This window comes from Paenibacillus sp. FSL M7-0134 (assembly GCF_038007865.1).
Taxonomy (GTDB): Bacteria; Bacillota; Bacilli; order Paenibacillales; family Paenibacillaceae; genus Paenibacillus; species Paenibacillus polymyxa_B.
The window spans coordinates 1570001-1685343 of record NZ_JBBOXV010000001.1 but is presented as its reverse complement, the minus strand read 5'-3'; the positions used below and the strand labels follow the sequence as shown (position 1 = coordinate 1685343).

108 protein-coding genes, 15 tRNA genes, 1 rRNA gene, 1 pseudogene, 1 riboswitch and 1 other annotated feature (1 of these 127 cut by a window edge) are annotated in these 115343 nt (G+C 45.5%); of the genes and pseudogenes, 29 read left to right on the top strand and 96 right to left on the bottom strand.

Going from position 1 to position 115343, the window contains the following annotated elements; all coding sequences use genetic code 11:
• Positions 1-68: 68 nt before the first annotated feature.
• Positions 69-1016 carry a primosomal protein DnaI gene (gene dnaI / locus NSQ58_RS07490; protein WP_025724035.1) on the bottom strand — a complete coding sequence of 316 codons (948 nt, stop codon included), beginning with the start codon at positions 1014-1016 and terminating at the stop codon, positions 69-71.
• Positions 1017-1264: 248 nt separating this feature from the next.
• Complete coding sequence (locus NSQ58_RS07485; RefSeq protein WP_069080307.1) at positions 1265-2782, bottom strand: DnaD domain protein; 1518 nt, start codon at positions 2780-2782, stop codon at positions 1265-1267.
• A gap of 344 nt (positions 2783-3126) precedes the next feature.
• Between NSQ58_RS07485 and hemQ the strand changes: the two genes are divergently transcribed.
• Positions 3127-3906: a hydrogen peroxide-dependent heme synthase gene (gene hemQ / locus NSQ58_RS07480; protein ID WP_023990152.1), complete on the top strand. Its 780-nt coding sequence runs from the start codon at positions 3127-3129 to the stop codon at positions 3904-3906.
• Between the two features lie 80 nt (positions 3907-3986).
• Here the strand turns inward: hemQ and NSQ58_RS07475 are convergent, their stop codons facing one another.
• The 4 genes from NSQ58_RS07475 to NSQ58_RS07460 all read right to left on the bottom strand — a co-directional run bounded on the left by NSQ58_RS07475 (position 3987) and on the right by NSQ58_RS07460 (position 8402).
• Positions 3987-5123, bottom strand: coding sequence for an ABC transporter permease (locus NSQ58_RS07475; protein WP_341057109.1), 1137 nt, complete (start codon positions 5121-5123; stop codon positions 3987-3989).
• The gene (locus NSQ58_RS07470; RefSeq protein ID WP_069080306.1) at positions 5120-6457 is read right to left on the bottom strand and encodes an HlyD family secretion protein; all 1338 of its coding nucleotides are present in this window, start codon (positions 6455-6457) and stop codon (positions 5120-5122) included. The genes NSQ58_RS07475 and NSQ58_RS07470 overlap by 4 nt, the downstream gene beginning before the upstream one ends.
• Positions 6458-6570: 113 nt before the next feature.
• Entirely contained in the window at positions 6571-7077 is a 507-nt protein-coding gene (locus NSQ58_RS07465; RefSeq protein ID WP_069080305.1) for a MarR family winged helix-turn-helix transcriptional regulator, read from the bottom strand.
• Between the two features lie 134 nt (positions 7078-7211).
• Positions 7212-8402 (bottom strand): NAD(P)/FAD-dependent oxidoreductase, encoded by a 1191-nt coding sequence (locus NSQ58_RS07460; protein ID WP_023990156.1) that lies wholly within the window; start codon positions 8400-8402, stop codon positions 7212-7214.
• A 237-nt stretch (positions 8403-8639) separates the two neighbouring features.
• On the opposite strand from NSQ58_RS07460, the gene NSQ58_RS07455 reads away from it, so the two are divergent.
• Entirely contained in the window at positions 8640-9644 is a 1005-nt protein-coding gene (locus tag NSQ58_RS07455) for an NAD(P)/FAD-dependent oxidoreductase (protein ID WP_023990157.1), read from the top strand.
• A 160-nt stretch (positions 9645-9804) separates the two neighbouring features.
• Here the strand turns inward: NSQ58_RS07455 and NSQ58_RS07450 are convergent, their stop codons facing one another.
• Positions 9805-9948 (bottom strand): sporulation histidine kinase inhibitor Sda, encoded by a 144-nt coding sequence (locus NSQ58_RS07450; RefSeq protein ID WP_023990158.1) that lies wholly within the window; start codon positions 9946-9948, stop codon positions 9805-9807.
• Between the two features lie 282 nt (positions 9949-10230).
• Positions 10231-10887 carry a YheC/YheD family protein gene (locus NSQ58_RS07445; protein ID WP_023990160.1) on the bottom strand — a complete coding sequence of 219 codons (657 nt, stop codon included), beginning with the start codon at positions 10885-10887 and terminating at the stop codon, positions 10231-10233.
• A 218-nt stretch (positions 10888-11105) separates the two neighbouring features.
• Between NSQ58_RS07445 and NSQ58_RS07440 the strand changes: the two genes are divergently transcribed.
• Complete coding sequence (locus tag NSQ58_RS07440; protein ID WP_069080304.1) at positions 11106-12641, top strand: Ppx/GppA phosphatase family protein; 1536 nt, start codon at positions 11106-11108, stop codon at positions 12639-12641.
• Here the strand turns inward: NSQ58_RS07440 and ppk1 are convergent.
• The gene (gene ppk1, locus NSQ58_RS07435; protein WP_023990162.1) at positions 12601-14709 is read right to left on the bottom strand and encodes a polyphosphate kinase 1; all 2109 of its coding nucleotides are present in this window, start codon (positions 14707-14709) and stop codon (positions 12601-12603) included. The two genes, NSQ58_RS07440 and ppk1, sit on opposite strands and share 41 nt — an antisense overlap.
• Before the next feature lie 307 nt (positions 14710-15016).
• On the opposite strand from ppk1, the gene NSQ58_RS07430 reads away from it, so the two are divergent.
• The 3 genes from NSQ58_RS07430 to NSQ58_RS07420 all read left to right on the top strand — a co-directional run bounded on the left by NSQ58_RS07430 (position 15017) and on the right by NSQ58_RS07420 (position 16983).
• A complete protein-coding gene (locus NSQ58_RS07430; protein WP_007431922.1) occupies positions 15017-15262 on the top strand; it encodes a hypothetical protein in 246 nt (81 codons plus the stop codon).
• A gap of 200 nt (positions 15263-15462) precedes the next feature.
• The gene (locus NSQ58_RS07425; RefSeq protein ID WP_069080303.1) at positions 15463-16125 is read left to right on the top strand and encodes a futalosine hydrolase; all 663 of its coding nucleotides are present in this window, start codon (positions 15463-15465) and stop codon (positions 16123-16125) included.
• Positions 16126-16983 (top strand): 1,4-dihydroxy-6-naphthoate synthase, encoded by an 858-nt coding sequence (locus NSQ58_RS07420; RefSeq protein WP_069080302.1) that lies wholly within the window; start codon positions 16126-16128, stop codon positions 16981-16983.
• Positions 16984-17140: 157 nt separating this feature from the next.
• Here NSQ58_RS07420 and NSQ58_RS07415 read toward each other — a convergent pair whose 3' ends face one another.
• The 6 genes from NSQ58_RS07415 to NSQ58_RS07390 all read right to left on the bottom strand — a co-directional run bounded on the left by NSQ58_RS07415 (position 17141) and on the right by NSQ58_RS07390 (position 22372).
• The gene (locus NSQ58_RS07415; RefSeq protein WP_023990165.1) at positions 17141-17461 is read right to left on the bottom strand and encodes a hypothetical protein; all 321 of its coding nucleotides are present in this window, start codon (positions 17459-17461) and stop codon (positions 17141-17143) included.
• A gap of 313 nt (positions 17462-17774) precedes the next feature.
• Positions 17775-18065 carry a hypothetical protein gene (locus NSQ58_RS07410; RefSeq protein ID WP_013311821.1) on the bottom strand — a complete coding sequence of 97 codons (291 nt, stop codon included), beginning with the start codon at positions 18063-18065 and terminating at the stop codon, positions 17775-17777.
• An 18-nt stretch (positions 18066-18083) separates the two neighbouring features.
• The gene (locus NSQ58_RS07405) at positions 18084-18410 is read right to left on the bottom strand and encodes a hypothetical protein (RefSeq protein ID WP_023990166.1); all 327 of its coding nucleotides are present in this window, start codon (positions 18408-18410) and stop codon (positions 18084-18086) included.
• Between the two features lie 28 nt (positions 18411-18438).
• Complete coding sequence (locus NSQ58_RS07400; RefSeq protein WP_048481562.1) at positions 18439-18783, bottom strand: YkvA family protein; 345 nt, start codon at positions 18781-18783, stop codon at positions 18439-18441.
• Positions 18784-19046: 263 nt separating this feature from the next.
• Positions 19047-20813 carry an RICIN domain-containing protein gene (locus NSQ58_RS07395; RefSeq protein WP_081376921.1) on the bottom strand — a complete coding sequence of 589 codons (1767 nt, stop codon included), beginning with the start codon at positions 20811-20813 and terminating at the stop codon, positions 19047-19049.
• 641 nt (positions 20814-21454) lie between these two features.
• Positions 21455-22372, bottom strand: coding sequence for a DMT family transporter (locus NSQ58_RS07390; RefSeq protein ID WP_075154714.1), 918 nt, complete (start codon positions 22370-22372; stop codon positions 21455-21457).
• A gap of 148 nt (positions 22373-22520) precedes the next feature.
• On the opposite strand from NSQ58_RS07390, the gene NSQ58_RS07385 reads away from it, so the two are divergent.
• Positions 22521-23399 carry a LysR family transcriptional regulator gene (locus tag NSQ58_RS07385; RefSeq protein WP_028541439.1) on the top strand — a complete coding sequence of 293 codons (879 nt, stop codon included), beginning with the start codon at positions 22521-22523 and terminating at the stop codon, positions 23397-23399.
• A gap of 354 nt (positions 23400-23753) precedes the next feature.
• Complete coding sequence (locus NSQ58_RS07380) at positions 23754-24461, top strand: DUF421 domain-containing protein (RefSeq protein WP_023990171.1); 708 nt, start codon at positions 23754-23756, stop codon at positions 24459-24461.
• A gap of 20 nt (positions 24462-24481) precedes the next feature.
• Here NSQ58_RS07380 and NSQ58_RS07375 read toward each other — a convergent pair whose 3' ends face one another.
• The 4 genes from NSQ58_RS07375 to NSQ58_RS07360 form a co-directional block, all read right to left on the bottom strand.
• On the bottom strand, positions 24482-24925 hold the full coding sequence (locus NSQ58_RS07375; RefSeq protein ID WP_049828413.1) for a ferritin-like domain-containing protein: 444 nt from the start codon (positions 24923-24925) through the stop codon (positions 24482-24484).
• Positions 24926-25342: 417 nt separating this feature from the next.
• Entirely contained in the window at positions 25343-26917 is a 1575-nt protein-coding gene (locus NSQ58_RS07370; RefSeq protein ID WP_069080301.1) for a sigma-70 family RNA polymerase sigma factor, read from the bottom strand.
• A gap of 193 nt (positions 26918-27110) precedes the next feature.
• The gene (locus tag NSQ58_RS07365) at positions 27111-27476 is read right to left on the bottom strand and encodes a hypothetical protein (RefSeq protein WP_069080300.1); all 366 of its coding nucleotides are present in this window, start codon (positions 27474-27476) and stop codon (positions 27111-27113) included.
• Between the two features lie 637 nt (positions 27477-28113).
• On the bottom strand, positions 28114-28473 hold the full coding sequence (locus NSQ58_RS07360; RefSeq protein ID WP_013311832.1) for a HesB/IscA family protein: 360 nt from the start codon (positions 28471-28473) through the stop codon (positions 28114-28116).
• Positions 28474-28845: 372 nt separating this feature from the next.
• On the opposite strand from NSQ58_RS07360, the gene mqnE reads away from it, so the two are divergent.
• Positions 28846-29952, top strand: a complete 1107-nt coding sequence (mqnE, locus tag NSQ58_RS07355; protein ID WP_023990177.1) for an aminofutalosine synthase MqnE — start codon at positions 28846-28848, stop codon at positions 29950-29952.
• A 204-nt stretch (positions 29953-30156) separates the two neighbouring features.
• On the top strand, positions 30157-31224 hold the full coding sequence (locus tag NSQ58_RS07350; protein WP_069080299.1) for an NAD(P)/FAD-dependent oxidoreductase: 1068 nt from the start codon (positions 30157-30159) through the stop codon (positions 31222-31224).
• Between the two features lie 111 nt (positions 31225-31335).
• Here the strand turns inward: NSQ58_RS07350 and NSQ58_RS07345 are convergent, their stop codons facing one another.
• The gene (locus NSQ58_RS07345) at positions 31336-31593 is read right to left on the bottom strand and encodes a YuzB family protein (protein ID WP_013311835.1); all 258 of its coding nucleotides are present in this window, start codon (positions 31591-31593) and stop codon (positions 31336-31338) included.
• Positions 31594-31680: 87 nt separating this feature from the next.
• Here NSQ58_RS07345 and NSQ58_RS07340 point away from each other — a divergent pair, with 87 nt between their 5' ends.
• Positions 31681-31926 (top strand): NifU family protein, encoded by a 246-nt coding sequence (locus tag NSQ58_RS07340; RefSeq protein ID WP_013311836.1) that lies wholly within the window; start codon positions 31681-31683, stop codon positions 31924-31926.
• Between the two features lie 92 nt (positions 31927-32018).
• On the opposite strand, the gene NSQ58_RS07335 is transcribed toward NSQ58_RS07340, so the two are convergent.
• From NSQ58_RS07335 to NSQ58_RS07300, 8 genes are all read right to left on the bottom strand, one after another.
• Entirely contained in the window at positions 32019-32783 is a 765-nt protein-coding gene (locus NSQ58_RS07335; RefSeq protein WP_023990180.1) for an SDR family oxidoreductase, read from the bottom strand.
• 143 nt (positions 32784-32926) lie between these two features.
• On the bottom strand, positions 32927-33769 hold the full coding sequence (locus NSQ58_RS07330; protein WP_341057108.1) for a MetQ/NlpA family ABC transporter substrate-binding protein: 843 nt from the start codon (positions 33767-33769) through the stop codon (positions 32927-32929).
• 74 nt (positions 33770-33843) lie between these two features.
• Positions 33844-34512 carry a methionine ABC transporter permease gene (locus NSQ58_RS07325; protein WP_023990182.1) on the bottom strand — a complete coding sequence of 223 codons (669 nt, stop codon included), beginning with the start codon at positions 34510-34512 and terminating at the stop codon, positions 33844-33846.
• The gene (locus NSQ58_RS07320) at positions 34509-35531 is read right to left on the bottom strand and encodes a methionine ABC transporter ATP-binding protein (protein ID WP_053326058.1); all 1023 of its coding nucleotides are present in this window, start codon (positions 35529-35531) and stop codon (positions 34509-34511) included. The genes NSQ58_RS07325 and NSQ58_RS07320 overlap by 4 nt, the downstream gene beginning before the upstream one ends.
• Before the next feature lie 136 nt (positions 35532-35667).
• Positions 35668-35807: riboswitch (SAM riboswitch) on the bottom strand.
• 125 nt (positions 35808-35932) lie between these two features.
• Positions 35933-36658: a Cthe_2314 family HEPN domain-containing protein gene (locus NSQ58_RS07315; protein WP_076159662.1), complete on the bottom strand. Its 726-nt coding sequence runs from the start codon at positions 36656-36658 to the stop codon at positions 35933-35935.
• Positions 36659-36709: 51 nt separating this feature from the next.
• The gene (locus NSQ58_RS07310) at positions 36710-38476 is read right to left on the bottom strand and encodes a UbiD family decarboxylase (RefSeq protein WP_023990185.1); all 1767 of its coding nucleotides are present in this window, start codon (positions 38474-38476) and stop codon (positions 36710-36712) included.
• Between the two features lie 129 nt (positions 38477-38605).
• The gene (locus tag NSQ58_RS07305) at positions 38606-39538 is read right to left on the bottom strand and encodes a COX15/CtaA family protein (protein WP_023990186.1); all 933 of its coding nucleotides are present in this window, start codon (positions 39536-39538) and stop codon (positions 38606-38608) included.
• A 173-nt stretch (positions 39539-39711) separates the two neighbouring features.
• Positions 39712-40056: a thioredoxin family protein gene (locus tag NSQ58_RS07300; protein ID WP_028541427.1), complete on the bottom strand. Its 345-nt coding sequence runs from the start codon at positions 40054-40056 to the stop codon at positions 39712-39714.
• A gap of 237 nt (positions 40057-40293) precedes the next feature.
• Between NSQ58_RS07300 and NSQ58_RS07295 the strand changes: the two genes are divergently transcribed.
• Positions 40294-41583, top strand: a complete 1290-nt coding sequence (locus NSQ58_RS07295; RefSeq protein WP_068941896.1) for a DUF2515 family protein — start codon at positions 40294-40296, stop codon at positions 41581-41583.
• A gap of 17 nt (positions 41584-41600) precedes the next feature.
• Here the strand turns inward: NSQ58_RS07295 and NSQ58_RS07290 are convergent, their stop codons facing one another.
• The 7 genes from NSQ58_RS07290 to NSQ58_RS07260 form a co-directional block, all read right to left on the bottom strand.
• The gene (locus NSQ58_RS07290) at positions 41601-43235 is read right to left on the bottom strand and encodes a putative polysaccharide biosynthesis protein (protein WP_023990189.1); all 1635 of its coding nucleotides are present in this window, start codon (positions 43233-43235) and stop codon (positions 41601-41603) included.
• A gap of 138 nt (positions 43236-43373) precedes the next feature.
• Positions 43374-43853 carry a DUF456 domain-containing protein gene (locus tag NSQ58_RS07285; RefSeq protein WP_028541425.1) on the bottom strand — a complete coding sequence of 160 codons (480 nt, stop codon included), beginning with the start codon at positions 43851-43853 and terminating at the stop codon, positions 43374-43376.
• 51 nt (positions 43854-43904) lie between these two features.
• Complete coding sequence (locus NSQ58_RS07280) at positions 43905-44654, bottom strand: Cof-type HAD-IIB family hydrolase (protein WP_023990191.1); 750 nt, start codon at positions 44652-44654, stop codon at positions 43905-43907.
• An 82-nt stretch (positions 44655-44736) separates the two neighbouring features.
• The gene (locus NSQ58_RS07275) at positions 44737-46815 is read right to left on the bottom strand and encodes a peptidoglycan D,D-transpeptidase FtsI family protein (protein WP_341057107.1); all 2079 of its coding nucleotides are present in this window, start codon (positions 46813-46815) and stop codon (positions 44737-44739) included.
• 180 nt (positions 46816-46995) lie between these two features.
• A complete protein-coding gene (locus NSQ58_RS07270; protein ID WP_028541423.1) occupies positions 46996-49080 on the bottom strand; it encodes a peptidoglycan D,D-transpeptidase FtsI family protein in 2085 nt (694 codons plus the stop codon).
• Positions 49081-49100: 20 nt separating this feature from the next.
• Positions 49101-50252 carry a transglutaminase domain-containing protein gene (locus NSQ58_RS07265; RefSeq protein WP_341057106.1) on the bottom strand — a complete coding sequence of 384 codons (1152 nt, stop codon included), beginning with the start codon at positions 50250-50252 and terminating at the stop codon, positions 49101-49103.
• A 16-nt stretch (positions 50253-50268) separates the two neighbouring features.
• A complete protein-coding gene (locus tag NSQ58_RS07260) occupies positions 50269-50751 on the bottom strand; it encodes a hypothetical protein (RefSeq protein WP_023990195.1) in 483 nt (160 codons plus the stop codon).
• A gap of 224 nt (positions 50752-50975) precedes the next feature.
• Here NSQ58_RS07260 and NSQ58_RS07255 point away from each other — a divergent pair, with 224 nt between their 5' ends.
• Positions 50976-52148, top strand: coding sequence for an MFS transporter (locus tag NSQ58_RS07255; protein WP_023990196.1), 1173 nt, complete (start codon positions 50976-50978; stop codon positions 52146-52148).
• Positions 52149-52553: 405 nt separating this feature from the next.
• Complete coding sequence (locus NSQ58_RS07250; RefSeq protein ID WP_029518206.1) at positions 52554-52898, top strand: toprim domain-containing protein; 345 nt, start codon at positions 52554-52556, stop codon at positions 52896-52898.
• Between the two features lie 90 nt (positions 52899-52988).
• On the opposite strand, the gene cyoE is transcribed toward NSQ58_RS07250, so the two are convergent.
• A complete protein-coding gene (cyoE, locus tag NSQ58_RS07245; RefSeq protein ID WP_023990199.1) occupies positions 52989-53933 on the bottom strand; it encodes a heme o synthase in 945 nt (314 codons plus the stop codon).
• A gap of 203 nt (positions 53934-54136) precedes the next feature.
• Between cyoE and NSQ58_RS07240 the strand changes: the two genes are divergently transcribed.
• Positions 54137-55120: a metal-dependent hydrolase gene (locus NSQ58_RS07240; RefSeq protein ID WP_023990200.1), complete on the top strand. Its 984-nt coding sequence runs from the start codon at positions 54137-54139 to the stop codon at positions 55118-55120.
• 251 nt (positions 55121-55371) lie between these two features.
• Here the strand turns inward: NSQ58_RS07240 and NSQ58_RS07235 are convergent, their stop codons facing one another.
• The gene (locus tag NSQ58_RS07235) at positions 55372-55593 is read right to left on the bottom strand and encodes an alpha/beta-type small acid-soluble spore protein (protein ID WP_013311857.1); all 222 of its coding nucleotides are present in this window, start codon (positions 55591-55593) and stop codon (positions 55372-55374) included.
• 121 nt (positions 55594-55714) lie between these two features.
• Between NSQ58_RS07235 and NSQ58_RS07230 the strand changes: the two genes are divergently transcribed.
• Entirely contained in the window at positions 55715-55882 is a 168-nt protein-coding gene (locus tag NSQ58_RS07230) for a hypothetical protein (protein WP_007431986.1), read from the top strand.
• A gap of 42 nt (positions 55883-55924) precedes the next feature.
• On the opposite strand, the gene trpS is transcribed toward NSQ58_RS07230, so the two are convergent.
• Complete coding sequence (trpS, locus tag NSQ58_RS07225) at positions 55925-56914, bottom strand: tryptophan--tRNA ligase (RefSeq protein ID WP_071558285.1); 990 nt, start codon at positions 56912-56914, stop codon at positions 55925-55927.
• Positions 56915-56967: 53 nt separating this feature from the next.
• Positions 56968-57226, bottom strand: a binding site (T-box leader).
• A 141-nt stretch (positions 57227-57367) separates the two neighbouring features.
• On the opposite strand from trpS, the gene NSQ58_RS07220 reads away from it, so the two are divergent.
• Together NSQ58_RS07220 and NSQ58_RS07215 are read left to right on the top strand one after the other, a co-directional pair.
• On the top strand, positions 57368-58333 hold the full coding sequence (locus NSQ58_RS07220) for an aldose 1-epimerase (protein ID WP_023990203.1): 966 nt from the start codon (positions 57368-57370) through the stop codon (positions 58331-58333).
• A 90-nt stretch (positions 58334-58423) separates the two neighbouring features.
• Positions 58424-58660 (top strand): alpha/beta-type small acid-soluble spore protein, encoded by a 237-nt coding sequence (locus NSQ58_RS07215; protein WP_013311861.1) that lies wholly within the window; start codon positions 58424-58426, stop codon positions 58658-58660.
• 244 nt (positions 58661-58904) lie between these two features.
• Here NSQ58_RS07215 and NSQ58_RS07210 read toward each other — a convergent pair whose 3' ends face one another.
• Positions 58905-59306: a hypothetical protein gene (locus NSQ58_RS07210; RefSeq protein ID WP_023990204.1), complete on the bottom strand. Its 402-nt coding sequence runs from the start codon at positions 59304-59306 to the stop codon at positions 58905-58907.
• Positions 59307-59565: 259 nt separating this feature from the next.
• The gene (locus NSQ58_RS07205) at positions 59566-61353 is read right to left on the bottom strand and encodes a M3 family oligoendopeptidase (protein WP_028541419.1); all 1788 of its coding nucleotides are present in this window, start codon (positions 61351-61353) and stop codon (positions 59566-59568) included.
• 97 nt (positions 61354-61450) lie between these two features.
• Between NSQ58_RS07205 and NSQ58_RS07200 the strand changes: the two genes are divergently transcribed.
• Positions 61451-61621, top strand: coding sequence for a YycC family protein (locus NSQ58_RS07200; protein WP_014277894.1), 171 nt, complete (start codon positions 61451-61453; stop codon positions 61619-61621).
• On the top strand, positions 61618-61854 hold the full coding sequence (locus NSQ58_RS07195) for a hypothetical protein (RefSeq protein ID WP_023990206.1): 237 nt from the start codon (positions 61618-61620) through the stop codon (positions 61852-61854). Before NSQ58_RS07200 ends, NSQ58_RS07195 begins: the two co-directional genes overlap by 4 nt.
• A gap of 92 nt (positions 61855-61946) precedes the next feature.
• Here NSQ58_RS07195 and NSQ58_RS07190 read toward each other — a convergent pair whose 3' ends face one another.
• On the bottom strand, positions 61947-62657 hold the full coding sequence (locus NSQ58_RS07190) for a DUF2225 domain-containing protein (RefSeq protein ID WP_445671672.1): 711 nt from the start codon (positions 62655-62657) through the stop codon (positions 61947-61949).
• A gap of 42 nt (positions 62658-62699) precedes the next feature.
• Positions 62700-63077 carry a globin domain-containing protein gene (locus tag NSQ58_RS07185; RefSeq protein ID WP_023990208.1) on the bottom strand — a complete coding sequence of 126 codons (378 nt, stop codon included), beginning with the start codon at positions 63075-63077 and terminating at the stop codon, positions 62700-62702.
• A gap of 412 nt (positions 63078-63489) precedes the next feature.
• Here NSQ58_RS07185 and ylbJ point away from each other — a divergent pair, with 412 nt between their 5' ends.
• Positions 63490-64785 carry a sporulation integral membrane protein YlbJ gene (gene ylbJ, locus NSQ58_RS07180; RefSeq protein WP_023990209.1) on the top strand — a complete coding sequence of 432 codons (1296 nt, stop codon included), beginning with the start codon at positions 63490-63492 and terminating at the stop codon, positions 64783-64785.
• Between the two features lie 66 nt (positions 64786-64851).
• A complete protein-coding gene (locus tag NSQ58_RS07175) occupies positions 64852-65655 on the top strand; it encodes an NAD kinase (protein WP_013372943.1) in 804 nt (267 codons plus the stop codon).
• Positions 65656-65766: 111 nt separating this feature from the next.
• Here the strand turns inward: NSQ58_RS07175 and NSQ58_RS07170 are convergent, their stop codons facing one another.
• Positions 65767-66342: a LysE family transporter gene (locus NSQ58_RS07170; RefSeq protein WP_341057104.1), complete on the bottom strand. Its 576-nt coding sequence runs from the start codon at positions 66340-66342 to the stop codon at positions 65767-65769.
• A gap of 161 nt (positions 66343-66503) precedes the next feature.
• Between NSQ58_RS07170 and NSQ58_RS07165 the strand changes: the two genes are divergently transcribed.
• A complete protein-coding gene (locus NSQ58_RS07165; RefSeq protein ID WP_254348702.1) occupies positions 66504-67382 on the top strand; it encodes a LysR family transcriptional regulator in 879 nt (292 codons plus the stop codon).
• A gap of 50 nt (positions 67383-67432) precedes the next feature.
• Here the strand turns inward: NSQ58_RS07165 and NSQ58_RS07160 are convergent, their stop codons facing one another.
• Both NSQ58_RS07160 and lipA read right to left on the bottom strand, forming a co-directional pair.
• Entirely contained in the window at positions 67433-68347 is a 915-nt protein-coding gene (locus NSQ58_RS07160; RefSeq protein ID WP_341057101.1) for a YutD-like domain-containing protein, read from the bottom strand.
• 24 nt (positions 68348-68371) lie between these two features.
• The gene (gene lipA / locus NSQ58_RS07155; RefSeq protein ID WP_023990211.1) at positions 68372-69274 is read right to left on the bottom strand and encodes a lipoyl synthase; all 903 of its coding nucleotides are present in this window, start codon (positions 69272-69274) and stop codon (positions 68372-68374) included.
• A gap of 248 nt (positions 69275-69522) precedes the next feature.
• Between lipA and NSQ58_RS07150 the strand changes: the two genes are divergently transcribed.
• Positions 69523-70629 carry a M23 family metallopeptidase gene (locus NSQ58_RS07150; protein WP_341057100.1) on the top strand — a complete coding sequence of 369 codons (1107 nt, stop codon included), beginning with the start codon at positions 69523-69525 and terminating at the stop codon, positions 70627-70629.
• A gap of 47 nt (positions 70630-70676) precedes the next feature.
• Here the strand turns inward: NSQ58_RS07150 and yunB are convergent, their stop codons facing one another.
• The 18 genes and pseudogenes from yunB to NSQ58_RS07060 all read right to left on the bottom strand — a co-directional run.
• Positions 70677-71486, bottom strand: a complete 810-nt coding sequence (yunB, locus tag NSQ58_RS07145) for a sporulation protein YunB (protein ID WP_023990213.1) — start codon at positions 71484-71486, stop codon at positions 70677-70679.
• 126 nt (positions 71487-71612) lie between these two features.
• Positions 71613-72545 (bottom strand): aldo/keto reductase, encoded by a 933-nt coding sequence (locus NSQ58_RS07140; RefSeq protein ID WP_023990214.1) that lies wholly within the window; start codon positions 72543-72545, stop codon positions 71613-71615.
• Positions 72546-72628: 83 nt separating this feature from the next.
• Positions 72629-73465, bottom strand: coding sequence for a carbohydrate ABC transporter permease (locus NSQ58_RS07135; protein ID WP_028541414.1), 837 nt, complete (start codon positions 73463-73465; stop codon positions 72629-72631).
• Positions 73466-73467: 2 nt separating this feature from the next.
• Positions 73468-74370 carry a carbohydrate ABC transporter permease gene (locus tag NSQ58_RS07130; protein ID WP_023990216.1) on the bottom strand — a complete coding sequence of 301 codons (903 nt, stop codon included), beginning with the start codon at positions 74368-74370 and terminating at the stop codon, positions 73468-73470.
• Positions 74371-74402: 32 nt separating this feature from the next.
• On the bottom strand, positions 74403-75767 hold the full coding sequence (locus tag NSQ58_RS07125; RefSeq protein WP_023990217.1) for an ABC transporter substrate-binding protein: 1365 nt from the start codon (positions 75765-75767) through the stop codon (positions 74403-74405).
• A 99-nt stretch (positions 75768-75866) separates the two neighbouring features.
• Entirely contained in the window at positions 75867-77723 is a 1857-nt protein-coding gene (locus tag NSQ58_RS07120; protein WP_341057098.1) for a sensor histidine kinase, read from the bottom strand.
• A gap of 23 nt (positions 77724-77746) precedes the next feature.
• The gene (locus NSQ58_RS07115) at positions 77747-79342 is read right to left on the bottom strand and encodes a response regulator (protein ID WP_341057097.1); all 1596 of its coding nucleotides are present in this window, start codon (positions 79340-79342) and stop codon (positions 77747-77749) included.
• 70 nt (positions 79343-79412) lie between these two features.
• Complete coding sequence (locus NSQ58_RS07110; RefSeq protein ID WP_023990220.1) at positions 79413-80102, bottom strand: DNA alkylation repair protein; 690 nt, start codon at positions 80100-80102, stop codon at positions 79413-79415.
• Between the two features lie 19 nt (positions 80103-80121).
• Entirely contained in the window at positions 80122-80739 is a 618-nt protein-coding gene (locus tag NSQ58_RS07105; protein WP_341057096.1) for a DNA-3-methyladenine glycosylase family protein, read from the bottom strand.
• Between the two features lie 62 nt (positions 80740-80801).
• The gene (locus tag NSQ58_RS07100) at positions 80802-81617 is read right to left on the bottom strand and encodes an SPL family radical SAM protein (protein WP_341057095.1); all 816 of its coding nucleotides are present in this window, start codon (positions 81615-81617) and stop codon (positions 80802-80804) included.
• A complete protein-coding gene (locus NSQ58_RS07095) occupies positions 81607-82149 on the bottom strand; it encodes a methylated-DNA--[protein]-cysteine S-methyltransferase (RefSeq protein WP_028541407.1) in 543 nt (180 codons plus the stop codon). Before NSQ58_RS07095 ends, NSQ58_RS07100 begins: the two co-directional genes overlap by 11 nt.
• Positions 82130-82735, bottom strand: a complete 606-nt coding sequence (locus NSQ58_RS07090) for a bifunctional transcriptional activator/DNA repair enzyme AdaA (protein ID WP_264454548.1) — start codon at positions 82733-82735, stop codon at positions 82130-82132. Before NSQ58_RS07090 ends, NSQ58_RS07095 begins: the two co-directional genes overlap by 20 nt.
• Before the next feature lie 185 nt (positions 82736-82920).
• Entirely contained in the window at positions 82921-84411 is a 1491-nt protein-coding gene (locus tag NSQ58_RS07085) for an alanine/glycine:cation symporter family protein (RefSeq protein ID WP_025723624.1), read from the bottom strand.
• Positions 84412-84630: 219 nt separating this feature from the next.
• Entirely contained in the window at positions 84631-86520 is a 1890-nt protein-coding gene (locus tag NSQ58_RS07080; RefSeq protein WP_028541404.1) for a beta-glucoside-specific PTS transporter subunit IIABC, read from the bottom strand.
• A 250-nt stretch (positions 86521-86770) separates the two neighbouring features.
• Positions 86771-87601, bottom strand: coding sequence for a BglG family transcription antiterminator LicT (licT, locus tag NSQ58_RS07075; RefSeq protein WP_069080789.1), 831 nt, complete (start codon positions 87599-87601; stop codon positions 86771-86773).
• Between the two features lie 277 nt (positions 87602-87878).
• Positions 87879-89318 (bottom strand): 6-phospho-beta-glucosidase, encoded by a 1440-nt coding sequence (locus NSQ58_RS07070; protein ID WP_341057092.1) that lies wholly within the window; start codon positions 89316-89318, stop codon positions 87879-87881.
• A gap of 1058 nt (positions 89319-90376) precedes the next feature.
• Positions 90377-91165, bottom strand: coding sequence for a TrmH family RNA methyltransferase (locus NSQ58_RS07065; protein ID WP_341057091.1), 789 nt, complete (start codon positions 91163-91165; stop codon positions 90377-90379).
• 82 nt (positions 91166-91247) lie between these two features.
• Positions 91248-91913, bottom strand: a pseudogene (locus NSQ58_RS07060) (potassium channel family protein); the annotation flags it as partial.
• A gap of 160 nt (positions 91914-92073) precedes the next feature.
• Between NSQ58_RS07060 and NSQ58_RS07055 the strand changes: the two are divergent.
• Positions 92074-92307, top strand: coding sequence for a small acid-soluble spore protein SspI (locus tag NSQ58_RS07055; protein ID WP_016819939.1), 234 nt, complete (start codon positions 92074-92076; stop codon positions 92305-92307).
• Between the two features lie 151 nt (positions 92308-92458).
• Here NSQ58_RS07055 and NSQ58_RS07050 read toward each other — a convergent pair whose 3' ends face one another.
• The 3 genes from NSQ58_RS07050 to NSQ58_RS07040 all read right to left on the bottom strand — a co-directional run bounded on the left by NSQ58_RS07050 (position 92459) and on the right by NSQ58_RS07040 (position 96856).
• Positions 92459-94039 (bottom strand): peptide chain release factor 3, encoded by a 1581-nt coding sequence (locus NSQ58_RS07050; RefSeq protein ID WP_013311888.1) that lies wholly within the window; start codon positions 94037-94039, stop codon positions 92459-92461.
• 308 nt (positions 94040-94347) lie between these two features.
• Positions 94348-95904, bottom strand: coding sequence for a glucose-6-phosphate dehydrogenase (zwf, locus tag NSQ58_RS07045; RefSeq protein ID WP_023990232.1), 1557 nt, complete (start codon positions 95902-95904; stop codon positions 94348-94350).
• Between the two features lie 187 nt (positions 95905-96091).
• Positions 96092-96856 carry a YwmB family TATA-box binding protein gene (locus NSQ58_RS07040; RefSeq protein WP_028541400.1) on the bottom strand — a complete coding sequence of 255 codons (765 nt, stop codon included), beginning with the start codon at positions 96854-96856 and terminating at the stop codon, positions 96092-96094.
• A 248-nt stretch (positions 96857-97104) separates the two neighbouring features.
• On the opposite strand from NSQ58_RS07040, the gene NSQ58_RS07035 reads away from it, so the two are divergent.
• Entirely contained in the window at positions 97105-97569 is a 465-nt protein-coding gene (locus tag NSQ58_RS07035) for a hypothetical protein (protein ID WP_341057090.1), read from the top strand.
• Between the two features lie 75 nt (positions 97570-97644).
• Here NSQ58_RS07035 and NSQ58_RS07030 read toward each other — a convergent pair whose 3' ends face one another.
• The 14 genes from NSQ58_RS07030 to NSQ58_RS06965 all read right to left on the bottom strand — a co-directional run bounded on the left by NSQ58_RS07030 (position 97645) and on the right by NSQ58_RS06965 (position 109483).
• Positions 97645-98295, bottom strand: coding sequence for a response regulator (locus NSQ58_RS07030; RefSeq protein ID WP_013372995.1), 651 nt, complete (start codon positions 98293-98295; stop codon positions 97645-97647).
• Positions 98273-99352, bottom strand: coding sequence for a sensor histidine kinase (locus NSQ58_RS07025; protein WP_023990236.1), 1080 nt, complete (start codon positions 99350-99352; stop codon positions 98273-98275). Before NSQ58_RS07025 ends, NSQ58_RS07030 begins: the two co-directional genes overlap by 23 nt.
• Positions 99353-99368: 16 nt before the next feature.
• Positions 99369-100016, bottom strand: a complete 648-nt coding sequence (gene liaF, locus NSQ58_RS07020) for a cell wall-active antibiotics response protein LiaF (RefSeq protein WP_028541398.1) — start codon at positions 100014-100016, stop codon at positions 99369-99371.
• Positions 100017-100165: 149 nt separating this feature from the next.
• On the bottom strand, positions 100166-100870 hold the full coding sequence (locus NSQ58_RS07015; RefSeq protein ID WP_023990238.1) for a PspA/IM30 family protein: 705 nt from the start codon (positions 100868-100870) through the stop codon (positions 100166-100168).
• On the bottom strand, positions 100870-101358 hold the full coding sequence (locus NSQ58_RS07010) for a PspC domain-containing protein (protein ID WP_023990239.1): 489 nt from the start codon (positions 101356-101358) through the stop codon (positions 100870-100872). The genes NSQ58_RS07015 and NSQ58_RS07010 overlap by 1 nt, the downstream gene beginning before the upstream one ends.
• A gap of 7 nt (positions 101359-101365) precedes the next feature.
• Positions 101366-102037 (bottom strand): PspA/IM30 family protein, encoded by a 672-nt coding sequence (locus tag NSQ58_RS07005; protein ID WP_023990240.1) that lies wholly within the window; start codon positions 102035-102037, stop codon positions 101366-101368.
• 85 nt (positions 102038-102122) lie between these two features.
• Positions 102123-102434, bottom strand: a complete 312-nt coding sequence (locus tag NSQ58_RS07000; protein ID WP_013311898.1) for a LiaF transmembrane domain-containing protein — start codon at positions 102432-102434, stop codon at positions 102123-102125.
• A 130-nt stretch (positions 102435-102564) separates the two neighbouring features.
• Complete coding sequence (locus NSQ58_RS06995; RefSeq protein ID WP_327204603.1) at positions 102565-103827, bottom strand: MFS transporter; 1263 nt, start codon at positions 103825-103827, stop codon at positions 102565-102567.
• A 114-nt stretch (positions 103828-103941) separates the two neighbouring features.
• On the bottom strand, positions 103942-104493 hold the full coding sequence (locus tag NSQ58_RS06990; RefSeq protein ID WP_023990242.1) for a TetR/AcrR family transcriptional regulator: 552 nt from the start codon (positions 104491-104493) through the stop codon (positions 103942-103944).
• Between the two features lie 385 nt (positions 104494-104878).
• Positions 104879-105118, bottom strand: coding sequence for a NifU family protein (locus tag NSQ58_RS06985; RefSeq protein ID WP_013373004.1), 240 nt, complete (start codon positions 105116-105118; stop codon positions 104879-104881).
• A 314-nt stretch (positions 105119-105432) separates the two neighbouring features.
• The gene (gene sufB / locus NSQ58_RS06980; RefSeq protein WP_023990245.1) at positions 105433-106830 is read right to left on the bottom strand and encodes a Fe-S cluster assembly protein SufB; all 1398 of its coding nucleotides are present in this window, start codon (positions 106828-106830) and stop codon (positions 105433-105435) included.
• Between the two features lie 43 nt (positions 106831-106873).
• Positions 106874-108181, bottom strand: coding sequence for a Fe-S cluster assembly protein SufD (gene sufD, locus NSQ58_RS06975; RefSeq protein WP_445671666.1), 1308 nt, complete (start codon positions 108179-108181; stop codon positions 106874-106876).
• Between the two features lie 23 nt (positions 108182-108204).
• Positions 108205-108981: a Fe-S cluster assembly ATPase SufC gene (gene sufC / locus NSQ58_RS06970; RefSeq protein ID WP_023990247.1), complete on the bottom strand. Its 777-nt coding sequence runs from the start codon at positions 108979-108981 to the stop codon at positions 108205-108207.
• Positions 108962-109483, bottom strand: a complete 522-nt coding sequence (locus NSQ58_RS06965) for a MarR family transcriptional regulator (RefSeq protein ID WP_023990248.1) — start codon at positions 109481-109483, stop codon at positions 108962-108964. The genes sufC and NSQ58_RS06965 overlap by 20 nt, the downstream gene beginning before the upstream one ends.
• 220 nt (positions 109484-109703) lie before the next feature.
• On the opposite strand from NSQ58_RS06965, the gene NSQ58_RS06960 reads away from it, so the two are divergent.
• The 3 genes from NSQ58_RS06960 to NSQ58_RS06950 all read left to right on the top strand — a co-directional run bounded on the left by NSQ58_RS06960 (position 109704) and on the right by NSQ58_RS06950 (position 111139).
• Positions 109704-109886 carry a hypothetical protein gene (locus NSQ58_RS06960; RefSeq protein ID WP_023990249.1) on the top strand — a complete coding sequence of 61 codons (183 nt, stop codon included), beginning with the start codon at positions 109704-109706 and terminating at the stop codon, positions 109884-109886.
• A gap of 686 nt (positions 109887-110572) precedes the next feature.
• Positions 110573-110926 carry a hypothetical protein gene (locus tag NSQ58_RS06955; RefSeq protein WP_341057089.1) on the top strand — a complete coding sequence of 118 codons (354 nt, stop codon included), beginning with the start codon at positions 110573-110575 and terminating at the stop codon, positions 110924-110926.
• An 84-nt stretch (positions 110927-111010) separates the two neighbouring features.
• Positions 111011-111139: a recombinase gene (locus NSQ58_RS06950; protein ID WP_143109565.1), complete on the top strand. Its 129-nt coding sequence runs from the start codon at positions 111011-111013 to the stop codon at positions 111137-111139.
• 44 nt (positions 111140-111183) lie between these two features.
• Here NSQ58_RS06950 and NSQ58_RS06945 read toward each other — a convergent pair.
• From NSQ58_RS06945 to NSQ58_RS06870, 16 genes are all read right to left on the bottom strand, one after another.
• Positions 111184-111262 (bottom strand) — tRNA-Leu (locus tag NSQ58_RS06945).
• A gap of 11 nt (positions 111263-111273) precedes the next feature.
• A tRNA-Cys gene (locus NSQ58_RS06940) sits at positions 111274-111348 on the bottom strand.
• A gap of 12 nt (positions 111349-111360) precedes the next feature.
• Positions 111361-111432: transfer RNA gene (locus tag NSQ58_RS06935), tRNA-Gly, on the bottom strand.
• A 7-nt stretch (positions 111433-111439) separates the two neighbouring features.
• Positions 111440-111514 (bottom strand) — tRNA-Gln (locus tag NSQ58_RS06930).
• A 10-nt stretch (positions 111515-111524) separates the two neighbouring features.
• Positions 111525-111597: transfer RNA gene (locus NSQ58_RS06925), tRNA-His, on the bottom strand.
• Between the two features lie 17 nt (positions 111598-111614).
• Positions 111615-111688 (bottom strand) — tRNA-Trp (locus tag NSQ58_RS06920).
• A 7-nt stretch (positions 111689-111695) separates the two neighbouring features.
• Positions 111696-111781, bottom strand: a tRNA-Tyr gene (locus tag NSQ58_RS06915).
• Between the two features lie 5 nt (positions 111782-111786).
• A tRNA-Thr gene (locus NSQ58_RS06910) sits at positions 111787-111862 on the bottom strand.
• Positions 111863-111884: 22 nt separating this feature from the next.
• A tRNA-Phe gene (locus NSQ58_RS06905) sits at positions 111885-111957 on the bottom strand.
• A 37-nt stretch (positions 111958-111994) separates the two neighbouring features.
• Positions 111995-112071, bottom strand: a tRNA-Asp gene (locus NSQ58_RS06900).
• 15 nt (positions 112072-112086) lie between these two features.
• Positions 112087-112163: transfer RNA gene (locus tag NSQ58_RS06895), tRNA-Met, on the bottom strand.
• Positions 112164-112189: 26 nt separating this feature from the next.
• Positions 112190-112265 (bottom strand) — tRNA-Val (locus NSQ58_RS06890).
• A gap of 69 nt (positions 112266-112334) precedes the next feature.
• A tRNA-Glu gene (locus tag NSQ58_RS06885) sits at positions 112335-112406 on the bottom strand.
• A gap of 17 nt (positions 112407-112423) precedes the next feature.
• Positions 112424-112515 (bottom strand) — tRNA-Ser (locus tag NSQ58_RS06880).
• Positions 112516-112518: 3 nt separating this feature from the next.
• Positions 112519-112594: transfer RNA gene (locus NSQ58_RS06875), tRNA-Asn, on the bottom strand.
• 66 nt (positions 112595-112660) lie between these two features.
• Positions 112661-115343, bottom strand: a 23S ribosomal RNA gene (locus tag NSQ58_RS06870); it runs 245 nt beyond the window's last position.

Genomic DNA, 115343 nt, shown 5'->3' with positions numbered 1-115343 from the left:
GACACCTTTTAATTATATCACAATAGTCTTTTAATTGTAAGATATCAAAATAGCAGACGGATAAACGCTTACCCCCGCTGATTTTTTCCCTTTACGGTAATGACATCTACAAAAGGACGAATCCGGTCCATCAAGCGTTGTCCTTTGTACATTTCCTCTCCGTCCTTGCTCGTAAAGCTGAGATGCTTCTCCAGCCCCTGCAACGAATAATTGGAAGTATAAAAAGTAGGTTTGCGGTTCATTCGGTAATTCAAAATGGAACCCATCACATGGTCCCGTACCCACGGGCTTAAATTTTCGGCACCAATATCGTCAAATACGAGCAGATCACAATTTTTGAGCATTTCGGTCGTTTCCTTCAGCTTCTGTCCATCCTGAATCATGGACTTTAAGTCCTCCACAAAATCAGGCATATACACGATCACACCGTTCAGACCCGACAGAGCCAGCTCGTGCAATAGATAGCCCATCAAAAAAGTTTTACCCGTACCAAACGTACCTTCCAGATACAGTCCTTTTTTGGATAGACCCTGACTTTTCGTTTCTTCAATGTAACGGAATAGCTGTGTGACGGCAGGCATACGTTGTGAATCTTTGCGCGCAATCTCAAGAGCGTTATATCCCTCCAGAAGTGCCCGTTCATCCACATAAAAGCTTTTAATTCTCTGACGCACCCGTTGTTCATGTTGGGAAGCAACCAACTTCGCACATGGGGTCCGAATGTCCACGATTTCGGCTGTTCCATTCGGATATTCCACGCCCAGCTTACAAAAGTGGCCCTGAAAATCGTTAGGACACCGTTCCAGCCCCGGACAATTGTCGCAATTTCGACGATCCCGGGCATACTGAAAGAGCATGCTCATGTTGAGTCGCAATTGTGTTTCGTCCACATCAGGATGCGCAGCACAAAACTCCTGCACGAGCGGATCATTTAGAACTTGATCGGCTACATTGCGAGTGCGCTGGCGAAACGAAGGGTTCTGCATCTGCTGTAGCAAATCGCCCAGTGATTCCAAGAACGCTCCTCCTTTCTAAAATGTGCAGAGTTATGGGGGGAGACGCTTCGCGGATGGATCATTCTTACGATCGCTGTTGCCACCAGATTTTTTCTATCGTAATAGAAATTTAAAGGTGAAAATCCGGTGGCAAAGGCGAACGCTATCGCTTCTCCAGAACGATTCCATCCGCTCCGCTACTGACCGGCATAAAGTCGACATCTATTTGAATTGGCTTCGCTTAATAGTTTTATAAAACCTAAAATCCACTAGACTTTTTTCTGTTTTCCGGATTGCATTCGTTCGGCCAGACGCATCAGTTCATCCAATTCTTCCTCAGATACAGACTCCTCGGAAGGGTGATCCTGAACGATTGGAATGGATGGCTTGGCTGGCCCGTTATTTTTGGCATATGCGCGGGATCGGCCGCCGGAAGGAGAAGCAGAGGACTGTTTTCCTTTTACCTTGGCTTGATCCCTTATATATTGAACGGCTTTTTCGTAAGTGTTTACCTGCTTAAGCAGCATGTTGGAAGCAACGGCCTCGACAAAGTTTCGGTTAATTCGCTGATCGCTCCCCGATACGAGCAGTGACATCAAATAATGGATCAGCACATTGATGACTTCACCGGGCAGCTTATAGCTGATATCAATTTTCTCAAATATATCCAGCAGGTTACCGGGAACCGTGCCGGGGAAAAAGGTTTGCAGCAAACGGCGATAAGGCTCGTTGCGCAACATCATATTATATTGGTGAATGTCACACTTGGCTGTGAATTGTGGTGGAACCTCCACATAAAATTCCATTTCCACAGCCTGTTCTGCAGGCGGCTCTTCAGGTGTGGAAGCTTCTCTTTGGCGCAAGGCGACCACTTTGGCGGCCTGTACCTGCTGTTCCTCCTGACGCTTCCGATCCTGTCTGGAGTGCTGACTAGCCCGAAGCTGAAGCTCGTCAAGCAACAAGTCGCCTGCTTCGGTAAAAATACCATCCTCATCCAGCAAGCGACTAATATCCTGTACAGAAAGGTCAAATTTGCGAACAACGTAATTGACCATGCCTAACTGCTCGTGTTCAAACCGGAGACGCTCCACGTGCTTGCGATTGGCAGATTCACGCGGAAAACGGAGAATAATATCTGCATAATTCAATGCTTCCTCCGATTCTGACGCTAGTGGTCCAGTCTGACGGCTAGTGGACACCTCGGACAGCGCCTGTTCCAGTTCGTAATCTATAACATGGGTATTCAATTCAAATAACTCGTAGAAAGGAATCGAAATATTTTCTTTATTATAGGAAGATTGCGACCATTCGCTAGATTCCCTACTCCACAACGATTCTCTCAGAGAAAGCACTGCAAACTTACCGATTTTGTCTCTCAACAAAAGGGTGAGATGCTGCGTTCTGAAAAATTCAGCAGGTGCGAGCGGCGGCTGCATCTCATATTCATACATATAGTCGTCCGTTTCGGGTGCATACAGCCTGGACGTCTGTAACAGACCGACGGCCTCCAGCTTGGAGGTCTGTTCAATCAAATACTTGCGTCCCTTCTCACTCGGCTCCAGTCCCAGTGTCAGAAAAAGGCGACGCTGCTGTTCCAACGGCGAATAACCGATTTGTCCGACTGGCACATGCTGGAACAACAGTCGATACAGACTGACCGCAAATGCGCCTACCATCGGCTGATAGACGCTTCCCAGCATCAATTCATCCAGTGCGCTCAAGCCAAATTCCCGATAAACGCAGTAGCGGTGGTTCTCAGTATAGTGCAGCAGGTTTTTCATCCGCATTCCAACATTCTTCCTTTCCTGACATAACGGTCTCCAAGATGTTTTTCTATTCTATCATACTTGCCTTCTCGTGGGACCAACAAAATAAGGGCAATTGTTCTCCTTTTTGGCAGCCGTATTCGTCTGACTTCTACTTTTTTCGAGAATACTAACTATTTTAAGACTTTGTGACCTGTATCATGGTAAAAATAAAATTCTTCACACTTCTTTCATTGGTGAAAAGCTTTACTTTGAGCTACAATATAATGGTTAAGCATCACGTATTGGATACAGGAATGATATAAGGAAGTACACATATTTCGGCTAAGCTGATTATCATTTACAGACGTAAAGGAGTGTAGATCGTGAGTCAACATCAACCTCAACAAACCCCAGCAACTCCCAACGAAGTAGCCTCCACACTGGAAGGCTGGTATGCGCTTCACGATTTCCGGTCCATCAACTGGACAGCATGGAAGACCGCAGACGATGAAGAGCGCGCCGGAGCACTGGACGAGCTTCAAGAGTTTATGAAGGAATGGAACGTTACCGAGGAAGCGGGTCTGGGCAGTTCAGCTGTCTATACTGTTGTCGGACAAAAGGCTGATTTTGTCATGATGCACCTGCGCGAAACGCTGGAAGACCTCAATAAACTGGAAAATGATTTTAACAAAACAACCTTCGCCAAATATACAACCAAAACCTATTCTTATGTGAGTGTGGTGGAACTAAGTAATTATTTGAGCAAAGATGAAGATCCAATGCAAAATCCACAAATCGTCGCACGCTTGAAGCCTGTATTAAACAAGGCCCGTTATATTTGTTTCTATCCAATGAACAAAAAACGTGACCTGGACGACAACTGGTATATGCTTTCGATGGACGAGCGTCGCACCTTGATGCGCAGCCACGGTTTAATTGGACGCAGCTATGCTGGCAAAGTAAAGCAAATTATTTCCGGTTCCGTCGGCTTTGACGATTGGGAATGGGGCGTAACACTGTTCTCCGATGACGCACTTCAGTTCAAGAAGCTAATCTACGAAATGCGTTTTGATGAAGTCAGTGCCCGTTACGGTGAATTCGGCTCCTTCTATGTCGGCAGTGTGTTAAATGAAGAGACATTTGAAGACATGTTGAAGCTGTAAACCATAAGCGTCGGAACTATGTCGCAACATACAATCAAGGATTCCGCGAACTCCCACTTTCGGGACGACGGAATCCTTTTTTATATATCTTGATGCGCCAGCTTTCTTTTCTCCAAAGCGATCAGGATAAAGATAATAAGCAGCAAACCACTTAGTAAGATCAAAAATCCCCCCAATTCGGGAATAAAATATTTTAAGCTTCCACCTTTAAAGCCCATACCTCTTAAAAACTTGAAATGCCAGGTCAATGGGAGAATGTTACTTATATATTGCAGCGATGGAGGCAGCATAGCCACTGGCAATTGAGCGCCGCTCAGTAAAAACGAAGGCAGTATAATTAGCATGAGGCGTGGGGAAGCTTTTCCAGGATTGGCCGCATTCCACCCTAAAGCCATCGCAAACAAACCCAACGTAATCGTGTACAGGAGAAATGGAATACTGAGCTGCCATACATTCGCTTCAAAGCGTAGTCCGCCAATTTGCTTGAGCAAACCAATGGACAGGTAAAAGGACACACATCCTACTAACGCATACGGCAACACCCTAAGAATCAAGCTATACGAATGCTGAAGCTCCTCTTTTAATCTTCCTTGCTCCCGCAATCGCGGGACAATTGTCAGTACAGTAGCACCAATCAGTGAAATCATGACCGTATTAATGAACCCCATAACCGAGGTCATCAAAGTAGCATTGGTAGGATTATATAACAGGCGCTGCTGAAGCAGCATATTGGAAGTAAGCCCTGTAACCTGACTGTCACTCATTCCCATACCCTTTAATCCACCACCAGCCAGCATCGCATTTTCCGTCGCCATGATCTCTGTGACTGCCGAGCGTAGATTTCCAGTAGCCTGACCTACCGTATTATCTACATAAAAACCGATGTTGCTCTGAACTCCTTTAATCCTATTTTCCTCCAACCCAGCTGGAAGGTAAATCACCGCAAAAAACTTTTCATTATATAAAAGTAAATTCGGATCGGTTTCGTTCTCTTGCACATGGCGTACATCAATATACTGCGATGCATCTAATTTATTAATAAGCTGTCGGCTATAACTGCTATGATCTAAATCGACTACAGCTACAGAGGCATCGTTAAGCTGATTATTTTTAAAAACAAATCCAAAGGCAACAGCTACAACGATAGGAACGAGCAGCATAATAAAAACCATTTTGCCGCTGATCATCAGCTTCCATTCTTCTATAAACGCCTTCATTTCGTCACAACCTCTACCGTCATTCCAGGTAATAATTCAGATGTTCGCTGGACATCCACCCGTATTTGGAAGGAGCTGATATCCGACAGACCTTTGTCCCGACTCATTCTCATGTTGGTATACTGAGGGGCAGAAGTAATGTACCTCACCTTGCCTTGGACATCTTTATCTAAAGCTACAACGTGCGAAGTCACATTTCCCCCAGCTTTAAACTGTGATATGGAATCCTCGCCCACATAAATATCGTAGTATAGCTGATTGGTTTCAATAACGGCGCCCGTTGCCCCCGTAGAAACGATCTCTCCCATTTTAGGTACAATACGTGCCACCTTACCATCTGTAGATGCCTTCAGCACCATACGTCCGCGCTGCAATTCCAAAGTTTTGAGTTGAACACTCAATGCCTGCTTTTGTTGAGCCAGAAGATCCACATTGTATTCGCTATTCTTAACATCTTTTCGTGTTTGCGAGGTTTGAGTCAAGGCTTCCTTGGCTTTTTCTGTTTTGATACGAGCCTGCTGGCGTTCCTCAGCAGTCGCGCCAGCCTCCATTTTATCCAAAGCGGTTTGCTGCTGAGCGATCCCATTTTTAGCAATGTCCGATTGTTTGCTAGCCGCTGTAATCTGGTTATTGGCAATTTCAACCTGATCCTTAGCTGTATCTAACGCGATTTGGGCATTATCCAGTTGGTTTTTGGCGTTATCCAGTTCTGCTTTGGTTCCAGCTCCGGCATCATATAACGCTTTGATACGGTTGTAATTCACTTTAGCCAAGTCCAGAGCCTGTTGTCTGGATGATACTGTTTTTTGTGCGATTTCCGCATTTCTTTTGGCTGTCTCTACTCCTGTCAGAGCTGCGTCCAACGATTGCTGTGCTGCTTCAATAGCCAGCTTTTGTCTTACAATATCCTCCGCACGTGTGCCTTGGTTTAATAAGGACTCTCCCGCTTGCGCGGCTTGAATGTCCAATTGCCCCTGTTTTTCTGAATTCGAAATTTTCTCCGACTGATTTTGCAACCCGTCTTTAGCCTGTTTTATTTTCACATCAGCCTGTGCGATATCCGTTTTTAATTTCTCAATTTGCAAATCAAGGTCTACAGGATCGAGGGTCATGAGCACATCCCCTTTTTTCACCTGTTGTTCTTCCTTCACCTCAATCGTGTTTACTCTTCCCCCTACGCCCTGAAAAGCAACATTCACGGTATCTGCCGTAAGCAGTGTATTTTTTTGTTGGGCTGCCATACTCACAGCATCCTTGCCGCTCATTGCCATTAGCGTACCCCCGGTACCTAACGCGACAACAAGTAAAACGTACACGATGATCTTTTTGTTCATTACAATAAACTCTCCTTCATGATGATTTAGCCAATGATAGTTAAAAATAATAGTCAAAAACAAATAAGGAGCCTGATAGTACGACGTCTAACTATTTAAGCCGGGAAATTTGATTATTCCTGTTTTATCCGTTCAACACCTGAGGAAAGCTTCTGTAAGAGTGTTGCAAAAAGATCATGATCCTCCTGCGTAAATTCATTCATCAAATCCGAAAAAAGCTGAATGAACAGTGGAATTCTTTCCGTCATTAACTGTTTTCCTTCATCAGTCAAAGAAATCGCGGTCATACGTCGATCCGTTAGCGTACTTCTTCGGATGATCCCGTCCCGTTCCAGCTTGTCAATTACGCTGGTTACTGTTGAACGTGTAACTCCGGAATACTCAGCCAACTCGGACGGAGTTAATGAACGGTCATACAAATACAAAGGCATTAGAATTTTAAGATTTCCAATAGATACCCCATACTCAGACAGTCTGGAAGACACCCCATTGTACACCTCGTGAGCTGTCTGCACGAAAAGTACTAACGTATTCAACGATCGGGAATCCACATTTGGAAACTTTTCAGTCAATAAATTTATTTTCCTGGGATCAGCATTGATGTTAAAATCAGAATTCAATGTGAAGCTCCCCCTCTGTAATTAGTAATCATACTATACGTCGTCTAATAGTTATGAGTCAATATCTTTTTTTGTTCACCTAAATAAAAAAGGTCTCCAAGCTCCTTTAGAGGAGTCATGGAAACCTTTTGGCCTTAGAAAAACCGTCCTTTTTTCAGTACCAGTGGAATTCCGCCAATGATGAACAGATAGCGGAGATCCACAATTTTTTTCAATTGTGCGGCCACCCAACCTTTTATTTTGCGTTTGCCCACCACGGCGACGGCTTCCCCTTTTCCAAGAGAAGCAACCGTCCCTTTGTTGGAAAATATGAACTTGTGCAGCTCCTTTTTGCGAAGAGTAGCGGCCAGATTCTTGGCACAAAGAACCCCTTGCTGCATCGCAATTTGGGCAGTCGGTGGATAAGGGCGTCCTTCAGGATTAAACATCAGGGAGCTGTCCCCGATAATAAAAATATCATCGTGGCCCGGTGCACGCAGAAAATCGTCGATTTTCACCCTTCCGCGCATCACTTCGAATCCGGCTTTCTCGATTAATCCGTTCCCACGGATCCCTCCCGTCCAGACCACCGTGCACGCTTCGATTTTCTCCCCCTCACCAACGATTACACCATCCTGCAAGCATTCCTTAATCGGAATTCCAATGCGGAAGGTGACCCCTTTATGCTTAAGGACGTTCATCGCATACTCCACCAGCTCAGGATCGAACCCTGGCAGCGCCGTAGGAGCTGCCTCGACGTTAATGATTTGAATCCGGTTAAAATCGATGTCATAGGCTCTGGCCAGCTGTGGCAATCGATCCGCCAATTCTGCTACAAACTCAATGCCGCTAAAACCAGCGCCTCCTACGACGAAATTGAGGCGACCTGGTTTACCGTCATTTTTATACAGGGCCAGCTGGTATTCAATATGCTCACGAATCAGGCGAACCGAGTTAATACTGCGAATCGTCAGCGCGAACTTATCCATTCCCGGAATACCGAATGTTTCTGGCTCGCCGCCTAATCCAATGACCAAATAGTCATAGGAGAGTGATCCATCCTCCAGCACGATTTTTTTCTCCTTCGGTATGATTTCCTTAACCGTTCCTTTGACTAAATCCACCTTGAACTCATCGATTAGCTGGGCAATCGGAATCCTTGAATGCTCAATCGTATCCGTACCTGCCGCAGGCATATGAAGATGTGTCGTAATATAGTGGTAATCATGTCGATTGATCAGTGTGACATCCGCCTCATTGTGCTTGAGCTCCTTTTGCAATTGCTGAGCCGTCAATATACCGCCATATCCGGCGCCCACAATGACAATTTTGGGAATACTGCTCATGCTTCTACCCCTTCCGATATACATAATCATTAATTATTCACAGCTGTTCTCTCAAAACGGTTAATTTATACTCACAGAAAAGTCTTCATCAAATATTAACCGCTTTAACTTTGCAAGCGGAACCCAGCAGTTTATAATGATAAACAGTGAATCATGCGTTCGGCGGCTATCTGAACCTCTATGCGGCTGATTCAATATCTACAAATCCCATACTATCCCTTTCGGAGGTGTTTTAGAGTGACAGCTCAATCCACAGGTGCGGAAATCCGCGATCTGATTATTATCGGAGGCGGTCCAGCCGGTATTTTCGCCGCTTTTTACGGGGGAATGCGTCAGGCGTCCGTCACCTTAATTGAAAGTATGCCCCAACTGGGCGGCCAGCTTGCAGCCCTTTATCCTGAAAAATATATCTATGACGTCGCTGGCTTTCCTAAAGTGACTGCACAGGAACTGGTTAACAATTTGGTTCAACAAATGAACCACTTTAATCCAGAGGTGCAGCTAGAAGAGAAAGTCGTATCATTAGAGAAAAAGGAAGAACGCCACTTCATCGTAAAAACAGACAAAGGTGGCGAGTATCATGGTAAAGCGGTTATTATTACCGCTGGTGTGGGTGCTTTCGAGCCGCGCAGACTGGAGCTTCCAGGTGCCGAACGTTTTGAAAAAACGAACCTGCATTACTTTGTCAGCGACCTGAGCAAATTTGCAGGCCGAAAAGTGCTAATTAGCGGTGGTGGTGACTCTGCTGTAGACTGGGCACTTATGCTGGAACCGATTGCAGAACAGGTTACATTGATTCACCGCCGTGACAAATTCCGTGCGCATGAACACAGTGTCGAAAACCTCCTCGCTTCCAAAGTAAACGTTATTACACCAACGGAAATTACAGAATTGCATGGAGAAGACACAATTACGAAAGTCACTCTTGCTCATGTAAAAACCAAAGAAACACAGGAAATCGAAGTGGACGATGTGATCGTTAACTTTGGATTTGTATCCACACTTGGCCCAATTGCTGAATGGGGAATTGAAATCGAAAGTAACTCTATCGTGGTCGATTCTCGCCAGGAAACTAATATTCCCGGCATTTTCGCCGCTGGGGACATTACGACCTATCCAGGCAAGCTCAAGCTGATTGCGGTCGGCTTTGGTGAAGCTCCTACGGCAGTCAACAACGCCAAGGTCTATGTAGATCCAGATGCCAAGTTATCTCCTGGTCACAGCAGTAACATGAAATTGTAGTCTAGTTTAGACTATGACAAAAAAGGGTATTTTACTCCAAATTTGAATCTTTGGAGTGAAATACCCTTTTTTACGGTGTGCCTATTCGTTGCAGTGATTGTCCGTAAAGTCATCCGAACCCTGAATGACTTCACAGTCGCAGTACGAGAGCTTGTCCGGTCTAATGAAGGACTACGGCTGTATTCATCTCTAACTTTCTTTTGTGAATCTCAGCCAGCAACAGTGCAATGAAGTCACATTCAAGTTTAAGCTCGATTGCCATCTGATAGGAATCCAAAAGCATTTCATCCGTCAGCATAGCCATCCTCGACACAACCTTTCCTTTTATTTCAAAATCTATTCTATCAAAATACCAAAATCGGAACAAGCGTTCTGTTATCCACAGTCAATTGTGGAAATCCTGTGTATAAATTGTTGGTAAGTGTCGTTAACCCATATGTGTGACAGGGGATAATGTGGACAATATTTATACACAGAATTTTGACGCTCGAACACAAAAAAAATATTTTTATTATTTATATAAATATATTATATTTAGCGTCTTGTTAATAGATTATATTGGAATTTTTTTAAAGAAATCAGAAATTTATTGAGGTCTTGTATTAACCTCTAAAATCCATACCCGTCCACTCTGATCAAGCCCGTAATCAAATCCCAGTTGTCCGATCCCAGGAAATCTTCTTTCCAGTACAGGAATACAGCGCTGTGTAAGTTGAATGATTTCTCGCCGCTTTTGAATAGCAAGCCGCCGGGGATATATCATCCGAAGCGCCTCTGTTCCCTTCAGCAAAGTTCCCCCTTTGCACAGATTTGTAATGACCAGTCCGGGACGAGCATGACGTGCAACCACCGCACGAAAATCCCATCTCTGCCCTTCCTTCACGACTTTGACTCGATAGTCGACAGGTCTACCTTGAATACTTGCCAGTTGGATGCCTTGTTGAATGAGATATGGACGTTGGATTCGGAGCTTATTGATTCCGAATACAAGTGCTCTAAAATGACTGAACCGATGTGTATGCTCCATACGCGTACAGGCGTATCCTCTACGCTCCTTTGCCACACGCATGACTCCGATTCCTCCGCCTCCTTTTACAGGTTTTATAAATACAAAAGCATGCCGCCGCAGCATCATGCGCAATTGATCTTCACTATATAGACAGGTTTCCGGTATATAAACGGCGGTATGTGGATGGTGCAGCAGCGCCTTCGTCTTTAGCCATTTGCTTGCAAGTTGTCTCATCTAACCCTCTCCTTTCGCCGTCAGGTATACTTATACATACTCAACAGGAAGGTTCTATTCTTGGATGATTGTCGGTGGCATGTGTCTATTTCGACAAGATCATGGCGAACGGTAGCATGCACCGAACATCACTGGTACAATGACAATAATCTACTACCATTTGCACGGAGCAGCGGAAATTACCGGCAAATCGTTTTTTTCAACAAGGAGGTCAACTCATGAATAGCAAAATTGGCATCATGGACATTGGCTCAAACTCCATACGTCTGGTGATCTATGAAATGACAGAGACAGGAGCCTATCGAATTGTGCAGGAATGCAAAGAAGCTGCCCGACTGAGCGAAAAGGTTGGGGCCAACGGCCGTATGGAACGAGAGGCGATTCGAAGCATCGCTCCATTGCTGCGCCAATTTATGGCGGTATGCCATATGCACGGGGTTGTCCGTATGCGTGCAGCAGCAACAGCAGCCATCCGCAATGCCACGAATTCGGACGAAATCGTCCAATGGATCGCGGAGGAGACAAATTTAACACTGGAAATACTGAGCGGAGAGCAAGAAGGCTATGCCGGTTTTCTGGGAGTAGTGAACACTATGAATGTGAGTGACGGAATCATTATTGACATCGGGGGTGGCAGTACCGAAATTACGTTGTTCCGCGATCGAGAACGACTGCATACTGTGTCATTTCCCTTTGGCGCCGTCAATATGAATTGGCGCTTTGGACGTGAGGTCAAGAATGGCGAATGGTCTCCTCAGCAGATTGAGGAAATGGAGAGCTTTGTCCGTTCTTCCCTGCAAAATCATGATTGGATCTTCTCCAATCCGGGTCTGCCATTCATCGGGCTAGGTGGAACCCTGCGTACTTTGGCTAAAATCAATCAGAAACGATTGGATTACTCACTTCCTGTGACGCACCATTACGAAATGACGATAGAAGATGTCAATTACTTCTATGGAAGTCTGCCCCATCTGCCCTATGAAAAACGCAAAAAAACAGCCGGCCTGTCCAAGGACAGAGCCGACATCATTGTACCGGGTCTTATTATATTGAAAACGATATTTGAAGCTGCTCAAGGCTCCGCGTATTTGGTCAGTGGAGCGGGTCTGCGAGACGGCCTATTTCATGAGCTGGTCAACGCTGAACAGCCCGTGGTAGCTAATCCGCTTATCACATCCATTCGCAATATCCTTTCGTTTGCTGTCCCGGTTAGCGAAGCGCATGTCAAGCGAGTTAACGAGTACGCCGTCCGGCTCTATGACACATTAGCTAGCGGAACCTCAGCTGCTATGGACAAACGCTTGTTACTGACCGCAGCAACTCTTTACAAAACGGGAGCTGCCTTGAATTACTATCATTTCCGCCAGAATTCCGTATTCTGGATCTTACATGCAGGCATTGGCGGTTTATCCCATAGGGAAACGGTACTAGCCGCGTTGATCGCGGATTACCATCCCAAGAACCGGACACCCCGTTTGCTACGCACACATGCGGATATTTTGGAGCCTTCCGACGAGGAACGTGTACATCGGCTCGGCTCGCTGCTCCAGCTCGCGATTGGCATGGATCGGAGTGAGTCCGGAATGATTAGCAGCATCAATCCCACTACAGGGGATGATGCACTGCATCTTCGTCTGGAAAGCAAGAGTGAACCCATATTAGAACAACGGGAGCTGGAATCAGTTGCCAAGGATTTCCAAAAGGCATGGAATCTTACATTGTCGTGGTCCATTCTACCTTCTTCCAATTTCTAACCTTCATCGCTTCAGATTGGCTCCTGATGGGAGCCTCTTTGTCGTTTCTGGACACAAATTGATAGCTGCCGTTAGGCATAAGCTGGCGTGCCTTCACATTATCTCTTAACGATAAATGCAGAATATCTGCCAGCATTTCTTTGATCCCGTCATCATAAATCGGGCACATCAGTTCAATTCGGCGGGTCAAATTTCGCGTCATCCAATCCGCACTGGACAGAAACAACTCGGAATTGCCTCCATTTTCAAAATAAAACAATCTGGAATGTTCCAGGAAGCGGTCTACAATACTGATGACACGTATGTTCTCGCTGAATCCTTCCACACCCGGACGCAAACAGCAGACCCCTCTAATGATAAGATCAATCTTCACACCTGCTTGGGAAGCCGCATATAGTTCATCGATCATCTCCTGATTGGATAAGGAGTTGATCTTGGCAATAATCCGGGCGGGCTTACCTGCCAATGCTTGCTCAGCTTCCCTACGGATGAGTTCAAACAGCTTGTTCTTCATTCCCGTTGGAGCCACCGTAAAAGCTTGCAAAGTCTTGAGCGCAGAGAATCCCGTAATTTCATTAAACAGTTCGGAGGCATCCTCGCCAAGTACCGGATCCGACGTAAACAATCCGATATCTGTATACACGCGCGCCGTGCTTTCATTATAATTGCCTGTGCCTACGTGCACATATCGTTTGAGTGCGTTGCGCTCATGGCGTATGACAAGAATGATTTTGGCGTGCGTCTTCAAGCCAACCAGCCCATACACTACGTGACAGCCTGCTTTTTCAAGCGTACGCGCCCAGGCAATATTACGTTCCTCGTCAAAACGGGCTTTCAGCTCCACCACCACCGTTACCTGCTTGCCCGATTCGGCCGCACGTGCCAATGCCGGAATCAGCTTCGATTCCCCGTTGACACGGTACAGGGTCATTTTGATTGCCATCACATCCGGGTCCTCTGATGCCTCAATGATAAAATCAGTTACCGCATCGAATGATTCATACGGATGGTACACGAGCACGTCCCGTTTGCGAAGCACGTTGAAAATATCCTCTTGCGGGGGCAGTTCTTCCGGATACAGTGGTTTGATTGCCGGAAATTTCAAATGCGAATACCCCTCCAAATGATCGGCAAAAGACGACAAAAACGTCAGATCCAACGGCCCGTCCATCTCAAACACATGATCGAACAGCTTGAATTCGCGTTGAAGCTCCATCAGGGCATAGGGATGAATCCCTTTTTCTACTTCCAGTCTTACCGGCGCCCCCCGTCGTCTTCGACGCAGCTCTTTTTCAATCTCTTCGAGCAAATCTTCGATCTCTTCTTCATTAATGGACAAATCGGAGTTACGCGTAACACGAAAGGCATGAACCGCCTCCGGAACATATCCGGTGAACAGCGTTTGAATGTGATGCTTGATTAGTTCCTCAATTAAAATAAATGATTTCTTCTTGCTGTTCGACCGCAAAGGCACCGTAACAACACGTGGAATATTCGAAGGCACCTGCACAATGGCAAAAAGTGGTTTATCCTCCTCTGTATCCCCGGGACGTCTCAAGACGACCGCTAAATATACGTATTTATTGTGAACGAGTGGAAAAGGACGGCTCTGATCGACCGCCATCGGCGTGAGCACCGGAAATATAATTTCATGAAAATATGCATCCAGCGACTTGCGCTGTGTCGTATTTAAGCCTTCATATTCGAGCAGTAAAAGACCCTTTTTCGTCAAGAGGCGAGAAATATCACGATAGGTCCGGTATTGTTCCGATACCATCGAGACGGTACGCTTGATCAGGCGTTTGTACAAACCGGAGGGGGTATATCCCGTAAAATCCTTTTGCATAAAACCCGCCTTGATCTTCTCGCGCGTCTCTGCAACACGTACAGCCATAAACTCATCCAAATTGCTAGATACAATCGCCAAAAATTTGGCTCTCTCCAGCAACGGTGTATCTGCATCCTGAGCTTCCTGAAGCACACGGCGATTAAATTCAATCCAGCTTAAATCTCGGTTAAAGTAACGTTCTGACCCGGCTTTATCCTTATTCTGACTCTCTATCAACATATGGCCTCCATCAATTCATGCAGTATAGTTACCCTTTATTGTACTATTAGATGAAACGCACTAGCATCACAGCAGTGTAAACGCAATGTAAAATGTGTGTAAACACAAACTGGATGTTTGAAAAGGTCAATCGGATGCTTTACAAAAATAGCATTAAGCGGTACAGTGTTTACGTCTGTTTCATAGAGTAGATTGACGAACCGTTCCTTTTTCAGTTGTTTATGTTCATTATGATGTGTAGTAACCACTTAGAAGCCACGTTCAATTGCTGATTTTCAAATGGCATGATATAGGGAGGATTTACGTTATGGAACCCAAGAAAACGCCACGCGTACTGCAAAAAAACATCGAATTTTTCACCGCGGCGCTATCTCAACACCTCGTTTCGGTCTGGCAAGAGGACCCTACAGGTGTATACTGTGAGATTGGCTGTGGATATATCGAGTTATTCAGTAGCGAGATGATTCGGGTGCGCAATCAAGATGGAACCCCAAGCCATTATGACCGCAATATTACCATGTTTCAGTTAATCACGAAGGATCAGCCGATATAATTATTATATGCTATGCCTGCGCTGTTCTTCCAGATTAGAATTGTTTTATGTTACAATTACCGATTTTCATATCTGCTGAATCCTGCAGTTTTTCCAAAAAGCGCCTCAGAGCGCTTTTTTTGTCGACTTTTTTTGAACATCGTTTCGAAAAGCAGTATGATAAGGGAGCATATTACCTAAATTTAAAGGGGAATCAACCGATGGAGCATACAACATCAGATGGACGCATCCTGGTTATGACCGCGGTTGAAGGCGAACGGGAAGCTGTACTGCGGGGCCTGAAAGGCGATACCCGTTTTGTGGTCGAGCTGGCTGGCGTGGGCGCACCGTCCGCAGCGGCTTCAACCGCGCTAGCACTGGCGGCGGCTGGTGACTACCGACTGGTTATCAGCGCCGGAATTGGTGGCGGCTTCGTGGAGGTCGCTGAACTGGAAAGCGTCGTTGTTGCTGACGCGATCATTGCCGCCGACCTGGGTGCCGAGACGGCAGAGGGCTTCAGCAGCGTGGACGAGCTGGGTTTCGGCTCAAGCCGAATTGCCGTGAATGTTGCCACCGCGCAGCGATTCGTTCAGGCGTTGCGTGCCGTTGGACAGACAGCTGTCGCGGGGCCGATCCTGACCGTCTCCACGGCCACCGGTACGGCGGCAACAGCGGAACGACTGGCCAAGCGCGTTCCCGGAGCCGCTGCCGAAGCGATGGAAGGCTACGGCGTAGCCGTGGCGGCAAATAGGCTGGAACTGCCGACGATGGAAATCCGTACGATTTCCAATGCTGTCGGTCCACGTGACCGTGTAGCCTGGCGGATCAAAGAGGCTTTGCAAGCGTTGGAAGCCGCATTTTCTACATTAACGGAGGTTATATAGATGCAAATTGCTTTTTCACCTTGTCCTAACGACACTTTTGTCTTCCATGCCCTGGCGCATGGATTGATTCCGGGCGCACCCGCGCTGGACATTACATTTGCCGATATCGACATCACCAACAATCTGGCGATCACACCAGACGGACTCGATATCATGAAAATTTCGTATGCTGCACTCCCTTGGGTGCTAGATGAATATGCCCTGTTGCCTTGCGGGGGCGCACTGGGCCGGGGTTGTGGGCCGCTCGTGCTGACCAGGGAAGGTTCCACGATCGAAGGCCCGGAAGCCCTGTCTGGCAAGCGTGTAGCCGTTCCGAGTGAACGTTCCACTGCCTATCTGCTGTTCCGCCTGTGGGCAGCCAAGCATGTGCCTGGGGGTGTCGGCGAGATCGTCGTGATGCCGTTCGACCAAATCATGCCTGCTGTCCGTGACGGGGAGATAGATGCCGGACTGGTTATTCATGAAGCACGGTTCACGTATCCGTCCTACGGACTTAGTAAGCAAGTCGATCTGGGGAACTGGTGGGAAGAAGATACAGGGCTGCCGATCCCGCTCGGAGCTATCATTGCCCGCCGTACGCTGGATCTGGATGCGATCACAAACTGGATACGCGCCTCTGTCGAATATGCTTGGAAGCATCCTGAAGCTTCGCGTGAATATGTATTGTCTCATGCGCAGGAACTTTCACCCGATGTCGCCCAATCGCATATCGACCTTTACGTAAACGATTTTACCGCCAATCTGGGCGACAGCGGATATGCCGCCATCGAAGCTTTGCTTGGTCGCGCTGCGCAGGCAGGGCTGGTACCTTCGTTTGATTTAGCCCAACTGCGCCCTACTTCCACAACAACACGTTAAAAGGGACAGACATGCCATGCATGTTTTCATGCTGAATAGAGTAGTTTAAACATATAAAACCTCCCGAACGAGCACATGGCCTAGCCAGGCGCCCCATTCGGGAGGTTTTATCATTTCATATGGCGAATCCTCATTCGGACTCGCTTGATCCTTATTCTTAGTTCTGTTCCTGCTCCACAACCTCGGTCTTAAATACGTTATCCAGTTTGGTACCCAATCTTTTGACCAGCGGCACCTTGATATCCCGGCTCAGCTCCTTGAAAAAAGCGTCCATGTCACAATTAATCTTATCCAACACGACCTTCACGGTACCCTCTTCCAAGATCTGCTCATTCAGATCCTCCGGTACGGTAACCGAGATATCATACTTCTTGCTTAACGTTTTAATGTAGCGGGTAAAGATTTCGATAAGCTCCTCATTGTTGAACTTCTCAACTGCAACTTGCCCTTTGTTAGTAAATTTCAAATTCACTCTCACGTTAGCATTTCCCCTTTTCCTTTTGACCATTTATTTTGGATAAACGTTGAACCTTTCAGAGGCTCTTCAAAGAAAGGGCCTTACCGGTCGTTTTAGACTCTTGTCCTTTGATATACTAAGTATAACACATTAAGGCCGTTTTCATTTCCCAACTTGTCGTTTTATGATAAAAAATGATACAATTTGCGCATTTTCAGCATAAATTCTTTCTTTTCATGCCAATCATTAGAAATAGTTTATACACAAATACACAAAAAAACGCCTATCTCGCAAAAGAAAGACGTTTCCGTATAGATGCCTAAGTGGTATGCATTTACAGAGGTTTCGTACATTCCCAACCGTGTGAACGATACTCACGCACAGCGTCTCGTATATCCTCAATATCATCAGAATGCAGCAAAACGGCAGGTAGAATTACCCAATATTCATTCTCCGCTAGATCAATAAATACGTCCTCGACATCGTAATATTGCATATCGCCAAATGCCGTATCCCTAATTTTCTGTCCAACCAAAGGTGTAAACTGGGAATCAAATGTTTTCATCACCTTCGTATATTCCTTCACGCCCGTTGCCGAGATCTGCTGTGAAATAATGACGCTCAATGCTGTTACCTCCCTGACCTAATAATGCTCATTATACCCTTCTCTCAGACCTTCTACAAAACCTTGTGCAAAAAAAATCATAAAAATCAATAGGCCGATGCCAATAGCTACGGAGCTGATTACGATAATGAAGATCCCCTGCGTGTCTCTTTGTTCCATCTTTTTAGTCAAAATTCCGAAAACAAGACCTATGATCCCCAACAAGCCTCCAACGACAAAAAAACTAAATACGAACCCCAAACCTGCAAAAATCCAGCCAAATAGAGCGAGCACCCAGCCCTGCGGCTGTGGCTCACTCTGTTTCATCTGCCAGCGTTCCCTCGCTGTAGGTGTATATCTGTCCATTCCTTAGCTCCCCCGCTCATTGCATCTCTTAAGAAAAAAATTCGCTCGCCTTCTCCCGATGGACAGGCTTGATATGCATGTCCAACACTTTCAAAGCTGCCAGCACAATCCCCGCATCATCTGTAAAACCCAACATTGGAATAACATCTGATATAGCATCTAATGGAGAAATAAAATACGCTAAGGCTCCGAATGCTACCCCTTTGGCATACAGAGGCGTTTCAGGATCTATCGCACAATAGTACATAGCCACCGCATCCTTCACAAAGGGAACTTTTCCAGCCGTGGACTTTACCTTATTGAAAAATCCCTTTTTCACCTGTTCTTCCTGTTTTGGATCATACTTGGCTTTGGTTACGTCAAAATCCTTCATAGGTTCCTCCTCTTGCTGACTGGTGAGTTTGAAAGTGCCACCTTCCCGCTTACCAAGCGGATAATTTTGAACCGTCATTTTCACTAACTCAACAGACTTATAGTCATATTTTACTATGACCTCCTTTGATATTCTAGTATATTTTTCCTATTCCTTGCTCCTATGTATTTGTACATGCTTTTGCTTACGATTCCAGAACAAACTAAACGACCTTTCCCATTAGAATTTCGAGAAAAGGCCGTTACTAAAACAATATGAATCTTTTACTGTTTACCGTTGCTATAAATCGTGCTTAACTTGGATGTTGCTCTGATGCCATTCGGACCTTCAATAATGGCATGTCCTTGTTCAGTATAGCTCGATCCTGCCCAGTCGTTTGACATATCCAAATATTCTAGACCTGATCCATTTCCTTTCCAAGACCATCCAAGATAACCTACACCTTTTTGTTGGGCATAACTCATAATGGTGGCCTCGTCAACATCACCATTTGTATGCTTGATTCCGAATTCTCCAATGATGAGAGCTAGATTTTTGTTTAATACATTGTCAATATTGCTTTTTACTGTTTCGGCATTTCCCCCAGCGTATTCGTACATATGAATGGAGAACATCGTATTTTTAAGCGGATCGGCATCAAACACTTGCGTTCCGTAGTCAAAAATCGACTTCGGATATTGCCCCCACCCAGCGGCGTCAACCATAATGGTATTTTTGATGCCAGCATTTCTTAGCTTTGGAATAACTGATTTATACCCCTGTGCCCAGCCGTTCCCATCCCAAGTACCAAACCATTCATTCGCGATGTTGAGAATGACTGTATTTTCTTTTCCAATCAGTGCACTTTTCATTTCAATCCAGTAATCTGCGATTTTATTCAACACAGCAGCATTATCATTTCCCGTACCATCATGTACTTCAAGGATAACAACCAATTTGTTTTGTTCTGATAAAGTGATCAGGTTTTGCAACGCTGACAAATCATCTTTCGTCCATTGTTGACCGTCAGACAGCACGATTCTAATCGTGTTCGCTCCGGTTTGGGCAATTGCAGGTATCGCAACCGACTCTTGACCTTTGTACCAAGTGTAAGCGTGATTAACTCCTCTCATGACAAAGGGATTTCCGTTGCCATCATAAAGCGTCGTACCTTTAACATAAAATCCTGTATTTTGAGAGGAGTCGGAACTTGTTGTTACTTTTAAGACATTACTTGGTTCCGAAATATTGCCTGCTGCATCTTTCGCTTTTACAGTGAAGTTGTAGGATGTGTTCGCAGTGAGACCCGTCACTGTATAACTTGTTGTGGTGCTCGTGCCTACCAGATCTGTTCCGTTATAAATAACGTAGCCAGTTACACCTACATTGTCTATTGAGGTCGTCCATGTAAGAGTGACAGATGTGCTCGTCTTGGATGAGCTTTGGAGGTTTGTTGGGGCGGTTGGAGGTGTCGTATCTGTTGTCGTATCAATCTGTGTGAATCTCCACCTTTGCTGAGCGCTACCGTTGTCGGCCCATTGTTGAACGTTTGCACCGTCATGGGTATAACCACCGACAACATCCAATGCTTTACCACTAGATTGCGAGATCAGCTTATAATATCCACCACCAACGTCAATGATTTTCCATTTTTGCTGAGCGTTCCCATTGTCTGTCCATTGTTGAACGTTCGCTCCGTCATGGGTATTACCACCGGCTACATCCAATGCTTTGCCACTAGATTGCGAGATCAGCTTATAATATCCACCACCGACGTCAACCACTCTCCACTTCTGTTGCTCCTTTCCGTTATCGGTCCATTGTTGAACATTCGCTCCGTCATCCTTTGATCCCCCTTCAACTTCCAGGCTTTTTCCGCTATGCTGTGCAGTAATTTTGTAAACAGCATCTGAAATAATATCCGATTGGGCAGACGGTGTTGAATCAAGCGCTAGATTAGTAACTCCATCATTGTTAGCGCTTACAATCATGGTCGGCAATATATAAACAAGCATACTCAACGAGATCAAACACGACAATAACTTCTTCATTTTGTAACCTCCAGGTAACCAGCGTTACAATTCACCGTTTGCTCGAAGTTTCCAACATTTCTATTTAACTGCATCTCGACTTACCCCTCTCCTTAGCTTATATATTCAAATTTCCATCCCTTAGGCACGTACTACGATCTCTCCCTTCCGGCCATAATTCGGAAAAGAAAAAAGAACCAAAAAGAGCTCTATCCTAATATTAGGTAAACGCTTTCAATTATTCCAAACTAATTATGTGATTGGGAAATGAATTCTTACTCATTCTAGTTTACGTTATACTAAATGTCAATTGTTAGCATAACAAAAATACGCAAAATACAATCATTACAAAAAAACAAACACCATATAAACATAACAAATTAGTGATATTGAGTATCACGTTTCTTTTATCACCTCTTTTTTTGCTCTAAAATATTATATTCATTGAATTCTTTACATAAGAACGAAAACTAGAAAAAAACAAAAAACCTTTAACGTAATTTTGTTAGTTTAATGTTTTTTATAACAGTACATCTTGTTAGCTAATTTGGTACGACAAACCTCTTTGAAAATCATAGTCAAAAAAAGCACGCTATATTGGTACTACCAATATGCGTGCATGAAAGAAGTTATTGAAGTTCTTCTTGATCCATCGCCCCCCGTTAATCCTCAAATGTCTCACCGTTCTGATACTTGGTGGATAACTCTATTCTTTCTTTAATATTTACCAGATACACACTGCCTGCAATCAGCACCAGTCCCATAACAAACGTCAAAGTAAGTGATTCCTTGAGCATTACCATACTAAAGACCGTGGACAACACCGGTATCATAAACGTATAGGAGCCGACGGTTCCTGCATCTCCGTTATCGATCAGTTTAAAATAAATCATCCAGCCCATCGCAATCACGAATATCGAAATAAACAATAAAATCGCGATAAAGGAGGTAGTCCAGTGAATATCGCTCCATTTCTCGGTCGTAAATCCAATCCCATTGAGTATGATCCCCCCAAAAATGAGCTGCATCGTCACCGCCCAAATGGAGTCCAATTGATTGCTTTTTTTCTTCATATAAATCGTTCCAAGCGCCCAGCACAGTCCTGAAGCTAGTCCCAACACAATGCCCAGTACCGACAAATGCCCTGCCATCCCACCAGAGCTAATCACGATCACCCCGCCAAAACCCAGTACCAGTCCAATGACCTTCAGGGGAAACATACGCTCCCCCAACCACATCCAAGAGAATAATCCCAACAAGATCGGCTGAAGGAACACTAAAGTGGAAAATAACCCAGCAGGCAAATAACGTAGCCCTACCGTCTGCAAGCCATAGTAGCCTGCAATATTAAATATGGCCAGCACAAGATAAGTCCACGCATTCTGTCTAAAGCGCAAGGTTTCCCGGTGACGCATAGCGAACAATAGCAGAATCACACCACCCAGTAGGGTACGGATTCCTGAAAAAAATATCGGCGGTGTATCTGGCAAAGCCAGCTTGGTCAACGGCCAGTTGATCCCCCATACCATCACTAATATCAAGACAAGCCACAGTGTAGCTTTAGGTGTTAATTTTTTCATAGATGTCTTCTCTCCCTTAGATTTTCATCGCTCATTGCTACCGACTAAAATCTGAATAGCCGTTTGCAAAGTTTTGCTTTACTAGCGTATACTGTGATCACTAATAAATAAAATGAATGTTTTCAATAAGGGAGATAACTTTTCACTTATGACCATTACTCAAATTATGATCTTCGTTCGCGTAGCTGAAACGCTAAGCTTCACCCAAACTGCTCATGAGCTGCATATGACGCAGCCCGCGGTCAGCCATGCCATCGCCAGCATCGAAAACGAGCTGGATGTCCAGCTATTGCTGCGCGACCGAAAAAAAGGAGTGCTGCTGACAGACATCGGGCACAAGGTACTGCTGCAATTCCGTATGATGCTGCAAAGCATGGAAAAGGTACAGCAGCAGGTGGCTGCTGAAAAAGGTCTAGACGTGGGCACGATCACGATCGGTGCCTTTCCTTCTGCCTCAGCCTATTTTCTGCCCCCGATTATTCATCATATTCGTCAGCATTATCCGAACCTTGTTTTCGACCTACATGAAGGCTCCACGAATGAAGTCAAGGAGTGGGTTCATACCAGAGAAATCGAAGCGGGTATCATCCTGCTACCAGACCCTCAGGTAGATGTCATCCCTTTATGTCAGGATGACATGGTTATTCTCCTGCCAGACGGTCACCCTCTACAATCGCACAACAAAATCGCCATTCGAGACTTGAATGAGCAGGATATGATCTTTTGTAAAGGTGGACATGAGGTCGCCATTATGGAAGGTTTTGAACGCGAACAAAGTCAGTTGCAGGCACAATTCATTACTCATAATATCAGCACCTTGGTCAGCATGGTTCGACAAGGACTGGGTATGGGCATTGTTTCTTCACTCGCCTTGTCCACGTTCCCCCATGATCTGACCGTCAAGGAGACTTCACCTCTGATCACACGCCAAATCGGTATCGCTGTACCATCCCTGCATAATGCTTCACTTGCTGTACAGTTATTTGTGCGAACCGCGCAGGAGCTATTTACGGATTCGAAGCAGTAGAAGCATTGGATCATGATCATAAGGAGGTCTATTCATATGCAGAGAAATCAAATCATTCGACCAAATAGCTAAATTTCTAACCCATTTCAGGTGGTTTTAGGGAAAGACGGAAACAATTCGTGGGGCCGAAACAATTGGTTGCCTATGCTGGACTACGACAAAGAGCAAATCAAAAATTAAAGGTCTATTAAGAAAAGAAAAAGAAAGAAGGCAAGCCTTACAAGGTAGCTGGGATCGCCTGCGCCAACAAGCTTATACATCACATATAATGCATTAATTCCACTGGTATATTATTCTAGCGCAGCGGGTAACCTATACTGAATACCTGCAATTTTTAAACTAGGAGGGTTTTGCATGGACCATCTCGCTATTTTGATCAGAAGTTTCTCTGCATTCGTTATCCTCATGCTAATTGGGAGAATACTGGGGAAGCAAACCCTCTCCAATATGAACTTTCACGAATTCGTGACGGCGGTCATATTAGGGGCTATAGCAGCCAACTTTGCCTTTAACGAAAAAATAGAAGTTGTCCACCTATTAATAGCCCTGTCTGTTTTTACAATTACTTCTTATGTTTTATCCAAGTTTTTTTTGAAATTCAGAAACTTTAAGATGTGGACAGAGGGAGCACCCACCGTTCTCATAGAAGGAGGGTTCATTCTCGAAGATAACTTAAAAAAAAATAATATGACATTAGATTCTTTAAATCAACAGCTTCGCCAGAAAGAAATTTTTAATATAGAAGAAGTGGAGTACGCCCTCCTTGAGATTAACGGAAAACTATCTGTTCAAAAGAAAAAGGAACTGCAAGCCGTGACATTAAAAGACCTGCAGTTGAATGCAGGTAATGCCACACAGTTCCCAATTGAGCTTGTAATCGACGGACAGCTTTTACATGGCAATTTAAACTCCAATCATATTCCCGAATCATGGCTGCTGTCTCAACTGAAGGCACGCGACAAAAAGTTAGAGGACGTATTCTATGCCGTTAAAGGCAGCAACGGCCAACTCTATGTGGATGAATATAAGGATAAAATCCAGCATCCAATTGATGTGGAGTAGTATTGACTTTCGATCAATAGTTACCTGAGATTCAACGTAATCAGATAATTGTATTTGGCAGCGTGCTTAAGCTCATCCAATATGATACCGTACACCGTGTCCTTATAGATGCCAGCAGGCAATCCAAACCAGATGTTGCGGTATCGTTCCACCGCACCCAACTCTCCCATCAAGGCGCGCTGTAAACCTTCTGTATAAGATTGCACCCTCTCATATTGCTCACTACTGATGCCTGCAATTTCTTGTCCTGTCAAAGCCCGATACATCTCTCTGAACATTTTATTGTGGCCGCGCTCATCGTTACGGATGCTTTCAATAATAGCCACCTGCTCTTGTGAGGGAGCCAAATTGATCAATTCATCGTAGAACAACTCATCGTTACGCTCCCCTTGTACCGCTTCCTTTATCATTTGTACTGCTTTCGGAAATCCTGTGTTCCAGATAGGTACAAAATTGGCCCGCATATAGTATGAATTTCCCCAGTAAGAAGGTACTTGATACAAGTTTATCTCCTCCCGATGTTAGTTTTTAGAAAGTATATGCGCATCTGCCCATGTCGGTTCCTAGCATTAGGAAAATATACTGATGATAGCTAACACCGGGGAAGAACTCACTAAAAAATCAATTACAATTTGTGTCCTAGTTGAAAGTGCTGCATCTATTGCTTCCAGATAATAAAAAGCACCTATTAATGTCCATACTGCTTGTTTCAAGGTTGATACGGGTATGCAAGCTATAAGTTATAGAGAAATAGACGAGGGACTATTTGACAAACATTAGCTGGTTTTCTTGTCTTAATATGGTCTACTAAAAAATAAAAAAGAGTTTTCCATAAACGGAAAACTCTTTCGCGCTTTAAACAATCTGCTTCTATATTTTCTTCAATGTCGGACCAATCCACCAGCCAAATCATCCCATCGCCAAGAAACCTCATGTCCATGGAGATGCAGCCCCCCAAACCACTCGTCGATCCCTTGAACTGCAATGCGGTCCGCTGATCCATTCAGTACCTCATTACCCAACTCTGTCAGAATTACCTTTCGGTTAAGAAAATCCGGAATTTGTCTGAAATCCAAGCCGGCCTCATCCCCGTCAATGATCAGCAAAGGATGTTCGCCTTGCGCCAAAGCACGAATAAATTTCCAGTATTCGAGATCACCCATCCCAAGCACATGCAGGACGTCAGTTACCTGACGAAACAATTCCAATGGCGTATTCACTCCATTATGAACGGCCTGAAGCGTGGTCTGTTCCACAATGCCAAGACCATTCTGCTCCGAGGGCAGCCGCTTGAGATGCGCTGTGAAGGCTTCATAGGCAAAAGGCAGGCCGGATGCTGCCAGTTCTGCCTTCTTGTCTTCCAGCAGATTAGCCATTTGAACAGGATCAGGAGAAGCATACGCCTGCCAAAGCTCGCTTCCAAGCTCCATTTCTTGCCGCCCAATAGTCCGCCAGGTCCCGGATAATGTTTGAAGCTGTGCCGGAGTGAGCTGTCCCAGACCATGAAACCGTTCGATTCCCGGAAACTCCCCAATACAGAGCAGGCTCAGCTTCGTGCGGCCCAGTTTCTGTCTTTTGAACCAGTGGAGCAGATAGGCGAGCATGCTCTGATCAAACAGGTCATGCTCAAACCACAACACGACTTCATCATACTTAATAAACTCACGAAGTTTCTGCTCTTGTTCCTCACAGCTCGTAATATATTTGCTGGCCGGAATACCCATCGTTTCTTCCAGGACCTGGGCCCGCAGTGCCCGTTCTTCCGCCCCCGCTGGATTTGCAAATATCGGTCCTGCCGGATATACCTCTCTCCATACAAGCACATCACCCTGTACAACACCCTGCTTCAACATCTCGCCTACAACATCACCGTTAACAATATGCAGCATGTTTTGCCCTCCCTCATACAAATGATTGAATACGGAAACAAGGTCGGCTACCGGGAGTGTACCTTTCAACTTTCGGCGGGCATCGTGCAGCCGCTTCTTAAGCGTCGGGACCGGAGTGCCCAGATAATCCGAAATTTCCTGCAGAGAGTAGCCGTAAAAATAAAACAATCGCAGAGGCACGCGCAGCTTGGCAGACAGTGCCTTCACCGATTGTTGCAGAACTTGGCTCTCCTCCCTACGCTCCGCAATTTCTGCTAAACCCGGTACTCCTCCGGAAACCTGCACAGCCTCATCCAGAGGAAGCATCGAATGATGCTTGCGCCGCAGCATCCGCTGGCACTGTCTTACGACAATGGTCTTGAACCAGCCTGGAAAAGCGGACGGGGTCTGCAGTTTCTCCAGATTCTGATAAGCCTCTATGAACGCATCCTGCACGGCATCTTCCGCGAGATGAACATCCTTCAGCATGTCATAGGACACCGCATAGGCCATCCCGCGAAAATGCAGCATCAGCTGACCGAACGCTTCCGCATCCCCTAGCCGCGCCTTTTCAACCCACTCCCTCATACGTCCCTAGCCTCTTTTCTTTCGTGTTCTTATTCTTAAGTGCCAACTCCGTGGAGGAAGGTTACAAATCATATTGATGGAAAAATGAATTGATTGATAAAGAGCTTCACTGAACACAGCAACCATATTAACAGATTCTTTCTCAATAGAAGCATAATGTAGTTACAGGCTGTTGGTTTTCAACAGAAATATATCATCCTTTATTTTTTACGAGGTTAAGTTCAATATGACTTCGACCATGTAGCCATAGCAGTTCATCCAGTAAAAACGCCAATCCATCCTTACTACGCAAACGCTCAATCATTTCTGTAACGACCTCCATTATCTCACGCTGTACATTGTTCGCTAGTTGGAGGCCCCCACTTTCCCCATCCACATAAAGATGTGGATGATCCGGTTGATCTACCTTTCGTACATGCCGCAGACACAATATCCCATGTTCAAGATAAAAGAAATAGCTACGATCATACAGAACTCCCTCAAATAATTCATACATATGAGGGTCATCATCAGTTCCATATGTCATAGTAACTCTTTTTAAGCCAACTGGATTGCTCATATATACTTTCACTCCCTCAGAATTCAATTGTAAGTTCCTATACTTGAAATTTTAGTGAAGTAAAACTCTAATTCAAATAATGTGAATTTTTTATTCGATAAGTCCTGGAGGTTTGTATGCAATACTGTAATTTATGTATAAGAAGTCGTTCATTAAATACATTCGCATATATTCTCTCTCACAAATCATCAGCAATATGGTATATATACCAAGTTAACTTCTATTTTGTTAATGAGGTACTTATACTATATGTTTTGAATTCTTATAATTAAAAGGGAGAGTGATACAATGGATTTTATAAAATCTATTTACACAAAACAAAACGTAAATAGCTCAGTACTCTTTTTTGCATTTTTAGTTCTATATAGTGTTTTTTCTGAGATTGAAATTAAACCCGTAGTTCTCTTACTTTTTACAGTTGTATTTGCCTTTTTTAATGCCCTGAGTAAATTGGTCCAATCCATACATAGTGATAATGATCCTAAGTAAGTAATCTCTACACATTAAAAAGACCTCCGGGACGAATATAGTACGTGACTATACCGTTCTGGAGGTCTTGATTTACATTTTCGAATTGTTAACACCCCATCATGCAGGTTTGCAGACAATTCATTTCATTGTACCCTTTTAAACTATCTTAACAAGGCTCTTCGTTCGGTTTCCCGGCATCTGTAGCCGTACGGAAGCTTGAACCACAGCCACATGTCGCTACAGCATTCGGGTTATGAATCGTGAACCCGCCTGACATTCCAGACTCTTCAAAGTCGATTTCCAGACCGTCTAGGTAGCGGATGCTTTCCTTTTCCACTACAATCTTCATATCCTGTACGTTCATATATATATCCTGATCCGTCTCGTTGTCGTCAAAGCCCATTGCATACGAGAATCCAGTGCAACCACCCGGCGTAACACCCAGACGTAAAAACATATTCGGCGTTTCCTGCTGCTCCAGCATATCTTTCAAACGCTCAGCAGCGGAATCGGTGATGTTAATCATAGCTCCATCCTCCTCTTTTACTTCATGTTCTCCTTCAGTATACTCCACTATTAGCAGGTGCTCAAGTCATGGAATGTCCTTCCCTTACAGGCTTAAAGACCTGTTTTTCTATTCGTTTGTATTGAACACCGGTGGTGTGAGGTTTATAATAGGTGAAGAGTGTGTAAAAGAAACTGTCGGAAATTTGTCATTTCAAAGGCGATATTTTGAGACATTCATCATTGTAGCCTGGCATTGTAACATTTTTCACATATCGTATATCCGCGCTGCCGGATTCTTACCGACGGAACGGGACATCCTGTGCGCACCTAGCGCTTGTGCCGCTGATTTAGCGGACAGCCTCGCACAGAGCAACTTGAAGGAGGAATAGGCATGTCCACATTAGTTACACCTTTTACAGACCGCAGAATGGCGGAAATTGTAGAAAAGGTACAGAACGGTATTCGTTTAAACCTTGAAGACGGTATATATTTGTATGAAACTGACGATATCCTCACACTGGGTCAGTTGGCTAACGAAGCTAATTTACGCAAGAACGGAAAAAAGGTTTATTTTATCGAAAACATGAGCCTGTACTTCACCAATGTATGCGAAGCGCGCTGCGCGTTCTGCAATTTCCGCAAGGATCAGGGGGAGGACGGCTCTTATACGTTGTCCGGGCAGGAAATGATTGATTATGTAGAGCAACACATCCATCCGGGGGTAAGAGAATTTCATATCGTCGGTGGTCATAATAATCATGTGCCTTTCCAATACTATGTAGACTCATTGAAGGCGCTGAATGAAAAGTATCCCCACGTTACACTGAAAGCTTACACTGCAGCGGAAATTGACTTTTTCACACGCATAAGCGGCTTGAGTATTAAAGAAGTGCTTCAGGAGCTGCAAAAGGCTGGACTTCAATCCCTGACTGGTGGTGGCGCGGAAATCTTGTCCGACGAATATCGGAAGAAGATGCGTGTTACGAAAGCCAACGTGGACCGCTATCTCGAAGTACATCGCACGGCCCACAATCTCGGCATGAAAACTCATACGACTATGCTGTACGGTTCGGTCGAATCGTATCAGGATCGTATTGAACATATGCTGCAAATTCGCGAATTGCAGGACGAAACGAACGGATTTATGGTATTTATTCCACTGTCCATGCAGCCGAAAAGCAAAAACGCCAACATCATGCGTCGTAACTCCGCTTACGAGGATCTCAAAACCATTGCGATCAGCCGCCTGATGCTGGACAATATCGACCATGTCAAAGCTTACTTCATTAATATTGGCCCGCAATTGACGCAGGTCGCTCTCACCTTTGGCGCATCAGACGTCCATGGCACGATTGTGCGTGAGCAGATCAGCCATGCCGCAGGTGCGTTAACCCCTGCCGGATTGACCCGTAAAGAGCTAATCTGGCTGGTCAAAGGTGCAGGACGCATACCTGTAGAACGGGACACCTTCTATAACGAAATCGAAGTTTTCGAATAAATGTAATATCGGATTCAGATTTCCCGCGAGCATTTCATCCCCATTACTCACACCATGCAGCATCATGCTGCCTCGGAATACGCTGGTCTGCCTGACAAAGGCAGGCCCGATTCTCGGGTTTTATAACAACAAAAACTTGTGTTTGATCGATAAGACACCAGACCATTTGCCGGGGACACGGTAGCGAAAGGAAGGCGGATTTTGATGAAAAATTTCGTTATTCTGGGGGGCGGCTATGGCGGCCTTACCATTGCCAAAGAATTGCTGGATAAACACATTCCCGACGATGTTCAAGTTATTTTAGTGGATCGAATGCCCTTTCAGGGGTTGAAAACAGAGTACTATTCCCTAGCGGCAGGTACGGTTTCTGATTTTGATTTGCGGGTGCATTTTCCAGATGAACAACGTCTTATTCGCAAATATGGAGAGGTCACCTCGATGGATCTGGAGAATAAGATTGTCCATTTTCAAGACGGTGAACCCTTGCCCTATGACCAGCTTGTCATTGCGTTGGGTTGTACCGACCGCTTTCACAATACACCAGGGGCTGAGGAACACAGCTGTACGATCCAGTCATTTAACCATACTCGCCAAACCTATCTGCGCTTGAACGAAATCAAGCCATATGGACATGTTCATATTGTAGGCGGCGGTCTTAGCGGTGTTGAGATTGCTGCGGAGTTACGTGAAAGCCGCACGGATTTGAATATTACCATTATGGATCGGGGCGAGCGGGTGCTATCGGCATTCCCGCAACGTTTGTCTGCCTATGTACATGCTTGGTTCAAGGAGCATCAGGTAAATGCGCTGAATCATGTTGCGGTTTCCCGTATTGAGCCGGGGGCTATTTATAACCGTGACGAGCAAATTGTAACGGATGCAGTGGTATGGACGGCTGGGATTCAGCCAGTAAAAATCGTGCAGGATTTAGCCGTCCCTAAAGACCCTCAGGGTCGCATCGTGCTCAACGAGTATTATCAAATACCGGATCATCCTGAGGTGTATGTGGTCGGAGACTGTGCGAGCCTTCCCTACTCTCCAAGCGCTCAAGCGGCAGAAGTGCAAGGGGAGCAAATCGCACACATTGTACGTGACCTGTGGAAGGGCCAAACGCCTCATCCGCATCCTTTAAAGCTGCGCGGTACATTAGGCGCACTTGGCAAGAAGGCCGGGTTCGGCTATGGCTTTATGGGCAGTACCTCATTGCGCGGACGAGTACCACGCCTGCTTAAAAGCGGTGTGCTCTGGAAGTCCAAACGCCATTTTGGATAAACGTATGCTAAACAAACAAAGATGACCCGCTCTCAGAGCAGGTCTTCTTTGTTTGTTTAGTGTTTGCATCATGTATATTCTCTACAAAAAGGAGCTGTCTAACAGAGCCTTTCAATCCAAATCTAGGTTATCCCATGCTTCAGCTTCCTTAATTTTGTCCATAATCACTTCGTACAGAAGCTCTGCTGAATCTGCGGATACAATCTCGCCGTTGACCATCGCATAGGGTTCGGCGTTGCACTGACCGCAATTGCTTAGGCAGCCGTATTCAATCACATCATAATCTGGATTCTGTTCCAGCTTGGACATGATCTCATCGGTACCCCAATGCATATTACTGGTGCAAAACTCAATAATAGGTCTTAACATTTTTTCACCTGCTTTGGATGACGGGCATTTTAATTTGGCCCGCTTTGTAATATAATAATAAAGGTATAGGAAAGGAGTTGAATTCTAATGAGCGAAACACAAAGCGTTCAAATGTATGACGAAGTAGCAGATGTACTGGATAAGCTCCGTCCGTTCCTGCAACGCGATGGTGGCGACGTTGAGCTGGTTGACGTTGAAGACGGCATCGTTAAGCTGAAGCTGGTAGGCGCTTGCGGCAGTTGCCCAAGTTCCACAATCACGCTGAAAGCAGGGATTGAACGCGCTCTTCTCGAAGAAGTCGACGGCGTCCAAGAAGTGGTACAAGTATTCTAATGCTTGATGCATAATGATCATGAGAGTCTTGACTTCGGTAACGAAGCTCAAGACTCTTTTTTGTATTACAGCGTCTGAAGGATCACTTAAGCTTATATGGTTGGCCGAATGGGATCTAAACCTCCCGATACATCCATAATATTGCCTGTTATAAAATCCGAATGCTCCTCACATAAATAGGCGATCACTCGTGCAATGTCCTCTCCGCTCCCCGGACGTCCACGCGGTGTCTCTTTATCCTGCATGCCGATGACATCGGCGATTGACATTTCCTTATTTGCTCCTCGGATGTCCCCTGGACAGATCATATTGACCGTAATGCCATAAGGAGCTTCCTCCACAGCCAGTGACTTCGTAAAAGACACCAGCCCCACCTTGGCGGCTGCGTAGACGGCACGATGCGGCCAAGCCCTTGCTTCTCCAGCATGACCAAAGCCAAAATGAATAATACGTCCCCAATGCTGGCTACGCATGTGGGGCAATACCAAATGATCCAGCAGCATGGTACCAACCAGATTTCCTTGTATCATGGCATGAATCTCAGCTACACTGTAATCCGCAAACAGACGGCGTTCCCGGATGAACGGTCCGGCATTGTTCACCATAATATCGACTCCACCCAGCCGATCCTGTACTTCACCAATCAGCCTCGTGATATCTTCCTGAACAGAGATATCCCCTTGTAAAGACAGGCAGCGTACTCCCTTAGACTCAATCACCCGCTTAAGCGCTTCGGCTTCTGCTTGGCTATGCACATAATTTAGCGCAATATTACAGCCTTCATCCGCCAGACGCAAAGCGGTCGTTTTACCTAAACCTTTGGCACTGCCGGTTATGAATGCGACTTTATCTCTCAACAATTTTCCTCCTGTTCACAGAGAACGGTCACCCCCAAGTATAAAATATTTGAGCTTCCCCTACAACTCCATCCAAAAAGAAACCCCAGTCCTCTTGTTCAAGAGAATCTGGGGTTTGCGTGCAATGCGTTCTCGTTCCCTGCTTAAAATGCTGGAATAATCGCGCCTTGGTATTTATCTTCGATGAATTTTTTAGTTTCTGGAGATTGCAAAGCTTTGATCAGCTTCTGAATCGCTTCGGAATCTTTATTATCAGGACGTGCTACCAGAACGTTAGCATAAGGAGAATCTTTATCTTCCAGTGCCAGTGCATCCTTCGTTGGATTCAGCTTCGCTTCCAGAGCGTAGTTCGTGTTGATCAACGCAATATCCACTTCAGGCAACTGACGTGGCAGCATAGCCGCTTCCAAAGTCTTGAATTCCAAATTTTTCGGATTCTCTGTAATATCTTTCACCGTGGATTCAATGTTTCCTTCGTCTTTCAACTTAATCAGACCTTGCTTGGATAACAGCAGCAAAGCACGGCCTCCGTTTGTCGCATCGTTCGGAATGGCTACAGTTGCGCCATCTGGGATTTCATCAAGCTTTTTATATTTTTGGGAGTAGATACCGAATGGCTCCAAATGAACTGCGCCCACAGAAACCAGATCCATTTTGCGCTCTTTGTTCATCACATCCAAGTAAGGTACATGTTGAAAGAAGTTAGCATCCAGTTGCTTGTCAAACAATTGTACGTTCGGCTGTACATAGTCGTTAAACTGAACGACTTGGAGACGAACCCCTTCTTTTTCCAACTGAGGCTTGATCGCTTCCAAAATTTCCGCATGCGGCACAGGAGAAGCTCCAATTTTCAGCTCCACTTCACGTGGTGATCCGCCTGTATTTTGGTTCGCATTGTTTGTATCCGATGTTGTGCTCTTTGTACCGCAAGCCGCCAGCACCGCAATTAATGTCAAGCTTAATACAGCCAATACCCATTTCTTCATGTTATTACCCCTCCAATAATTTGTAATATTCAGGAGCAGACGTCCTGATCAATAAGGATATCTATATGTTTTCCCTATTTTCGAGTATAATGCCGCACAAGACGATCTCCCGCCATTTGCAGCAATTGTACCAATACGACCATCAGCACGACCGCAACGATCATGACAGCCGTTTCATAACGATAATAGCCGTAGTTGATAGCCAGTGTACCCAGTCCACCGCCCCCGATCATCCCGGACATTGCCGTGTAGGATACGAGTGTAACGACGGTAATGGTTAATGCAGCGAGCAGACCCGGAAGTGCCTCACGTAACAGCACACGCCGGATAATTTGTCCTGTCGAGGCACCCATCGCTTGTGCGGCTTCAATGACGCCCTTGTCCACTTCACGCAGAGACGTTTCGACAAGACGTGCGAAGAATGGGGCAGCCCCAATAACCAATGGTGGAATGGTTCCCAACACCCCGGTCGAGGTACCTACCAGCGATCGTGTAAAAGGAATAAGTGCAACGATCAAAATGATAAATGGTACGGAACGTAAAATGTTAACGATGAATGATAATACAATGTATATCACCTTCATCAGAGTTAACGAGGAGCGACTCGCCAGAAACAATAATATGCCAAGCGGCAAACCAATAATGAGGGTGAACAATGCGGATGCTCCGAGCATCTGAAGGGTTTCCAGAGTAGAATTCCCTAGCTCATCCCAACTCACTTGTGAAAAATCAAGTTCGCTCATTGTCCGATCACCTCCACATCAAGTCCTTGCCCAGACACTTCGCGCAGCGTATGCTCTATATCTTCATGGTTTCCTTCAAAACGAACGATCAGCTGTCCATAGGGTACATTTTTAATCGTAGATATGGTTCCCTGCAAGATCGCAAAATCAACACCAGTGCTTCGAGCCGTACGCGACAGAATCGCATCATATGTTTTACTGCCCAAGAAGGAGATACGTACCACCTGCGCCGACTCACCGCCACCTGCTGCCGCAATCGCTGCTTGCAACTCCTCGGGATGTTCTGACTCCCGTTGGATAAAGTCCTTGGTTACCTGGTGCTGTGGCTTCAAAAATACTTCCGCCACTGGGCCTTGCTCCACGATGTCGCCCTGATGAATGACGCCAACTCGATCACAAATGCTTTGAATGACATGCATTTCATGTGTAATCAGCACGATGGTTAAATTAAAGCGCTGATTAATATCCAACAGCAATTTCAGGATAGACCCCGTCGTTTGCGGATCAAGCGCAGAAGTCGCTTCGTCACACAGCAATACATGAGGATCACTAGCCAGCGCCCGTGCAATTCCTACCCGCTGTTTCTGTCCACCTGAGAGCTGTGACGGATACTTTCCACTGTGTTCTTCCAGACCCACCAGTTCCAGCAGCTCACGAACTTTCATGTCCAGCTTTTCCCTGGGAGTGTTTACCAACCGCAAAGGAAATGCAATATTGTCATACACCGTTGCCGAAGATAACAAATTAAAATGCTGAAAAATCATTCCGATTTTTCGACGTTGCTTCTGTAACTGGGATTGACTCACAGTAGCGAGGTTTACCCCGTCTACCCATACTTCACCTGAAGTAGGGCGTTCCAATAAATTAATACAGCGGATCAATGTACTTTTCCCCGCCCCGGAGTGACCAATCACTCCGAATATTTCTCCACGCTTTATAGAAAGATTCAACCCAGATAGCGCATTAACGCGTCGGTTGCCTTTGCCATAATGCTTGGTTAACTGCTTAAGCTCTATCAACGTGCTGCGACCCCCTTCACTTCTTCCTTACCCTTTTAACCAATTGTCATCTCTCAGGATTGTATAAAATCGCTATTTATTTATACAAAAAAGAGCCCCTTTCACAGAATGAAAAGGGCCCCACCTTGCGAACCTTTTCTCATCTGCCAAAATCGCTATAACTCTAGCGGTTTTGTAGGAATTAGCACCATCATGTTCCCTCCCAGTGTATTACACCGGGAAAGAACGGGTTGCCGGGCTTCATCGGGCCAGTCCCTCCACCTCTCTGGATAAGAAAAATATGTTAAACTCCAGCTTTAGCTGTCCGTTAAGTTTATATAAAAAAACATAATTCAAGCATTTTTCTGAAACTAGGTTTCAGTATAGATAGTTTACATTGCTTTGTCAAAGGATATTTTCTATCATATTTTTGGGCGTACTGCCCGATTCTCCCATTGTTTCGCAGTATAAGTAAAGGCGTTTGACAGCGACCGACATACCATTTCCAAGCCCTGCTGCAAATCTTCCAAATGGTGATCGAGGTCCTCCAGTTGGATTTTTCCATACAAAGCTCGGTGTCGTTGCCAGAGATCATCCTGCATTTCCGTATTCATATAGTGTATCTCCGTATTCCGACGCTTACGCAGCCGATTGATGGCATCGTTGTAAGTATCCTTGATATCAATTAAATTATCGGTCAATACAGGATGCATTTTGAGATACTTGAGCTGCCGCAACACGGTAAAATACGAATAGTGCGCCTTATACTGCCCTGTTTTTAAATCATACAGATCATTTAGCCAGTTACCCAGCTTATCCAAAATAGAGAAAACCCGAACAAACCCATCTTTATAAAAGAAAACATATAATGCATAATCGGATTTTTCATCCTCACTCATATCTTCAGCATATCCGGCTTTCACTTTCATACGGAAAAAGGCGGAAGCATGATGGCTCTGCTCCAGTTCATCCAGAGATGACATTAGACCGCGTGTTAAAATATCCGCCTTCCGAAAATCGTGGGTCGGATCTCCACCAGCCTGAATTTGCCGCTCCAGCAGGTTCAACATAGCTGACATGCTATTCATGGCATCTAGCAGGATGCCTTTGTTCACACGTGGTGGCTCACCCAGTAGCTTGCGTATCATGCTTACGCCTCCTTATAAATGTAGAATCCGGCTGTAGGTTTAATTAGGGCGTCAAGCGAAATAACTCGTCCATCGTTGATCTACAAGCTTAACAATATCCTCACGCGGTAACACCTCATCCGGATACCCCGGCTTCATACGCGCATCCACTACAATCGGCAGCTTATAGTTCAGATGATGCAAACGCACTTCGCTGTCCGCGTACATATCCGTAGCCGGGTTAAAGCGTGTGAATACCGTCCACAGGAACGAGGCTTGAGAGCGAACGACTTCTTTGGCATCGTCCACAATGAAAACGAGCGGCCACTCTTGCTCACCCGCTGCTAATCGCTCCAAAACACGTGCCGCCAGCTCAGGCTCCTGCTCAAAGGGCGCACCCGATACGACGAGGCAACCTCCGCAATAGGGCTCAATTTCACGAATTCCCGGCAGATCGCCTCCCTCATAAGCACGAGGCAATTCACGTACAGGCTCACCTATCCCCATCAGAATCGCCTTACTGCCATGATTCAGCTTGCGGCCTGTGTAATCGAGTGTATCGTGTGACGTGTGATTGAAAATAAATAAATCCCTTGCTGGATTAAATCGCTCCAGAATGGTTTCCAGCAGTAGGTTAAAGTCAGATAAATCAATTACTCGATCCGTCAGCATCAGGAACTTGGTCAACGACAATTGACCTTGACCCAAAATAGTAAAACCGGATACAAGCGCTTCACGGGAGTAGCTTTCACGTACCACTGCCGCTGCCAGCGCATGTACGCCCGTTTCCGCATACGCCCACAGGGACTTGACGGAAGGCATCACAAGCGGATAGGCAGGCGACAGCAAACGTTGCAAAAACTCACCGAGATAGTAGTCTTCTTGCCGAGGCTTACCTACAATGGTTGCCGGATAAATGGCATCCTTGCGGTGATGCATATGTTTGACATGAAATACAGGGAAATCATGCTGTAATGAATAATAGCCAAAATGATCACCAAACGGGCCTTCCGGACGGCGTTCATGAGGCGGTACATAACCGCTGATTGCAAATTCTGCTTCTGCTGGAATCCGGTGACCCCCGAGCGGGTCTTCTGTCATGGGCAGCTTGCCTCCCATAATAAGCGAAGCCAGCAACAGCTCAGGCAAGTTTTCCGGTGCTGGCGCAATGGCAGACGCAATCAGGGCAGGCGGGCCACCGATGATAATCGTCGTAGGCAATGGCTCATTACGCAGTTCCGCTTCATGATAATGGAAACCGCCGCCTTTATGAATTTGCCAGTGAATGCCCGTCGTCTGATCATCATAAATCTGAATGCGGTACATCCCCAAATTATGATCCTTGGGCTGACCTGGCTTCTCAGTATACACGAGTGGAAGCGTAATAAACGGCCCTCCATCCTCATGCCAACTGGTCACTTTAGGCAGTGGTGCCAGCGGAGCCTCTGTACGGCGAACTCCCAATACAGGGGCCTCGCTATGAGATACTGTTTTTAGCCCTACTTTTAGCATGTCCTTAATCAGGCCACGTTCATTCCACAATGCTTTGGGTGTAGGTGGAAACAATGTTTTGGTCGCTCCTACAATCGCATCCATCAGCTGCTCTGGTCGCGGGCCAAAAGCCATGTCCACACGGCGATTTGTGCCAAACAGATTACTGGCTACAGGAAACGGGGTTCCTTTTACATTCGTGAACAGCAGTGCCGGCCCTTCTTCCTCAATGACTCTTCGATGAATCTCAGCCAGCTCCAGGTAAGGATCGACAGGTGCCTCTATAATTTTAAGATGATTTTCTTTACGCAGCGCTTCAATAAATTGGCGCAAATTCTGGTAGATCAACTGGACGACTCCTCCTAAGCAAATCAAGCCCTCGAGAAACTCGCGGGCCTGGTTTGTTTCTTATATGCTATTATACGTGTTTAAACGCCTCTTGGGCAAAAATCCGCTTGACTATGATCTATGAAACGCTTAGGTACGTTGTGCTTGGGTCGGAACAAGCTTGCGGTCCGGTGACAATTGCCATACACGATAGCTCAGATAAGCCAAGATGGAGAACAACGATGCAATCACCAGCATATGTCCCAGCACGATAAACATGTAGATTTCAGGTTTGTTGACGTACAACAAGATAATTCCAATCACCACTTGAAGCAAGATTAACAAGACCGATACGACACCCAATATACGGATATCCCGGTGGTTCGGGTGATAACGGTATGAGTAGTGACCCACAGCCAAGATAATGACGAACAGCAGACCAGCTGAAATCTGATGAAGCAGCAGTGGAGATATGAAGCCCCCAATATTTACAACCTTCTGGATGACCGAGTGACTAAGCAACGCCCCTGAATAGACAGCAATATAGGTATAGATCGTCGATAACCATATAAAGTTACGAAAGCCCCGACTGACAGGCCCAGGAATCAGACGCGGGGTGTGGCGTGAATCTGCATGCTCCTGCCAGGCCCCCAGCGTCATCATAGTCGCACTGGCAAAGGCGATAAGCGCAAAGCCAAAATGCAGTCCCATGACTGCAGCCGATTGGGAAAAGACGACAGCCAACGCCCCCATTGCACCTTGTATGATGACAAACATGAGCGTGAGCAGCGAGAATAGCTGCAAATCCTTCCGATGCTTCATAAACAGCAAAAAGCCAACAAATGAGGCGATAGAAAGAATCCCGGCCATGGCACTGACGGAGCGATGAGAGAACTCAATAAGGGATGCAATCGTATGTGCCGGAACCAGCTTGCCATTGCACAGCGGGAATTCCCGGCCACAGCCGAGACCCGAATCCGTCCGCGTCACGACACCTCCACCGAAGGTAGCCAAAAACATGACAATACATGTTACGAGTGCCAGCCATTTTAATATTCTGATTTTGTTATTCAAAGAATTCACCCGTATCCTTCCAAATATAATATTTATTCACTTTATATGTTGTGAAATGATCACTTAAAGTAATTATAACTGATATATCGTTCCTTGACATACGAGCTTTGTTGACAAAATGTGAACGTGTCCGTGAGAAAGCCGCCCCCTGAGAAGGAAGCGGCTTTCTGAATGTCTTGATGTTATTTTGCTAAGCTCGCGTGGACTTCAACAGCCCGATCCAAAAATTGCTCAATCTCTTCGCGGGATTTGCGCAGTCTGTTCACCAGACGTACCAGTTCTCGCCCTTCACTGTAAGCGATAAAGCTAGGAATCCCCAATACATTTTGCTCTTGACTGACGCTTTCGGCCTGTTCTACATCAATCTCAATTAATGTAAGCTTATCTGCATATTGTTGTTCCACATCAGGCATGAACGGATCGATGAAATGACAATCCTTACACCAGTCCGCCTTAAACACAGCCACCGTAACGCCCGGAGTGGATATTGCCTTATTAAAGTCTTCATGAGAGACGATTTTTTGCATGGATGATTCCTCCTTAAATTCTTTTTGTGCTGAAAAGATTGCACTTTCTATTGTAACGCCAAGTGAAGCTTTTGCACACTACCCCATTCTACTCACATGCCGATTGGAAGCCCTCTCATTGAGGCATACTAAAGATATACTTAAGAATCCACATAAGCGTCGACATCCTAACAGCATACCCAACATACTTGGCAGGATACGGGGATGCTTGCAGTTGGAAAGGAGGTTAATTTAGTCATGTCTCTTACCGAATGGCTCCATACAGCATCTCGACAGCTTCAAGGAGGGCTAAAGTTACTGGGTTCCGTTCCCCGTGTTGCAGAGGAAGCTTGGGAGGGCAAACGGGCGGCTTGGACCGAATCCCGCAAATTACGCTCCCCCTTGCGTGAACTAGCGTGGGATTATCATACGGCACAGGCCGCTATGAATGAAGCTGAAGCGATAATGTTGGTGAACGGACCCGCTACGCGTCCCTCTTCTCTGAATATGCCCTTATGCGAAACAGACTGTGAGCTACTGGAGAGGATCAAGAACGATACAGCACAGGAGAATCGCAGCAACGTCACCCGCACTGCCGCTTACCTTGAATGCTATCGTGGCTACCCGGAGTTACACTGGGCATTACTGGCCCACCTGGTTTCTCGTAATGGCGGCTATAATATGACCGATCTGAAAGGGGGACTGATTGGCAACCTGTTCGGCGAACAGGAAAAGGAATGGCTGTATCGGCTACTGGAGCGCTGTAACGCCCTTATTTTTCAAGACGCTTATCCGCAGTTGCAACTTTACATGCACAGCCGTCATTTGGGTCGGAGTTGCTTTCACTTGTTGCCTTATTTTCACGTTTCGCCATTCATGAAGCCCTTTTGGGAACGTTTCTGGGCTTGGCGGGATAGCTCTCTGTTGACTGTGGCGCTCATCATTAATGAACAAAACTATATTGAAGGACGTGTGGTAAAAGATCCGTATTTCCAAAAATTTGTGACACACAAGCCGGGCTTTTATTTGCATGACTGGCTCCAGCTAAATCAGGTTATATTTCCACTTGGACTGAACGGTGGACTTGCTGGACTAGTAATGGAGCGTTTCGGCCATTTGGACGAGCGGATCGGCTTTGGCAAAAGTCTCTATGCTATGCTCTTTGGCCATCAGCAGGTGCTGGACCAGGTATCCGCATTCGCTAACAGTGTGCCGCATACAGGTTCACGCAGCGACTATTGGCCCGGATTGTTCACACCGAATGAACAAAAAGCGCTGCACTCTCCAGATGAAAGTGCAACGCTTTTAGCACATGAATGGCTACCGCCAGGACAACGTCTGTACAGTCCGGAGCTGAACGCCGTCTGGTCCGATACAGCTTATGATCCAATCCCCCGGTATGACTGGTTTCAGGACGGCTCCACACTTGGACATCTCAGCGAACCAAGGCGACCGCTGTTATTTGCCATGCGCCATGAGCATCGTCATGGCATTCAAAAAACAGCAATGGCCCACGTTGCCCATAACAGCTTGCAACCTTTCCACTGAAAGACTGGGGGGCTCTTTTAGCCTCGTTGTCCTGTGGACTCACGCTGTAGACGCATTAACGGACGCAGTACCTTTTGCAACATACGCGGATAGTTGCCAAGCTCGTCCCTGCGCAATACGCGCAGTACAACCAGCAACAACAAGTAGCATACCAGTACAGCTGCCCCGGCAATGCAGCACGCGATCAAGAAGGCCACACGCGCAGGCATCAGATGCACCAGCAGAATACAGGCTTCATTTACACCGTATCCGATAGCTCCCGAGACGACGACTGCGGTTAAGAACCCTGCCCAGCGACGGCCCATGATGGAAAAGGAGACAATCCCTTTAAGCACACGCAAATTTAGCAATGTGATCACGAGGAAACATAATCCGGTTGCAGCAATGATCCCATAAATTCCAAGCCAACCAGCCAGCAGCCAGCTCGCTGCAAACTTGACGACGATACCGACCATGACATTAACCATTGAAATACGCGGCTTGCCCATACCGATCAGTATCGAATTAGAAGTCATCATCGTAATTTGGAATATCGTTCCGAGTGTCAGAACAGCAATGATACCACTGCCTCCAAGCGAGCTAAACAGTAAACCATTAATAGAATAGGCGGTTACACATAAAGCCAGCACAATCGGCATTCCAGTCAAAATAGAGATACGCAAAGCCAACGTCATCTGATTTTGTAAATGCTGCTCATCCTTACGGGCAAATGCCGCTGAAATGATCGGAATGAGCGATTGGCTGAGCGCAATGGCCAAAATCGGCGGAATTCCCGCCACACTCTGTGCCCGAGAGCCTAGATAACCCAACTGAGTAGTCGCCTGATCCAATCCCACTTGACCAGACAGCAGTCTCACCACAATCGACGTATCAATAAAGTTGACCGCCGGAACCGTCAGAGACGACAATACAATGGGAATGGAAAGCTTGAAAATATCTTTGTAAATGCGCATCATCGGTAGCGCGGAGCTTTCCTCTTGGAATTGATCTTGACGATCCTGTCGATCCTGGCGACGCAATTTCACCGTGTAGTACAACATGACCGCTAGAGCGCCAAGACTTCCCATGACACCTCCAAAGGAAGCCCCAGCCGCAACCTCGCGATCTCCATAACCTAGCTTCAAAATAATAAAAGCGAGTACAATAGCGGTCGCTACCCGTGCAACCTGCTCCACAATTTGTGAAATACCGCCTGCGGTCATATTACCGCGCCCTTGGAAGTATCCACGCATCATGGCAATGGCAGGGAACAGCAGTAATGCTGGTGCCAAAGCCTGAATGGCCAAAGCGGATTGCGGAACCCCTGCTACATGCTCGGCAAAGTAAGGCGCTCCAAAATACAGCAGCGCTGTAATGATAATGCCTGCCGCGGCCGCGAATATCAAAGCCGCACGATACACACGTCGCGCTTCCGAAGGCCGATCCAGTGCATAACGTTCTGAAACCATTTTGCTCAACGTGCTTGGAATGCCGGCCGTAGCGACCGTGAGCAGCATCAAATAAGCGTTGTTCGCAATAGTAAACGAGGCGTTCCCGACGGAACCGAGCAGATGCTCCAATGGAACACGCTGTACCAGACCAAGTACTCTGGCCACCAAGGCGGCAGCGGCTAAAATAAGCGTACCTTTAAGGAATGTTTCTTTATTGGACAAAATGCGTTCCCTTCTTTCTTGCTGTTCACACGCATGCAAAAGCCCCGCACAAACAGTCATGGCCTGAGCCATCACCGGTGCGGAGCCGCATGTCGATTCTGTCTCTGCAAATCATAATAAACCAAAACGAATCTCGGGTCATAACACCCAAATCAAGAATACAATAATCATGGCAAGCTGCAAAATCACTTTCATCACGGTGCTGGTAAAAAGGCCTAATACAGAGCCAAAGCCCACTTTAATAGCTCGGTCCAGCGGGGCTTTGCCAATTAGTTCACCCAGCACAGCGCCGATAAATGGTCCCAAAATCAGGCCAAATGCCGGAATAACGAAGGGGCCGATAATAATCCCGATGGTACTCAGTATCGCCGACAGACGCGAGCCGCCAAATCGCTTGACACCCCACGCATTCACAGCATAATCCGCAACAAAAAGGGCAACGACGATTAGTGTTTGTATAATCCAAAACAATGCATTGTATGGAGCAAACGAGAAAAACCAGCCGTATACAAAAAATGCAAAATAGATGGCGAGCGCCCCCGGCAATACGGGATATACCGCCCCGGCCATGCCCACAATGAACAGCACAATAACAACAATCCAGCCTACAACGTCCATGGGCCTCCTCCTTCTCGTCCATTCATCCGGTCTGCTGCATTATTCATTTTATTACACAAGCACATAATCACGGATCACTTCTACAATGCCGTCGTCATTATTCGAAGCCACGACCAAATCAGCGGCTTCTTTAACCGTATCCTGAGCATTCCCCATTGCTACGCCCAGTCCAACCGCTTGAATCACAGCCAGGTCATTCAGACTGTCGCCAACGGCAACCACCTGCTCCAGAGTAATGCCAAGCAGATCGCACACTTCAGCGATTCCACTGGCTTTGGATATACCAGCTGGGTTAATTTCCAGATTTGTCATCGAAGAATTGGAAATTTCAAGTCCACCCATATCCTGAAGCTTAAGTAAAATTTGGTGGCGAATTTCGTCATTTTCCGTATTATAACCGAATTTGAGCCACTCCTGTGTGTCCAATGTATCCGGCCAACGATCCCTATTATATAATTCCTCCGTTGAGTAAGCCCAGAACCAAGAGCCTGTTTCTACAGCAATTTGGTGCATCTTACGAACGAGCTCCTTATCAAGTAAATAACGGCGCCACAACTCGTGGGGTGATTTCCACACCTCACTGCCGTTTACGGTTACCATTGGCGTCTCCAGGCCGAGTTGCTGACCGTAGGGAAGAGCATGCATCGCTGCACGTCCGGTGGACAAGCATACATGAATCCCTTCCTGAATCGCCTTGTTAATCCAGTTAATCGTTTCCAGGGAAATTTCATGATTATCATTCAGTAAAGTTCCATCCATGTCGAGCGCAAGCAGTTTGTATTTATATTGGTTTTCTCCCATAGTCTCTCTTCCTCCTGTATGTCCCTTATGTCCAACGACATTTTACCATGAAAAAGAGAAGCCCACAAAAGTATTCAAGTTCTCACTTTGCTGCCAGAGGCTTTTTAGGAGTACCATCTAGCCCATATACTTCGTCATACGCATCAAATATTTTACGCGCAACCGGTCCTGCGCTCGTCGCACCAAAGCCCCCTTCAGGAATGATGACCGCTACTGCCAGCTTCGGATTTTGACGCGGAGCAAAAGCGATGAACACCCCGTTATCTTTAACCGTACGTCCCACCAGCTGCTGGGAAGTCCCCGTTTTGCGGGCATAATCATAAGGAAATCCATTAAAGGCTTTAACATCCGTGGCCATACCTCGAATCACTGTATTCCAGTACGTATCTGAAAAAGCGACCTCATTCAGCACCTTCGGCTTAAATTCACGTACAAGATTCCCCTGATCATCTACAATTTTGCTGACCAAATGAGGTTGCATACGCTTGCCCTTTGTTGCCAACACAGTCGTATACTGGGCCAGCTGCATCGCCGTATACTTTCCCTGCTGACCAAAGGATGCCTGCACCAATCGTGTCAACGCACTTTCATGCTTGCTCGTATACTCAAGTCTACCTGCCCACTCGCCCGGCAGATCTACTTCTGTCGGAACGCCTAATCCAAATTCCTTCATATACTTGTCCCATACGTCAATTCCCTGATGTACCCCTGCATTACTTCCGTATTTGCCATACAGCGGCTTGCCGATCATATCCACCATAAACGTATTCGACGAGACCTCAATTGCCCTGCTAGGTGTCAAAGAACCATACACATGTCCGCTAGAATTCCCAACCCGGCTGGAGCGATTTTTGCCGTAGTACGCACTTCCCGTATCCAGATAAGTTTGTCCGGGAGAAAACAGGTTTTCCTTCAACCCGATCAGCACGGATAGCGGTTTAATGGTTGAACCCAGAAGCACCGAGGATTCTGGATGTGGACCCGCTTTTCCGCTAGGCACGGATTTAATGGTTCCATTTCCCATTTTATGCTGAATTTCGTCATATACCGAAGGCGAGGTACTTCCACTTTTCCATACATTAGAGTCATAATCCGGCATACTGGCCATTGCCACGATATTTCCGGTCTCTACCTCCATCGCTACAGCGAAGCCAGTGGTAGCGTCTTGATGAAGCTTCCCCGATACGGCATGAGTATGAAGCCAGCGAAGCTGATCCATAATGGCCTGTTCGGTTTTCTGCTGAATTTCCTTGTTAATGGTGGAATATAAATGATGTCCTTTTTCAGGAGGAGTAATGGATTCAATGCCCTCCGGCATGCTGCGCGGATTGACTTCTACCGTTTTATATCCGTTTTTTCCTCTCAGCTCATCCTGGTACTGAAGCTCCAAGCCATCATATCCGACCGTTTCACTTTCCGAATACACCTGTGTCGGTTTTAAAACCTCCGAATTAGCTTCATAGAGCTCTTTATATTTGGGCCGGTTCGTTCGAGCTCCTTTGAACTTGTACATATATCCAATCGTTTGTACCGCCACCCGATCCGGGTCATAATGGCGTATACTTTCTTCTACAACCTCTACACCAGGGAACTCTGTCCGATGTTCCAGAAAATAAGCGATTTCCTCCCGACTCAGGTCGGATTTGACCAAACGTGGGGTAAATCCCCTATATTGATTATAGTCCGGGTCCAGTCGCTTTTTTATTTCCTCTGCATTAAGCTGCTCTCCTTCGGTACGACCCAGTTCGTTTAATTTGGCAGCAAGCTTGGCAGCAAAAGCATCGAGCTCAGGGAGCAGCTTTTCCCCCGGCTTGCGATCTTTCTCCGTACGTTTGCTATAATCCTTAGATAAAGTTACATACAAGGACTGTACTGGAGTCGAATACGCCAGCTTAACCGTACCTGTGGAGTCATAAATCGTGCCGCGACTCGGGGCTAACGGGACATTTTTCGTATTTACGGATTGCTGCTGGCCTTTCAGCTCCTCCGATTGTACAAACTGCAATACAGCTAGTCTGGTAATGATCAGGGCAAACAGCACAAAAGCACTAAAAAACAGTAGGTTGGTTCGTAAAACCGTCCGTTTTTTTCGTGACTCTTCATTCTCTCCAACATTTTTCTTTTTAAATGAAAACTTTTTATCCAAACTTCCTCTGTCCATATTAGCTGGTCATTACTCCTTCCATTAGGGTTTCATATTCCTGATCCTACCATATCCAAAGCAATAAACGATGAATTCCAAGATGACAATTTTGTAAGAAAACGTAGAAAAAGCATAAAAAAGCTTCCCTCAGCCCTAAGGCTAAGGAAAGCTTTCATGAAATGACATCGTATAAAATGATTATGGCTGTTTGATTGCGTTAGAATCGGTTGCTGTTTCAACCTTTTTCTTAGGTACCCCGTCCAAACCATATACTTCATCGTAGGCATCAAATATTTTGCGTGCTACAGGTCCGGCACTAAAAGCCCCGAAACCTCCTTCAGGAATGACAACCGCTACTGCAAGTTTGGGATTCTGACGTGGCGCAAAGGCAATAAATACCCCGTTATCCTTCAGTTTACCGCCTACGCTTTGCTGCGATGTCCCCGTTTTACGAGCAAAGTCATAAGGAAAACCATTAAATGCGCTGACATCTGTTGCCATCCCGCGTATGACCTCATTCCAGTATGCATCTGGGAATTTCACTTCGTTCAGCACCTTCGGCTTAATCGTTTGTACTACATTGCCGTTGGTGTCTTTAATCTGACTGACCAAATGCGGCTCCATCCGTTTGCCCTTGGTAGCCAGTACAGTGGTATATTGTGCAAGCTGGAGCGTTGTATACTTACCCTGCTGTCCAAAAGAAGCATACGCTAATTTGGACAAGGCCGATTCCTTACTTTTAGGTCCATACTCTCTCAAACCAGGATATTCCGTAGGTAAATCTACACCCGTAGACACACCTAGTCCAAATTCCTTCATGTAGCGGTCCCATACATTCACACCTTGATCTTCCTTGGCATTATTAATGTACTTGTTGTACAATCTTTTGCCCACCATATCAACCATGAATGCATTGGAGGAATGCCGTATGGCAGAAGCTGGGTCTAACCCCCCGTACACATGACCGGAAGAGTTTCGAACTCGTGACGAATTGTTACGCCCAAAATAAGCCGCTCCTGTATCCTGATAGTAGGATGAGGTACTGAATAGATTTTCCTCCAGACCTATCAACACAGAAAGGGGTTTAATGGTGGAGCCCAGAAGAACAACTGACTCTGGATGTTGACCCGATTGGCCCGATCCGAACGAACGAATAGTACCATTTAAGTATACATTTTGTATTTTCTTATAATTATCACTGGATATATTTCCAGTCTGCCAGTAATTCGCATCATAATCCGGCATGCTAGCCATCGCTACCACATTTCCTGTGTCCACTTCCATAGCCACTGCGAAGCCTGTTTTGGCATAAGGATGAGTCTTGCCAGATACAGCGTGTGAATGGAGCCATCTCAATTGATCCGCAATGGCTTCTTCTGTTTTGACCTGAATCTCTTTATTAATGGTGGAATAAATGTTATTCCCTTTTTGCGGAGGAGTAACAGAATCTACACCTTCCGGCATATTCCGTGGATCAATTGGAACTGTTTTATATCCGTTTTTCCCTCGTAACTGTTCCTGATATTGAAATTCCAGTCCATCAAAGCCAACAGATTCGTTATCCATATAAATGAGGCCCGGATCATTTTCAGCTGACATGGATTTTTGGATGTTTTTATATTTATCTAACGTTTCACGCGCACTTTTATAGCTTTTAATGTAGCCAACCGTTTGGACAGCTACCGTATCGGGATCATAATGACGTACCGTTTCCTCTACGACATCTAACCCGGGGAACTCACTCTTATGCTGCATAAAATAGGCGACTTCATCTTTATTAAGATTGGTTTTAATCAGACGCGGCGTAAAACCGCTAAACCGTTGATAGTTTCGGTCCATAGCGTCCATAATTTGTTCTGCCGTCATTTTCGGCTCATCTTTATTACCATATTGAGCAAACCGATTTGCCAGCTTTTGTGTCATGTTTTCCAGCTCAGGCAACAGCTTTTTATCAGGTTTACGCGAATTCTCCACGCTGTCACTATAGTTCTTGGAGAGCGTGATATACAGCGATTGTACAGGTGTAGAATACGCCAGTCTGTTCTGCCCGGTTGAATCATAAATTGTTCCGCGAATCGGTGTAAGCGGTACGTTTTTGGTAACATTACTGGCCTCCTGCTGTTTGAGCTGAGGTCCATCTACAAATTGAAGTATCGCCAGTCTGACAATAATGACCGTAAATATAATGAACGAGCTGAAAAAGAACAGATTGATCCGAAAGCTGAATCTTTTTCGATCAGACGTCTCGTTGTCTTTTCCCTGCTCGTTGTCTATCTTTCTCATGTGCCCTTTTCCACTCCTTATTAAATCACTTTATCCTTGATATGTGTTTGGGCAAAACCAGGCGGATTAAACCAGTCCCCACTTTGCGCCCAGGTCGGGTCTAACGGTACCCACTGATCCTGCGCGCTCAAATACACTTCATTCCATGCATGGGAACCATATCCTCCCTGTCCGTTATATCCAAGCCCTGTCACCACCTTGACCTGTAGTCCCTGCGACCGAGCCATCATCGCATACAGGCGGGCATAATCAATGCAGACTCCTTTACGTGTATCAAACGTATCTCTGGGGGTCTGTTCATGCCAGTCACCACGCTGCTCATAGGCTTCTACCTTACCGAAATCATAGCTAATACGGGTACCTACCCATTCATACAACGCTCTGGCCTTTTGCTCATCACCGCTCATCCCCTGTGTAATCTTGGCCGCAGCCTGACCGATATCGTTCGGAATTTCCCGGTCAATCATTTCGTATTTTCGCTGCAGGATACCATTTAATTCCTTGGTAACGGCCTGCGTAAATACGGGCAATTTATCCTTAATCAGTGTACCGGATAACGGCTCAATGACCGATTGCGCTCCCTGCTTATAAATCGGTGAAGCTTGGACGTAGCTGCTAAACCCGCTGTCTGGATACAGACTTACGCCGATGAATAGCAGGGCTATAACCATGATAGCGCGTGCTCCACCAATAAGAGTACCTATTCCAGCCCCTGCCACCCTGCTGAAAAAGCCTGATTTTTTTTCATGCTCATGGAAAGAAGAATCTGACTTGCCCCCTACCATCAACACATAAATTGCACGTAGTACAAATTGGGCGATCGCATAACTGAGCATAAACAATACGGCGAACCGCAGCAGCGGAAACCCCTCTAAGCCCGCCACCAACGTATAATAAAATTGCTCAATCCCGCTTAGTTCTCGCTGAGGCAAATGTTCCATGTAAGCCGCCAGCCATTGTTGTACCTTCGGTGAAAGCCACATGGCTAATCCGAGCGAGCACAAAATACCCGCCACAGTCAGTATGCCATCCACAATAAGACTGAACAGCGCCCCTACAGATCTGGAAGCTCCTCGTCTCCAGCCCTGAATCAACGACAGCAGTACAATGAAAATCAAAAACACCGTCACGCCATTCCAATGAAGAATAGGCTCCAGCCAGGATGGTTTCATTGTGTTCCTCCTGTCTCTACGGCGACTGTGGCGACTGTGTTACAGCCGAGCCTTTCGCACCTTCGATATATTTCTTGACGGTATCGCCCATACTCCACTCGCCCAGCGACATCCCCTGAAACCATACCTTGACCTTGTCCCCATCAAATGGACCTTTCACTTCCAGGTTGGAGCTGGTTACCGAAAACGTACCATCCGCGTTAGATGTGTATTTGGCGTCCCGTCCCTCCTTGATCATCATGTTCAAAGCCTCGCTCTGAACCTTGTTGATCGCATCATCCTTTGCCTGAGTAACGACCTTGCCGACCTGTTCAAAGGAAATGCCACTGTAGATAAGCAAGCCTGCAATTACGACAATGACAATCAGCCATTTTATGAGAGTTCTTACAACCTTCAATATGACTAACAATAGGACAAGCCCAATTAATATATACAGCCAGTTATCCTGAACAATATGCCAATTATGTTCCAAAAACTCTGTCCAGACGCCCTTATCCATTTCGCTACACTCCCGTTTTCAACTACATCATTCAAATCACAAAATTGTCTCTGTAATTATACATGATTACGTGATGCCCTGTCAGCTTAGCTCTTTTACATACCTTGTTATTCAATTCTTGTCCATACAAAGTGGTCTATGTTCGTCCACTCCAGCGTACAACTTAGGAAGGGCCGATACGTAGTGCAACATGAAAGTTTACATTAGGGAAGGGGGGTCATCCCATGAAAACAGCCCTCTGGCTGTATCTTTTTTTATTCATTGCCTTTTTCGATCTGCATGCACAATATCCTATTTTGACACCATTCGCTATCTCCCTGGGTGCAGCACCTACTTTTATTGGCTGGATGATGGGGATTTACTCTCTAACTCACCTGCCTGGTAATTTGATGGCCGGCCCCAAGGTCGACAAACACGGCAGCCGCCGATATATTATGTTCAGCCTAACAGCCGCAGGCATTATTCTTATCATTCAATCGTACATCCACACACCGTGGGAATTACTTTTTCTTCGGGCGATTAGCGGTTTTGTGTTGGCCTTTTTATCTCCAGCCTGTCTGGCCATGTTGGCACAGCTATCCGATCATCCAGTTACGCAGGGCAAATATATGTCGGGACATGGTGTCGTTCACACATTGGCCTCTGTCCTGTCTCCAGCCGCCGGTGCATTTATCGTAGCCAGTTTCGGCTTTAGTGAGACGTTTAGTTCCCTTGGCATCATTCTCGTAGTCACGGGACTCATGGCTTATTTCACCTTGCCCAAAACAGCACCCGCTCCACAGGCCCAATTATCAGATGGTCATGCGACACCTGCTCCACTATCCGGGGTACAGAAGACGCGTTTACCATTCAATTGGCGCTACCTGCTCCTTCCTTTTGTTTTGGCGTGTGCACAAGGCATTTTATTTTACGAAATCCCATTACGAAATAACGGTTCTGCGTCCATGATGTCCACCGGATTGCTCTTTTCCATCATCAGTTTGGGAGCACTTTGTACGCTCAGCCTGCTGTTTCTGAACAAATATTCACCCATGGCGCGACTACTTTGTGGCATTATTTTGATGTCTCTAAGTTTCTACGCACTCGCCACCACGCCCGAAGCGGCGATTGGTATCATACTTTTTATTTTGGGAACAGCCAAAGGCATCATTTTCCCAGCATTAGCCTCTCTTTTCATACGAATTGGAGGTGCGCGACTGGGCAAAACCTTTGCACTACAGTCTATTGCAACATCTATCGGCTCCTTTGCCGGACCTGTACTGGCAGGTCAGCTACCCGATCACATTTCTCCTTTTTTTATCGCATTTCTGATTCTGATGGCTGGCCTGCTATTCGTTCCCGTTAAGCGCTTATCTCCGACGCCGCCACTGTCTGCCTCAGGACCTTATCATTCCTAGCTAGTCTGAGGCAGTGGTTTGCTAATATGCTACCTTTAAAGCCCAAAATGCCGTTCAAGAGGGCAAATGCACAGTACACCATCCCCCTATCCACATAGACTATTTTGACTGAACATTCACTAACAAAGGGAGGTGCAGCCTGTGAGCCACTGTCATCCTTGCCCTATTGGAACTTCAACTGGCACCATTCTTGTTCTTTATATTTTGCTCGTCATCATTCTCCGTACTTGCTGGATTTAATGTCCGAATTGCCCTAACATGTTGCCCCTTGTGCCATGCCTGCCACTTCTGGCAGGCTGTTTTGTTATTTTTTGCATGAGAACCCTATTTGGAGCTACACTATACACATATTCTTCATTTCCCGGGGAATTTCGAGCATATGTATCAGACAAGGGGTGAGCTTAAATGGCGATAACCGTGATCGTCGAAGGGAAAAATGACCGCAGCAAACTTCGCCGATTACTTGACCCGGAGGTCCACATTTTATGCACCTTCGGCACACTAAACTCTATAAAACTGGAATCCCTCCACAAGCGGGCCAAGCACGACGAAATATATTTGTTTATGGACAATGACAGCTCAGGGAAAAAAATAAGGGGTGTACTTGCAGACTCTTTTCCGGATGCCTACCATATGTATACCCGCAAAGGATACGCTGGCGTAGAAGGCACTCCAGACGAATATGTGATCGCTCAATTGGAAAAAGCAGGGTTGGAAGAATACATTATATACCCGCCACCTGTTCTTTAGTCTTTAAAATAACAAAAAGCTGTCCTCAGGCCGCTTTCAATGCCTGTTGGACAGCTATATGGTGCACTATAAAATGCCTCTAAAATGACATTAGAACTTATGAACCGTATCGACGATCATCAGCAAGAAACTGAGTGTCAGATGGTTAATGGAAAAGAAAAATACTTTCTTCGCCCAGGAATCCGTTTCTTCTTCCTTTATCGTAAAACCTTTAAAGGCATAGAATGCCCACAGCACGGACAGTAACACGGACACGATCATAAAAATCATACCGGCATATCCATAAGCATACATAAGGATGGGTACCGGAATCAGCAATACAATATAAGGAATCATCTGAATCTTCGTCCGATGGATACCTTTTACGACTGGCAACAACGGAAATCCTGCTGCGCGATATTCCTCAACTCTGCGAATAGCAAGTGCCCAAAAGTGAGGAGGCTGCCATAAGAACAGGAGAGCGAATAAGAGCCAAGCGCCCATATCAATACGACCCGAAGCGGCCACATAACCAATCACCGGAGGCATTGCACCAGAAATACCGCCGATGGATGTGCTCCATGTAGACGAACGTTTTAACCAAAGTGTATAAATACCGACGTAGACGAACATACCAAGTAATCCCAGTAATCCTGCCGTTACACCAGAGAAGGAGAATAGAACAGCTAACCCAACAACGCCCAAAATAATAGCGTATGACAACACCGTTGTAGGGGTCAGACGCCCTGTTGGCAGTGAGCGATTACGTGTACGCTCCATTTTCAAATCCAGCTCACGGTCAAAATAGTTGTTAAAAACACAAGAAGACGCCATAACCAGCATTGTACCTAAAAGTGTAAGAATTAGCTTTATATAGTCAACATCCCATTGCGATGCTAACCAAAAACCACCAAAGGCTGCAACCAGATTGGTACGAAGGATGCCTGGCTTGGTAACTGTAATAAAATCTTTCCAAGTGCCCGCTTTACCGGGTGGTTTAGATTTTACAGAATAGGTAGCCGCATCCGAAGAAGTCTTATAACTTATATTATCCATTGTGAGTAACTCCCCCTTAGAGATGTATGAATTCGGGAGTAAGTTGAACTCCGATATAAATTTTATCATATACCTACCCCAAAAAGTTTGACAGAAAACGCACAAAACGTTCACAATTCCGATGGCAAATCGCCCCTGCTGATCGTTTACAGTAAATTTGGGTAGTAATAAGTACAGGAAACAATACAAAAGGAGCGACAGATATGGATACAGCCACACACTTTGTCATGGGAATCGGATTGGCCGGGCTGGCCTACACTGATCCTGTCGTCGCCGGAGATCCAAAGTTGGCCGCAGTCATACTGCTCGCTACAGTCGTAGGGTCACAAGCTCCGGATTTTGACACTTTGCTTCGGTTGAAAAACAATGCAGCCTACATTCGCAATCACCGTGGACTGTCGCATTCAATTCCCTTCTGGTTGATATGGATCTTGTCCATAACAGGACTGATTTGCCTGATCTTCAGAGATGTGCCCCCAGGTCATGTAGCATTATGGGTAACGATTGCCGTCTGCCTGCATGTATTCACAGATTTATTTAATACGTACGGAACACAGGCATTCCGGCCATTTACAAACAAGTGGATATCTTGGAATATCATCCATATTTTTGATCCCTTTATTTTTGGCACCCATGTTGCTGCGATTATGCTGTGGATCACCGGATTGACTCCACCCGCTCCCTTATTTATTACGCTGTACGTTATTATTGGCCTATATTACATTTGGCGAACCTGGAGTCATTTTATAACCAGAAAAGCGGTACGTAATATGGACAATGAGCGTCAGGAGGGCGACATCTATTATATCATTCCCACCGTATCATGGAATCGGTGGCATGTGGTAAAAGCTCATCAGAATGGAAGTTATGACATTGGCGGATTAAATGGCAAACACTTATTTTGGACGAAACATGCAATTCCATCCACACATCCTGCCGTAGAAGCCTCCAAATCCTATCGCGATGTGCAGGCATTTCGCTATTTTTCCTCCTTTGCCGTTGCCGAGGTGGAGGAACTGGAATGGGGCTACATTGTGCGATGGGGAGACGTAAGGTATCGACACCGGAGACAATATCCATTTGTGGCTGTGGTCGCGATGGATAAGCAGTTCGGACTGATCAACAGCTATATTGGATGGCTCAGTGACGAAAAGATGCAAAAACGCCTCTCCCTGCATACGAATTAAAACCTGCTTACAAGCTAACAACAAGCCGTATGAACAACAGACAGCAAGTTCCCCTTAATCTGGGAGCTTGCTTTTTTTGGTCATTCCCGCAAAAAATCAGATCTCATGAAAGCGCCCTCTTGACGAAGCGGACTTGCGTGATTCACAATGGTCATAAGCCATGCGTAAAAAAATCCGGAGCATGATCGCTCCGGATTTTCTTCATCACAGTTGCTCATAATACAGCTTCCAAGATGGAGTGTTTATGTGTATTACTGCAAACGGCTGCTGCCCGACAAGGATTGTTCTGCTTGTTGGACCAGCTTTTTCGTGATATATCCCCCAAGCGAACCTGTTTCGCGGGAAACAACATTACCGAAGTAACCGTCCTGAGGGATGGTGATGCCAAGTTCTTGAGCTGCCTCATATTTTAATTGTTGTAAAGCGGCGTTGGCCTGCGGTACTTGCAGGTTGTTTGAACGACGTCTGCTCATATTTGAATCTCCTTTCAGTTCTTTGTGAGTGAGGTTCATTGCAAGCTTGCAAGATTATTATGGCTCGCTTACAACTACTTATTCCTGAAATTCAACATTCGAACACTGGAGGTTTTTACCAATGAGCAAAGGTTTATCCCTGTGGTTCGCCGTTTCATCCATTGTCCTGCTGACCGCAGCCGCTATATCCATCAGTTATTCCGCATGGCTTGCCATTCTACTTGGGCTATTATCTGTCGGCAATATCGGCTGGGGTTTCGTGGTCAAAGCTCGACAACGCCGCTCCTAATCCAATCTTATAAAAGGCCTAATCCGTTCGCCTCAATATGCTTTAGCGTAGACGTGGCAGAAAGCCCATGCGCTCTTTGACCGCAGACAACGTGACTTCAGCCGCTTCTTGTGCGCGCTCTGCGGATTGGGCCAAAATACGTCCAATCTCACCGGATTCCCGGATGTCGCGATAGCGCTGCTGAATCGGTTCAAGCATAGCTACAACGGTCTCTGCCAGTTCTTTTTTAAATGTTCCGTACATTTGACCTTCATAGCGATCCTGCACTTCTTGGAGCGACAAACCGGAACACTGACTGTAGATGCCCATCAGATTACTAATTTCTGGTTTATTGGCCGGATCATATCTAACCTCACTACCAGAATCGGTCGTAGCGCGGCTAATTTTCTTGCGTATGACTTTCGGTTCGTCCAGCAGGGCAATAAAGCTGCCTGCATTCGGATTGCTCTTACTCATTTTTTTAGATACATCATCCAGGGACATAATTCTCGCCCCTACTTCAGGGATATACGGTTCGGGAACAGTAAAATAATCTCCGTAACGGTGATTAAAGCGACCCGCCAAATCGCGTGTCAGCTCCAGATGCTGTTTCTGATCGTCGCCTACCGGAACGAGATCCGCGTTGTAGAGCAAAATGTCAGCTGCCATCAACGATGGATATACGAACAGCCCTGCTCCTACGGAGTCCTTGCCTGCCGCTTTGTCCTTAAACTGAGTCATACGTTCCAGCTCGCCCATATTCGTCAGTGTTGTCATCAACCATCCCAGCTCAGCGTGCTGAGGAACATGGGATTGTAAAAAGACATTGGATTTATCCGGGTTAATACCTGCTGCGATAAATAATGCCGCTACCGCCTCCGACTGCTCACGTAATTGGGCCGGTTCCTGCGGTACGGTAATTGCATGAAGGTCCACGACCATAAAGTAGCATTGATGATCCTCTTGCAATTTGACAAAGTTTTTCATTGCACCAATGTAATTGCCCAAAGTAAGTTGTCCGCTAGGCTGAATACCTGAAAGTACAGTTTTCATATTCTTCCTCCTCAGTTTATTTCAAAATTAGAACGCAAAAAGGCCCCGCATCCTCAAGGGACGCGAGACCGTGGTACCACCCTTATTCATTGCCGTCAGCCTATTACTTGTCAGAGCTATGCTCCGTGGCTGCCTGCAATCTTAAAGCTCCGTTAACGGGGAGCAATCGGCCGTCATACTGAGGACAGTAGAATCCTGTTCTGTGCGGCACTCCAAGGTCCATTCAGCAGTGCAGGCTCACCGGTTCCCATCCACCACCGGCTTTCTGAAGAGCTTATGCGAAAGCTTACTTGTCCTCATCATCGTGTTATCCATGTCATTACTTTCTAAACTACATTAATGATAATTCCGCATAATGTTATTGTCAAATGACGATTGTGCCCTACGATCAAAAATCTGTTATCATAATGACACGAAGCTTCAACCGATTATAGTGGACAAAGGAGCATGGATATGAAACAAGTGACCAAAGAACACTGGAACGGTTACGACACGTATGTTTTACATAGTGGTGAACTCGAAGTTACGATGATCCCTCGCCTCGGGAATAATATTATCTCAGTGCGTGATCTGAAGCTCGACCGGGATATCGTACGTCGGCCTGGTGAGGAAGAATTGGCTTTCTATTTACAAAAGCCTTATCATTTTGGCTTGCCCATTTTGATTCCTCCAGGCCGAATTCGCAAGGGACAATTTGAGTTTGACGGTGTTCCTTATCAGTTCGACCGAAATACTGCCAATGACAATCATATACACGGTCTGCATCGTAATCAGTCCTGGCGCTGCAGTGATATTGAAGAGGATGAAGAAGGTTGCAGTGTTACTACTGAGCTTTTGACAGAAAGTGATCCGCACTGGATGGAACAATTCCCCATTCCTTTACGTTTGGAGATGACGTATCGCTTGCAGGGTGCTGTATTAAGTCAAACGCTGCGCGTAACGAATTTAGGTGAAAAAGCAGCCCCATTTGGCTTGGGATATCACACTTGGTTTATGGTGGACGGAGAACCTGAGCGCTGGCGCCTAAAGCTGCCTGTGAACGGCGTATATGAGCAGGATGCTGAACAGCTACCTACAGGTATCATTACTTCGTTAGATGACTTGGAGCAGCTCTCTTCGGGTCTTTCTTTGAAAGGAACAAATCTAGATACTTTGCTGCGGGCAACGGAAGGCCCTGCTGAAGCTCTTTTGACCCGTGACGACGGTTATCAAATCCGCTACACAGCAGATGAGCAATACTATAAGTATTGGGTTTTATATACCAAAGGTGAATGCGACCAGTATCTTTGCATTGAGCCTTATACATGGCTGCCTGATGCACCCAATTCACCTGATCCTGTCGGGGAAGCCGGGCTGATCCGTCTGGAGCCTCAGCAATCCATCGACCTCAAAACTCAGATTCATATCATATATCCTTAATTTTCCTCTAGTCACTTTTCTTCCTTCGGCGCATATTTTCATAACTCTGTCGCATACTAACCTCATCACAGCCGAAGGAGGTGACTACACATGAATGAAGCTAATCAAGGCAGAAGCCGTCGCAGTAACAACCTAGTTGTTCCTCAAGCCAACAACGCATTGCAACAATTGAAATATGAAGCTGCACAAGAGCTGGGCATCACCATTCCGGCAGATGGTTACTACGGTGACATGCCATCCCGTGAAGCTGGTTCTCTGGGAGGCTATATCACTAAACGCTTGGTACAGCTGGCCGAACAGCAATTATCAGGTCGTTCAGGTCAATAAGCGTCATTATTCCGCGTGAGCATTCCGTTCATCGTAATTTACCAAAATGCGTTATAACGGGCATATAACAAAGGCGGTCTTCCCTAGGAAGGCCGCCTTTTCTTTACTCTTTTTTATCAGGATTTTGCAAAATTCGATTCCAGTCGCTCCGAAGTGCAAGATATAGACGAACTAACCATTTCGATCTATATCTTGTTCATTGGAAGTCGCTTATGGGATTTTTGCAAAATTCTCATATAAATGTTTATTCCGAATTAGCCGCTCGGTATGTAGGCTTGTTGTAGCGGATCATGAGATTCGCCATGTTGTAGTTGGACTCCAGTGTTGCATCTACCAAAATCGTTCCTTGTCTGATGGCAAAATCGAAAGCAATCTCACCATGAGTCCAGCTACGCTTATGATTTAGCGTTTCTAGGGCCATACGCCGAAAATCCTCCCGATGCTTTACTGATAACCCCGGTTCTACTGCTGCAAATGTGCCACCTTTACCTGCAAGCGGATTATGACGAATCCCAAATTTCCCAACTACATTGTTACGTATTTGTACAAATACGATACCTGACGACAAACCCGCCAGTTCATTATCCAGTTCTTTTAAAACGATATCCATCTGCCTTGCCAACGACAATTGACCTACTTCATCCATTACAAAAACCCTCCTATATACCTTATCCAAAAATATTTAATAGGTCTTACGGCTCAATTATATGCGAAGATTTTTAACCTTACAATCAAAACCAACATAATTGGGTATTTATAACTATTTTCTAAGTATATCCATCATTTTAAATTTCGCCAACAGGTAATGTTAATTACACTTCGACATTTTGCGACTTTATTCATCATCTTCTGCAAAAATTACAAAAAAGGCCTCCCTCGTGGGAGACCTCTAAAGTGTAAATCCGTTATTTTGTCATTTGTAAAAATTGCTCAATATCCTGAACAGTAACTTGCGCAGCATTACGCCAGAAGTCAGCCTGTGTTAAATCGGTACCTAAGTGCTTGGAAGCCAATTCTTCGACTGTCATGCGACCTGTATCACGCAGCAAGGCATCATATTGGTCGGCGAAGCCGTCAGGATTTTCCTTCGCAAAAGCGTAAATTCCTGCACTGAACATATACCCGAATGTGTACGGGAAGTTGTAGAATGGAGTATTCGTAATATAGAAATGCAGCTTGGATGCCCAAAAATGAGGATGAGCCTCATCCAGGACACCACTAAACGCTTCACGCTGCGCTTGTTCCATCAACTCGCTTAATTGTTGTGCTCCTACGACTCCTTTTTTCCGCAGCTCGTAAAAACGGGTTTCAAACAGGAAACGGGCATGAATGTTCATAAAGAAGGCTACACCACGCTGAATTTTATCCTCCAGCAAAGCTACCTTTTCCTGACCCTCGGCAGCTTCCAGCAACGCATCTGATACAATTAGTTCTGCCAGCGTCGATGCCGTCTCAGCTACGTTCATGGCATAATTTTGATTCAATGGGTGCAATTCATTCATCACATGCTGATGATAACCATGTCCGAGCTCATGGGCCAGTGTCGAAACATTGGATGGGGATCCGGCATAGGTCATAAAAATACGGGTCTCTTTGCTCAGACGCAGAGATGTACAGAAACCACCCGGACGTTTGCCTGGACGATCTTCTGCTTCGATCCAGCTTTTCTCAAAAGCCATTTGGGCAAAGTCAGCCATTCTCGAGCTAAATTTACCAAATTGCTCAACAATCGTTACAGCAGCATCGTCGTAAGGGATTTTAGTGGTTGACGTCCCCAGCGGAGCTTCAACGTCATGCCAGGACAACTTCTCTAAGCCCAGCAGTTTTGCTTTCCGCTCCAAGTATTTGACTACAATAGGCTTTGTTTCATTAATAACCTGCCACATCGTATCCAGCGTTTGTGCAGACATACGGCTGATTTCCAGCGGTTCCTTAAGCACATCTGTCCAGCCTCGTTTTTCATATAGCTTCAGACGGAAGCCTGCCAAATGATTCAATGTATCCGCGCAATAGTCCTCTACCTGAGTCCATGCCTCTTCCCAACGTGCAAACACGTCTTTACGTACGCTGCGATCTGCTTCATCCAGCTTATTAGCTGCCTGACCTACAGACAGGTTTACGATCTCGCCATTTTCTGGCACAGGGATCGTCATATTTTTGACAATGGTATCATAAAAGTCGCCCCAGCCATGGTAGCCATCCACTGCCAGATCCAATGCAAGGCTTTCCAGCTCAGGAGCCATTTTTTCACGTGCTTCGTTCCGATATTCGGTCAGGACAAAAGAAATCGGCTGGATAGCTTCGCGCTCCATCCATTTCTGCCAAATGTCTTCACTGGTTTGTGCCAGCAAGTTCTGGAAAGATACTAAAGCACTTTTTCCTTGGGCATATAGCGTATTGACACGCGCCCCCAGTTGAACAGCCAGCTTGTCGTGCTGGTTTTGAGCAGTTAGACAAGAGACAAAGGAACCCGCCTGCGACGCACCATTAAACAGCTCCTGTATGCTATTCAGTACACTATCCAGACGCTCGGTATCCAATACCGTTTGTGGTACTTTGGCTGCTTTAAGCTGAGCTTGCAGTTGTTGGACCTTGCTTTCCATTTCTTCCAAAAATGCAAGAAATGAGGCAGAGGAAGATCCTCCGCTAAAAATAGATTCCAGATCCCATGTTTGCTTTAACGGTGTTTTCATAATAGTTCCACCTTTCTTTTTTGGCGAATTCATGTGGTTTCATATACAATAAAGCTACATCGTGATAGTAAATCACTACAATTGGGAGGAAAACAGGATGAGACCCTTACAAATTTCGCCGGAAACGGCTGTGAAATTATCCGAAAAGCTCGGCATTCCGCTGGAACACCTTATGCATACACCCCAGCACATTTTGATGCAAAAGCTAGCCGAACTGGCTAAAGAAGAAACCGCTGACCCGAACGGCGGAGAATCGGACAAATCATGATCCCTTTTCATAAAACCTGGCCTTATGACATCGTCATGGGAGACGTTTATGTACAGTCTTGTCCGTTTTGCGACCATGATAATGTTTTGCTGCCCCTGAAGCCAAAAGAACTTAAGCTCATACACGAAGGTATGAAAAAGCTGCTTGTGTTTCCATGCTGCCATAACAAGGTTACTTTAGTGGATTGTGATGACGATTATTTGCTGTCAGATACCACATTGCGTCATCATTAATTCATGAGGCAGTTGTAAGATAAGATAACCCGTTTTACAAACAAGGTGTGAACCATGAGCCTAAATCGGCCATAGTGCACACCTTTATTTCTTCAGGAGGAGCTTGCGTCTTGCATTTCCTCCGGCAGTTGGTAATTTTTAGCCAGCATTTGTTCTCGCAGTACAGACCACTGTTCACGGGAAGCCCGGATCATGGCTGCATCCATAATCTTTTTGTCATTAATGACACGCGAAAACCAGCGTACCGCTTCGTTAAAGTTGCCTGTACGTCGATGCAATTCACCAATCAGATAAAGCAGTTTGGCATTATTCGCCCCGACACCCTCCAGCTCATAGACCCGAACATAAGAATCCAGGCTAAATTTGAGAAAGCGAAGCTCCTGCTCCTCATTTCCCTGGTATCTGTACATCCAAGCGATATGCTGTAATAGACTAGCTACTACGCGTTCCTTTTCTCCGATGACCTGGGCACATAGTAAACCCAGTTTATACGTTTCTAATGCCTCTTCCCAGCTACGATGCCCGCCATATTCGCGAGACTGCCAGCGATTACCGATTTTATCCTTGAATATGTTGGTTTGCTGTTCGCTTAACTGAACGGTAGAGTGCTCTGTCGAGGTAAATCCACAATGAGGACAGACCCTTACGACATAAAAATCCGGATTTTCATTCTTATAATAAGCACAAAAATCTGAATCCGTACGAATGGCCTTCTTTAGGCTTGGTCTTACACGGGATGTCTGAAATTCTTCTTCGCAATGTGGGCAAATGATTTTGATCTGATATAACGGTTCAAGTTCCAATGTTTTTACAACCCTCTCCAAAATTCGGCAATCCCCGAAAGCTTACGGGGTATTTACAAAATGATGCGCAGGACCAGACAAACGGTTAAGTATGATTGAACGAAGCGGCTCCTCAATGCCCGTATCCGTTAACGCACCTGCCATACAAGACAACCATGCCTCTGCTCGCTCCTCCGTTACGGGAAACTTCATATGTCTGGCACGTAACATCGGATGACCATATGCATCAGAAAAAAGGGACGGTCCTCCAAAAAACTGGCTCAGGAACATATACTGCTTTTCCTTAACCGGTTCCATGTCTTTAGGAAACAGGGGACTTAACAACGGATCTTTATAAACTCTCGGGTAGAAGGCCTCAATAATAGCACGAACACCTTCCGCACCCCCAAGGTTGTCATAAATGCTCAGGCTAGGGTTCACTTTTCCTCCAACTTTCTGTGCTATGGTAATAAATATACACCCGTATTATAACAAAAAACAAAAAATGACGCTAAAAATAAGCGTCATTTTATCAATTTAACATATGAAGAGGGTGTGCTTCGTTGCACACAGCTTCGTCATTCTATAAATACCACTAATAACTCCGCCAATCCTCTTCACCGGGATGGACGAGAGAGGCACGAATAACATACACAAAAGCACATACGAACAGACCAGCAACGATACTCATCCTGATCACTCCATCCTTAAGGTTATGGATCGTTGTTTTCCTATTTTAACATACTATTTACAAAAATACAGCAATAAAAGTAACCGTTTTCTTTGATTTTTTTGTACTCTTTGTCCATCCCCGACATAGGAATATTAGTACAACTCCAAAGGAGGGGCCTCTATGTCGCTATACCGTCGTTACTCGCTTCCTCTGCTCATCCTTACACTGCTATTCCTGTTTATGCTTATGGCTGTATACCCGCAATCTTCTCTGAATGCCGGGCTTCGGGGGCTTGCCATCTGGTGGGACGTGCTGTTTCCGTCTTTATTCCCGTTTTTCGTTATTTCCGAGCTTCTCCTCGGTTTCGGAATTGTTCATTTCATAGGTGCGCTGTTGGATCCGCTGATGCAGCCTCTATTCCGTGTACCTGGCTGTGGGGGTTTTGTCGCTGCGGTCAGCTGTGCATCCGGTTACCCGATTGGAGCTAAACTAACAGCCAAGCTGTGGGAGCAAAAATGGATCACACGCATTGAAGGAGAGCGTTTGGTCGCGTTTACCACTTCCTCTGATCCGATATTTTTGATCGGTGCGGTTTCCGTTGGCTTCTTCCATCAACCAGAAATTGCACTCGTACTAGGCGCGGCCCATTATGGTGGCGTGCTCATCATCGGGCTGCTTATGCGCTTCCACGGTTCCCGTTCAGGGGAAACAGGTACTCGCAGCGACCGCCAACCTACTCAAAAAGCCTGGTCGAAGTCCAAGAATACAAAAGCAGCAGATCGCAATAGGCAGCCTGGACCCCTACGCCAAGCATTATATGCCATGCATACAGCTCGTTTGGAAGATGGTCGCCCATTGGGTGAGTTACTTCGTCAGGCGATTACTTCCTCCCTACGCCTTATTATTGTCGTAGGAGGGCTAGTTGTATTCTTCTGCGTCATTTTAGAAGCTTTGACGAACTCCGGTTTAATGAGCGGGCTTCATCTGCTTACAGCAAGCCTATTGACTGCATGTGGTCTTCCTCCTACGTTAACGGAGTCCATTGTGGGTGGTATTTTCGAAGTCACTTTAGGAGCGCAAGCCGCAGGTAAAGCCACGGCAGCGGCGTTACCATTCAAGGTAGCCGCAGCCGCTTTTGTTCTCTCCTGGGGCGGGCTGTCGGTTCATGCGCAGGTTGCAAGTATTTTAAATATGACGGATCTTCGTTATTTGCCATTTTTGTTGGCCCGGGCTGCGCACGGCATCATCTCAGCACTGCTAGCTCTCGTGTTATGGCGGCCTCTTATGGGACAGGGAAGCTCTCCAGTCTTTTCTCCGATATACGACATCGCGTGGTCTCCTGGCTTCTCGTCCGTCATGTTGTTGCAAAGTCTGCTGTTTCTTGCCTTTATACTGGCTGGAATGCTTAGTCTCTCATGGTTGAGTGTGGGTACAAGTCGCTTATATGTACGTTTGAGAAGAACACACAGGCAATGAACGATTGTGTTCTTGCTCATAATTGATTATGATCGATATATACCCATGACAAAGGAGCTTTTCATCTTGAGATATTATGTTCTGGATCGCGGGGATCAGCACTCCATGGACTTGAGTCAGCAATTTCACCGTCTTGCCCAAGAAAAGAATTTCAAGCTGGATGCCGAATCGCCGGAAATCGTCGTGTCTATTGGAGGCGATGGTACGATGCTTCATGCGTTTCATACCTTCATCGACCGCATTCCGGATATTGCCTTTGTTGGTGTACATACCGGTCATCTAGGCTTTTACGCTGATTGGCGTGCGGACGAGCTGGAGGAGCTAATCCACCTGATGAGCCAAAGCGGATCTGAAGGACCGCTTAACCCGAGAATCGTTAAGTATCCACTGATTGAGTTGGAAATTCACAAGAAGTCAGGCAATGCTTCTTTTATTGCCTTGAATGAATTTACATTAAAAGGGGTGGATGGCACTGTCGTTGCCCAAGTAGATATTAACGATATCACCTTTGAAATGTTTCGCGGTGATGGTATATGTGTTTCTACCCCCTCAGGAACGACCGCCTATAATAAAGCACTTGGCGGAGCTATGGTTCATCCCACCATTGAAGCATTGCAATTGACTGAGATCGCTTCCATTAATAACCGTGTGTATCGGACACTGGGATCGCCATTGCTACTGCCCAAACACCATCATTGTGATATTTTTTCACGGAAAGATCAGCGTCTTTTATTGACAGTAGATCACCTCAACTTTCCTGTGGATGACTTAATCTCTGTTCGATGTCAGGTCGCAAGTCAGAAGATCAGCTTCGCTCGTTACCGTCCTTTCCCATTTTGGGATCGAGTACGCAACGCTTTTCTCAATTAGAACCTATAAAAGAGCCGAATCTGGCTCTTTTTTTAATTGAGTAGGTGATGCTAACCCCAATGAGTTTTTGTAGATTTGCTACCGTTATACCGTCCACACTGGTCATACCCCTTAGAAAAGAGTAACGGCAGAATAGATAAGTAACAGACACATGATTGTATTAATGATTTTATCGTATTTTGTAAATATCTTTTTAAAAGCTGAACCAAATATCGCCCACAGTAATAATGCCGCGCAACCTATGAGGATGGTTAGACATATTAAAAAGAGCATAGATCCTTTTGAATTCTGATATGGAAGTATGAAGCTGGACGTCGCTGTTAAAAAATATAAGATACTTTTTATATTGATAATTTGAAAAAACAAACCTGAAGAAAAGGAAAACTGGCGATACATATCCTGATCATTACTTTTCTTAGGCAAAGCAATTTTCCATGCCAGATACAATAAATATGCCGCACCAACAACTTTAAAGTAAGGTTCTACTATAGGTAACCACTCATATAGTCGTGTAGTTAACAAGGATGTCACGACACCAAGAATAATAAATCCGGAAATAATTCCAATGAAGAAATGGATCGATCCTTTGAATCCAAATCTTCTTGCTTCATTCATCACCAACATATTACTGGGTCCCGGAGTAAAAGATGTAATAATGACATAGGAAAGGAATGCTGCAAAAATCATTTAGTTAATCTCTCCTCAGAATAAAAGATAGTTGAATAAGTTCCGTTATTCATTGTAATATAGGCCTATCTATCGGTAAAATTGAAATACATGAATTAATTCATTGATTTTTATGATGTCAATAGCAATAGGGATAACTATTCGATTAAAGTGGGTGAGTTATGGAAATACGTCATTTTGTCACATTCAAAAAAGTCATTGAATGGGGAAGTTTCACACAGGCAGCAGAATTTTTAGGTTACACTCAATCTACAGTGACTTCTCATATTCAGGCACTAGAAAAACATATTGGTGCCCCCCTGTTTGATCGAATGGGTCGAAAGGTAAAGTTGACGGATGTTGGGAAAAGGTTGCTGGGGTATACAGAAGAAATTTTAAGTACTTATAGCAAGATTGAAAACATTGCAAACGATGAGAAGGCTGTGCGAGGAGAGTTGAAAATAGCGGCTCCTGAGTCTTTAACGGTCTATCGCTTAGAACCTATACTAAGTGAATATAGGAAAAAATATCCTCACGTGAGTATTAAACTTAGTAATGCTACCTGTGGAGATAATCAAAAAGCGCTACTAAATGGGAGTGCGGATGTCTCGTTTGTCATGTTGCCGGAATTACGTGATTCTAATTTAACTGTCCATTTATTAAATAAAGAACCTATTGTCGTTGTAGGAAGCCCTGACTCTACGATGAATGTTTTAAATAAAAAGCTTACTGAGGCCTTGATTTCCAATGGGAAAGATTGTATTTACCGTACAATGTTTGAAAAATACTTAGAAGAGCGTGAAATTACTTCTTCTCAAATTATGGAGCTATGGAGTATTGAAGCGATCAAACAATGTGTAATGAGTGGGCTAGGTATTACTTGTTTACCTTTCATGACAGTTATAGAGGAACTTCATCAAGAAAAGTTAAAGATCATTCCCTGTGAGGGTGGCTTTCAAGAAATTTTCTCTCAAGTGGCTTATCACAAAAATAAGTGGATTTCTCCAGCCTTATCGGAATTCATTGCTATTACTTTAAAACATGCAAAAAGTTGGTCATAAGCCCTTGGCGACTTCGGAGGTACTTACAAAACAAAACGGCCCCTGAAAATTCAGGAACCGTTTTGTTGTGGAGCTGTAAATGTTTTATTCTTTTTACTACCCTCAGCTCTTTCGGCTTTAGCAGCTGGCTGGGTCTGACGCTGGCCCTCAGGTTCACGAGAGACACGAACTTGCCGTCCCTCCCGATTTTCCTTTGATTGACGCTCATAGCGTGGTCCACGCGATTCCTTTTTATCGAAACTCCCTTGCTGATTGCGCTGTCTACGTGGTTCCCGAGCTTGCTGCCCTTCACCCGGATTACGTCCATCCTTTGCTTCACGTGGTTCTCTTGGCTGGCGCGAATCGCGTGCTTCACGTGGCTCACGCTGCCGATTTCCTTCACGTCCTTCTCTGGATGGACGACTTTCGCGAGCTTCACGCGGCTGTCGCTCACGTACTTCCTGGGCATCCTTCGATTCCCGACGTTGCAACTCGCGTGGTTCCCGGGATTCTCGAGGCTGCTCCACTCGCGATTCCTCCGTAGCTGTGGAATCCTGCTGTGATTGCGGCCACTCCTGTTCTCCAACTGTATGTTGCAATACTTCTTGCTGCTCTTCGGGTTCTAGCGTTCCCGCTTGTTCCCTTTGAGCATCTACCAACTGCTGAATATCTGGAGCAATAATTTCATCATTGACCCCGTTTTTATTAACCACTTCACGACTTTTTTGCAACACAAAATAGGCACAGCCAAAATTGCAGTATTCATTAATGTAATCGTCCAGTATCACTATAGATGTATCCTTATTTGCTTTGGGATGACCGTCTCGATAAAAGCCCTTCAGACGTAGCTGATTGTAACCCCAATCACCAATAATGTAATCATAGCGATCCAGCACTTCACTATACCGATCACGAAACGCTTCGGGATTCCACCCGTTCTTGTGATCCTGCAACAATTCATAATTTTTACCACCGATTTGAAACAAGCTATTCTGACCGCCTTTCCCGGATCAAGCCTGCGAAAGGGCGCCTTCTTCCTTATGCTGAGCGGCTGACTTCACCTGCTCATGCGCTTGGTAGGAGCTGCGGACCAACGGTCCGGATTCGACGTGGCTGAATCCCCGCTGTAATCCCTCTTCCTTTAACTTCGCAAAATCTTCCGGTGGATAATATTTTTGCACATATAAATGTTTCTCGGACGGCTGCAAATATTGACCAATTGTCATAATGTCACAATCGACTTTACGCAGATCATCCATGGTTTGTAAGATCTCGTCCCACTCTTCCCCGACACCTAGCATGATGCTTGATTTCGTTGGAATAGCCGGATTTAATTGCTTCGCACGTTGAAGCAGCTCCAGAGATCGACGGTATTTCGCTTTAGCCCGAACTTTGTCGGACATTCGCTCCACCGTTTCAATATTATGATTCAGAATATCTGGCTTGGCATCCATGACGATTCGTAGCGATTCAATATCGCCCATAAAATCGGGAATCAATACTTCTACACTGCAAAAAGGTAACCGGCGGCGAATCGCACGAACCGTTTCTGCAAATATAGTAGCACCTCCATCTTTCAAATCGTCGCGAGCCACACTGGTTACGACACAGTGCTTCAAATTCATGTTTTCAGCCGCTTCAGCGACGCGTTCAGGCTCCTGCAAGTCCAGTTCCGTAGGCATTCCCGTATTTACTGCGCAAAAACGACACGCACGCGTACAAGTATCACCCAAAATCATAAATGTAGCTGTCCTATTGGCCCAGCATTCATATATATTAGGGCATCGTGCCTCCTCACATACGGTATGTAATGTCTTGGAACGCATCATGCTCTTGATTTCCTGATAGTTATCGCCTGTCGTAAGTTTAATACGAATCCAGTCGGGCTTAGCTTCCTTCACTTTTCTAGACAATGGCATAGACCTTCTTTCTGATAAGCTTAAGCTGTCATTGCCATACATTATAACATGAAAGCCATGGAAAAACCTCCATTCATTGTTCCCTTTTTGATATGACATTGATGCCGGAAAAAGTAAACTCTTTACATGGATAAAAGCGGCGGATATGGCTCAATCTAAACAAAAGCGCCCTATTCACGCTATTGAATACGGGGCCTAGAATTTACCGGGCGATTAAGCCCTTCTATAGGAGGTCGGTTCACGTGCCTTACCCTACGCGGACAGCCCGAGCTGTTCGTTTGTTATCGCTGCTGTTATGCGCTACTACACTGACAACGGCCTGTCCGCTTCCTGCCCATGCCTTTGCCAATCACTTACAGTCCTCGTCCGCCAGAAGCAGCCTGACCGCAAATGTAGATGCTTCACATGTTCAGTCTTCGTCGTATACGTCCAGGCTGGCTCTATATCATTCCATCGAAGCCCTGACTGGAGTTCCTTGGTACAGGCTGGCCGCCATCGACCAGTATGAACGCACACTTACAGTGGCCCATCCCAGGGATCGCAAGCATGCGGAACGGATCATAGGTATTTTCATCACGGGACCAGTCTGGTCCGGCCTGATGAACCCTGATTCGGAGGATCAAAATCCGCGTTCCATTGAACTATTTTCCGGGCTGGGACAAGACGGTTCGGGTGATGGAATCGCTGACCGTAATAATGACAAGGATCTGCTATTCAGCATCGCATCTTATCTCGGAAAGTATGGAAACAACGAGGATGAATTTGGTATTGCCGTTTGGGAATATTACCATAACAGCCGCGCAGTTCAAAGAGTTCAGCAGTTTGCCAAGCTGTATCGGACGTATGGCAAGCTGGATCTGGTCAGTCAAGCTTTCCCCCTTCCTTTAGGCAGCATCTATAGCTACCGCAGCACATGGGGAAGCCGTCGTAGCTGGGGCGGTTACCGTATACATGAAGGAACTGATCTGTTTGCTGGCTATGGAGTTCCAGTTCGCAGTACCTGCTACGGTGTAGTTGAAATGAAGGGCTGGAATCCCTTCGGCGGATGGCGAATCGGAATCCGAGATCTCAACAACCGCTATCACTACTATGCGCATCTTTCCGGCTTTGACAAAACCGTCCACAACGGAGACATCGTTACACCCGGTCAGACGGTTGGCTGGGTCGGAAGCTCAGGCTATGGAAAACCCGGTACCCAAGGCAAGTTTCCACCGCATCTGCACTATGGTATATATCGGGACAATGGCTGGGCAGATTGGTCCTTTGACCCGTATCCGTTATTAAGACAGTGGGAACAGACCGAACGCAAAGCGCTAGAAACAGGAAAAACAAAAGGGACCTCCTCATAGGGTCCCTTTTGTTTTTCCTGAGCGTCTCACGTCAGTCCCCCTCTGCTCTATGGCGTTGGGGACTGACTGGAGGTGTTTTGGTCTTCCTGTACCTCTGGAACACTTACTGTGCTGGGATCTACAGCGCCGCTACTCTCTATGGAATGGGGAGGCAACGCCAACTGCGGAGCGGCTGCACCATTTTTACCCACTGGTTTCCCCTGATTGTCATAGTAGTACATCGGAACGTTGCCTACCACTAATAAATAAGAAACCGGAATTTCCGTCTCCACAATCTGAGGTTGCATCTCAAACGGTATAACCACGGACACTTCCGTCGTAATCCGAATGTACACTTCCACCAAGATCATGTTTATGCCCGCATCCTGTTGACGGGTATTTAAATCCACCTTGATTGCTCCATGCGGCTCCACCTTTAGGGGGACCGTTGGTCCATAAGCTGCCAACAGTGGACTGCCCAATGCCTGACCAATCGGAACACTCTCATCAAAATGGCTCATGCTGTCCATCGTTGCCTTGACTGCTTTGAGCGTGTCTGACGTAATTCTCATATGCTCTGCATAATTCAGAACAAAGCCGGAGGTTCTTCCTTGTGCATCCGTTCTCCATTCGATCAAATTATCAGCCGTCTTACCCTGCTCTACCTGTGCTGTAATTGCTGAATTAATAGCCTCCGTCGCCATTTGTTTGACCCGTACTTTTGCCAGGTGCATCATAGGCGGCTTCAAATGCTGCTCCACATAAGCAGCCACCTGTATGATTCCCACCAGCAGCGCCAGTACCACAATCAAAAATACTCTACGTCTGCCGCGTCGCCTTCTATTGGGTGCGCTGTGCCATTGCGGTCTTCTCATCATCCGATCCCCCCGCAGCGTTGGACTTACCCTACAAGGATATGCAAGGGAGGGACGAAAAAGAAGCCGCCCGTCCGGCAGCTTCTCTAGATGGAATACATATACAATTGCAAATTTCAGGTACACTTATTATTTGAAAATGTGGTCAATCTTTTCGATATCAGCCTGACTCAATTGGACATTTAGCGTCTTCAAATTCGCCAGCACCTGCTCCGGCCCCTTCGCCCCTGGAATGAGGGCATCAATCGAATCGCGGGTCAAATACCATGCGAGCACAACATGAGCAACCTCTGCATTCAACGCATTGGCAATCTCCCTTACCTGCTCCACTTTGTCCAAATTACGAGCAAATGCATCTCCCTGAAACAGTGGATTTTTTGCTCTGATGTCCGTGAAGGTCATGTCTTTCGTATACTTACCACCCAGCAATCCTGAGGCTAGCGGGAAATAAGGCACAAACGAAATGCCATTTTCCTTGGTATAAGGCAGCAGATCCTTCTCAGCTTCCCGTTGAAACAAATTATATTGGGATTGGAGCACATCTACATAACCGTCGCTATTCGCATCCTTAAGTTGTTCAATGGAAAAGTTAGATACGCCAATAGCCTTGATTTTGCCTTCGTCCTTAAGCTTCTTCAGTTCTCCGACCGCTTCTGCCTTCGGCGTTGCTTCGTCCGGGAAATGGATATAAAACAGATCGATATAATCGGTCTGCAATCTTTTCAGGCTGGATTCAACGGATTCACGTAAAAAAGCAGGCGAGTTGTCAAAAACGACCTCTCCGTTCACAAATTTGTGTGCACCCTTCGTGGCAATAACAGCTTTATCACGCTGACCACGCTCTTTCAATACCTCACCAATCAACCGTTCCGAGTGCTCAGGTCCATAAATAAAAGCCGTATCCAGAAAATTGATGCCGTTGTCCAAAGCTGTGCGAACGACTTCTTTACCCGTTTCATCATTCAAACCGGAAAAGAGATTATGTCCTCCCACCTTATTTGCACCCAAACCAATTGGTTTTACATATAGATCTGTTTTGCCAATACGCACTTGCTCTGCCAATTCACGTCATCTCCTTTTCGAAAGTTACTTCCATTTTAATATTAAATTCCAAAAAAATCAAAGTGCGTACCTGGCAGTTGTTCTCATCCTTTAATCCCCGTCAAGGCAATCCCTTCCATAAAATACTTCTGTCCTATGGCAAACAGAATAATAGCAGGCAAGACTACAATTAAAGATGCGGCCATCAAAACGCCCCATTGAGCCGAATATATTCCCTGAAATTGCTGCAGCCCAATCGCCAACGTAAATTTGCTCTCATCATTAAGGTAAACCAGCGGCCCCATAAAATCATTCCATGTATTCAAAAACGTAAACAATCCAATGACCAAAATCGCCGACCTCGACAAAGGCAAAATAATACGGGTGAAAATCGTAAAATGATTGCCTCCATCCACAAATACAGCTTCATCCAGTTCTCGCGGTAGCGTCATGTAGAATTGTCTTAGCAAAAAAATATTAAAAACGCCTCCACCAAAAAACGAAGGTAATACCAATGGAACGTACGAATTAACCATGCCTAATGCCTGCCAACCAATAAATGACGGAATCAGCGTGACTGCAAACGGCAGCATCATGCTGCTTAATAACAAGGCAAATACCTTATCTCTTCCCTTCCATCTCATTCGCGCAAAGCTATAGGCAGAAATGGTACTCGACAGAAGTACACCCGCCAAAGTACCCGCAACGACGATAAATGTATTCACAAAATAGCGCCCAAAGGATAACTCTTCAAACGGCTGTAAAAAATTCTCGAATACAAAAGGCTCTGGAATCCATTTCGGCGGGATCAAAAAAATCTGACTTAAATCCATCATAGAGCTTCGCACTAGCCAGTAAAAAGGAAACATACAAAACAGTGAGCCCACTATGAGAACTGCGTAGAGCAAAACCCTGCTCCAACTCCAACCGCGTTTTTTCATGTTCATGCCCCCCCGCCTTCGTAATACACCCATTTTCGGGCCGTCTTGAACAGAAAGGCAGTGAATACCAAAACGACAATAAAGAGCACCCAAGCAATAGCACAGGCATAACCCATATTCGAAAAAGTAAATGCCTCGCGGAACAAATAAAAGGTATAAAACAAGCTGGAGTTATTGGGTCCACCCTGAGTCATGACGTAAGGTTGAACAAACACTTGAAACCCACCGATGAAGCCCATAATCGTATTAAAAAAAATAGTGGGCGATGTCAATGGAATTGTAATATACATAAGCTTATGAAGAGCGTTTCCACCGTCAATTTCAATGGCTTCATAATAATGTCTAGGGATATCTTGCAAGCCTGCCAGAAAAATAATCATGGTTCCTCCAACGGTCCACAAACTCATTAAAACCAGAGTAGGAACTACTGACCCTTCGCTATATATCCACTGACTTTCAGGCAAATGCAGCGCACGCAATACCACATTTAGCAAACCAAGATCCGGATCAAACAGCCACATCCAGATCATAGACGATGCTATGAGTGGCACAATGGTAGGGAGATAGAAAACAGTTCTGAAAAAAGCCAGACCTTTTACCTTTTGATTAAGCAATATCGCCAAAAAGAAAGCTACAATAATTTGCAAGGGCACACTCAGGAACACATAATAAAACGTAACCCCGAGTGATTTATAAAAAAATTGATCCGTACCGTCAAATAAGTGAACGTAATTATCCAGACCGATAAAATGGGCCTGTGAAGCAACCTTGTAATCGGTAAGACTGAACCAGAGACTAGCGATCATCGGTCCCAGAACAAAAATGACAAAGCCGAGAATAGCAGGGGCGGCAAAAAGCCACCCCAACCAATTTTCCTTCTTACGAATAGAAGATAATGATTGCATTCTATCCCTCTCTTTCTGTCAAAACACTCACCCTATTCTTTTGGATACGTCCCTTTAAATTCCGCGTTAGCCTTTGCGGAAACCTCCTTGAATGCTTGCTCCACCGTTTTCTTGCCCAGCCATACCTGATCCAGCGCCGGGTTAATGATAGCATTGATTTTTTCCGAGTTTTTCAGATAATAGTCGTAAGAATTGACACCGTTATGCAGCGTTTGGTTCATGACAGCATCACGGTAACCATCGGCATGACCTGGTTTGACATCGGCCCATTTGCTAATCAAGTCTGGTTCGGTGTACCACTTTTTCATGACAGGCATCCACAATCCGCTGGAATGCATGTCAAGTCCGCTTTCAGCATCCAGCAAGAATTTATAAAACATCCATGCTTCTTTAGGATGTTTGGTTTTGGCAGAAATCACTTCCGGTTCGCCAAACAGGATCGTTTTGCTGCTCTTCAGCTTGGGTAACACGCCTACACCAAAATTCACCTTCGATTCTCCAAGATCCAATTGAACCCACTGTCCATCCAAATCCATCGCTACACGCTTACTTTGTAGTGCTACGGCCGGGGAAGGTATATTTTTGGACTGCGTTGGCGACGGTGCCACATGATAAACGTTGATCAGATCAGCCATTTTCTGAACAGCTTCAATCACATCAGGGCTCTCAAGATTAAGCGAGTCCCCTTTGTCTGAAATGACACTTGCGTTATTGGAAGGCACAAGCAAATGCCACATCCATGTATCAAACCGAACTCCATACTGTTTAATGTTACTTGCATCGAAATTGGGACTGAGCGCATTATTTCCCGCTTTATCAATGGTCAGCTTTTGTGCTGTCTCTAAAAACTGCTCCCATGTCCAAGCCTCCTCAGCCTTTACTGGCGGCAAAGCAACACCAGCCTCATCAAACAAATCTTTATTGTAATAAAGCGCGAAAGCTTCCTCAGTTACCTTGATCCCAGCCACTTTGTCCTTATCCCAATAGATGACTGAATTAGGAATAAGACTTTCCTTCGTTAGCTCCTTATCCTCCTTCAAAAATTCATTTAAATTATATAGTTTGCCTTGTTCAGCCCATTGCAGAGCCTGTGCTTTATAAATGGGAAATACATCGGGTGCCTGATTGGCGGCAAACATCGTCGTTAATTTGGTTACGTAATCCCCGGGGATATGCATATAGTTAATTTTGATCCACGGATATTTCTCTGTAAATTTTTTAGCGATTTCCTGCTGAACCTTCTTTTCATTGGTGCTACCCCAACTGGCATAGGTCAGTGTCACTTGCTCGTGACCCTGCAAATCAACTGGTTTGCTGCTGCTCTCATTTGAACTACAGGCTGACATAAGCCCAACGATCAAGCACATGCAGACGATCCATAATTTTCGTTTTAACAAGAGTAACGCCCCCAAACCGTTTATTTTTTTATCTTTTCGTTTGTTGTTTCGTCACTAAACTCATTTTAGCAAACGCTTACATTTTTAAAAGTCGTACTCTCATTGGATTGGTGTCATTTGATTAGATCTATGAATTTCTCCGATGCGAATCAGGACGAATGTCCCTTTACCTGCTGGCGAGTGGAGCGTAACGCCATAATCCATTCCATATAATAGCCGTACTCTTCTGTCTACATTTTTAATGCCCGTTGATCTGATTTCTCCAGCTTGAATTCGGCGTATATGTTCTTCTTGAATTCCTAATCCATTATCCTCCACTTTAAAACACACCAATTGCTTCTCGATCCAGGCTGTGATCCTAATCAGACCCCCTGATTCCATTTCGGCGAAGCCGTGAATAATTGAATTCTCCACAAAAGGCTGCAAGAAAAGTTTGGGAACCTCCACCTGAAGCAAAATGGGATCAATATCATATTCCACCGTGAACTTGTCCTCAAAGCGATTCTGCATAATATAAATGTATTTTTCCAGCCAATTCAGATCGGTTTCCAAACTCCATGTATCGTTTTTATTTCGAGTAGTAATTTGCAGCATTTCCGCCAGACTAATGATCAATTGGCCTAGTTCCTGCTGTTTATGTTCTAAGGCGATCCAATACATGGTCGTTAAAGTGTTATACAAAAAATGGGGATTCAGCTGTAAATTAAGTGCCATTAACTCCGACTCTTTGGCTCGTAGACGTGACTTGTAATTTTCCTCGATTAAATCTTTAATTTTTTCATTCATTTGATTAAACCGAATCACCAGGTCTCCCAATTCATCATAGCCACGTACAGGAATTCGAATATCAAAATGTCCCTTCTCCATTACTCTCATCGCCTGTTTCATATCCGTGATGGGCTTACTGATATAAACAGACAGTAAATATGCAAGAATAACAGCAACGAGCATCATAAAACCTAAAAAAAACACCGTGTAGGTGCGAATCGTTGACAGATGTCCCAATACATCTTCCATGGGAATGGCTATATAAGATACCCAGCCCGTCGTCTTCATCGCTTCGTAAACCAGTAATATGCTTTGACCTTTAACGTTTACCATTTTCATCCCTTGTTCCGAAGTAATGGCATCCTTAAGCCAATCCGCCACGGGCTCCCCCACTTGTTGCTGTCCATTCGAACTCATGACCATCCCATTTTTATCATGAATCATGCCATAGGATAGATGTGCAAATCCGCTGCGGGCTGCATAATCTTCAAAGCCCCCTTTTAACAAGTCAGGACGAAAATTCAATATAAGTATAGGTTTTTCCTTTCCCTCCGGAAGCGTATGAAAGGTTCCAGCATCATCTAATGCAGTCAAATGGAGCTGCTTTACCACAGCAAATAAAGAACTAAACTCATAGGAGCCTCGTTTTAAATCCTGCTGATGGAATGTATCGGCATACGAATAAGCGGGAATCCATTGGGTAGCCCCTTCTGCTTCCACCGCCGTTGTTGCCAACGGAGAAGAATAGAACGGCTGAACGGGAATATACATCCGATCAGTGCTTCCATATGCATAATTTTGCGTCATAATTTGGGAAGCATACACTTCCTCCATATTGCCAAAGTATCTGTACAAAATTTTTGTAATGCTGCGATCAGCTCGTAACAGCGATGAAGAATCCGTAGTATCCACGTTCATAATGGTCTGAAGAAGATCATGGTCGATCGGAATCATATCTACGGTTTTTTGAATAGCTGTCAGCTTGTTATCCAGCAGCTGGTTATTACTACGCAGAACGCTTGTAACGCTATCTGTTACATTTGTAGTAATATTCCGTGCGCTCGTTTCAAAGTAAACGAAACCTAGGATCAAAACGATAAAACCAGACAACAAAAAATAGGACAGCATCAATTTCGTACGAAAGCTACTGTCCAAAAATTTTTGATACATATATTTAACTTGGCGCATCGTATCTTCCTTTCACCTAACAATCAGTTGAATTTCCTACGAAATTCTTCCGGCGTGTGCATTACGTTTTTTTTGAACACTTTAAAAAAGTATTTGATATCTTTATAACCAACCTGTCTACTAATTTCTGCGACCTTGGCGTCTGTATGCAGCAGTAAGTGCTGAGCCTTTTGCATTCTGAGCTTCACCATATATTCCGTGAACGAGAGCCCAAAATAATTTTTGAACAGAATGCTAAAATAGGACGCATTATAGTGGAAGCGCCGGGCCACGATCTCCAGACTTAGGTCTTCATGTAGATGCGCATCTAGAAATTCCTTGCACTTGTTCATAATGGGTTCGCCTTTGGAGCCGCTATGAAGCTCAAGAATCAGCTCTTTTAACCATGTTGCAACACCATCCTCAAGATTCCGAAGACAGGTGGCCCCTTCGACAGCTTTGTTCAAACGTTCCGAGAAACGTGAGTAGACTTCCTCACTCCACCCTATATTTAACCGTTGTAAACTAACCAACAGAAGGCGTACCAATTTAGCTTTAAGCGCTTCAGGTGCAGGATACCCTTGTGTCATTTGTCCAATGAAATTTTTCACCTGACCCAATAGCTGATCGGGCTCTCCATTAGAGATAGCGCTTTCAATGAATTTAAAAAAGGCCCTTTGTTCGTGTGCGCTCATTTCCTGTACTGGCTGCTCATCATCTGAAACGACAAGGTTCAAACATCTGATGTGAGGTGTATAAAAACGCATGGAGATCAGGCCAACGGCCTTTTCGTGAGATTGGTTTATTTGCATTTCATCAAAATCAAAAGACTGACCCCAAGCAAACCAGATTGAAATCGCTTGCTGTTGCTCCAACTTTTTCAGCCCAGCTTGAAGGGCGCTTTTGGCCTCCTTGCTTTCAGCCCTATCCTTCCAATTCACTACTGCAACCACATGGTCTTTACGGGATTCGAGTGGAAACACGACAGAAGACGCCCAAGGTCGCAATATTTCAACAACCGTATTACGGAGCTGAGAATCCCACATATGTATATCATCCGGGTGGGCTGCCGATGCTCCCAACGCGAGAACTTCTCCTACCCCATGCCATCCAAAGTGACTCTTTAATAGGATTTTCTCATTAGGCTGTAATTTGTCTGTCACGCATCTGCTAAACAAATGCTCCACAAATGCAGGCATACTCTGCTCAATCTGATTCAACGCTGTTTGATTCCCAATCAGTGCTTCTTGTTCCTCTACAATGATCTTCTCCATGTGTTGAATCACTTCAATGAGCTGTTGCGATTGCACTGGTTTCACCAAATAATCATTCGCCCCGTACCTCACCGCCTGCTGTGCATAGCTAAATTCCTGGTAGACTGTCACTAAAATAACTTTGGTCTCATGCTGACCGGATGTTCTCAATTGTTGAAGATATTCAAGTCCATTCATGATCGGCATTTGAATATCTGTAAAAACGATTTGGATCGGTTTGGATAACGAAATGGTCAGAGCATCTTTCCCGTTCTTGGCTTCCCATACCTCGTATTCGGGACGTAGATCCCTGACCATGGCAGCCAAACCTCGACGCTGTCTAGTTTCATCATCCACAACAAGTACTCCCAGCGGGATCGAATTCACTGACTCCCCTCCTGTTCGTTTTCATACACGCATTTTTTTTCAGTATAACACTTACAGGTGGGAGCCGATCCTATTTTCTTTTTCGCTTCATACCGCGGATAGTCGTTTTCGTTGCCTGATCCACCCGATATGATTCCGTGATTTTTTGCAGTGCTTTGTTGAAGGTAAAATCATCCAATGTATTATGACTTAAATACGCCATTGTTACCTCGGGCAGCTTGATATAACAGATCGATATCGCCCATGCTACTGCCATTTGTACATAATAATCCTCACGATGGGTCTGATCCAGTAAAGTAAATACCCGGTTCATATACTGTTCCTCAATATAAAAATTTAGAAGCATAACCACACCAAACCGAATTTCATATTCTTTCTTGGAGAATAGATAGGGCTGAATAAACTCCCATACCCGTTCTTTATGATGTTTCGTGATTTTCAATCCGGCACAGAAGCTGTCACATACGGACCAATTATCAATTTTAGGAACAAACTTGGCGGTATAACTCAAAACTTCCTCTATATCTGTTTTTACAGAACCAATCACCATACCTTGCAGCATTACTTCTTCGAAGTGTTCACTTTCAGCGGTCTCCAGGTAGAGACGCCAATCTCCTTTGGCAATATTTTGAGCTAGCTTACGCAGCACTGGCAGACGTACACCCAGCACATTATTAATCGTCGGAAGCAATGCAGCCGTAAATTTCTGAAAATCCGCATCCACGTATGACAGTATCTGTTCTCTGATTGTTTTCTCCATCGTTTCCACTCCCTGATTCTTAACGAAATGAAATACTCCACAAATAAATAGAGGCCACCGAACCATAAGGCGAATAAACTCGGCGGTACTCCTCAAATTGCTGCTTGGTCAATGTATCTAGATGGTACAACTTCATCATTCCCCGTCGAATAGCCATATCGCCCCAACTGACGACATCTGGACGCTCCATACAATTAATCAGCATCATTTCAGCCGTCCAAGGTCCTATCCCTTGCAGCGAGGACAATTTCTGGATCACCAGTGCATCGGAAAGCTCATATAATTCCTGTAAATCCAACAGGCCCTGCTCGATCGTTTGGGCTATATTTAGAATACATGTGGCCTTTTTCATGGTGATGCCACAGCTTTGAATTTCTAAAGCCGTCTGAACGGCTATATTTTGTGGAGTAATCACCCCTAACTTCTCCTGTATCCTTGCCCATATGGTTTGAACCGCCTTGGCCGATATAAGCTGTCCCACAATCGCATGAACGAGCGCCGCGAACAGGTCGGGAATGATGATCCGTTCTACCTTGCCCATTTGCGTCATCGCTGCACCAAGTACGGTGTCTACGTTTTTTAGATAATTGATTTCCTTTTCTCCATAATCAAAGTTTTTGGTCATTACGGTTTGCATTCGTTCTCCCGCTGCCCCCTTATATGTTCACTCATGATTCAATGGCATGGACTGCTTTTACATCAAGGTTCGAATCCTTCTTTGCTCACATAGAGCTGCTCTTTCGGGAAAACATGGAGAAAACGTTCATAAACCGCCTTATAGGCAGCAGGATGATACCATTCTTCCAGCCCCAATGACTCGTACAACGCACCAATTTTTAAGCTACGCGTTCGTCTTCCCCCACTGCCGTCTCCCATAAAATAATCATCAATACAGACACGGTTGACCAGAGGCAACAGCTTATCTGCAAAATGTTCACTGCTTGGAAGCATCGGAGCAATCGTAGCTTGCGTCGGTACACCTGCCTCCCTTAAAAGATGCAGCGTTTGGAGACGAGCCTGGATGGGAGGAGCCTCCGGGGTAAAATGTTTGCGTATATCTTCTCGATCTGTTTCTACAGTCATACTCACACGAACACGATTCCCCAATCGAAGCAGTAAATCGGTATCCCGCTGTACCAGTGGACTGCGCGTCTGTAAAAAGAGAAAATCAGGTGGATCCTCCACCATCACCTCCAGCAGAGACCGGGTCACCTCTTCCTTGTACTCGGCAGGCTGATAAGGATCTGTGCTTGATGACATAAAAATCGTGACTTTACCTTTCGATTTGGCTCTGCGAAGCTCCTTGCGAAGAATATCTGCCGCCTGTTTTTTAATATCAACCCATGTCCCCCAAGCTTCCTTCCGAAATGTGGAGACTGGCAATTGGCGTACATAGCAATACGAGCAACCAAAGGTACAACCTGTAAACGGGTTCAACGAATGTGTATACCCTGACAAGAAGCCAGTCCCTTTATTCAGAAGAGTCTTGGGGGATTTGTAATACTCATTTTTCATACTGAACCGATGCCACACTTTCCTTTTCGAGCTGCAAAAGCTTCACCTTCATGTCCAACCCACCCCGATATCCGGTCATAGCTCCATTTTTACCAATGACCCGATGACAAGGGACGGTGACCAAAATCGGATTAGCACCGATGGCAGCCCCCACCGCACGAACAGAGGCTGGCTTTTGAATAGCGTTGGCAATGTCTGAATAGGATACTGTTTCCCCATACGGAATATCACACAACGCATTCCAAACCGCCATCTGGAACGCAGTCCCATGAAAGTCAAAGGGCAATGTAAATTGGGTCCGCTCCCCTTGGAGATATTCAATCAGCTCCTTGGCATAGGGCTGTAAAGCAGCATCCTCTTCAACTAAAGGACTGCCGGGAAATCGCCTTCCCGCCCATGAAAATAATTCCTCTACAGGTTGATTGGGCGAACCTACATAACATAGTCCTTCCGATGTAGCTGCAATATATAAATTCCAATCCTCATGTGTCAACAATGACCAATAGATCGTTTTATTTATTTGCTGTGCCATGCTGTGTACCTCCATTTTGTGTTGCTTTCGATTTGAGTTGGCGATATTGCAATGGGGTGTAGCCTGTATTCTTTTTAAATAACGTAATAAAGTAAGGTGCATTGGACAGACCTACGTTCTCCCCCACTTCCGCAACAGATATATCTGAGCAAATGAGCAGCTTCTTCGCTTGTTCCAACCTGGTCTGCTGTATATATTCCATTGGAGTTAGATGCATAATCCGCTTGAAGGTACGATGTAAATGATACGGACTTCCATGACTTATCTCAGCCAGGATGTGCAATGTTAAGTCCTTCATATAGTTAGAATTCACGTATTCTGTAACCAGTGCGATCCATTCATGATCAGGCAATCGTTGTCCTGTCGGTTTACATCTTTTGCATGGACGAAAATGCTGGGCCAATGCCTGCTCTGCTGTTTTAAAAATACGGATGTTCTCTCTTTTGGGAGGTCTGGATTTGCAGGAGGGGCGACAAAATATTCCCGTTGTCTTCACAGCGTACAAAAATACCCCATCATATGACTTGTCGTTTTCTACAATAGCTCTCCACTTGTCGTCAGTTATGGATAAATCGGATGTGCTCATTCAAATCACCTCTCTTGTGCAATGTGGCCTCCCCACATATCTATGGCAGAATTTTTCTAAATCCGTCTGTCTAAATTATAGACTAAATAGTGAACATATGTACCCCTCTTGGAATGTAAAGGCAAGATAACGAAAAAAAGATGACTCCCCGCGGAGCCACCTTTGATCTTACTTATCTATCTTATTTAGGCTTGCAGCTTGCTCGGTTTGGCGGTAATCGTCAACTCATCTGAAGGAGGCTGATATTCCTTTGACCAATACTCGGCATTTGAAATACCTGCCTTCTCCGGGTCAAACACCGGGTCCAGCCCTTGCCTCTGCTGCTGTTCGTAATCCTTAAGCACAAGAAGAGCAGGCTTGGCTAACAGAATCATAGCAATCAGATTCACCCAGAGCATAATACCGACCCCCATATCCCCCAGTGTCCACGCCAACGCCGATTCCTTGACGACCGTTCCATAGAACGTCGAACCCAGGATAACCAGCTTTAGAACGAACATGGGCCATTTGGCTTTACGGTCGGCAACCAGGTAGGCCATATTCGTTTCTGCGATGTAATAATAGGCGATAATGGTCGTAAATGCGAAAAAGAACAAGGTAATGGACAGCAGACTCGATCCAAAACCGGGAAATACTGATTCAATAGCAGCCTGTGTATATTGGGTTCCCTCTTCAACACCCGGGAGATGCTGTACAATAAAATCGCCACCAGGTCCCTTCACGTTGTACATACCTGTGAATAAGACCATAAAAGCCGTAGACGTACAGACTAAAAAGGTATCCACATACACGGAAAATGCCTGAACTAGCCCCTGTTTTGCGGGATGAGACACTTCCGCGGCTGCTGCCGGATGCGCACCTGAGCCTTGCCCGGCTTCGTTGGAGTAAATGCCCCGTTTTACGCCCCAGGCAATCGCCGTCCCTGCCATACCGCCGAACACAGAATCCACGCCAAAAGCACTGCGAAAAATCAGCGAAAATACATCGGGAAGCGCAGTAATATTCGTCATCATAATATAAAAAGAGACAAGGATGTAGCCAAGTGCCATAAACGGAATGACAACCTGAGCCACATTGGCAATCCTTTTTACACCACCAAAAATGATAAGCGCCAGCAACACGACTACTACTATCCCAGAAACCTTCATATCCATGCCAAACGAGCTATGAAAAGCTACGGCAATAGAGTTCGATTGAGTTCCCGGCATCAGTAAACACATCGCGACCAACGCAGCAACCGCAAAAATGACGGCAAACCATTTAAAGCCTGTCCCTTTTTCAATATAAAAGGCCGGGCCGCCTCGGTACTGTCCATCGCGCTTTACCTTATATACCTGAGCCAGTGTGGATTCAACAAACGCAGTAGCCGATCCGATAAAAGCCATGACCCACATCCAAAATATCGCCCCGGGTCCACCCATACCGACTGCCAATGCAATCCCAGCAATATTTCCCGTCCCAACACGCCCCGATAGCGCCATCGTAAAGGCCTGAAAAGAGGATACACCTGCCTCTGAACTTTTCCCTTTAAATACTAGACGGATCATCTCTTTGAAATGCCTGATTTGTAGGAATCGAGTCATGATCGAAAATAATAGTCCCACACCCAAACAGACATATACCACAGGATTGCTCCAAATGACGCCGTTTACTGCCTCTGCCCACTGCTCTAACATTCCTTGTATTTCCCCCTGATCAATCAATTGATTTTCTAGTCTATGTTTTCAGAAAATTTGCATAATTACAAAAAATTATAGATTAGTTTTTACCACCATACAAGTTAATTTAATTGACATATTGTCAATTACAAGTGAGCTTACCGGCTACATAAAATGACGACAAAAAAGCTCTGATGATCCGGGAATGTGGACCATCAGAGCTTTATTCTTAAGACTTCAGGCGATGCCCTCTTTCTCATTTGAAGCACTAGACAATTTCAACAGTGGGGACTGCTCCGTTACCTCTCCTTGAGCGATTGGAAGGATCTCGACATATTGGGAAGAGTTTGTAATGATAACTGGCGTAATCGTAGGATAACCCTCTGCCCTGATTTGCTCAACATCAAACTCAAGCAGTAGATCCCCAGCTTTTACCTCGTCGCCTTCTTTGATATGGGAAGTAAAATATTTACCGTCAAGCTTGACTGTATCTACTCCAACATGAATCAAAACCTCTGCGCCATGGGGTGAAACAATCGCAAGCGCATGTTTTTTCTTGAACGCCACAGTGATGGTTCCATCGAAAGGGGCCACGACTCTGCCCGTTGTCGGTTGGATGGCGATACCTTTGCCCATAGCCTCTGAAGCAAATGCAGGATCTGGAACTTCTGTTAGAGCTACCACAGTTCCTTCAATCGGGCTAAGTACCTCTTCATTGGAAACATCGGTTGGTGAGGTTGATTCATTAGCCGAATTGTCGGTGGTTTCTTCCGCTTCGACCGGGTCCTCAAATCCTAAAATATAGGTCAAAATTGCCGACACCAGAAATGAAACCGTAATCCCTAAAATCAATCCCGGGAATCCTTGTCCACCGGGGCCGTAAAAGATCGGCAAGGTCAGCAATCCAGGTGCGCCGGAGGCAAATGCTTGCGTTCCCGCTTGACCGATAATGGCACCACCGGCGGCGCCGCCGATAATACCTGCAATAAACGGACGTTTCAGTGGCAACGTAACCCCATAAACTGCTGGCTCCGTGATGCCGAATAAAGCGGTAAGTGTAGCGGAACCCGCCAGCGTTTTCAGCTTTTTATTTTTCGTTTTCAGCATAACACCGAACGCTGCGCCGGTTTGAGCAAAGACGGAAGCCGAAGCAGCGGGCTTAATGCCATCCCGGCCGTTGACAGCAATGTTATTAATAAATACAGGTATAAGCCCCCAGTGAACACCAAAAATAACGAGCAGCTGCCAGCAAGCACCAAGGATTGCTCCAGCCAGCAACGGACTAAAGCTGAACGCAGCAACGAGTGCGGTAGCGATTGCGTTGCCCACATACACCCCGACTGGACCAAAGACCATCAGGGTCAGAGGAAGCATAATTACAAGTAGAATCAAAGGTGTAATAAAGTTTTTAACGCTCTCGTGGATCACTCGATTGCACCATTTTTCCAGCTTACTCATGACGATGACGGCTAAAATGATCGGAATAACGGTAGATGAATAACTCATCATAACAATAGGAATACCGAAAAAGTCCGTAGGTGTACCTTCCGTTTTTAGCGTGACAATGGTCGGGTAAAGCAACCCTCCGGCAATGGTCAGGGCAACGAAGATATTACCACCGAATTTCCGTGCCGTTGTAACCGCTAACAAGAGAGGAAGAAAATAAAACAAACTGTCGGCCGCAGCATACAAAATCATATAGGTAGTGTCTTTCGGTAGCAACCAGCCGAGGTTGCTCGCAATCAGCAGCAGACCTTTCAGAATACCGGACCCCGCCATAACTCCGAGCAACGGTGCAAAAATGCTGGAAATTACGTCGATTACGGCGCCAAATCCTTTGTTGCCTTTAGCAGAATGATCTTCTTTTCCAGTTTCATTCAAAATATTGGATACTTTGCCGATTGCATTATATACCTCTGGTACTTTGTTGCCGACTACAACCTGGAACTGACCACCGCTTTGCTTTACCGTGATAATTCCATCGGTTTTTTCCAGCTTTCCCTTGTCTGCTTTTGCCTCATCTTTTAGCACAAAACGCAGGCGAGTGGCGCAGTGAACGAGCGATATTACATTTTTTTCGCCACCTACCAGGTGTACAATTTCCTTAGCCAGTTTTTCATTACTCATGATGGACACCTCCATGTTCTAAGGGGCTTTTTACATATTTAGGCACACAAAAAACCTAAGCCTTGAAAAATGGTGGGCACTTTAGTCCCGCAATTTTTCATGACTTAGGTTTTGCCTGCATAACCAGTAACAATCCCAGTTAAAACTTATTAAATTCCTGTTACTCTCATAATATAACCAATCTACCATATTTGTCAACAAAAACTTTTAATCGTCTATTCTTGGTCTTTTTTCGTTGAAAACGTTCGACTTATCTATTCACCACCCGTTCAATATGCACGGTCAGATACAATTTTTCTTCGTTCGTCAATTCGTGGTTGTATTCTTTTTGCACAAAAGCTCCGATTTTCTCTGTACAAGCAGCCGCTTCCTTATGCTTTTCCTTAATCATGTCATACAAATGATCATAGTTATTTTCGTAGTGATTTCCCTTAAATACGCGCTGAGCGAAAAATTTCAGATGCGTAATAAAGCGGAAATAGCTCAGAGAGTCCTCGTCAAAATCGACCTTAAAGTGATATTTTGCAATATTGATAATTTGCTGGATAAACTTCGTGATACTCATGGTCGTAATGACTTCCTCGTTCATTTCAGCATTCACGATGTGAATCGCAATATAAGCTGCTTCGTCCACAGGCAGTTCAATACCGAGCCTTTGTTTGATTTGCTCCAACGTTTTCAGACCAATTACGAATTCTTCTTTATATAGCTGCTTGACTTCCCACAATAACGCGTTTTTGATTTCCAATCCTTCCCGGTATCTTTCAACAGCGAAATTAATATGATCGGTCAGCGAAACATAAATATTTTCGTTCAGCTTTCTGTTCAGATTATGCTTGGCATCATTAATGACTTCCTCCACAATCACGATCAAATCAAGCGGTACCTCACGCAACAACATTTTAAAGTTATCGGACGTCTGCTTGTTTTTCAGGGCAAATACCTTCTGAATTCTGGTTTCGTCTACTTTGTCTCCAGGCTTTTTCTTAAAAGCAATCCCCCGACCCATTACCACGAGTTCGGTACCGTCCGTCTGGTAGACGCTGATTACATTGTTGTTGATGACCTTTGCTATGTTCATCTCGATCCCCCGTTCCATATGCCAGCAAGAGCCACACTTGCTCCATCCTCTTTATTGTAAACAGAAAAAAAACCGAAGCACGCCAAATAAACAAGACTGTAACATCTTCTTATTTGTGGCTTAGGTTTTGCCTGCTACGCAGTAACAATCCTAAAAATGATGGAATTGCGTCAAGTATAGCCCGAAGAGGAACGATTGTCAACGCTTTCAATGAAGAAACGAAGATCGGAAATCCCCGTGGGCCCGGGACGTCCGATCCTATTTTCTTGTGGTACGATTATTCGCCCAGATTTTCGCCGTCGGAATGAATTACGTTTTTGTACCAGTGGAAGCTTTTCTTTTTAATACGTTTCAACGAACCGCTTCCTTCGTTGTCGCGGTCCACATAAATATAACCGTAGCGTTTTTTCATCTCTCCTGAGGAAGCACTGACAATGTCAATAGGTCCCCAACTTGTGTAACCGATAATTTCGACTCCGTCTTGAAGAGCCTCACCCATTTCGGCAATATGCCGCTTGAGATAGTCGATCCGGTAATCGTCGTTAACTTCTCCTTCAGGCGAAACCACATCATTGGCACCAAAACCGTTTTCCACTACGAACAGAGGCTTTTGGTAACGATCATGCAATTGGTTGGCTGTGATGCGGAATCCTTTTGGATCGATCGTCCAGCCCCATTCGGACTTGTCCAAATATGGATTGGCCACGGAGCCAAATACATTACCACTGGTCATGTTCTTCACGATTTCCGGGTCTGTGCTGGTCGTCCGGCTCGAATAGTAGCTGAATCCGATATAGTCAACGGTATGATCTTTCAGAATGGCTGCGTCGCCTGATTCCATCTCAATGTTTAATCCATGATCCTTGAAGAAGCGCTTCGCATAACCAGGATATTCGCCGCGTGACTGTACATCAATGAAGAAGTAGGACTCGCGGTCTTTTTCCATGCCCTGATACACATCTTCGGGATTACACGTATACGGATAGAAGCTACCGGCAGCAAGCATACAACCAATCTTGGCATCCGGGATAATCTCGTGACACGCTTTTACAGCCAGCGCGCTTGCCACAAGCTGATGATGTGCAGCCTGATACTGAATCTGTTTAACGTTTTCACCTTCTTGAAAAACAAGACCGGCGCCGAGAAACGGCAAATGGAGAAGCATGTTAATCTCGTTGAATGTCATCCAGTATTTCACTTTATCCTTATAGCGGGTGAATACTGTTTTAGCATAGGTTTCAAACAGGCCTACCAGCTTCCGGCTCCGCCAGCTTCCATATTTCTCGACTAGATCCACTGGCACGTCAAAATGAGCGAGGGTAACGACTGGCTGAATGCCATGTTTATGCAACTCGTCGAACAAGTCATCGTAGAATTGCAAACCTGCTTCATTTGGAGTAGCGTCTTCTCCTGTTGGAAAAATACGAGCCCAGGCAATGGAAACACGTAGCGCCTTAAATCCCATTTCTGCAAATAGCGCGATATCCTCGCGATAGTGGTGATAGAAATCAATGGCTTCGTGGGAAGGATAGAATTCGCTATCAAGTGGAGTCAGCGAGGGAACATTCCCTTTCATTATGCTTCTTCTCTTCTCTCCGGTAGGCAACAGATCCACCAGACTCAATCCTTTACCGTCTTCCAAATAAGCGCCCTCGGCCTGATTGGCAGCAAGAGCACCGCCCCATAAAAAGTCTTTAGGAAAAATATAACTGGACATAAACGTTCTCCTTCCAAATGTGTGATAAAGGGGTTCCTAGAGGGTGGTGATGGATATAAAAAAACCCAAACCAGCCTGTATACACTTGCAGTGTAAACAAGCCAATTCAGGTTATGCCCTATCGGTAACATCCCATGAAAAGGTTATACGTATTTGATTGAAACTCTAACAAAGATTTGGGAACCTGTCAAATTCATTTGATATAATAACACGCAATTAACAAACCAACAGCATTACGTCAATCGCCTATTGGGTAATGAGTAGAACCATGAAAGAAACCCCAGATAAACGACTTTACGAAAGATACCTGGCTGTTCGCCTTCGTCTGGAAGGGCACATGTTTTCGGAGATCGGTGATCTACTCAGTCGCTAATTTAAAATATTTTGTTGCAAGAAATTTAGAAAATCCCTTTGCATAGAGCCAAGAGGTATAATTTTTTTGATTATCTTGAACCTCCAATGCTGTCCTTTACTGTTAAATGACCATATTGCAGAAGACAGATATATGGAATGATATTTTTGTTCTTGTAAATCAGCTACTTCAAATTCAACTTTTTGTACTACTTTAGTGGAAAATAGATTCAGGAAAAGGATAATAATTTTATCATTATTTAGGAGTAATATAGCTCGACTTGTCCAAGCCGAAAGGCTTTGAGGAGTTGAATAGCAGATAAGCATGTTAGGTTCTCTATGCGATTCAGTTAGCTTATCAATAGTTTTTTTGTTAATGAATATCATAATCAAATACCTTTCTATTTGTTACTATATAAACCGCAATTAAGATCATAACCTAACCAGTAGCCGACCAATTGTTTCTAGCGGTTGTTCATTGATTCGTTTCATAAACCGGCCGGCATGAACTTAATCTTATAAAACCTCTAAAAAAACACGTTATTCGCCACATTGGATTTAAGCCATAGCCCCTCGACTGGATCAGGTTGGGACTATAGGGCGGAAGAAAGGCCAGGTGCAGGCGTGGATGTTCCTAGTCTCAATTGACAATATAAATAGTCCCATTTGATGTTATAAACCACACCAGCAGCCCCGTGTTTATTCTCTTAGTTTCGTTGTCTCATCGCCTCAAATAATAGCACCGTAGAAGCCATCGCTGCGTTCAGTGATTCCGCTTGCCCCTGCATCGGAATGAATACCGACTCATCCACCATGCGCGCGGTAGCAGCAGAAATACCTTGGCCTTCGTTTCCGATCACAAGCCAAGTGGAAACACGCAAATCTATGGTATAGCATGACAAGCTCGCATCCAGTGAGGTGCTGAGCAAGCGGGCACCTTTACTTTTGGCCTCCGGTAAAAGCTCCTCCAGACTGCCTTCAATCACTGGCAGGTGAAACAACGATCCCATCGTGGAGCGGATCGTTTTGGGATTGTAAAGGTCGGCGCAGCCATGACCCAATATTACGCCTGCGGCTCCAGCAGCGTCCGCGCTGCGGATGATGGTGCCTACATTGCCGGGGTCCTGCACCCCGTCCAGCACCATCACCAGTGCATCCGGCTGCTCCAGCAATGCCGGGAATGCGCTGCGCTCCTCCTTACGTACGATGGCAAAGACCGACTGCGGCGTCTTCGTATCGGTGCATTTTGCAATGACCGCCGCTGACACGGGAACCCATTCCACCGGCTGGTCGGCTGGATCCAGGCCATTCAGCTCGGCGGGAATGCCCTTGTCCAAATCATAGGCGACGGTTTCGACAGCCGCGTCTGAACGCAGCGCTTCCTGCACCAGATGAATACCCTCGACAATATATTTATGCTGCCGTGTGCGATGCTTTTTCTCCAGCAGTTGCGCCCACTCTTTTACACGCGCATTATTCGGTGAAATGATTTCCATTCGTTTAACCTTCCATTTCTTTGTCCGTTTCTTAAAAATAAATAATGTATCACTTCACTTGTACTTGAACATCAAGCCTTCATTAGGCTACAAATGCCAGCTCCAGCTTGGTCAGATCATCCTTGTGGCCCACAATGACCAGTACATCACCCGGCTCCAGACGATCTTCGGCATAAGGTGAAATATTCATTTCCTGATTTCTACGAATCGCCATCACATTGCAGCCGAAGCGTGCACGTATGTCTAGCTCCTTCAGGTTTTTGCCAATCATGGAATCGGCGGCTCTCATCTCCAAAATACTGTAGTCCTTGGACAGCTCGATATAATCCAAAATGTTGGGAGATGTCAAATGATGGGCTACCCGTAACCCCATATCCCGTTCAGGATAAACGACTTTATCCGCACCTATTTTTTGCAGCACTTTCCCGTGCAATTCATTTTGTGCCTTGACCACAAGAGCTGGTACGCCCATGTCCTTGAGAATCAATGTCGTCAGAATACTGGCCTGTATATCTTCGCCAATCGCAACTACAATTACATCAAAATTACGGATACCTAGCGCTCGTAGCGCTTCCTCATCCGTCGAGTCGGCAGACACCGCATGCGTCACAATATTCGACATTTCCTGTGTACGCTGCTCGTCCGAGTCAATAGCCAGCACATCAAAACCCATCTCACTCAGCGCACTGGCAACACTGGAACCAAAACGGCCCATGCCAATGACCGCATACTGTTTTTTTGCCATTCCTTCTTTACCTCCCGATCACCATACTGTCCGTCATAGTATAGCATATCATGCTACAAACATAAATTTTGACATACTTATGCCAAATGCTTCTTCATGTATACTGGACAACAGCCCAAGCCATAATACATTCGACCACTACTACAACATACGGGAGGTTCACATGCCCATTACAATGGATTTACGACAAGCAATTGTTCACAAAGTACACGGCAAATCAGAAGCTGATCTTACGGACATGATTATTGGGTCAGTGGACGGACCGGAGGCCGCTTTGCCTGGATTGGGTGTCATTCTTGAAATTGCTTGGAAGCATATGAGTCCAAACCAGCAGCACGATTTCGTCCATTTGGCACATGAACAAATCGATAAAATCAAACCCGTACCTTTAACCTAGCTCTAGCTATTTAACTTTTTGTTCCGATTTAATTGTGCTCATTATTTTACCCGTATTCGAAAATGAGAATAGTCCACTCGCATTAACATCGAGTGGACTATTCGTTGTATACACTAAATGACTGAGATCTAACGGTTCTGCATACTCAATCTTATGGAGCCATTTCCAAAAACTTAGCTGTCGGGTTTTTCTCCATAGCCGTACGCATGGCATACTCGTTTTCGAACAAGGCAACATAATTGCCCTTCTTATCCTTTACCAGCGTAGAGTTAATACGGAACTTGCTCGGATCAATCTGATCATCCACAATCCAACGTGCAAATTGGAATGGCATACGCTGAAGCTGTACATCAACGCCATATTCACCCTTCATGCGGTACTCAAATACTTCAAATTGCAGTTGACCGACAACACCTAGTAGCGTATCGTCAAAGCTTACCGTACGGAACACCTGAATCATACCTTCCTCGGTCAACTGGTCAATACCCTTCAGATACTGCTTGTGCTTCAAGGCATTTTTCACCGTTACCTTGGCAAAAATCTCAGGCGAAAAGGTCGGCAATTCATCAAACACAACCTCGCTACCTTGGCTGAGTGAATCACCAATACGGAAAATACCCGGGTCAAACAATCCTATAATATCGCCAGGAAAAGCCTCCTCGACAATATCACGGTCCTGTGCCAGGAACTGCTGTGGCTGAGACAGCTTAATCTCCTTGCCCATCCGTACATGCTTAACACTCATCCCGCGTTGAAACTTACCGGAGACAATACGCAAAAATGCAATACGGTCACGGTGAGCCGGGTTCATGTTCGCTTGAATTTTAAATACATAGCCGGTAAACTTTTCGTTTGTTGGCTCAATTTCCCCAGCTGTACTACGGCGCGGCTCCGGTTTAGGAGCAAGCTGAAGGAAGTTTTCCAAAAATGTTTGTACACCAAAATTATTAATCGCACTGCCGAAGAATACAGGTGTTAATTCTCCACGCTGTACTTTTTCCATGTCAAAAGGGTCACCCGCGACGTCAAGCAACTCCAAGTCTTGGCATAATTGGTCATGCAAATATTCGCCCGCCATCTCACGAATGATTGGATCATTGTAATCTTCCACTTTTTGTACTTTGATCGTGGAATGGTCATCTCCCTGAAACAGCTCGACCTGATTTTTGACACGGTCATAGACACCACACAACTCGCGTCCTGTACCAATCGGCCAATTCATAGGCACCGAACGGATGCCAAGCACCTGCTCCAGCTCCTCCATCAAATCAAAAGGACTGCGTCCCTCACGATCCAGTTTGTTAATGAAGGTGAAAATCGGAATTCCACGCTTCGCACAAACTTGAAACAGCTTAATCGTTTGCGCTTCCACACCTTTCGCTACGTCAATCAGCATGACTGCACTATCTGCTGCTGTTAATGTACGATACGTGTCTTCACTGAAATCCTGGTGACCTGGGGTGTCCAGAATATTGATGCGGTGACCATTATAATCAAATTGCATTACTGAGGATGTTACAGAGATCCCCCGCTGTTTTTCAATCTCCATCCAGTCACTCGTGGCGTGTTTGCTTGCTTTACGCGCTTTAACTGAACCAGCAAGACGAATCGCGCCCCCGAACAGCAGCAGCTTTTCCGTCAGTGTCGTTTTACCCGCATCCGGGTGAGAAATAATCGCAAACGTACGCCGTTTGTCGACTTCCTGTTGAAGTATATCTGTTGTTTTACTCATTTCACATATCCCTTCATGATCAAATCCATTGCATTACTGCTCAAGCTATTCATAAAAAGGCCATGACGCACGCCTGTTTTCATAAGTTCATCGGCTCTATGGGCTATATTGCCATTAGCTCCAGTATTCGGCGCACTCCGTTACCATATTCATTATAAATACGATCAATTTACATGTTTTAGCCTGCCTTTAACTTATAATCAGTTGCAAACCGAAAACCTGAGACTAAGCTATTATAGCACACTCCGAACGCAAAGCATCCCCTTACGTCCTGAACAGGACATAGGGGGATGCAGGACAAATCGGGATTACTGAACGCCGCCTACTCGCCAGATGACATTATCTTCATCCTGACCGCTAACCGGCCACCACTTGAAGCCATCCTGCTCCAATAGCTTGTGAGCACCTTCCGGTCCCCATGAGCCTGCAGCATAGGTTTCCAGCGTATCTGGGGTCTGCTGCCATGCCTTGGCGATTCGATCGACGAATCCCCATGCCGTGGCAACCTCATCCCAACGCGTGAAGTACGTCGAATCACCCTCAATCGCATCCATCAGCAATCGTTCATAAGCCTCCGGTGAGTTGATACCCACCATACAGCTTTGGCAAAAATCCATAGCCAGCGGTTCAATATCTGATTCGGAACCAGGTTTCTTGGCATTAATTTTAATGTAAATGCCCTCCATTGGATTGACCCGAATCACGAGCAAGTTCGGTTCTAGCTTATGCTTTTGACCGAGATACACGTTCGTTGGCATGCTCTTAAATTCCACAACAATCTCCGTTGTTTTTACTGGGAGACGTTTGCCCGTACGAATATAGAACGGTACGCCAGCCCAACGGAAATTATCAACAAACACGCGTGAAGCAAAATAAGTCTCTGTGTTCGACTGTGGATCTACCTTGTCTTCTTGGCGATACCCCGGCAACTGCTGGCCGCGATAACTGCCTTCGGTGTATTGGCCACGTACCACATTGGTTTTCACATCCTCAGACGTTTCAAAAGGGCGCAGCGAACGCAGCACTTTTACCTTTTCATCACGGATATCCTCAGGCAACAAACGACTAGGTGGTTCCATCGCAATCATCGTTAGCATTTGCAACATATGGTTCTGTCCCATATCCCGCAAAGCGCCGGAATGATCGTAGTAACCTCCGCGTTCCTCCACCCCTACCGTTTCACTAAGCGTAATTTGCACATTGGCAATATGCTTATTATTCCACAGTGGTTCAAAGAAGGCGTTCGCGAAGCGGATCACCTCAATATTTTGTACCATTTCCTTACCAAGATAGTGATCAATCCGATAAATTTCTTCTTCGGCAAATACTTCTCGTATTTCAACGTTCAATTCTTGTGCAGATTCGAGGTTATAACCGAATGGCTTCTCAATTACTAGGCGATTCCAGCCTTTTCCATCCATCATGCCGCCATCTTTCAAGCTCTTCGACACGCTTCCGAATAATTCAGGAGCCAAGGCCAAATAAAACAACCGATTTCCCGGTATGTTAAACTTGCTTTCTATAGACTCCGTCTGCTGTCTCAGCTCATGGAACCCTTCGACATTGTTTATATCCAGCGATTTATATTCAAAATGCTCGGCAAATGCCTGCCATTCTTGATCATTTTCTGCTTTGTAGCGACTAAACTCCTGTATGGAAGCATACAGGTCATTACGGAATTCTTCCTCTGTGCGCGGACGCCTTGCTACACCAATAACGGCAAAATCTTCAGCAAGCTTGCCTTCGCGGTACAAGCTGTAAATAGCAGGAAAAAGCTTGCGACGAGCCAAATCGCCCGTAGCGCCAAAAATAAACAGAACTGCGCCTTGCGTCACAACAGATTCTTTAGCAGGTATGTCAGCCATGAAGTACCTCATTCTTCCCATGTCAAGATTCCGCAATCCACAATCCCCGAAATCCGCATGTAGTATTGTGTATATTTATACAAGATCATACTTGATTTTCGAAAAACATGGAACTAAAGATTTGATGATATTTTATCATATCCTACATGGATAAGCTATCCGATGAATCATAAATTTACCTTATAAGTCAGTATTCAATCGTGATGAGCGGGAAACCGAGCGTTATACGTGTATTCTGCTGCTCCCTATCTTCATGTACAGCCATCTGCATCTGGACCTGATGCTCACCGCTTTGAATCATTAACGGCAGCTCTGGAGCTTCATAGGATATAGCCACAGTAGTCGCATCCGTATATCTTTCTTTGGCCTGCATGGAGATGTTCTCTGCTAAGCTCGCCTCTGTCAGTTTCAACAGTTGATCTTTGGATTCCTTTGTATGCAGCGAACGCTGAAGGGCTGTGTTCCACTGCGCTTGAATCCCCATAGATTTTAATTGCTCAGCACAAAGCTTATGAAGCTGAATCAACCGCTCACGTCCTGCATTATTACTCTCCAGTTGAACAACTACATACCATTGTCCAGTTTGACGTTCCATCACATTTAAGCGGATTCTTAGATCCTCACTATGACGAACAGAACGATAAACCGTGTGTCCATTTTCTACGAGTTTGTTTACTGTGGGTATATTCAGCTGATCGGCTATCTGTGCCGCCACATCTGCCGGCTCTTCATGGTTAGAAATCCAATCGCCTTGCCACTTCACAACCAGCTTATCCAACGTACCCGGGGCCTGGTCCGAGATGATTAACAATGAACGTAAAGCCGTTTCTGCTTCGCGGGAATCATATCGGTTTGTCTGAAGGGTTCCGTAGCGCCAGCCAGCCAGTACCAGCACCGTTCCTAATACCAAAATTGCAATAATCCCTTTTTTAATCAGCTCTGCTTTTAACATTATCGTTCCCCCCCGCTCCACAACCATCCGATTCCCACACCTACGCTCTGGTTACTTTCTTTTTCGGCTGGATTGAAATCTATGAATCTATCAATAGCATTCCCGTTGTCAGAGGTTTTATACACACAGCAATACGACAAAGCCCTTATAAAATATTCATCTGCCTACTGGGTGTTCGACCATACATCGTAGGCACCGTAAGAATAGACTATGATCACAATGCATCTTACACCAAAAGAGGTGAAATCATGTTTCCGATTTATCCTGTAAATGAAGCCAATGTGGCACCTCATGGTGGACGTCTGGTCTGTGCCGTTATGCGTGATGGTACACGACACATCGGCATCTTAAGTGGGTGTAGCAAAGGCAAGCTGATGTTGAACGGATATCCACCCTCCTTTCCTGGCAGTCTCTACGCCGGAAGCTACAATAACAAAGGAAAACAATCCCCAAAAAAGAATTCCTCTAAAAAGAAAAAAAGGAATCCTAAAAACAAAGCTCGTACCTCTGCCAAACTAAATGCCTTAATTAAGCCACCTAACGAACCTCTGAGTCCATCCTTTCCTTATGACGCAGGCGGATTTGCTGGAAATGGTTATAGTAGTTATGGAAATGGCAGACCAGGCTATCACGGTGGGTACGGCGGATATGGATACGGTGCAGGGCTTGCACTAGATCTGGCTTTAATCGCCTTTTTATTCCTCCTGATCTAAACACCTTGTTATGGAATACAAAAAACCGGAGGACTATTGTCGTCTCCGGTTCTTTGTATTCGTTTATTCTACATTCTACTCTGCTAATCCGTTCTTATAGGCATAGATCGCCGCCTGTGTACGGTCTTCTACTCCTAATTTAGCGAGAAGGTTCGTGACATGGAATTTTACCGTCTTAATCCCGATAATCAGCTCATCTGCGATATCCTGATTAGACTTCCCTTGTGCCAACAGGCGAAGCACCTCCATCTCACGATCAGTCAGTTCCGTATGCGCGGGTGCCTCAGCCTGTGGCTGGCGAAATCGATTCATCATCTTGGAGGCCACCTGTGACTCTAGTACGGACTGTCCGCGTGCAGCTGCACGGATCGCATCCGCTATCTCGGAAGCACGAGACGTTTTGAGCAAATAGCTGAATGCCCCTGCCTCAATGACCGGATACATTTTCTCATCGTCCAAATAACTCGTCAGCACAATCACCTTTGTCTCTGGAAGCAGACGAGTTACTTGGCGTGTCGTTTCGATGCCATCCATGCCATCCATGACCAGATCCATCAAAATGACATTTGGCTTGTATTCGGAAGCCAACCGTATGCCTTCTTCTCCGCTTCCAGCCTCGCCGACCACTTCAATACCTTCTTCCGTCCCCAGCACCGCCGCAAGACCAATCCGTACCATTTCATGGTCGTCTACCAGCAGTACGCTAATCGGTAATTCCGTTTCCATGATCATCGTTCCTTCCGCTTTCATCATTAATAACTGGCACGGAAACCTCGATCCGTGTTCCTTTTCCCGGTGCCGTTATATATTGAATAGCTCCCCCAATTTCACTGACCCGCTCCTGCATTGTGGATAATCCATATGAAGTCTGCTTTTTCTCATCCAGTTCAAAACCAATACCGTTATCCCGAATCGTCAGCCTGATGGAATCCGGGCGTTGCACGATACGAATTTCCATGCGGGTTGCTTTGGCATGACGCAATGTATTAGACATCGCTTCCTGAACAATACGAAACAAGTGGTTCTCAATGCCTTTAACCAACTGTACTCCGCTTTCAATCTCAAAATCAATCTCCATCGGTACCTTTGCCTGCAACTCCTGTACCAAATCACGCAAACCCTGCTCAAGCCGTTTTCCTTCCAGATAGACAGGCCGCAGATGAAGTAGTAACGCCCGCATTTCGGATTGTGCCACGGAAGACATTTCTTCAATTAGCGCAACTTGACGCTGCGCTTTATCAAAATCCTTATCCAGCGTCCTCCCCACAGCCGTCGCCGTCATTGAAATAGCAAATAATTGCTGTGATACGGCGTCATGCAACTCTCTGGCCAGCCGCTGCCGCTCTTCCACAATCGCAGTCATCCGTGCCTGTTCTGCCAACTGAGCGTTATCCGTGGATAAGCGTTGTAAAGACGTAACTTGTTCCTGCCATTTACGCCCGATCCGTTCCAGCTGCTCTCCCAGCCTGCCAAGCTCATCATGCCCTAGGGGAGGCAACTCACGTGCAGGGGTTCCCTTTTCCCACATCAGCAACGTCTCTCTCAACATTTCCAATCTGCTTTTAAAGCGGTAGCTCTCATAAAATCCGTACATTGCCCCTGTACCAATTAACACCAGTATAACGGCTCCTGCAACTTTCAATATCATGCCCCAGGTTGGGAACGACTTCACATATCCATATGTATACAGCATATAAAAGACAACTACGCCCACAACAACACACAGGAGGATACCTTCACCCATACTGCGGGTTACCATGTTGGACGTTTTTTTATGATTCATCCCGGCTCCTCCTGATTCAATAAAATCGGACGCGGACATCGCCCGCCAAGTACGAAACGACAAACTTCACTTTATACTCACTCTGCTCAAAATGGGGAGACTTCCAAACCAGTCGATTGAGCATCCCCGCCTCATGATCCCGGTCAAACTGAATCTGTCCGAACAATACGAGCATCTCCACCTCTACACCGTAATTATCCGGTAACGTGATGTCAATGTCACCGAAGATCCCTTGTAGAAATATGACGGACTCACGTTCCTCTGGGAGAGCCAACGTCAGGTCAGCATCCACGTCCCCAACCACATGCCATATGCTTGTGCTGCGCAGACTCCAAGGCACTTCATCCCATTTATGATTGGATATAAAATTGTGCTTGAATATGGAGCTTTGACCTTTATGCAGCTTCCTTGAACGTGAATAGAATACAGCTAATGATGCTAGTGTAACTACCACAAACAGGAACAAATGATCCAGCACTAACAGTCCAGCACCAATCGCGAGCATCGTGTAACCTTTTTTGATTTTGGAATTACGGATCTTATATATTCCGGCCAACATTAGGATCAGTGCAACCACGGAGAGGAACCCAATCCACTGACCGAATAAAATGATAACCCCGATGCCAATCCCTGCCAGTGCCAAGGCTGATTTTTTTCTCTCCATGCTGCACCCCCTTTTTGTTTATACAGGACGGAAAAGCCATAGTGGCGCGACATTCCGCCATATGGCTTTCCCGGACCATACAGATTGAGCACGATCATCGACCAATGTCCATTCCATACAGCATATCATAATGTCTTGTTTCCGAGTAGTCAGTCCTTCTTCATATCGACTGGTTTAGCACCTGTCTGAATTTTGGACTTAAGCTGTTGAAGCTGCTCATCCACTTTAAACTGTTTTTCAGCCTCAGCTGGATTAATATATGCTTCTCCTGGAGCTTGACGGTAAGGAGCACGCAGTACGTCAGCTTCAGCTTCCATTTGCATGATTTTTTCTTCCATACGGTGGAAGCCCAATGAAGCAGACCCACTTTCAATCGTGTGCAAACTATTGATTTGAGACATTTGCTTTTTGGCTTTCGCCATTTGAGCACGGGATACCAACTCATTGCGCTTGTTGCGCATTTTATAAAATTCATCTTTCATGTCGTGAAGCTGCTGTACCAATTCTTTTGCTTGAAGCTCAGCTTGTGTGTGCAAGTCGCGGTATTCGTCCTGCTTTTGCACAAAATAAATCTTCTCTCCCAACAGCTTTCGTGCTACTTCTTCCTGACCATTTCGTAATGCGGATTCGGCTTGCTTCTCACGCTCATTGGATACACGTACCGCTTCCTCCAAACGCTGTTTCATACGTCGTTCATTCGCCATTTGCTTGGCAACCGTTACCTCAGCCTCGTGAATTTCCGCCTCCATATCGCGCAAATATTGATTCAACATAATAATCGGATCTTCCACTTTATCCAACACTTCATTCACCGATGCTCTTGTCATATCCTTCATTCTTTTAAAGATCCCCATTATTTACGATCTCCCTTCTCGAATTGCTCTACTTTTTTGCGTAACTCTGCCAATTCTTTTTTCATTGCCTTTTTCTCAATATCTTCCATCATGGAATCCAAGTCGTTGTTCTGACCTGTGTTAAATTTGGATGAGTTGCGGGCATCTTGACCAAAAAACGGGTTCGAATTGCCGTATGCGCCGCCCTGATTGTAACCAGTTCCCTGCCCATACTGCGATCTTGTATTGTTACTGCCATAATAGCGCGGGTCCTGTTGATTATAGGGTCCGCTGTCAGGGCCAAATCCTCCATCGAAAGGAGATCTCGGCTCCTTGGAGATAACCAGTGCCGCAATCACATAAATCATAAATGTGGTTCCTGCTGTAATAAAGAAACTGATCACAACCAGAATACGAATCCATGTTGAGTCCATTCCTGTTGCGTCAGAAAGACCGCCACATACACCTGTTATTACTCTATCCCGGCTTGATCTGTAAATTCGGGTCATTATCAATTTACTCCTTCCCGCTGTTGTTCAGCTTGCTTTTCAGTCTCTCCCACTCTTGTTCAAGCAACGATCCACCGCCTTGGGCATCCTGTACATGGTCGCCCTCACCCCGACGTAAATCACGCAGACTCATCGTTTCTGCTTCCATATCGGCTACTCGGTCTTCCAAGCGGTTGAACATTCGGGGAACATTTCGTCCACCGTATGTACCAGCCCGTTCGTTCATTTGCTGCTGGAGTCTCAACGTCTGTACACGTGCCGCATAATACTGACGCTTGCTGTGTACCGTTTGATATTCTGTCTTTAACGTATCTAGCTGTTGTTCTAGCTCACGTAGTGATTCACGGCTCTGCTCCCACAGTTCTCTATACTGCTCTTCTTTTTCTGCATATAGCATTTTCTCCTGAAGGGCCAGCTTCGCGATATGTTCTTCATCAGCCTTCAAAGCCAGTAGCGCCTGTTCCTCCCGTTTGGTCTGCATGGACAATGCATGATCCAACTGCTGCTTCATCTGTCTTGTGTGCATCGCATACTGTTGATGGAGTTTTTCCGCTTCGGCAATTTCCTGGCGGGTATTATACAAGAACTGGTCAATTAGTTGCACCGGGTCTTGGCTTTGTTCCAAATGCTCATTGAAGGTCGCTACCGTGATATCTCGCATTCTTCGAAAAACACTCATTTGCGTCTGCTCCTTTCACAATTCGTATTGCCATAATTTATCACTTCGTTGCTACAATCTTTTTTCATTCGTCAAACTGCTAAAATCAGTAACGTCTTCTGCGGTCACTCAGCAGGGAAACACCAAATATGATCAACCCGATTGCCAGTAGCGGTCCCAGAAGCCAGGACAGTTTGCCAAGCAAAATCAGTACCCCGAGTACAAGTACGATCCAGCCGAAGAGCGCATTTCCTTTTTTCACACCGTAGTAGCCTAGCATGACCATAGCTATCGGAATTAAGTAACCAATCAGATGTCCTAAAAAGTGACCGAAAAACGGAGTAAACTTACCGAGCAGCATAATCGAACCCAACACGATCAGTACAATGGCTAACCCATTCCCTTTGTTAACTCTCATCATCTCTCACCGCCTTTCACTGTGTCTTGCTTATGTTCTTATTGTACGCTGACTTAGCGTTCGACAAAACGGACCCCAGACGGTTTTTGAACCTAGACCTAAGTCGGGGATGAATATAGACCTGCGGCTATCACCCTCTATGCTGTTCTGCTGCACGGGCTATCGAGTGTTGCTCACCCGCTTGCTTGGAGCGTAGTGACAGGACAAGACAAGCCAGTAACGCTATAGCTGCAACCATATAAGGCAGGTTAATATGAACATCGAACAACAGTCCTGCAATTAACGGTCCAATCACATTACCCAAGCTTGTATAGGACGAGTTCATTCCTGCCACAAAGCCTTGCTCATCTCCGGCCTGCCGCGATAGAGAAGTGCTTACTGCTGGACGAAGGATATCCATAGCCAGAAAAATGATAAAGGTCGTCAGCATAATCATCACATACTGTTCAGCAAATAGGGTTAGAAAAATGAAAACGCCCCCAATAGCCAAACAGAGGTGAATTACTTTTTTCTCTCCAAAACGATTAATGATCCATCCAAATATAGTTGCTTGGACAACTGCTCCCATAATGGAGCCTGTCGTTATAATGATGGCAATATCCATTGGTGTAAAACCATATTTATGGTCAACAAACAGTCCAAACACTGTTTCAAAGTTCGCTAACCCAAAAGCAACGACAAATACAATGAGTAAACCCATGAAATATGGAGATTGATATGACTTGGCAAATTGCTGCAAAAGATTTTCTTTTTGACGTGGAAGCTCTCTATTAAATTGTTGCTTTTCCTTGCTTAAAGACTCAGGCAGCACTAACAGAGACAAAATAGCCGCTATTCCCGCAGCTCCTGCTGCCGCAAAGAAGGGAATGCGTATTCCATATGTGGCAAGCAAACCGCCAATCCCTGGTCCTATTATGAAGCCTGTGTTGATCGCTGCATTGATCATTCCCATTCCCTTGCCTCTTTCCTCAAACGAGGTCACATCAGCGACATAGGCCATAATAGAAGGAGTAAGCAATGCTGCCCCTGCTCCACCCATGATTCGTGCTATGAACAGGGTAGGAATGGAATTTGCCAGTCCAAAAACAAGCTCTGATAACATGAAGATGAACATCCCAGAAACAATCAACTTTTTACGTCCATAACGATCAGACAACTTTCCTGACAATGGTGATAACAAAAGCTGTGTCAACGCAAAAGCTGCAACCATCAGCCCCATCGAGGAACCATTCATCCCTAGCTCACTTATAAACTTAGGTAACACAGGGACAACTAAGCCAATCCCCATGAATGCCAAAAAAATGTTAAGCATCAATAACAGCATTGCTCCTCGATTTCTTGTGAGTATAGACATATTTCCACCCTTCCTTTTCCGTATCTCTTTATTCAACATCAGGTAAACTTCATTATTCTTTTTCAAAAACAATTGAAACTAAAATTGTTTTATTAGTTTTCATATAAAAAAATGGCCTCTTCAAATATGCAGCATATTGTTGAGGCTATTTTTTTATTTTTCGACCAATCCGAACAACAGAATATCTACAATAGAATAAGTTGCTTCCTCTACCGTCACACTGTTATCCAGAAAGAAACGCTGATCAAGCGTTAAATTTACAGATTCAATAATAAGCTTCATGATCAGAGCCTCATTTTTGTTCACTATTATTCCTTCTCGAATGCCTTCCTGAATTAATGTTCTAATCGGAGACCAGTCATTTAAATCGGCATGTACCCTTTTCCATTGCTCAGGATAATACTTTTTCATCTGGTCCAATATTCTTAAATCGTAAAACTTATAATACAGAGGCATGACCCTAATCGACTGCTTAATCTTGTCTAACAAAGATAACTCATTATTTTCGATAATTTGCTCAGTTTTACGAATCATATCATCATTAGTACGCTCAATAAGTGTTTCTAAAATAAGCGTCTTAGACGAAAAATGTTCATACAACGTACGCTTACTAATGGCGAGTCTTTTCGCAAGATCATCCATCGTAAATTTCAAACCATTTTCATGAACTTCCTCTACAAAAGCCTCCAAAATTCTTTCCTGCATATTCGTCCTCATTTCTTTCGTGCTCAGTAAACTAGAAAAGTTTTTTCAGTACCATCATCTTACGATAAGATCAAAGCGCTGGTCAAATCCATGTTAACCTTGTTGCCAAAATCATGAATATATAATAAAAAGGATGATAAAATGCCTTTAAGCATTTTATCATCCTTTTGTGTATACCGGCGAGAGGACTCGAACCTCCACGGTTTCCCACTCGATACCGAATACAATCTTGATAATACCTTGTTTAATGAAGTAAAATAAGCGCTGCTCGTCGATTTCGACCCGCAAGGTAATCTGTCGATGTACTTTGGTATTGAGCAGCGGGATCAACTTCCGTAGCTATGGTCTGCGACAGGACTAACTCAGTTGCTCAGTATCAAGGAATTTAGAATACTTGTACAACTTCTTTAATATCATCAATTTCCTCAAGAATTGCGCGCTCAATAGCAACCTTTAACGTAATCGTAGCACTTGGGCAACCATTGCAAGCTCCCAAAAATCTTAATTTTGCTATACCGTTCTCAACTTCGACCAGTTCAGCATCTCCACCGTCACGCAGTAAGAAAGGACGTAGTTTGAGAAGAACTTCCGATACTTCATCGAATAAAACTCCATTTTCATCCATTATGTCAACTCCTCCCATTTTTTTACCAACCGTCAATTCAGACCTTTTTTCACCCTAGATCGTCTGAGTGATCCTTTGCTTTTTGCCTAAGAGTGACCTCTTGATCCGAAAGTTCCCTTATAAGCGTATGAATAGAGTCTAAAGGTATCATCACACCACAACTTGCGCTCAATCCTGACAGCATATTGAAGCAGAACTGAAGTTTTCGTATCTCTCGGGTAATTTGAGCTAGTTCTGAATCGTCCGAATTATTTTTCTTCATTACTAGCACCTCTTTAAAGAATGATAAAGGTTTGATCTATTAAATTAATGAATCAACCGATGCTTCCTTCCATCTCAAATTGAATCAACCGATTCATTTCAACGGCATATTCCATTGGCAATTCTTTGGTAAACGGTTCAATAAAGCCCATTACAATCATTTGTGTAGCATCTTGTTCTGTAAGCCCGCGGCTCATTAAGTAAAACAATTGTTCCTCGGACACTTTGGATACTGTTGCCTCGTGCTCCAAAGTAATCTGATCGTTTTTAATTTCATTGTACGGAATCGTATCTGATGTTGACATGTTGTCCAATATCAACGTATCGCACTTAATATTGGACTTGGACCCTGCGGAATCGCGGCTGAAGCTGGACAACCCTCGGTAGTTTACTTTTCCGCCCTGCTTGCTGATGGATTTGGATATAATCGTAGATGTTGTCTCGGGAGCAAGGTGAATTACCTTCGCGCCAGCATCTTGATGCTGATCTTTACCGGCTACGGCAATAGACAGGATGGACCCCTTGGCTCCCCGTCCTTTCAATAATACTGCCGGATACTTCATTGTTACCTTGGAGCCGATGTTGCCGTCCACCCATTCCATTGTGGCATTTTCTTCTGCCACAGCCCTTTGGGTTACCAAGTTGTAGATATTAGGAGCCCAATTCTGAATGGTCGTGTAACGGACACGGGAATCTTTCCGGCAAATAATTTCAATAACTCCACTATGCAGAGAACTGGTACTATAAATAGGTGCTGTACATCCTTCAACATAATGGACAAAGCTGCCCTCTTCGGCAATAATTAATGTCCGCTCGAATTGACCCATATTTTCAGAATTAATACGGAAATAACCTTGTATAGGAACCTCGCACTGAACACCCTTCGGAATGTATACAAAGCTACCGCCTGACCAAACCGCACTATTAAGCGCCGCAAATTTATTGTCGGCAGGAGGGATGATCGTCCCAAAGTGTTGCTTAAACACTTCGGGGTATTGCTTTAATGCACTATCCGTATCAAGGAAAATAACGCCCTGATCCTCCAGTTCTTTCCGCATGCTGTGATAAACTACTTCCGACTCATATTGAGCGGATACGCCCGCCAGGAACTTTTGCTCCGCTTCAGGGATTCCCAGCTTGTCAAAGGTTGCTTTGATCTCGGAAGGAACCTCCTCCCAGGTCTTTCCCTGTTTTTCAGAAGGGCGAACGTAATACTGGATGTCATCAAGATTTAGCCCGGTCAAATCCGCTCCCCATTCAGGCATCGGCATTTTGTAGAATTGATTCAAAGCTTTCAACCGAAAATTGAGCATCCACTCCGGCTCTTCCTTGATCCGGGAAATTTCCCGGACAATCTCTTCCGTCAGACCTTTTCCAGATTGAAAAATAGACTGGTGCTTGTCGCGAAACCCATATTTATATTCGCCCATATCTGGTGCTTTTTTAGCCATTAGTATCACTCCTTTTTAACCTTTCAAGATTCATTTTGATTTGCTATGATCTGCCGAGCTTGCTTTCCACTAAATCTTTTAGGCGACTACGAACACCTTCCAGCGGGATCTCCGAAATGACAGGAGCGAGAAATCCGAAAATAACAAGATGTTCGGCTTCACTCCGTGATATCCCGCGCGACATCAGATAATAGATTTGCTCTGCATTTACTTGCCCCACGGATGCAGCATGACCCGCGGTTACATCATCCTCATCTATCAGCAGGATCGGATTGGCATCGCCGCGAGCTTTAGGACTTAGCATAAGCACGCGTTCTGTTTGCTGACCATCACAATGGGTTGCACCTTTTTCAATCTTTGTAATGCCGTTGATAATGGCCGTAGCTTCTTCAAGCATGACTGCACGCGTAATCATCTGGCTTACCGAGCTTCTGCCAAAATGCTGAGCTTGAGTTGTATAGCTCGATTTTTGATTGCCCGTGCCAATAGCAATCACCTTATTGTCGGAGACCGCCCCGTTGCCTTGTAGCAAAGTCTTGGTATCGCTGGCGGTATAACCATTGTTCATCTCACCAATAATCCATTCCACACCCCCATCAGCAAGAACGACCGCCCGTCGCTGGGTGAAATCTGTTGTAGTTGCAGCAAGCTGATGAACCGAAGCTACTTGCACCTTTGAGCCCGCTCCCGCGAAGACCTCCGTCACACCGTTATGCAATACCTTGACATCATCACCACTCGATACACAATTATCCACATAAGTGATCTTGCTGTTGCTCCCTGCCACAATTAAGACGTGAGGAGCAAAACACACACCGCTTGTATCGTTAAGAAAGATCGCTTGAATAGGTGCTTCAACCTCTACACCGTCTGGGACATATAGAAAAACGCCACCACTCCATAAGGCACTGTGTGCAGCAGATAAACGATGTTCTTCTGGCTTTACTGCCTGAAAGAGATAACGTTGAACCAGCTCCTCATGCTCTTTTGCCGCAGTATGCAGATCCGTTAAAATGACTCCCTGGGCGGCTAAGCTCTCGGACAATTTCGTATACACTACATCCGAGTTGAACTGAAGGATTAGTCCGCCTTTCACCGGAGAAGCAACCAAACCTCGAACAACCTCCGGCGCTTCCTCCAAACTAGACCACGCATTCTCAGCCTTGTAATCTCCACTTTCGTAGATATCCCATTTTTCGAGATTGATTTTCTCCACTTTAGGCAACTCCAGCGTCCCTGCCAGTTCGAGTGCGTGAACGCGGCGTTCAATCAGCCAACGAGGTTCATCCTTAGCGCTTGACCATGCGCGTAAATCGTCCACATTCATTGAAACTCTAGCTTGTATATCCACGTGCTGTTCCTCCTCTCCGGCTTTTAAGCTTCCCTTACCGTCTCATCCGTAATCCCAAGTTCCTCCTTCACCCAATCGTACCCTTCAGCCTCCAAACGGTGGGCAAGCTCCGGACCGCCAGATTTAACTATCCGGCCTTGCATCATGACATGCACAAAATCCGGGGTAATATAATTCAACAGTCGTTGATAATGGGTGATGATTAAAAAGCCTCTATCCGGGCTGCGCATCTCATTTACGCCATTGGCCACAATACGCAGTGCATCAATATCAAGCCCTGAGTCCACTTCATCCAGGATCACAAACTTGGGTTCAAGTAGCATCATTTGCAAAATCTCATTCCGCTTTTTTTCACCGCCAGAGAATCCCTCATTCAAATAACGATGCACAAATTCCGGGTTCATCTCCAGCCCCTTCATTTTGCTCTCCATTTCACGGATAAAACGGATTAAGGATATCTCATCGCCTTCTTCACGCCGTGCATTGATGGCACTTCTGAGAAAGTCCGAGTTGGTCACGCCAGCAATTTCACTTGGGTATTGCATAGCGAGGAACAAGCCTGCCTGGGCACGCTCATCCACCTCCATCTCCAGAAGGTCTTCATTGTCCAATGTCACCTTACCGCCAGTAACCTCATATTTGGGATGGCCCATTAAAGCTGAAGCCAATGTACTTTTTCCCGTCCCATTAGGCCCCATAATCGCATGAATCTCTCCGCCATGAATCTCCAGTGTGAGCCCTTTTAAAATTTCTTTCCCTTCAATCTTGGATCTTAATTCCTCAATCTTTAATGTCGTCATTTATCGTAAACTTCCCTTCGGAGTATTCTTCGGCACGCGCCACCAAATCACTCATAAATTTTCCAATAGTCTGCAGCTCAACCTCTGAATAGGATTCAATGAATTGGTAAAACCTTTCTTCTTTTTCTTTGTGCAGTTCTTTATGCAAATGATAAACGTGTCTTCCCTTATCCGTTAAACTAAAGTAAATCTCCTTACGATTGCTGTTCAGTTGACTTCTCATAATGAAGCCCATTTCCAGCAGCTTTGCACTAATTTTAGTAATGCTAGCTTTGGACAACCCCATCTTCTCCACAATCCCGGTATGATTTATCGGTTCATAATCACCAATGCAATCAATAACGTGTACACTAGTAATATTGTTGGAGAGCATGTCAATCTGGTACTTTCTGGCCTGTTGCCGAAACGAGTTAAATTCTTGTTCAGTATACAGCTCATTCAGATGTAGCATTTTAATATATTGCTCGTAAAGATGACCTTTAAAATGATTTTGAAACTCCAATTTCCCAATCTCCCCTCTCTTGTAGTAGTTGCAGACCAAGTTCAGTGTCACCATTAGATTATTTTTTGTTCACTAGTGAACAAAATTATATTAACACAATTGATATTGATAATCAATATCAATTGTGTTAAATGTGACGCAATTTTGGAGGCGCTTTTCATGGGTTTGTTGTCATTGTCATCGGCCTCATGCTGTGTTTTGACTAGGGCACGTCCCGGAAATGGTTTTGCCTACCTCTGATCAATTCGGCAGCACCCGGATGGATATGGTAACCGAAGCCAAGTCCAATACCGTTGCCTATGAACGTCATGGTACACCTGCCACAGACCGGGGTCGCTACCGTAAAAAGAGGACAAAGGTGGTGCTTGGCCGAGCTGTTTTAAAGCCGTACCGCAGCGTTTGAGTACGCTATCGTGAGCATGTATGGCAATGAATAATCCGTCAGTTACCTGTGTCTGGATATGTTATGGGGCCAAAGAGTATACCAAAAACTGTGGTTTTTGCTGGTGAATCCGAACAGGCGATGCTCCATTCTAGCCAGCACCGATCTGACACTGGAGGCGACCTAGATCATCGAACTTTATACCGCCCGGTTCAAAATAAATGCACCTTCTGGGCGCTAAAGCAATCCATCGGCGGATTCAGCTACCACTTTTGTAGCAAATCCATTCCGAAGCTCAACCGGTATTTGAAAAAAGGATCGGGTTCACCCTCTGGAGTTGTTGGAAGAGGAGAAAGCGCAACGGGACATCCGCCTAACTGTAAAGATGAGAATGGTAAACGATAACCAAAATGGATCCCTACGGGGCTTAAGATAAAAGGAACCAAGAAAAGAGCCGAAATCTTGCTTCAGGAAGCCAGGAAGAATTATCATATGGAAGGACAAGCACTCGCGGTTGAAAACGAAGATATGCTGTAAGAGTAAAAGCGGCTACTCCATCCGGTAATAGCAAAAGGCTGTTCGCAGACTTTATGCTTCAATGGCTAGAGATGATGAAAAACAGTATCGGGCTTATCTCATCTCCTATATCTCCTATTCCGACACTGTAAAAGGCCGCGTAGATCCTTTTTCCGAGAGAAAGGGATGTATTGCTTGATGATTTAACTACAGAGGATTTTCAGACCTTGTATACCCATGAAATGAATGTGCAAGGTGTCAGCGCCAATACCGTTATTCATTACCACGCGAACATTTGCAGAGCCCTTCAGTATGCCGTGAAAATAAAGCTGATTGTGGCGAATCTCCCTGACTTAGTTGAAAGCCCAAAAAAGAACAATTACGTCGTGAGCTTCTACAATGCCGAGGAGCTGAATCAACTCCTCGCAGTAATTCGAGGCGAAAGAATTGAAATTGAAAAGGACCGAACCAAGAATAAAGCCAGTCGCCGTATACTGCCACTGGTGGACACGTTCTATGAGCTTCTGATTCGTATGAAGAAATAACAGGAATCCTATCGCTTATCTTCTGACAATTCTTATTGTCTTGAATACCTGGAGTATATTTATGTAGATGTATTAGGGGTAAGCATGAAAGAAGTTCAGGAATGGTTAGGCCACAGCGATTATGCAACAACGGCAAATATTTATTCGCATTTCGAATACAACTCAAAGGTGTCTTCAGCTCAAGCAATGAGTGGGGTACTAAAGCTCAAATAAAAAAAGCCCACTAGAGATTATCTCTAATGAACTCTTTTAGTTAATACCGGCGAGAGGACTCGAACCTCCACGGTTTCCCACTCGATTTTGAGTCGAGCGCGTCTGCCATTCCGCCACGCCGGCATATTCAATTATGGAGGCGCCACCCAGATTTGAACTGGGGAATAAAGCTTTTGCAGAGCTTTGCCTTACCACTTGGCTATGGCGCCAGAGTGTAACAAAGCGGACGACGGGAATCGAACCCGCGACCCTCGCCTTGGCAAGGCGATGCTCTACCGCTGAGCCACGTCCGCATAAAGATGGCTGGGGATATAGGATTTGAACCTATGCATGACGGAGTCAAAGTCCGTTGCCTTACCGCTTGGCTAATCCCCAATAAGTAAAGGGCGGCCGATGGGGCTTGAACCCACGAATGCCGGAGTCACAGTCCGGTGCGTTAACCACTTCGCCACGACCGCCGCAAGTAATGAATAATTGGCAGGGGCAGCAGGAATTGAACCCACACCAACGGTTTTGGAGACCGTTGTTCTACCTTTAAACTATGCCCCTATAAAACTGGTGGAGGATGATGGATTCGAACCACCGAACCCGTAAGGGAGCAGATTTACAGTCTGATGCGTTTGGCCACTTCGCTAATCCTCCAAAAATGGTGCCGGCGAGAGGACTTGAACCCCCAACCTACTGATTACAAGTCAGTTGCTCTACCAGTTGAGCTACACCGGCACATAAAATATTCAATTAAAAGTGGCTCGGGACGGAATCGAACCGCCGACACGAGGATTTTCAGTCCTCTGCTCTACCGACTGAGCTACCGAGCCTTATTATAAGGCTCTTCATTAAACGTTGTATTACTAATGGCGGAACTGACGGGATTCGAACCCGCGATCTCCTGCGTGACAGGCAGGCATGTTAGGCCTCTACACCACAGTTCCATAATAAATTTTAATTGGTTGCGGGGGCAGGATTTGAACCTGCGACCTTCGGGTTATGAGCCCGACGAGCTACCGAACTGCTCCACCCCGCGACAATAATAAATATTTAATTTTCAAATGGTGGAGGCTGAGGGGCTCGAACCCCCGACCCTCTGCTTGTAAGGCAGATGCTCTCCCAGCTGAGCTAAGCCTCCACAATTAAGCACTTCTCATATTATACCATAATGAACTTTTTATTGCAAGTTCTTTTATGATATTTTTTATGACCCGTAGGGGATTCGAACCCCTGTTACCTCCGTGAAAGGGAGGTGTCTTAACCCCTTGACCAACGGGCCATGCAATAAAATAATTATGGCGGAGAGAGAGGGATTCGAACCCTCGAGACGCTTTTGGCGCCTACACGATTTCCAATCGTGCTCCTTCGGCCAACTCGGACACCTCTCCATATGGCTCCCCGAACAGGACTCGAACCTGTGACAACTCGATTAACAGTCGAGTGCTCTACCAACTGAGCTATCAGGGAATATTAAGCATTTGTTTCAAGGTTACACCCTGAAAACTGGATCCGAAACTCATTGCGTTTTATTTTTAGGATAAGCCCTCGACCGATTAGTATTGGTCAGCTCCATGCATTACTGCACTTCCACCCCCAACCTATCTACCTCGTCGTCTTCAAGGGGTCTTACATACTGGGAAATCTCATCTTGAGGGGGGCTTCACGCTTAGATGCTTTCAGCGCTTATCCCTTCCGTACATAGCTACCCAGCGGTGCTCCTGGCGGAACAACTGGTACACCAGCGGTACGTCCATCCCGGTCCTCTCGTACTAAGGACAGCTCCTCTCAAATTTCCTACGCCCACGACAGATAGGGACCGAACTGTCTCACGACGTTCTGAACCCAGCTCGCGTACCGCTTTAATGGGCGAACAGCCCAACCCTTGGGACCTACTTCAGCCCCAGGATGCGATGAGCCGACATCGAGGTGCCAAACCTCCCCGTCGATGTGGACTCTTGGGGGAGATAAGCCTGTTATCCCCAGGGTAGCTTTTATCCGTTGAGCGATGGCCCTTCCATGCGGTACCACCGGATCACTAAGCCCGACTTTCGTCCCTGCTCGACTTGTAGGTCTCGCAGTCAAGCTCCCTTCTGCCTTTGCACTCTTCGAATGATTTCCAACCATTCTGAGGGAACCTTGGGGCGCCTCCGTTACTCTTTAGGAGGCGACCGCCCCAGTCAAACTGCCCACCTGACACTGTCCTCGCACCGGATCACGGTACCAAGTTAGAACCTAGATACGATCAGGGTGGTATCCCAAGGATGCCTCCCTTCAAGCTGGCGCTCAAAGTTCTACGGCTCCCACCTATCCTGTACAGATCGTACCCAAATTCAATATCAAGCTGCAGTAAAGCTCCATGGGGTCTTTCCGTCTTGTCGCGGGTAACCTGCATCTTCACAGGTATTAAAATTTCACCGGATCTCTCGTTGAGACAGCGCCCAAGTCGTTACGCCATTCGTGCGGGTCAGAATTTACCTGACAAGGAATTTCGCTACCTTAGGACCGTTATAGTTACGGCCGCCGTTTACTGGGGCTTCGGTTCATAGCTTCGCCCGAAGGCTTACCACTCCCCTTAACCTTCCAGCACCGGGCAGGCGTCAGCCCGTATACTTCGCCTTGCGGCTTCGCACAGACCTGTGTTTTTGCTAAACAGTCGCTTGGGCCTTTTCACTGCGGCCCCCTCGGGCTATTCACCCTACCGAGGCACCCCTTCTCCCGAAGTTACGGGGTCATTTTGCCGAGTTCCTTAACGAGAGTTCTTCCGCGCGCCTTAGAATTCTCTTCTCGCCTACCTGTGTCGGTTTGCGGTACGGGCACCTTCTCCTGGCTAGAGGCTTTTCTTGGCAGTCTGAGATCATGACCTTCGCTACTATAATTTTCGCTCCCCATCACAGCCCAGCCTTAACGATGTGCGGATTTGCCTACACACCAGCCTCACTGCTTAGACGGACATCCATCAGTCCGCGTCACTACCCTACTGCGTCACCCCATTGCTCATAACGGATTACGGTGGTACAGGAATTTCGACCTGTTGTCCTTCGACTACGCCTATCGGCCTCGCCTTAGGTCCCGACTTACCCTGAGCGGACGAACCTTCCTCAGGAACCCTTAGGCTTTCGGCGGATCTGATTCTCACAGATCTTTTCGTTACTCATACCGGCATTCTCACTTGAATGCAGTCCAGCGCTCCTTACGGTACACCTTCAACCCGCATTCAACGCTCCCCTACCCCTGATGCATTGCATCAAGCCATAGCTTCGGTGGTGTGTTTAGCCCCGTTACATTTTCGGCGCAGAGTCACTCGACCAGTGAGCTATTACGCACTCTTTCAATGGTGGCTGCTTCTAAGCCAACATCCTGGTTGTCTGTGCAACTCCACATCCTTTCCCACTTAACACACACTTGGGGACCTTAGCTGATGGTCTGGGCTGTTTCCCTTTCGACAATGGATCTTAGCACTCACTGTCTGACTCCCGGAACTAAATCTATGGCATTCGGAGTTTGACTGAGCTTGGTAACCCTTGCGGGCCCCGCACCCAATCAGTGCTCTACCTCCACGATTCTATTTCCGAGGCTAGCCCTAAAGCTATTTCGGGGAGAACCAGCTATCTCCGGGTTCGATTGGAATTTCTCCGCTACCCCCACCTCATCCCCGCATTTTTCAACATGCGTGGGTTCGGGCCTCCAGTGCGTGTTACCGCACCTTCACCCTGGACAGGGGTAGATCACCCGGTTTCGGGTCTACGTCCACGTACTCAAGATCGCCCTATTCAGACTCGCTTTCGCTGCGGCTTCAGCTCTTCACCTTAACCTTGCACGGGAACGTAACTCGCCGGTTCATTCTACAAAAGGCACGCCATCACCCATAGATCGGGCTCTGACTTCTTGTAAGCACACGGTTTCAGGATCTATTTCACTCCCCTTCCGGGGTGCTTTTCACCTTTCCCTCACGGTACTGCTTCACTATCGGTCGCCAGGGAGTATTTAGCCTTGGCAGATGGTCCTGCCGGATTCATACGGGGTTTCACGTGCCCCGCACTACTCGGGATCCGTCTCGGAGAGAACAAGTTTTGAACTACAGGGCTTTTACCTTCTCTGGCGGGCCTTTCCAGACCTCTTCATCTAACCGGTTCCTTTGTAACTCCATGTGAGACGTCCCACAACCCCAAGGAGCAAGCTCCTTGGTTTGGGCTAATCCGCGTTCGCTCGCCGCTAC

What these genes read in the sequence shown, in the direction of transcription:
- NSQ58_RS07485 (WP_069080307.1), bottom strand. Translation starts at nt 2,782, where the DNA reads ATGCGGATGAAAAACCTGCTGCACTATACTGAGAACCACCGCTACTGC.
- NSQ58_RS07475 (WP_341057109.1), bottom strand. Translation starts at nt 5,123, where the DNA reads ATGAAGGCGTTTATAGAAGAATGGAAGCTGATGATCAGCGGCAAAATG.
- NSQ58_RS07470 (WP_069080306.1), bottom strand. Translation starts at nt 6,457, where the DNA reads ATGAACAAAAAGATCATCGTGTACGTTTTACTTGTTGTCGCGTTAGGT.
- NSQ58_RS07460 (WP_023990156.1), bottom strand. Translation starts at nt 8,402, where the DNA reads ATGAGCAGTATTCCCAAAATTGTCATTGTGGGCGCCGGATATGGCGGT.
- NSQ58_RS07450 (WP_023990158.1), bottom strand. Translation starts at nt 9,948, where the DNA reads ATGGCTATGCTGACGGATGAAATGCTTTTGGATTCCTATCAGATGGCA.
- NSQ58_RS07445 (WP_023990160.1), bottom strand. Translation starts at nt 10,887, where the DNA reads ATGAGACAACTTGCAAGCAAATGGCTAAAGACGAAGGCGCTGCTGCAC.
- NSQ58_RS07440 (WP_069080304.1), top strand. Translation starts at nt 11,106, where the DNA reads ATGAATAGCAAAATTGGCATCATGGACATTGGCTCAAACTCCATACGT.
- ppk1 (WP_023990162.1), bottom strand. Translation starts at nt 14,709, where the DNA reads ATGTTGATAGAGAGTCAGAATAAGGATAAAGCCGGGTCAGAACGTTAC.
- NSQ58_RS07430 (WP_007431922.1), top strand. Translation starts at nt 15,017, where the DNA reads ATGGAACCCAAGAAAACGCCACGCGTACTGCAAAAAAACATCGAATTT.
- NSQ58_RS07425 (WP_069080303.1), top strand. Translation starts at nt 15,463, where the DNA reads ATGGAGCATACAACATCAGATGGACGCATCCTGGTTATGACCGCGGTT.
- NSQ58_RS07420 (WP_069080302.1), top strand. Translation starts at nt 16,126, where the DNA reads ATGCAAATTGCTTTTTCACCTTGTCCTAACGACACTTTTGTCTTCCAT.
- NSQ58_RS07405 (WP_023990166.1), bottom strand. Translation starts at nt 18,410, where the DNA reads ATGGACAGATATACACCTACAGCGAGGGAACGCTGGCAGATGAAACAG.
- NSQ58_RS07400 (WP_048481562.1), bottom strand. Translation starts at nt 18,783, where the DNA reads ATGAAGGATTTTGACGTAACCAAAGCCAAGTATGATCCAAAACAGGAA.
- NSQ58_RS07395 (WP_081376921.1), bottom strand. Translation starts at nt 20,813, where the DNA reads ATGAAGAAGTTATTGTCGTGTTTGATCTCGTTGAGTATGCTTGTTTAT.
- NSQ58_RS07390 (WP_075154714.1), bottom strand. Translation starts at nt 22,372, where the DNA reads ATGAAAAAATTAACACCTAAAGCTACACTGTGGCTTGTCTTGATATTA.
- NSQ58_RS07385 (WP_028541439.1), top strand. Translation starts at nt 22,521, where the DNA reads ATGACCATTACTCAAATTATGATCTTCGTTCGCGTAGCTGAAACGCTA.
- NSQ58_RS07380 (WP_023990171.1), top strand. Translation starts at nt 23,754, where the DNA reads ATGGACCATCTCGCTATTTTGATCAGAAGTTTCTCTGCATTCGTTATC.
- NSQ58_RS07375 (WP_049828413.1), bottom strand. Translation starts at nt 24,925, where the DNA reads ATGCGGGCCAATTTTGTACCTATCTGGAACACAGGATTTCCGAAAGCA.
- NSQ58_RS07370 (WP_069080301.1), bottom strand. Translation starts at nt 26,917, where the DNA reads ATGAGGGAGTGGGTTGAAAAGGCGCGGCTAGGGGATGCGGAAGCGTTC.
- NSQ58_RS07365 (WP_069080300.1), bottom strand. Translation starts at nt 27,476, where the DNA reads ATGAGCAATCCAGTTGGCTTAAAAAGAGTTACTATGACATATGGAACT.
- NSQ58_RS07360 (WP_013311832.1), bottom strand. Translation starts at nt 28,473, where the DNA reads ATGATTAACATCACCGATTCCGCTGCTGAGCGTTTGAAAGATATGCTG.
- mqnE (WP_023990177.1), top strand. Translation starts at nt 28,846, where the DNA reads ATGTCCACATTAGTTACACCTTTTACAGACCGCAGAATGGCGGAAATT.
- NSQ58_RS07350 (WP_069080299.1), top strand. Translation starts at nt 30,157, where the DNA reads ATGAAAAATTTCGTTATTCTGGGGGGCGGCTATGGCGGCCTTACCATT.
- NSQ58_RS07345 (WP_013311835.1), bottom strand. Translation starts at nt 31,593, where the DNA reads ATGTTAAGACCTATTATTGAGTTTTGCACCAGTAATATGCATTGGGGT.
- NSQ58_RS07340 (WP_013311836.1), top strand. Translation starts at nt 31,681, where the DNA reads ATGAGCGAAACACAAAGCGTTCAAATGTATGACGAAGTAGCAGATGTA.
- NSQ58_RS07330 (WP_341057108.1), bottom strand. Translation starts at nt 33,769, where the DNA reads ATGAAGAAATGGGTATTGGCTGTATTAAGCTTGACATTAATTGCGGTG.
- NSQ58_RS07325 (WP_023990182.1), bottom strand. Translation starts at nt 34,512, where the DNA reads ATGAGCGAACTTGATTTTTCACAAGTGAGTTGGGATGAGCTAGGGAAT.
- NSQ58_RS07315 (WP_076159662.1), bottom strand. Translation starts at nt 36,658, where the DNA reads ATGATACGCAAGCTACTGGGTGAGCCACCACGTGTGAACAAAGGCATC.
- NSQ58_RS07300 (WP_028541427.1), bottom strand. Translation starts at nt 40,056, where the DNA reads ATGCAAAAAATCGTCTCTCATGAAGACTTTAATAAGGCAATATCCACT.
- NSQ58_RS07295 (WP_068941896.1), top strand. Translation starts at nt 40,294, where the DNA reads ATGTCTCTTACCGAATGGCTCCATACAGCATCTCGACAGCTTCAAGGA.
- NSQ58_RS07285 (WP_028541425.1), bottom strand. Translation starts at nt 43,853, where the DNA reads ATGGACGTTGTAGGCTGGATTGTTGTTATTGTGCTGTTCATTGTGGGC.
- NSQ58_RS07280 (WP_023990191.1), bottom strand. Translation starts at nt 44,654, where the DNA reads ATGGGAGAAAACCAATATAAATACAAACTGCTTGCGCTCGACATGGAT.
- NSQ58_RS07275 (WP_341057107.1), bottom strand. Translation starts at nt 46,815, where the DNA reads ATGGACAGAGGAAGTTTGGATAAAAAGTTTTCATTTAAAAAGAAAAAT.
- NSQ58_RS07270 (WP_028541423.1), bottom strand. Translation starts at nt 49,080, where the DNA reads ATGAGAAAGATAGACAACGAGCAGGGAAAAGACAACGAGACGTCTGAT.
- NSQ58_RS07265 (WP_341057106.1), bottom strand. Translation starts at nt 50,252, where the DNA reads ATGAAACCATCCTGGCTGGAGCCTATTCTTCATTGGAATGGCGTGACG.
- NSQ58_RS07260 (WP_023990195.1), bottom strand. Translation starts at nt 50,751, where the DNA reads ATGGATAAGGGCGTCTGGACAGAGTTTTTGGAACATAATTGGCATATT.
- NSQ58_RS07255 (WP_023990196.1), top strand. Translation starts at nt 50,976, where the DNA reads ATGAAAACAGCCCTCTGGCTGTATCTTTTTTTATTCATTGCCTTTTTC.
- NSQ58_RS07250 (WP_029518206.1), top strand. Translation starts at nt 52,554, where the DNA reads ATGGCGATAACCGTGATCGTCGAAGGGAAAAATGACCGCAGCAAACTT.
- cyoE (WP_023990199.1), bottom strand. Translation starts at nt 53,933, where the DNA reads ATGGATAATATAAGTTATAAGACTTCTTCGGATGCGGCTACCTATTCT.
- NSQ58_RS07240 (WP_023990200.1), top strand. Translation starts at nt 54,137, where the DNA reads ATGGATACAGCCACACACTTTGTCATGGGAATCGGATTGGCCGGGCTG.
- NSQ58_RS07235 (WP_013311857.1), bottom strand. Translation starts at nt 55,593, where the DNA reads ATGAGCAGACGTCGTTCAAACAACCTGCAAGTACCGCAGGCCAACGCC.
- NSQ58_RS07230 (WP_007431986.1), top strand. Translation starts at nt 55,715, where the DNA reads ATGAGCAAAGGTTTATCCCTGTGGTTCGCCGTTTCATCCATTGTCCTG.
- trpS (WP_071558285.1), bottom strand. Translation starts at nt 56,914, where the DNA reads ATGAAAACTGTACTTTCAGGTATTCAGCCTAGCGGACAACTTACTTTG.
- NSQ58_RS07220 (WP_023990203.1), top strand. Translation starts at nt 57,368, where the DNA reads ATGAAACAAGTGACCAAAGAACACTGGAACGGTTACGACACGTATGTT.
- NSQ58_RS07215 (WP_013311861.1), top strand. Translation starts at nt 58,424, where the DNA reads ATGAATGAAGCTAATCAAGGCAGAAGCCGTCGCAGTAACAACCTAGTT.
- NSQ58_RS07210 (WP_023990204.1), bottom strand. Translation starts at nt 59,306, where the DNA reads ATGGATGAAGTAGGTCAATTGTCGTTGGCAAGGCAGATGGATATCGTT.
- NSQ58_RS07205 (WP_028541419.1), bottom strand. Translation starts at nt 61,353, where the DNA reads ATGAAAACACCGTTAAAGCAAACATGGGATCTGGAATCTATTTTTAGC.
- NSQ58_RS07200 (WP_014277894.1), top strand. Translation starts at nt 61,451, where the DNA reads ATGAGACCCTTACAAATTTCGCCGGAAACGGCTGTGAAATTATCCGAA.
- NSQ58_RS07195 (WP_023990206.1), top strand. Translation starts at nt 61,618, where the DNA reads ATGATCCCTTTTCATAAAACCTGGCCTTATGACATCGTCATGGGAGAC.
- ylbJ (WP_023990209.1), top strand. Translation starts at nt 63,490, where the DNA reads ATGTCGCTATACCGTCGTTACTCGCTTCCTCTGCTCATCCTTACACTG.
- NSQ58_RS07170 (WP_341057104.1), bottom strand. Translation starts at nt 66,342, where the DNA reads ATGATTTTTGCAGCATTCCTTTCCTATGTCATTATTACATCTTTTACT.
- NSQ58_RS07165 (WP_254348702.1), top strand. Translation starts at nt 66,504, where the DNA reads ATGGAAATACGTCATTTTGTCACATTCAAAAAAGTCATTGAATGGGGA.
- yunB (WP_023990213.1), bottom strand. Translation starts at nt 71,486, where the DNA reads ATGATGAGAAGACCGCAATGGCACAGCGCACCCAATAGAAGGCGACGC.
- NSQ58_RS07135 (WP_028541414.1), bottom strand. Translation starts at nt 73,465, where the DNA reads ATGAAAAAACGCGGTTGGAGTTGGAGCAGGGTTTTGCTCTACGCAGTT.
- NSQ58_RS07130 (WP_023990216.1), bottom strand. Translation starts at nt 74,370, where the DNA reads ATGCAATCATTATCTTCTATTCGTAAGAAGGAAAATTGGTTGGGGTGG.
- NSQ58_RS07120 (WP_341057098.1), bottom strand. Translation starts at nt 77,723, where the DNA reads ATGCGCCAAGTTAAATATATGTATCAAAAATTTTTGGACAGTAGCTTT.
- NSQ58_RS07110 (WP_023990220.1), bottom strand. Translation starts at nt 80,102, where the DNA reads ATGGAGAAAACAATCAGAGAACAGATACTGTCATACGTGGATGCGGAT.
- NSQ58_RS07105 (WP_341057096.1), bottom strand. Translation starts at nt 80,739, where the DNA reads ATGCAAACCGTAATGACCAAAAACTTTGATTATGGAGAAAAGGAAATC.
- NSQ58_RS07100 (WP_341057095.1), bottom strand. Translation starts at nt 81,617, where the DNA reads ATGAAAAATGAGTATTACAAATCCCCCAAGACTCTTCTGAATAAAGGG.
- NSQ58_RS07095 (WP_028541407.1), bottom strand. Translation starts at nt 82,149, where the DNA reads ATGGCACAGCAAATAAATAAAACGATCTATTGGTCATTGTTGACACAT.
- NSQ58_RS07090 (WP_264454548.1), bottom strand. Translation starts at nt 82,735, where the DNA reads ATGAGCACATCCGATTTATCCATAACTGACGACAAGTGGAGAGCTATT.
- NSQ58_RS07085 (WP_025723624.1), bottom strand. Translation starts at nt 84,411, where the DNA reads ATGTTAGAGCAGTGGGCAGAGGCAGTAAACGGCGTCATTTGGAGCAAT.
- NSQ58_RS07080 (WP_028541404.1), bottom strand. Translation starts at nt 86,520, where the DNA reads ATGAGTAATGAAAAACTGGCTAAGGAAATTGTACACCTGGTAGGTGGC.
- licT (WP_069080789.1), bottom strand. Translation starts at nt 87,601, where the DNA reads ATGAACATAGCAAAGGTCATCAACAACAATGTAATCAGCGTCTACCAG.
- NSQ58_RS07070 (WP_341057092.1), bottom strand. Translation starts at nt 89,318, where the DNA reads ATGTCCAGTTATATTTTTCCTAAAGACTTTTTATGGGGCGGTGCTCTT.
- NSQ58_RS07065 (WP_341057091.1), bottom strand. Translation starts at nt 91,165, where the DNA reads ATGGAAATCATTTCACCGAATAATGCGCGTGTAAAAGAGTGGGCGCAA.
- NSQ58_RS07055 (WP_016819939.1), top strand. Translation starts at nt 92,074, where the DNA reads ATGCCCATTACAATGGATTTACGACAAGCAATTGTTCACAAAGTACAC.
- NSQ58_RS07050 (WP_013311888.1), bottom strand. Translation starts at nt 94,039, where the DNA reads ATGAGTAAAACAACAGATATACTTCAACAGGAAGTCGACAAACGGCGT.
- zwf (WP_023990232.1), bottom strand. Translation starts at nt 95,904, where the DNA reads ATGGCTGACATACCTGCTAAAGAATCTGTTGTGACGCAAGGCGCAGTT.
- NSQ58_RS07040 (WP_028541400.1), bottom strand. Translation starts at nt 96,856, where the DNA reads ATGTTAAAAGCAGAGCTGATTAAAAAAGGGATTATTGCAATTTTGGTA.
- NSQ58_RS07035 (WP_341057090.1), top strand. Translation starts at nt 97,105, where the DNA reads ATGTTTCCGATTTATCCTGTAAATGAAGCCAATGTGGCACCTCATGGT.
- NSQ58_RS07030 (WP_013372995.1), bottom strand. Translation starts at nt 98,295, where the DNA reads ATGGAAACGGAATTACCGATTAGCGTACTGCTGGTAGACGACCATGAA.
- NSQ58_RS07025 (WP_023990236.1), bottom strand. Translation starts at nt 99,352, where the DNA reads ATGAATCATAAAAAAACGTCCAACATGGTAACCCGCAGTATGGGTGAA.
- liaF (WP_028541398.1), bottom strand. Translation starts at nt 100,016, where the DNA reads ATGGAGAGAAAAAAATCAGCCTTGGCACTGGCAGGGATTGGCATCGGG.
- NSQ58_RS07015 (WP_023990238.1), bottom strand. Translation starts at nt 100,870, where the DNA reads ATGGGGATCTTTAAAAGAATGAAGGATATGACAAGAGCATCGGTGAAT.
- NSQ58_RS07010 (WP_023990239.1), bottom strand. Translation starts at nt 101,358, where the DNA reads ATGACCCGAATTTACAGATCAAGCCGGGATAGAGTAATAACAGGTGTA.
- NSQ58_RS07005 (WP_023990240.1), bottom strand. Translation starts at nt 102,037, where the DNA reads ATGAGTGTTTTTCGAAGAATGCGAGATATCACGGTAGCGACCTTCAAT.
- NSQ58_RS07000 (WP_013311898.1), bottom strand. Translation starts at nt 102,434, where the DNA reads ATGAGAGTTAACAAAGGGAATGGGTTAGCCATTGTACTGATCGTGTTG.
- NSQ58_RS06995 (WP_327204603.1), bottom strand. Translation starts at nt 103,827, where the DNA reads ATGTTGAATAAAGAGATACGGAAAAGGAAGGGTGGAAATATGTCTATA.
- NSQ58_RS06990 (WP_023990242.1), bottom strand. Translation starts at nt 104,493, where the DNA reads ATGCAGGAAAGAATTTTGGAGGCTTTTGTAGAGGAAGTTCATGAAAAT.
- NSQ58_RS06985 (WP_013373004.1), bottom strand. Translation starts at nt 105,118, where the DNA reads ATGGATGAAAATGGAGTTTTATTCGATGAAGTATCGGAAGTTCTTCTC.
- sufB (WP_023990245.1), bottom strand. Translation starts at nt 106,830, where the DNA reads ATGGCTAAAAAAGCACCAGATATGGGCGAATATAAATATGGGTTTCGC.
- sufC (WP_023990247.1), bottom strand. Translation starts at nt 108,981, where the DNA reads ATGACGACATTAAAGATTGAGGAATTAAGATCCAAGATTGAAGGGAAA.
- NSQ58_RS06960 (WP_023990249.1), top strand. Translation starts at nt 109,704, where the DNA reads ATGGTTTTGCCTACCTCTGATCAATTCGGCAGCACCCGGATGGATATG.
- NSQ58_RS06950 (WP_143109565.1), top strand. Translation starts at nt 111,011, where the DNA reads ATGAAAGAAGTTCAGGAATGGTTAGGCCACAGCGATTATGCAACAACG.